The 115,343-nt window shown below is 43.7% G+C and carries 111 protein-coding genes and 1 riboswitch (1 of these 112 running past the window's edge); of the genes, 79 read left to right on the top strand and 32 right to left on the bottom strand.

The genetic code is table 11. The features are described 5' to 3' along the window. Positions 1-706: the 5' portion of an FtsX-like permease family protein gene (locus FFM84_RS12995; RefSeq protein ID WP_225425310.1), read on the bottom strand. It extends 1,079 nt beyond the left edge of the window; the window shows 706 of its 1,785 coding nt (coding positions 1-706); the start codon lies at positions 704-706; its stop codon lies beyond the left edge, outside the window. 15 nt (positions 707-721) lie between these two features. After that, positions 722-1,480 (bottom strand): ABC transporter ATP-binding protein, encoded by a 759-nt coding sequence (locus FFM84_RS12990; protein ID WP_130845409.1) that lies wholly within the window; start codon positions 1,478-1,480, stop codon positions 722-724. Between the two features lie 334 nt (positions 1,481-1,814). Between FFM84_RS12990 and FFM84_RS12985 the strand changes: the two genes are divergently transcribed. Continuing rightward, positions 1,815-2,789: an asparaginase gene (locus tag FFM84_RS12985; RefSeq protein ID WP_130845410.1), complete on the top strand. Its 975-nt coding sequence runs from the start codon at positions 1,815-1,817 to the stop codon at positions 2,787-2,789. Between the two features lie 564 nt (positions 2,790-3,353). Here the strand turns inward: FFM84_RS12985 and FFM84_RS12980 are convergent. After that, a complete protein-coding gene (locus FFM84_RS12980; protein ID WP_130845411.1) occupies positions 3,354-4,163 on the bottom strand; it encodes an alpha/beta hydrolase in 810 nt (269 codons plus the stop codon). A 26-nt stretch (positions 4,164-4,189) separates the two neighbouring features. Continuing rightward, on the bottom strand, positions 4,190-4,825 hold the full coding sequence (locus FFM84_RS12975) for a carbonic anhydrase family protein (RefSeq protein ID WP_130845412.1): 636 nt from the start codon (positions 4,823-4,825) through the stop codon (positions 4,190-4,192). A 147-nt stretch (positions 4,826-4,972) separates the two neighbouring features. Here FFM84_RS12975 and FFM84_RS12970 point away from each other — a divergent pair, with 147 nt between their 5' ends. The 16 genes from FFM84_RS12970 (at position 4,973) to FFM84_RS12895 (ending at position 21,956) form a co-directional block, all read left to right on the top strand. Further along, entirely contained in the window at positions 4,973-5,764 is a 792-nt protein-coding gene (locus FFM84_RS12970) for a tyrosine-protein phosphatase (protein ID WP_130845413.1), read from the top strand. Positions 5,765-5,779: 15 nt separating this feature from the next. Then, a complete protein-coding gene (gene lplA / locus FFM84_RS12965) occupies positions 5,780-6,805 on the top strand; it encodes a lipoate--protein ligase (RefSeq protein ID WP_130845414.1) in 1,026 nt (341 codons plus the stop codon). A gap of 97 nt (positions 6,806-6,902) precedes the next feature. Further along, complete coding sequence (locus FFM84_RS12960; protein ID WP_130845415.1) at positions 6,903-7,511, top strand: NADPH-dependent FMN reductase; 609 nt, start codon at positions 6,903-6,905, stop codon at positions 7,509-7,511. Positions 7,512-7,529: 18 nt separating this feature from the next. Further along, positions 7,530-8,825: an NADPH-dependent oxidoreductase gene (locus FFM84_RS12955; protein ID WP_130845416.1), complete on the top strand. Its 1,296-nt coding sequence runs from the start codon at positions 7,530-7,532 to the stop codon at positions 8,823-8,825. Positions 8,826-9,121: 296 nt separating this feature from the next. Next, positions 9,122-9,604 carry a 5-(carboxyamino)imidazole ribonucleotide mutase gene (purE, locus tag FFM84_RS12950; protein WP_130845417.1) on the top strand — a complete coding sequence of 161 codons (483 nt, stop codon included), beginning with the start codon at positions 9,122-9,124 and terminating at the stop codon, positions 9,602-9,604. Continuing rightward, positions 9,588-10,718, top strand: coding sequence for a 5-(carboxyamino)imidazole ribonucleotide synthase (gene purK / locus FFM84_RS12945; protein ID WP_130845418.1), 1,131 nt, complete (start codon positions 9,588-9,590; stop codon positions 10,716-10,718). The genes purE and purK overlap by 17 nt, the downstream gene beginning before the upstream one ends. Next, complete coding sequence (gene purC / locus FFM84_RS12940) at positions 10,715-11,452, top strand: phosphoribosylaminoimidazolesuccinocarboxamide synthase (RefSeq protein WP_130845419.1); 738 nt, start codon at positions 10,715-10,717, stop codon at positions 11,450-11,452. Before purK ends, purC begins: the two co-directional genes overlap by 4 nt. Further along, positions 11,452-11,706 (top strand): phosphoribosylformylglycinamidine synthase subunit PurS, encoded by a 255-nt coding sequence (gene purS, locus FFM84_RS12935; protein WP_130845420.1) that lies wholly within the window; start codon positions 11,452-11,454, stop codon positions 11,704-11,706. The genes purC and purS overlap by 1 nt, the downstream gene beginning before the upstream one ends. A gap of 3 nt (positions 11,707-11,709) precedes the next feature. Beyond that, positions 11,710-12,393, top strand: coding sequence for a phosphoribosylformylglycinamidine synthase subunit PurQ (gene purQ / locus FFM84_RS12930; RefSeq protein ID WP_130845421.1), 684 nt, complete (start codon positions 11,710-11,712; stop codon positions 12,391-12,393). Then, positions 12,386-14,605, top strand: coding sequence for a phosphoribosylformylglycinamidine synthase subunit PurL (gene purL / locus FFM84_RS12925; protein WP_130845422.1), 2,220 nt, complete (start codon positions 12,386-12,388; stop codon positions 14,603-14,605). The genes purQ and purL overlap by 8 nt, the downstream gene beginning before the upstream one ends. After that, a complete protein-coding gene (gene purF / locus FFM84_RS12920; RefSeq protein ID WP_130845423.1) occupies positions 14,590-16,029 on the top strand; it encodes an amidophosphoribosyltransferase in 1,440 nt (479 codons plus the stop codon). The genes purL and purF overlap by 16 nt, the downstream gene beginning before the upstream one ends. Positions 16,030-16,042: 13 nt before the next feature. Beyond that, on the top strand, positions 16,043-17,068 hold the full coding sequence (purM, locus tag FFM84_RS12915) for a phosphoribosylformylglycinamidine cyclo-ligase (protein ID WP_130845424.1): 1,026 nt from the start codon (positions 16,043-16,045) through the stop codon (positions 17,066-17,068). Further along, positions 17,061-17,639 carry a phosphoribosylglycinamide formyltransferase gene (gene purN / locus FFM84_RS12910; protein ID WP_130845425.1) on the top strand — a complete coding sequence of 193 codons (579 nt, stop codon included), beginning with the start codon at positions 17,061-17,063 and terminating at the stop codon, positions 17,637-17,639. Before purM ends, purN begins: the two co-directional genes overlap by 8 nt. Then, positions 17,640-19,172: a bifunctional phosphoribosylaminoimidazolecarboxamide formyltransferase/IMP cyclohydrolase gene (gene purH, locus FFM84_RS12905; protein WP_130845426.1), complete on the top strand. Its 1,533-nt coding sequence runs from the start codon at positions 17,640-17,642 to the stop codon at positions 19,170-19,172. Positions 19,173-19,198: 26 nt separating this feature from the next. Then, positions 19,199-20,431 carry a phosphoribosylamine--glycine ligase gene (gene purD / locus FFM84_RS12900; protein ID WP_130845427.1) on the top strand — a complete coding sequence of 411 codons (1,233 nt, stop codon included), beginning with the start codon at positions 19,199-19,201 and terminating at the stop codon, positions 20,429-20,431. A gap of 373 nt (positions 20,432-20,804) precedes the next feature. Further along, positions 20,805-21,956: a 5-methyltetrahydropteroyltriglutamate--homocysteine S-methyltransferase gene (locus tag FFM84_RS12895; RefSeq protein WP_130845428.1), complete on the top strand. Its 1,152-nt coding sequence runs from the start codon at positions 20,805-20,807 to the stop codon at positions 21,954-21,956. Between the two features lie 627 nt (positions 21,957-22,583). Here the strand turns inward: FFM84_RS12895 and FFM84_RS12890 are convergent. The 3 genes from FFM84_RS12890 to FFM84_RS12880 all read right to left on the bottom strand — a co-directional run bounded on the left by FFM84_RS12890 (position 22,584) and on the right by FFM84_RS12880 (position 27,225). After that, positions 22,584-23,888, bottom strand: a complete 1,305-nt coding sequence (locus tag FFM84_RS12890) for an NCS2 family permease (protein ID WP_438502529.1) — start codon at positions 23,886-23,888, stop codon at positions 22,584-22,586. 152 nt (positions 23,889-24,040) lie between these two features. Beyond that, positions 24,041-25,378 carry a nucleobase:cation symporter-2 family protein gene (locus tag FFM84_RS12885; RefSeq protein WP_130845430.1) on the bottom strand — a complete coding sequence of 446 codons (1,338 nt, stop codon included), beginning with the start codon at positions 25,376-25,378 and terminating at the stop codon, positions 24,041-24,043. 59 nt (positions 25,379-25,437) lie between these two features. After that, positions 25,438-25,536: riboswitch (purine riboswitch) on the bottom strand. 99 nt (positions 25,537-25,635) lie between these two features. Next, positions 25,636-27,225, bottom strand: a complete 1,590-nt coding sequence (locus tag FFM84_RS12880; RefSeq protein ID WP_130845431.1) for a PucR family transcriptional regulator — start codon at positions 27,223-27,225, stop codon at positions 25,636-25,638. Positions 27,226-27,543: 318 nt separating this feature from the next. On the opposite strand from FFM84_RS12880, the gene pyrR reads away from it, so the two are divergent. The 10 genes from pyrR (at position 27,544) to addA (ending at position 44,741) form a co-directional block, all read left to right on the top strand. Then, complete coding sequence (gene pyrR / locus FFM84_RS12875; RefSeq protein ID WP_130845432.1) at positions 27,544-28,083, top strand: bifunctional pyr operon transcriptional regulator/uracil phosphoribosyltransferase PyrR; 540 nt, start codon at positions 27,544-27,546, stop codon at positions 28,081-28,083. 152 nt (positions 28,084-28,235) lie between these two features. Next, on the top strand, positions 28,236-29,192 hold the full coding sequence (locus FFM84_RS12870) for an aspartate carbamoyltransferase catalytic subunit (protein ID WP_130845433.1): 957 nt from the start codon (positions 28,236-28,238) through the stop codon (positions 29,190-29,192). After that, on the top strand, positions 29,176-30,459 hold the full coding sequence (pyrC, locus tag FFM84_RS12865) for a dihydroorotase (protein WP_130845434.1): 1,284 nt from the start codon (positions 29,176-29,178) through the stop codon (positions 30,457-30,459). The genes FFM84_RS12870 and pyrC overlap by 17 nt, the downstream gene beginning before the upstream one ends. 5 nt (positions 30,460-30,464) lie before the next feature. Beyond that, positions 30,465-31,559: a glutamine-hydrolyzing carbamoyl-phosphate synthase small subunit gene (gene carA, locus FFM84_RS12860; RefSeq protein WP_130845435.1), complete on the top strand. Its 1,095-nt coding sequence runs from the start codon at positions 30,465-30,467 to the stop codon at positions 31,557-31,559. Further along, positions 31,552-34,728, top strand: a complete 3,177-nt coding sequence (gene carB / locus FFM84_RS12855) for a carbamoyl-phosphate synthase large subunit (protein WP_130845436.1) — start codon at positions 31,552-31,554, stop codon at positions 34,726-34,728. Before carA ends, carB begins: the two co-directional genes overlap by 8 nt. Positions 34,729-34,739: 11 nt before the next feature. After that, positions 34,740-35,657 carry a dihydroorotate dehydrogenase gene (locus tag FFM84_RS12850; protein ID WP_130845437.1) on the top strand — a complete coding sequence of 306 codons (918 nt, stop codon included), beginning with the start codon at positions 34,740-34,742 and terminating at the stop codon, positions 35,655-35,657. Continuing rightward, positions 35,654-36,379 carry an orotidine-5'-phosphate decarboxylase gene (gene pyrF, locus FFM84_RS12845; RefSeq protein ID WP_130845438.1) on the top strand — a complete coding sequence of 242 codons (726 nt, stop codon included), beginning with the start codon at positions 35,654-35,656 and terminating at the stop codon, positions 36,377-36,379. The genes FFM84_RS12850 and pyrF overlap by 4 nt, the downstream gene beginning before the upstream one ends. After that, positions 36,372-37,010 carry an orotate phosphoribosyltransferase gene (gene pyrE / locus FFM84_RS12840; RefSeq protein WP_130845439.1) on the top strand — a complete coding sequence of 213 codons (639 nt, stop codon included), beginning with the start codon at positions 36,372-36,374 and terminating at the stop codon, positions 37,008-37,010. The genes pyrF and pyrE overlap by 8 nt, the downstream gene beginning before the upstream one ends. A gap of 410 nt (positions 37,011-37,420) precedes the next feature. Next, positions 37,421-40,999, top strand: coding sequence for a PD-(D/E)XK nuclease family protein (locus FFM84_RS12835; protein ID WP_130845440.1), 3,579 nt, complete (start codon positions 37,421-37,423; stop codon positions 40,997-40,999). Beyond that, positions 40,992-44,741, top strand: a complete 3,750-nt coding sequence (gene addA / locus FFM84_RS12830) for a helicase-exonuclease AddAB subunit AddA (RefSeq protein WP_130845441.1) — start codon at positions 40,992-40,994, stop codon at positions 44,739-44,741. Before FFM84_RS12835 ends, addA begins: the two co-directional genes overlap by 8 nt. A 373-nt stretch (positions 44,742-45,114) precedes the next feature. Here the strand turns inward: addA and FFM84_RS12825 are convergent, their stop codons facing one another. Continuing rightward, on the bottom strand, positions 45,115-45,636 hold the full coding sequence (locus FFM84_RS12825) for a GNAT family N-acetyltransferase (protein WP_130845442.1): 522 nt from the start codon (positions 45,634-45,636) through the stop codon (positions 45,115-45,117). A 142-nt stretch (positions 45,637-45,778) separates the two neighbouring features. Here FFM84_RS12825 and FFM84_RS12820 point away from each other — a divergent pair, with 142 nt between their 5' ends. Then, positions 45,779-46,417 carry an SDR family oxidoreductase gene (locus FFM84_RS12820; protein WP_130845443.1) on the top strand — a complete coding sequence of 213 codons (639 nt, stop codon included), beginning with the start codon at positions 45,779-45,781 and terminating at the stop codon, positions 46,415-46,417. 48 nt (positions 46,418-46,465) lie between these two features. Here the strand turns inward: FFM84_RS12820 and dapA are convergent, their stop codons facing one another. Both dapA and FFM84_RS12810 read right to left on the bottom strand, forming a co-directional pair. Then, the gene (gene dapA / locus FFM84_RS12815; protein ID WP_130845444.1) at positions 46,466-47,335 is read right to left on the bottom strand and encodes a 4-hydroxy-tetrahydrodipicolinate synthase; all 870 of its coding nucleotides are present in this window, start codon (positions 47,333-47,335) and stop codon (positions 46,466-46,468) included. A 2-nt stretch (positions 47,336-47,337) separates the two neighbouring features. Then, positions 47,338-48,513 (bottom strand): aminotransferase class I/II-fold pyridoxal phosphate-dependent enzyme, encoded by a 1,176-nt coding sequence (locus FFM84_RS12810; RefSeq protein ID WP_130845445.1) that lies wholly within the window; start codon positions 48,511-48,513, stop codon positions 47,338-47,340. A 99-nt stretch (positions 48,514-48,612) separates the two neighbouring features. On the opposite strand from FFM84_RS12810, the gene pdxR reads away from it, so the two are divergent. Beyond that, positions 48,613-49,992, top strand: coding sequence for a MocR-like pyridoxine biosynthesis transcription factor PdxR (gene pdxR, locus FFM84_RS12805; RefSeq protein ID WP_130845446.1), 1,380 nt, complete (start codon positions 48,613-48,615; stop codon positions 49,990-49,992). Here pdxR and FFM84_RS12800 read toward each other — a convergent pair. Further along, entirely contained in the window at positions 49,982-50,551 is a 570-nt protein-coding gene (locus FFM84_RS12800) for a Crp/Fnr family transcriptional regulator (protein ID WP_225425311.1), read from the bottom strand. The genes pdxR and FFM84_RS12800 overlap by 11 nt on opposite strands. A 100-nt stretch (positions 50,552-50,651) precedes the next feature. Here FFM84_RS12800 and FFM84_RS12795 point away from each other — a divergent pair, with 100 nt between their 5' ends. Then, positions 50,652-51,242: an NAD(P)H-dependent oxidoreductase gene (locus tag FFM84_RS12795; protein ID WP_130845447.1), complete on the top strand. Its 591-nt coding sequence runs from the start codon at positions 50,652-50,654 to the stop codon at positions 51,240-51,242. 52 nt (positions 51,243-51,294) lie between these two features. Here the strand turns inward: FFM84_RS12795 and FFM84_RS12790 are convergent, their stop codons facing one another. Next, positions 51,295-51,642: a hypothetical protein gene (locus tag FFM84_RS12790; RefSeq protein WP_130845448.1), complete on the bottom strand. Its 348-nt coding sequence runs from the start codon at positions 51,640-51,642 to the stop codon at positions 51,295-51,297. Positions 51,643-52,031: 389 nt separating this feature from the next. Between FFM84_RS12790 and FFM84_RS12785 the strand changes: the two genes are divergently transcribed. Together FFM84_RS12785 and FFM84_RS12780 are read left to right on the top strand one after the other, a co-directional pair. Then, entirely contained in the window at positions 52,032-52,832 is an 801-nt protein-coding gene (locus tag FFM84_RS12785) for an Ig-like domain-containing protein (RefSeq protein ID WP_130845449.1), read from the top strand. 100 nt (positions 52,833-52,932) lie between these two features. After that, on the top strand, positions 52,933-54,102 hold the full coding sequence (locus FFM84_RS12780; RefSeq protein WP_130845450.1) for an MDR family MFS transporter: 1,170 nt from the start codon (positions 52,933-52,935) through the stop codon (positions 54,100-54,102). Between the two features lie 42 nt (positions 54,103-54,144). Here FFM84_RS12780 and nrdI read toward each other — a convergent pair whose 3' ends face one another. Both nrdI and FFM84_RS12770 read right to left on the bottom strand, forming a co-directional pair. Beyond that, positions 54,145-54,618, bottom strand: a complete 474-nt coding sequence (gene nrdI, locus FFM84_RS12775) for a class Ib ribonucleoside-diphosphate reductase assembly flavoprotein NrdI (RefSeq protein WP_130845451.1) — start codon at positions 54,616-54,618, stop codon at positions 54,145-54,147. Positions 54,619-55,465: 847 nt separating this feature from the next. Further along, a complete protein-coding gene (locus tag FFM84_RS12770) occupies positions 55,466-56,833 on the bottom strand; it encodes a hemolysin family protein (RefSeq protein WP_130845452.1) in 1,368 nt (455 codons plus the stop codon). Between the two features lie 162 nt (positions 56,834-56,995). On the opposite strand from FFM84_RS12770, the gene FFM84_RS12765 reads away from it, so the two are divergent. Both FFM84_RS12765 and FFM84_RS12760 read left to right on the top strand, forming a co-directional pair. Further along, positions 56,996-57,334, top strand: coding sequence for a hypothetical protein (locus FFM84_RS12765; RefSeq protein ID WP_130845453.1), 339 nt, complete (start codon positions 56,996-56,998; stop codon positions 57,332-57,334). 25 nt (positions 57,335-57,359) lie between these two features. Then, positions 57,360-57,779, top strand: a complete 420-nt coding sequence (locus tag FFM84_RS12760) for an Hsp20/alpha crystallin family protein (protein ID WP_130845454.1) — start codon at positions 57,360-57,362, stop codon at positions 57,777-57,779. A gap of 39 nt (positions 57,780-57,818) precedes the next feature. On the opposite strand, the gene FFM84_RS12755 is transcribed toward FFM84_RS12760, so the two are convergent. Continuing rightward, a complete protein-coding gene (locus tag FFM84_RS12755) occupies positions 57,819-58,184 on the bottom strand; it encodes a hypothetical protein (protein WP_130845455.1) in 366 nt (121 codons plus the stop codon). Between the two features lie 148 nt (positions 58,185-58,332). Between FFM84_RS12755 and FFM84_RS12750 the strand changes: the two genes are divergently transcribed. The 6 genes from FFM84_RS12750 (at position 58,333) to FFM84_RS12725 (ending at position 63,396) form a co-directional block, all read left to right on the top strand. Continuing rightward, positions 58,333-58,860, top strand: a complete 528-nt coding sequence (locus FFM84_RS12750) for a DUF1836 domain-containing protein (RefSeq protein ID WP_130845456.1) — start codon at positions 58,333-58,335, stop codon at positions 58,858-58,860. Positions 58,861-59,044: 184 nt separating this feature from the next. Then, positions 59,045-59,797, top strand: a complete 753-nt coding sequence (locus tag FFM84_RS12745; RefSeq protein ID WP_130845457.1) for a LytR/AlgR family response regulator transcription factor — start codon at positions 59,045-59,047, stop codon at positions 59,795-59,797. 10 nt (positions 59,798-59,807) lie between these two features. Continuing rightward, positions 59,808-60,464 carry an HD domain-containing protein gene (locus FFM84_RS12740; RefSeq protein ID WP_130845458.1) on the top strand — a complete coding sequence of 219 codons (657 nt, stop codon included), beginning with the start codon at positions 59,808-59,810 and terminating at the stop codon, positions 60,462-60,464. A gap of 663 nt (positions 60,465-61,127) precedes the next feature. After that, complete coding sequence (locus tag FFM84_RS12735) at positions 61,128-61,412, top strand: DNA methyltransferase (RefSeq protein ID WP_165444338.1); 285 nt, start codon at positions 61,128-61,130, stop codon at positions 61,410-61,412. Positions 61,413-61,882: 470 nt separating this feature from the next. Further along, complete coding sequence (locus tag FFM84_RS12730; protein WP_165450314.1) at positions 61,883-62,809, top strand: matrixin family metalloprotease; 927 nt, start codon at positions 61,883-61,885, stop codon at positions 62,807-62,809. A 149-nt stretch (positions 62,810-62,958) separates the two neighbouring features. Next, the gene (locus FFM84_RS12725) at positions 62,959-63,396 is read left to right on the top strand and encodes a hypothetical protein (protein ID WP_130845461.1); all 438 of its coding nucleotides are present in this window, start codon (positions 62,959-62,961) and stop codon (positions 63,394-63,396) included. A 495-nt stretch (positions 63,397-63,891) separates the two neighbouring features. Here FFM84_RS12725 and FFM84_RS12720 read toward each other — a convergent pair whose 3' ends face one another. Together FFM84_RS12720 and ybaK are read right to left on the bottom strand one after the other, a co-directional pair. Then, positions 63,892-64,668, bottom strand: coding sequence for a hypothetical protein (locus FFM84_RS12720; protein WP_130845462.1), 777 nt, complete (start codon positions 64,666-64,668; stop codon positions 63,892-63,894). Between the two features lie 4 nt (positions 64,669-64,672). Then, the gene (ybaK, locus tag FFM84_RS12715; RefSeq protein ID WP_130845463.1) at positions 64,673-65,179 is read right to left on the bottom strand and encodes a Cys-tRNA(Pro) deacylase; all 507 of its coding nucleotides are present in this window, start codon (positions 65,177-65,179) and stop codon (positions 64,673-64,675) included. A gap of 122 nt (positions 65,180-65,301) precedes the next feature. Between ybaK and FFM84_RS12710 the strand changes: the two genes are divergently transcribed. The 4 genes from FFM84_RS12710 (at position 65,302) to FFM84_RS12695 (ending at position 70,516) form a co-directional block, all read left to right on the top strand. Beyond that, entirely contained in the window at positions 65,302-66,021 is a 720-nt protein-coding gene (locus FFM84_RS12710) for a GntR family transcriptional regulator (protein ID WP_130845464.1), read from the top strand. A gap of 106 nt (positions 66,022-66,127) precedes the next feature. Further along, entirely contained in the window at positions 66,128-66,571 is a 444-nt protein-coding gene (locus FFM84_RS12705) for a hypothetical protein (RefSeq protein WP_130845465.1), read from the top strand. A 230-nt stretch (positions 66,572-66,801) separates the two neighbouring features. Further along, positions 66,802-69,168: a phosphoketolase family protein gene (locus FFM84_RS12700; RefSeq protein ID WP_130845466.1), complete on the top strand. Its 2,367-nt coding sequence runs from the start codon at positions 66,802-66,804 to the stop codon at positions 69,166-69,168. A gap of 202 nt (positions 69,169-69,370) precedes the next feature. Continuing rightward, positions 69,371-70,516: a glycosyltransferase gene (locus tag FFM84_RS12695; protein WP_130845467.1), complete on the top strand. Its 1,146-nt coding sequence runs from the start codon at positions 69,371-69,373 to the stop codon at positions 70,514-70,516. A gap of 78 nt (positions 70,517-70,594) precedes the next feature. Here FFM84_RS12695 and FFM84_RS12690 read toward each other — a convergent pair whose 3' ends face one another. Together FFM84_RS12690 and FFM84_RS12685 are read right to left on the bottom strand one after the other, a co-directional pair. Further along, complete coding sequence (locus FFM84_RS12690) at positions 70,595-71,497, bottom strand: RluA family pseudouridine synthase (protein ID WP_130845468.1); 903 nt, start codon at positions 71,495-71,497, stop codon at positions 70,595-70,597. A gap of 56 nt (positions 71,498-71,553) precedes the next feature. Continuing rightward, the gene (locus FFM84_RS12685) at positions 71,554-72,003 is read right to left on the bottom strand and encodes a universal stress protein (protein WP_130845469.1); all 450 of its coding nucleotides are present in this window, start codon (positions 72,001-72,003) and stop codon (positions 71,554-71,556) included. 613 nt (positions 72,004-72,616) lie between these two features. Between FFM84_RS12685 and lplA (FFM84_RS12680) the strand changes: the two genes are divergently transcribed. From lplA (FFM84_RS12680) to FFM84_RS12670, 3 genes are read left to right on the top strand one after another with little or no spacing between them, the layout of a single operon-like run. Continuing rightward, the gene (gene lplA / locus FFM84_RS12680; protein WP_130845470.1) at positions 72,617-73,630 is read left to right on the top strand and encodes a lipoate--protein ligase; all 1,014 of its coding nucleotides are present in this window, start codon (positions 72,617-72,619) and stop codon (positions 73,628-73,630) included. A 22-nt stretch (positions 73,631-73,652) separates the two neighbouring features. Further along, complete coding sequence (locus FFM84_RS12675; protein WP_130845471.1) at positions 73,653-74,033, top strand: hypothetical protein; 381 nt, start codon at positions 73,653-73,655, stop codon at positions 74,031-74,033. 12 nt (positions 74,034-74,045) lie between these two features. Continuing rightward, positions 74,046-74,519, top strand: a complete 474-nt coding sequence (locus FFM84_RS12670; protein ID WP_130845472.1) for a hypothetical protein — start codon at positions 74,046-74,048, stop codon at positions 74,517-74,519. A gap of 182 nt (positions 74,520-74,701) precedes the next feature. On the opposite strand, the gene FFM84_RS12665 is transcribed toward FFM84_RS12670, so the two are convergent. Continuing rightward, positions 74,702-75,343 carry a VTT domain-containing protein gene (locus FFM84_RS12665; protein WP_225425312.1) on the bottom strand — a complete coding sequence of 214 codons (642 nt, stop codon included), beginning with the start codon at positions 75,341-75,343 and terminating at the stop codon, positions 74,702-74,704. Positions 75,344-75,758: 415 nt separating this feature from the next. On the opposite strand from FFM84_RS12665, the gene FFM84_RS12660 reads away from it, so the two are divergent. From FFM84_RS12660 to FFM84_RS12600, 14 genes are all read left to right on the top strand, one after another. Continuing rightward, entirely contained in the window at positions 75,759-76,067 is a 309-nt protein-coding gene (locus FFM84_RS12660) for a hypothetical protein (protein WP_130845473.1), read from the top strand. Between the two features lie 116 nt (positions 76,068-76,183). After that, positions 76,184-76,531 carry a bacteriocin immunity protein gene (locus FFM84_RS12655; protein WP_130845474.1) on the top strand — a complete coding sequence of 116 codons (348 nt, stop codon included), beginning with the start codon at positions 76,184-76,186 and terminating at the stop codon, positions 76,529-76,531. A gap of 64 nt (positions 76,532-76,595) precedes the next feature. After that, the gene (locus FFM84_RS16480; RefSeq protein WP_165450315.1) at positions 76,596-76,745 is read left to right on the top strand and encodes a bacteriocin immunity protein; all 150 of its coding nucleotides are present in this window, start codon (positions 76,596-76,598) and stop codon (positions 76,743-76,745) included. Between the two features lie 1,041 nt (positions 76,746-77,786). Then, positions 77,787-78,320, top strand: a complete 534-nt coding sequence (locus FFM84_RS12645; RefSeq protein ID WP_225425313.1) for a PedC/BrcD family bacteriocin maturation disulfide isomerase — start codon at positions 77,787-77,789, stop codon at positions 78,318-78,320. Positions 78,321-78,409: 89 nt separating this feature from the next. After that, positions 78,410-78,577 (top strand): leucocin A/sakacin P family class II bacteriocin, encoded by a 168-nt coding sequence (locus FFM84_RS12640; protein WP_130845475.1) that lies wholly within the window; start codon positions 78,410-78,412, stop codon positions 78,575-78,577. 294 nt (positions 78,578-78,871) lie between these two features. After that, positions 78,872-79,021 (top strand): hypothetical protein, encoded by a 150-nt coding sequence (locus FFM84_RS16175; protein WP_165450316.1) that lies wholly within the window; start codon positions 78,872-78,874, stop codon positions 79,019-79,021. A gap of 70 nt (positions 79,022-79,091) precedes the next feature. Then, on the top strand, positions 79,092-80,384 hold the full coding sequence (locus FFM84_RS12635) for a sensor histidine kinase (RefSeq protein WP_225425316.1): 1,293 nt from the start codon (positions 79,092-79,094) through the stop codon (positions 80,382-80,384). After that, a complete protein-coding gene (locus tag FFM84_RS12630; protein ID WP_130845477.1) occupies positions 80,385-81,128 on the top strand; it encodes a LytR/AlgR family response regulator transcription factor in 744 nt (247 codons plus the stop codon). It begins immediately after the preceding gene. Positions 81,129-81,139: 11 nt separating this feature from the next. Continuing rightward, entirely contained in the window at positions 81,140-83,281 is a 2,142-nt protein-coding gene (locus tag FFM84_RS12625; RefSeq protein ID WP_165450317.1) for a peptidase domain-containing ABC transporter, read from the top strand. Between the two features lie 77 nt (positions 83,282-83,358). Then, a complete protein-coding gene (locus tag FFM84_RS12620; protein ID WP_130845479.1) occupies positions 83,359-83,628 on the top strand; it encodes a hypothetical protein in 270 nt (89 codons plus the stop codon). 135 nt (positions 83,629-83,763) lie between these two features. Then, the gene (locus FFM84_RS12615; protein WP_130845480.1) at positions 83,764-84,420 is read left to right on the top strand and encodes an NAD(P)H-binding protein; all 657 of its coding nucleotides are present in this window, start codon (positions 83,764-83,766) and stop codon (positions 84,418-84,420) included. A gap of 11 nt (positions 84,421-84,431) precedes the next feature. Continuing rightward, positions 84,432-84,848, top strand: a complete 417-nt coding sequence (locus FFM84_RS12610; protein ID WP_130845481.1) for a MerR family transcriptional regulator — start codon at positions 84,432-84,434, stop codon at positions 84,846-84,848. 93 nt (positions 84,849-84,941) lie between these two features. Continuing rightward, positions 84,942-85,577 (top strand): NAD(P)H-binding protein, encoded by a 636-nt coding sequence (locus tag FFM84_RS12605; RefSeq protein WP_130845482.1) that lies wholly within the window; start codon positions 84,942-84,944, stop codon positions 85,575-85,577. A 129-nt stretch (positions 85,578-85,706) separates the two neighbouring features. Further along, positions 85,707-87,044 carry an MFS transporter gene (locus tag FFM84_RS12600; RefSeq protein WP_130845483.1) on the top strand — a complete coding sequence of 446 codons (1,338 nt, stop codon included), beginning with the start codon at positions 85,707-85,709 and terminating at the stop codon, positions 87,042-87,044. Positions 87,045-87,089: 45 nt separating this feature from the next. Here the strand turns inward: FFM84_RS12600 and FFM84_RS12595 are convergent, their stop codons facing one another. Continuing rightward, positions 87,090-87,527 (bottom strand): MerR family transcriptional regulator, encoded by a 438-nt coding sequence (locus tag FFM84_RS12595; RefSeq protein WP_130845484.1) that lies wholly within the window; start codon positions 87,525-87,527, stop codon positions 87,090-87,092. Between the two features lie 264 nt (positions 87,528-87,791). Here FFM84_RS12595 and FFM84_RS12590 point away from each other — a divergent pair, with 264 nt between their 5' ends. From FFM84_RS12590 to FFM84_RS12570, 5 genes are all read left to right on the top strand, one after another. After that, positions 87,792-88,481, top strand: coding sequence for a hypothetical protein (locus FFM84_RS12590; RefSeq protein ID WP_130845485.1), 690 nt, complete (start codon positions 87,792-87,794; stop codon positions 88,479-88,481). 139 nt (positions 88,482-88,620) lie between these two features. Next, positions 88,621-88,866 carry a hypothetical protein gene (locus FFM84_RS12585; RefSeq protein ID WP_130845486.1) on the top strand — a complete coding sequence of 82 codons (246 nt, stop codon included), beginning with the start codon at positions 88,621-88,623 and terminating at the stop codon, positions 88,864-88,866. Positions 88,867-89,221: 355 nt separating this feature from the next. Next, entirely contained in the window at positions 89,222-90,346 is a 1,125-nt protein-coding gene (locus tag FFM84_RS12580) for a PLP-dependent transferase (RefSeq protein ID WP_130845487.1), read from the top strand. Between the two features lie 81 nt (positions 90,347-90,427). Further along, complete coding sequence (locus FFM84_RS12575) at positions 90,428-90,748, top strand: thioredoxin family protein (RefSeq protein WP_130845488.1); 321 nt, start codon at positions 90,428-90,430, stop codon at positions 90,746-90,748. A 109-nt stretch (positions 90,749-90,857) separates the two neighbouring features. After that, positions 90,858-91,646, top strand: coding sequence for an alpha/beta fold hydrolase (locus FFM84_RS12570; RefSeq protein ID WP_130845489.1), 789 nt, complete (start codon positions 90,858-90,860; stop codon positions 91,644-91,646). A gap of 390 nt (positions 91,647-92,036) precedes the next feature. Here the strand turns inward: FFM84_RS12570 and FFM84_RS12565 are convergent, their stop codons facing one another. After that, on the bottom strand, positions 92,037-92,468 hold the full coding sequence (locus FFM84_RS12565) for a hypothetical protein (protein WP_130845490.1): 432 nt from the start codon (positions 92,466-92,468) through the stop codon (positions 92,037-92,039). A 220-nt stretch (positions 92,469-92,688) separates the two neighbouring features. On the opposite strand from FFM84_RS12565, the gene FFM84_RS12560 reads away from it, so the two are divergent. Further along, positions 92,689-92,973, top strand: coding sequence for a LasU family protein (locus FFM84_RS12560; protein ID WP_130845491.1), 285 nt, complete (start codon positions 92,689-92,691; stop codon positions 92,971-92,973). Positions 92,974-92,988: 15 nt separating this feature from the next. Continuing rightward, positions 92,989-93,576, top strand: a complete 588-nt coding sequence (locus FFM84_RS12555) for an SdpI family protein (RefSeq protein ID WP_130845492.1) — start codon at positions 92,989-92,991, stop codon at positions 93,574-93,576. Between the two features lie 467 nt (positions 93,577-94,043). Here the strand turns inward: FFM84_RS12555 and FFM84_RS12550 are convergent, their stop codons facing one another. The 3 genes from FFM84_RS12550 to FFM84_RS12540 are packed head-to-tail and all read right to left on the bottom strand — an operon-like array spanning position 94,044 to position 97,148. Beyond that, on the bottom strand, positions 94,044-94,901 hold the full coding sequence (locus FFM84_RS12550; RefSeq protein ID WP_130845493.1) for an SAM-dependent methyltransferase: 858 nt from the start codon (positions 94,899-94,901) through the stop codon (positions 94,044-94,046). Between the two features lie 9 nt (positions 94,902-94,910). Further along, positions 94,911-95,327: a helix-turn-helix domain-containing protein gene (locus FFM84_RS12545; protein WP_130845494.1), complete on the bottom strand. Its 417-nt coding sequence runs from the start codon at positions 95,325-95,327 to the stop codon at positions 94,911-94,913. 18 nt (positions 95,328-95,345) lie between these two features. Then, a complete protein-coding gene (locus FFM84_RS12540; protein WP_130845495.1) occupies positions 95,346-97,148 on the bottom strand; it encodes a M3 family oligoendopeptidase in 1,803 nt (600 codons plus the stop codon). A 105-nt stretch (positions 97,149-97,253) separates the two neighbouring features. On the opposite strand from FFM84_RS12540, the gene FFM84_RS12535 reads away from it, so the two are divergent. The 4 genes from FFM84_RS12535 to FFM84_RS12520 all read left to right on the top strand — a co-directional run bounded on the left by FFM84_RS12535 (position 97,254) and on the right by FFM84_RS12520 (position 100,168). After that, positions 97,254-98,177 (top strand): alpha/beta hydrolase, encoded by a 924-nt coding sequence (locus tag FFM84_RS12535; protein ID WP_130845496.1) that lies wholly within the window; start codon positions 97,254-97,256, stop codon positions 98,175-98,177. Between the two features lie 138 nt (positions 98,178-98,315). Next, a complete protein-coding gene (locus tag FFM84_RS12530; protein ID WP_130845497.1) occupies positions 98,316-98,693 on the top strand; it encodes a GntR family transcriptional regulator in 378 nt (125 codons plus the stop codon). Further along, complete coding sequence (locus FFM84_RS12525; protein ID WP_130845498.1) at positions 98,686-99,396, top strand: ATP-binding cassette domain-containing protein; 711 nt, start codon at positions 98,686-98,688, stop codon at positions 99,394-99,396. Before FFM84_RS12530 ends, FFM84_RS12525 begins: the two co-directional genes overlap by 8 nt. Next, positions 99,389-100,168: a hypothetical protein gene (locus FFM84_RS12520; RefSeq protein WP_130845499.1), complete on the top strand. Its 780-nt coding sequence runs from the start codon at positions 99,389-99,391 to the stop codon at positions 100,166-100,168. The genes FFM84_RS12525 and FFM84_RS12520 overlap by 8 nt, the downstream gene beginning before the upstream one ends. A gap of 55 nt (positions 100,169-100,223) precedes the next feature. Here FFM84_RS12520 and FFM84_RS12515 read toward each other — a convergent pair whose 3' ends face one another. Then, positions 100,224-100,511: a bacteriocin immunity protein gene (locus tag FFM84_RS12515; RefSeq protein ID WP_165444341.1), complete on the bottom strand. Its 288-nt coding sequence runs from the start codon at positions 100,509-100,511 to the stop codon at positions 100,224-100,226. Between the two features lie 224 nt (positions 100,512-100,735). Here FFM84_RS12515 and FFM84_RS12510 point away from each other — a divergent pair, with 224 nt between their 5' ends. Continuing rightward, positions 100,736-101,380 carry a hypothetical protein gene (locus FFM84_RS12510; RefSeq protein WP_130845501.1) on the top strand — a complete coding sequence of 215 codons (645 nt, stop codon included), beginning with the start codon at positions 100,736-100,738 and terminating at the stop codon, positions 101,378-101,380. 52 nt (positions 101,381-101,432) lie between these two features. Here FFM84_RS12510 and FFM84_RS12505 read toward each other — a convergent pair whose 3' ends face one another. The 3 genes from FFM84_RS12505 to FFM84_RS12495 form a co-directional block, all read right to left on the bottom strand. Beyond that, the gene (locus FFM84_RS12505; protein WP_130845502.1) at positions 101,433-101,987 is read right to left on the bottom strand and encodes a cysteine hydrolase family protein; all 555 of its coding nucleotides are present in this window, start codon (positions 101,985-101,987) and stop codon (positions 101,433-101,435) included. 585 nt (positions 101,988-102,572) lie between these two features. Then, entirely contained in the window at positions 102,573-104,321 is a 1,749-nt protein-coding gene (locus FFM84_RS12500; protein ID WP_130845503.1) for a 1-deoxy-D-xylulose-5-phosphate synthase, read from the bottom strand. A 128-nt stretch (positions 104,322-104,449) separates the two neighbouring features. Beyond that, positions 104,450-106,453 (bottom strand): cation:proton antiporter, encoded by a 2,004-nt coding sequence (locus tag FFM84_RS12495; RefSeq protein ID WP_130845504.1) that lies wholly within the window; start codon positions 106,451-106,453, stop codon positions 104,450-104,452. A 219-nt stretch (positions 106,454-106,672) separates the two neighbouring features. Here FFM84_RS12495 and FFM84_RS12490 point away from each other — a divergent pair, with 219 nt between their 5' ends. Further along, the gene (locus tag FFM84_RS12490) at positions 106,673-107,698 is read left to right on the top strand and encodes a Gfo/Idh/MocA family oxidoreductase (protein WP_130845505.1); all 1,026 of its coding nucleotides are present in this window, start codon (positions 106,673-106,675) and stop codon (positions 107,696-107,698) included. Between the two features lie 583 nt (positions 107,699-108,281). On the opposite strand, the gene FFM84_RS12485 is transcribed toward FFM84_RS12490, so the two are convergent. Beyond that, entirely contained in the window at positions 108,282-109,145 is an 864-nt protein-coding gene (locus FFM84_RS12485) for a MurR/RpiR family transcriptional regulator (RefSeq protein ID WP_130845506.1), read from the bottom strand. Between the two features lie 299 nt (positions 109,146-109,444). Between FFM84_RS12485 and FFM84_RS12480 the strand changes: the two genes are divergently transcribed. After that, a complete protein-coding gene (locus FFM84_RS12480; protein ID WP_130845507.1) occupies positions 109,445-110,380 on the top strand; it encodes a LacI family DNA-binding transcriptional regulator in 936 nt (311 codons plus the stop codon). A 5-nt stretch (positions 110,381-110,385) separates the two neighbouring features. Continuing rightward, entirely contained in the window at positions 110,386-111,156 is a 771-nt protein-coding gene (locus FFM84_RS12475; RefSeq protein WP_130845508.1) for a Cof-type HAD-IIB family hydrolase, read from the top strand. A gap of 626 nt (positions 111,157-111,782) precedes the next feature. Here FFM84_RS12475 and FFM84_RS12470 read toward each other — a convergent pair. Further along, on the bottom strand, positions 111,783-112,742 hold the full coding sequence (locus FFM84_RS12470) for a nucleoside hydrolase (protein WP_130845509.1): 960 nt from the start codon (positions 112,740-112,742) through the stop codon (positions 111,783-111,785). Between the two features lie 191 nt (positions 112,743-112,933). Here FFM84_RS12470 and FFM84_RS12465 point away from each other — a divergent pair, with 191 nt between their 5' ends. The 3 genes from FFM84_RS12465 to FFM84_RS12455 all read left to right on the top strand — a co-directional run bounded on the left by FFM84_RS12465 (position 112,934) and on the right by FFM84_RS12455 (position 114,742). Continuing rightward, a complete protein-coding gene (locus FFM84_RS12465) occupies positions 112,934-113,488 on the top strand; it encodes a nitroreductase family protein (RefSeq protein WP_130845510.1) in 555 nt (184 codons plus the stop codon). 13 nt (positions 113,489-113,501) lie between these two features. Next, positions 113,502-114,386, top strand: a complete 885-nt coding sequence (locus FFM84_RS12460) for a polyphosphate kinase 2 family protein (RefSeq protein WP_130845511.1) — start codon at positions 113,502-113,504, stop codon at positions 114,384-114,386. A gap of 140 nt (positions 114,387-114,526) precedes the next feature. Beyond that, a complete protein-coding gene (locus tag FFM84_RS12455) occupies positions 114,527-114,742 on the top strand; it encodes a DUF2929 family protein (protein WP_130845512.1) in 216 nt (71 codons plus the stop codon). 88 nt (positions 114,743-114,830) lie between these two features. Here the strand turns inward: FFM84_RS12455 and FFM84_RS12450 are convergent. Next, on the bottom strand, positions 114,831-115,343 hold a 513-nt coding region (locus FFM84_RS12450), incomplete at its 5' end, for an LPXTG cell wall anchor domain-containing protein (RefSeq protein WP_137643813.1).

Below are 115,343 nucleotides of genomic sequence, written 5' to 3'. Positions count from 1 at the left end.
CGATTGTCACTAAGGCAATCCCAATTCCGGCTAATTGTAAGTCGATTAAATGACTCATCGCCCAATAGCCAATCCCGATTGAGATGACGCCAACTAAGACTTCAATAATTTGGCGGACGGGATGTAGTTGTGGTCGGTTAGGTTGATCGTTACTGTGTAACAACTTCAATGCCGGTGTTTTGGTTAAAGCAATCAAGTTGAACAATCCAGCAATTAGGAATAGGCCAACGTATAACACCAAAGTGACTAAGGCTGCGGTTGTATACCAGGCTGAAAAATGTTTTAAGGTCAAATCAAGCGTTTGGACCAATAGGTGACTAACGCCAGTGGTTAGGCCGGTTCCTAGAAGAATCCCAATAATTGTTGCTAAAATCCCAACGAGCAATGTTTCAAGCCAAATGAGTTGGCCGATTTTTCCTTTGCGGGCACCGACTAACATAAACAGCCCATAGTCACGTTTGCGCATACTGAGTAAGAATGAATTGGCATAGCCAATATAAACCAAGGTGATGATTGTCAGTAAGACGGAACCAAATTGAAAGACATAGCCGATCATACTAATCATACTGTTTTGCTTCAGAAAATCTTTATTCGTTGCGAGGGCTTCGAACATATAGAAGATCGCACTCGACATGACTAAGCCAGAGAATAAGACTAAATAGTCACGCCAGCGATGCTTAAAACTACTTAACGCTAATTTAAACATGGGTTGAACTCCTTTCTATTGTTCGAAGGTCCCTAAAGTATCGAGAATTTGTTGATAAAAATCACGGCGACTTAATTGATCACGGCGTAATTCCTGGCCAATCTTACCATCTTTAATAAATAAAATGCGTTGGCAATAACTGGCTGAAAATGGATCATGGGTGACCAGTAAGATGGAAACGGCTTGTTCTTGATTGATCTTGGTGAACATGTCGAGTAATTCACGGGCAGATTTAGAATCCAAGGCCCCAGTTGGTTCATCACCGAATAAAATGGCGGGTTCATTGATTAACGCACGAGCTGCAGCGACCCGTTGCTTTTGACCACCAGATAATTCGTTAGGATAGTTGGTCAAAAAGTCGTTGATCCCTAATTGGGTGGCAACTTGTTCAACGGCGGGGCGAATTTTTTTGCTAGCAACGTTTTGTAACATTAAAGGCAAAGCAATGTTTTCGTAAGCCGTCATCGTTTCTAATAAGTTGAAATCTTGGAAGATAAAGCCGATTTCTTTAGCGCGGAAGTCAGCGAGCTGATTGCCCTTTAAATGGGTGATTGGTTGTTGATGGATGGTCACTTCACCGCTAGTTGGTTGATCTAAGGTTGCGAGCATGTTGAGTAAGGTGGTTTTCCCTGAGCCAGAAGCCCCCATGATGCCGACAAATTCGCCGGGTTGCACATCGAAGTCGATCCCTTTTAAGGCTTCATATTGTTTACTGCCGGCTTTACCGTATGTCTTGTGTAAGTCGGCGACGGTCATAATTGGTGTTGTAGGCATGATTTTGTACCCCTTTATTTTTTTAAAAGTTATTTGGTTAGTTGCTTATGTAACTAACTATAAAAGCAACTAGCTGAATTGTCAACTTAATTTGATTTTGTGAGGCAACCAAAACCGATTAAAAGGGGATGGTACCAGCGTTTATCAAGATCATAAATTTTCTTTCTTAGGCTAGATTTGGGTTGTGTGAGGTTCGTTACTCATGGTGATAACTGATGATGACTAACTAACCTAGTAGGAGGGTTAAGCGTGTTTGTGATTGCAATCCCAGCATGGCTAGCCTAAAATGACAATTACTGAGTTTAGGTTGCGACCATTATAGGAGGAAAAGTTTTTGAAAAAGATTTTAGTTTTACACACTGGCGGTACGATTGCGATGTCGGCCGATGAAGCCGGAAATATGGCGCCAGGTGCCCAAAATCCGTTAGATAGCTATGAATATTCGATGGCCGGTGATATTGAATTAACGACTGAAGATGTCTTTAATTTACCATCGCCACATATTACGCCAGCTCGAATGTTGGAATTAAAGCAACGGATCGCTAAAGCGGCCCACGAAGGAATCGATGGCGTGGTGGTGACCCACGGAACCGATACGTTGGAAGAAACCGCGTATTTCTTAGATCTAACGTTGCCAAATGAGCTACCGGTGGTGGTGACTGGGGCAATGCGTTCTGCTAATGAGATTGGCTCTGATGGGTTGCACAATTTGGAAACGGCGATTCAAACAGCTAGTACGCCAGATGCTGCCGATAAAGGGGTCTTAGTCGTGATGAACGATGAAATTCATTCGGCACGGTATGTCACCAAAACGCATACAACTAATGTGGCAACTTTCCGGACACCAACCTTTGGTCCGATTGGGTTAGTGGCCAAACACGGCGTGGTTTTCTTTGAATCTTTATTACGATCAACCGTGTGTCCCATTCAAACGGTAGCTGATAACGTCTTTTTGATCAAAGCGTATGCCGGTATGGGGCCAGAATTACTTGAAGCAATTGCACAACCAACGACTAATGGGGTCGTTATTGAAGCCCTTGGCGCTGGTAACTTACCACCCGTAACGTTAGCGGCGGTTCAAAAGTTACTTGATTTAGATATTCCGGTTGTGTTGGTTTCGCGATGTTTCAACGGGATTGCCCAAGATGTCTATGATTATGAAGGTGGGGGCGTTCAGTTGAAACAAATGGGCGTGATTTTCTGCCAAGGTTTGAATGGACAAAAAGCGCGGATTAAATTATTAGTCGGTGTGAGTGCTGGTATGTCTTCGGACGAACTTGCTCGTTTTGTTGCGACCGCTAACTCTTAAAACTGAAATGGCTAAAGCGTAAAAGCTATTTTAAGTAGTGATCGCTGGTAATGCCAAGTATTGGTAGGATTATTTGCCACCTACCGTTCGCCCATCTTGAGCCGGAACGCTGTGGACGGACCGGTTCAGCCAAAAAGCTGTCTGAACCGTCGTTTTGAACCGCCAAGCCCGCGTTTCAAAAGCGCCGAGCTTTAAGCGATAAATCGCTAAGAGCCTCCACGGCTGGGCTCAATGTGGACTCACTCTCGGTTATGGTGACTACGCGATTGATTGGTAGTCGCAATGTAACCGGAGCCAGTCAGTGATGGCGCCGGCCGTGTAAACATCGTAAGTCCGGATGATTTTTCCGGGCTTACGATGTGGACGCCTTTTGAGACTAGCGGTTTGGGCTAGGCTTAAAAGCGAGGCGGAAGCCCGTTCTTTGGCTGGAGCCGGTCCCCACAGTCGGCGGAATTACTGGCTGGCGTAGGTGGCTAATTTAGCCAAGAACAATTATCAGCTTTCAACCTTTGAATGAACAGATTAAAAGCCCGTCACAATCAAAAGTGACGGGCTTTTAGATTATTACTGATTAAGCAGATTTTGGCGGACAAGACGGGCTAAATAGCGTTGTTGCAAGAAGTTGGTGTGGCTTAACCCAGCTTCATTAACGGTCATCTGGGTATAACGTTGGGCTTGTTGCATGAACAGCTGTTGACCAGCTTGAACGCTGCTAACGGGCACGATACCATCGCTACTTTGACCCGTGTCGCCAGCCACATTAACGACAGCATGCAACGACTTAAAGGCCTGCCGATGAGTTTTAAGTGGCTTGAACAACGTGGTATCAGGTTGGTTGGTATTGGTCCCAATGAAAGGCGTGCCCACCAGCATGATGCTGCGAATGCTAAGTGGTGTTTTGTCACTTAGACCGGCGAGGTAACGACTTAAAATGAGGCCACCGTTTGAGTAACCAAGGGCGTTGGCAGTTTTTAGCCCCAGACGTTTGTGCAAATAAGTGATTGCGGCAGCGAGACCATTAGTTTGTTCAACGATGGTTTCGTTATTGTCACGGCTATTTTCGAAATGCACCACAATAATCGTGTCATTTAAAGGGGTATCTTTGGTTCGGATTTCTTGGAACTTAAGCTGTTGATCTTTAGTGACGGTCAATTTCACAATTGGATGAGTTTGTTGGGCATTCAGTTGTTTGATTAAGACATCAAAATCGTTTGACATGCTATCGCTACCCGGAATTAGAATTAGCGGGCGTCGTTGACTAGAAATGACATGGCTAGCTTGGTCGCTGTGCAGCTGGTTACTCAAGCCTAAACCAATAATTAATAATAAAAAGGCACCACAAGCTAGCAGACTAACTAGTATTTTCTTCGACATAGCGATCCCCTCATTTCAACCGTCATTTAGAAACGTTCAGCAATAATTGGCCGGTCGTTCAATGGTTGAACGGCGCGGGTATTGCCAGCGAATAAAGCTTGATAAGCAGCTAATTGTTGTTCGCCGATCATGACGCTGTCTCCACAAACGTACCATTCCACTGTTTCGGTTAACGGTGGGGTAGTCAATGAACCTAAGTAGTGATAAACCGTGCCTGTATCTGGTAATAATTCAGTTAAGTTAATCGGTTCAGTCAAGTCGTGTTGACTATTTGGTGTTAATTGATCTAATAAATTTTGGAAGCTTTGATTAGGTTTGCCAATTCGGCCCATAATGGCAACAACGGCGATTTGACCAGTAGCACTACGATGGACGAGGTGCCATTCAATTGGGGCTGTTACGTCATCAATGATGTGTTCAGCGGGAATGTGAAAGTGAACTTGTTCAAAGTTAAAATCACGATCGTTTAAGTAGGCCATCCCAGTACCCGCAGCGGTCAAGGTGTTTTCGTCGCCTTGGATGGTTTTGGCTTGGTACAAACCGCGCCAACTAATCGCTGATAGTTGTGAGTCAATAGCGGTGGTCGTGTTGATTGCGATTGGGGATTGATGGTTACCACCAACTTGTTGCCAGTCTTCCTGGTGCTTGTAGTCAAATGTCATGAAAAAATCCTCCATTATTCGTTGATTACTTTCATTTTCTCACCGTGGCCAGCATTGTCAATTAATGTGGCAGATTTCTAATCGTGACCTTCATGACCATGGTAGAATAGTGGTAGAGATAATCTTATAGAATAGGTGGATGAACGCATGACAAAACAACGGGTCTTAACGATGCAACAAGGAATTAACTTCCGGGAATTGGGCGGCTATCCGACCCAAGATGGTCACACTGTTAAATGGCATAAAGTGATTCGGACGGGGAATTTAAGTCAATTAACGGAAACGGATTTACAATTCTTAGATCAATATGGCGTTCGCTATGACATTGATTTTCGATCACCAAAAGAAGTTTTGGATGATCCTGATCGTGTCCCTGGTAATGCTAAGTATCAATTTGCACCAGTCTTTAATGTGGATGAAACACGGAATTCTGATGGAACTGATAAAATGACCGCTAATTTGGAAAAAAATCCCGATGGCGGCTACCGACACATGTTGAAAGTCTACCGCATGATTGCAACGGAACAACATGCTAAAAATGAATATCGACGGTTCTTCGATAACTTGCTTGCCAATGACCAAGCTAATGAAACTTTATTATTCCATTGCACGGCTGGTAAAGATCGGACTGGGATGGGTGCCGTATACTTATTGAGCGCGTTAGGCGTTGATCCAAAGACGATTCGGCAGGATTACTTATTAAGTAATGAAACCTCCAAGCAACGGATCGATAACATGGTTAAAAAAGCCCAAGCTCAAGGCGTTGATGAGGCTACTTTATCGAGTGTGAAGGCATTGTGGTCAGTTAATGGCGATTATTTGGATACCGCTTTAGCCGAAATCAAACGGCAATCCGGCAATATGCAACATTATTTACGGACCGAATTAAAATTAACCAAGACGGAATTGGCCGATTTACGGCACTTGTATTTAGACTAAAAAGGAGCGGTAGCGATGCGATATTTAACTAGTCCGAGTCATGATATTCGTACGAACTTAGCGATTGAGACTTATTTAATGGAACATGCTGATTTAACAGAGCCAATTTTATATTTTTATATCAACTCGCCTTGTATTATTGTCGGTCGCTATCAAAATGTGCGCGCCGAGATTAATCAACAATACGTGACGGATCATGATATTATCTTAACCCGTCGGACGTCTGGTGGTGGCGCGGTCTTTGATGATTTAGGCAACGTGAGTTTTAGCTTTATTACCAAGGATGACGGCAACGGCTTCGGAAACTTCAAACGTTTCACGGAACCCGTATTAAATGCGTTACACAAAATGGGTGCGACTGGGGCTGAATTAAGTGGTCGTAATGATCTCTTGATTGACGGAAAGAAGTTTTCTGGCAATGCGATGCATGTTGAAAACGGCCGTATGTTTTCACATGGCACGCTAATGTATGATGTGGATCAAACGCAGATTGAAAAAGCGTTAAATGTGCCAGCCGATAAACTCGCGTCCAAGGGGATTAAGTCGGTTAAAAGCCGCGTGACCAATCTGCGGCCTTACTTAGATCCCAAGTATCGAAATCTAACTATTGAAGGATTCCGCGATATTTTGGCACGAGAGATTCTCGGTGTCCATGATTTAGCCCGGGCTTCAAGCTATCCATTAGATGCTGCCATTCAAAATGGGGTTGCGCAACTCAATCAAACTTATTTTAAGAACTGGGATTGGATTTACGGCGCCGCGCCGGCCTATACAGTCACTCATCGCCGGCATTTTTCCGCGGGGACGGTTGAATTTCAGTTAAATATTGAGCATGAGCGCATCGCTGATGTGACCATTTATGGTGACTTCTTCGGCGCCCAACCCGTGCAAGCGGTTATTGACCACTTAAAAGGGGTTAAATACACGACTGCTGCGGTTACTGAAGCGTTGGCACCATTAGATTTAACGACTTATTTTGGTGCGATTGCGCGACAGGACCTGATTCAATTACTTATGGCCCCCGATGAAGCGCCGGCTTAAATATACTTTTGATTTATATCGTGAAATCGTTTACAATATAGGCAGCAATTAGAAAAATATATGTTATTCAATCATTTAGTTAAAGGAGTTATTTGACATGCACAAGTTTGTTGCGATTGTCGGCACTAATTCAGATAAGTCGACCAATCGAAAATTATTGCAATTTATGCAAAAACATTTCGCTAAACAAGCGGAAATTGAACTCGTTGAAATTAAGGACTTACCGTTGTTTAACAAGCCAGCGGATAAGCAAATTCCAGCTACGGCGCAAGCGATTGCGGACCAAATTGATCAAGCTGACGGGGTCATCATCAGTACGCCAGAATATGATCATTCAGCACCCGCTGTTTTGATGAACGCCTTAGAATGGCTATCTTATTACATTCATCCCTTTGCAGATAAACCCGTCATGATTATTGGTGCATCGTATGGGGCTTTGGGGACTTCACGTGCGCAAGAACATTTGCGTCAGATTTTAGATTCACCTGAATTACGCGCACGAATCATGCCAAGTTCAGAATTCTTATTAGGCCACTCATTACAGGCCTTTGATGATGATGGTAATATGATTGACCAAACCAAGCTGGCTAAGTTAGCCGGGTTATTCCGTGATTTTGAAACTTTTGTGGACTTGACGAAGCAATTGAATCATGCGAATGAAGCTAATCGGCAAGAAATCCGCGATTTGGATTGGGCCAATCTATAACGAGAGGAGCTATAAGTTATGAAGTTAGTTGGAATTGCCGGTTCGGTGGCTGATAAGTCATACAATCGGATGTTATTAAAGTATATTGCGAGTCACTTTGGTGATGAAGCCGATATCGAACTTTTGGATATTAATGATGTCCCATTGTTCAATCAAAGTGATGATCAAACTGAAGGCGATGCTGTTCAATATTTGAAACGGAAGATCGAACATGCTGATGGGATCATTATTGCGACCCCTGAACATAACCATACGATTACGGCTAGTTTGAAGAGTGTCATCGAATGGTTATCTTTCAAGATTCATCCAATGGCGGGGAAGCCAGTGATGATCGTGGGTGCGTCTTATTATGATCAAGGCTCCTCTCGAGCACAGTTAAACTTGCGCCAAATCTTGGAATCACCGGGTGTTGACGCAGTGGTCATGCCTGGTAACGAATTCTTATTAGGCGACGTGAAGACGGCGTTTGATGATCAACAAAATCTCAAAGACGAACGCACTGTGTCCTTCTTAAAGACGACGCTTGAAAAATTCCTTAAGTTTGTGACCGTGATTAACGACATGAACAAGCCGGAAGATCCCGGTTGGGAAGCTGAAGACTTGGAATCACATGGCAAAGTTGAAACGACCGTTGAAGGCGTTGATATGCATGCGGCTGATTGGGTTGAAAAGGCCGCTGAAAAGACGCATGCGGCTGAAGGTGACGACTACGTTAAGTTAGATCGTGGGTTGCTTACCGTTAACCAATTGAATTATTTCTTGAATTCAATGCCAATGGAATTAACTTACGCCGATGCCAATAACCAATTTATCTATTACAACCATTTCTTGGAAGCTAAAGATATGTTGGCTGCCCGGACCCCAGCGCAAGCCGGGAACCCAATGGCTGATTGCCATCCTAAACCAGCCATTCCACATGTTAAACAAGTGATTCATATGTTGCGGACTGGTAAAACGGATATGTTCCGTTTGCCAGTTCCTGGTATGGGTGCTGACAAGTATGTCATGCATTACTATAAGGCGATGCATGATGCTGATGGCGACTATAAAGGGATTAACGAGTTAGTCTTAGATATTATGCCAATGGTTAATTACTACTTGGAACACACGGGTCAAATGTTAGTTAAAGATCCTGATGCTGAAACCGATGCTGTATCTGGTGCTTCATCGAGAAGCAAGGCAGCAGAAAAGCCTGCTAAACCAGAAGTTGATGAAGTTTCTGGTGCTTCAGCGGATGCAGAACCAACTGCAGAACCTGAAAAACCAGCTAAGCCTGATGTTGATGAAGTTTCTGGCGCCTCTAGCAACAGCTAAAATTGAAGTTCTGTGCAGTCATCTTAATTGATGGCTGCTTTTTTTATTGTTCGGTTAATTTTGGATAAATAAAATAATATTGAAAAGTCAACGTAACCCACTAAATACAGCTTTAAGCATTGAAATGAATGTATAATCGTCCAAAATGTTTGTTATATTTAGTGAGTTGAATAATCTGGTTATTTTGTTAAACACGAACATTAAAATGTTAATTTATGGATAAAGTTAAGAAATTCGTTGACAGCGAAACCATGTCTTGCTAAACTAATGGTGAAAAGATGGAAAGAGGGATTGAAATGGCGAAAGTTAGTTTAGTAATGGGGTCGATCTCAGATTGGCCGACCATGCAACTGGCTGCCGAACAATTGGCGGCCCTCGGAATCGATTATGAACGGCACATTATTTCGGCACATCGGATGCCGGATAAATTGCAAAGCTATGGGCAGCAAGCGGCGGAGTTGGGAATTCAAGTCATTATTGCTGGTGCCGGTGGTGCGGCCCATTTACCTGGGATGCTCGCGGCCAACACGGTGTTACCAGTGATTGGCGTGCCGATGCAAACGAAAGCGTTGAATGGGATGGATTCGTTGTTATCTATTGTGCAAATGCCGGGTGGGATACCGGTAGCAACAATGGCAATTGGGACAGCAGGCGCAAAGAATGCCGCGCTGATGGCGGCACAAATTTTGGGGTTACAGGATGCAACTAGTCAACAAGCGGTACTGGATTTTCGGCAGCAGCAACGGCAGGAGGCGGAACAAAGTGAACGTGACTTCTAAGCAACCGATTTTGCCACCAGCGACAATCGGGATTGTTGGTGGTGGTCAACTGGGTCAGATGTTGGCACTTAGTGCGAAGAGTATGGGTTATCATGTGGGAATTTTAGATCCAACGCCGCAAGCACCCGCGGCTCAAGTGGCCGATTTTCAAATTACGGCGCCCTATGATGACCAATCGGCGTTGATTGACCTTGCCAAGCGTAGCGATGTTTTAACTTATGAATTTGAAAATGTCGATGAGGCTGCGTTGATCGCGGCCCAACAATATGCGGCTTTACCGCAAGGCACAGCGTTATTGCATATTACGGGAAATCGATTAAATGAAAAGCAGTTTTTGCATGATAATGGGATTCCTGTTACCGAGTTTGCGGCAGTGACAGATGAGCAATCGTTGATTTATGCCATGCAGCGAGTGGGGACGCCGGCCATTTTAAAAACAGCAGCTGGTGGCTATGATGGTCACGGACAAACCGACTTAATGACAACTCTCCCAAGCGAAGCAGCCTTAGCGTTACTTGATCAACCATGTATTTTAGAAGCACGCCAAACCTTTCGATTAGAAGTTTCAATGATGGTGACGCGCAGTGCTACTGGCGTCGTCACGACCTTTCCCTTAGTTGAAAATCGGCATAAAAATCATATTTTGCACACGACCATTGCACCTGCAACTGTCGGACCAGCCGTTCATGCCGCTGCCCAACAAATTGCAGTATCAATCGCCAATGCGTTGTCGTTACGTGGTGTTTTAGGGATTGAGTTCTTTGTCCTGCCAGATGATCGGTTATTAGTAAACGAACTAGCACCAAGACCCCACAATTCTGGGCATTATACGATAGAAGCTTGTAATATTTCTCAGTTTGAAGCCCACATTCGTAGTATTTGTGGGTTACCTATTCCGCCGATTACCCAGCTTAAGCCAGCGGTGATGCGCAACTTATTGGGGGCCGATTTAACCGTGGCTCGTGACCAACTTGTGGCGCATCCCGAATGGCATTTCCATGATTATGGCAAGGCCGAGATTAAGCCACAACGTAAAATGGGGCATATCACGATTGTCACGGATGAGTTGAATCAGAGTTTACACATGATGGATTTGTTGAAGGGAGCACAATAAACATGACGATTGAAAAAGGTGACTTGCTGTATACCGGTAAAGCAAAAATGATGTATCAAACGACTGATCCTGATGTTTTGTGGGTCGATTATCTCGATCAGGCAACGGCACTGAACGGTAAACGTAAAGTGGCAATTGATCAAAAAGGCTTATTAAATAACCGGATTTCAAGCTTGATTTTCAAGGACTTGGCCCAACATGGTATTGCCAATCATTTTATCGATCAGCTATCTGAACACGTTCAATTAGTTCGACGTGTTAACATGATTCCACTCGAAACAGTCGTCCGAAATGCGGCTTCTGGAAGCTTTGAACGTAAATTTAATGTGCCCCATTTAACCAGTTTTGCAACACCGGTGATGGAATTCTTTTATAAGAGTGATGACTTAGATGATCCATTTATTAATGATTCTCAAATAACTGCGCTTAAGATTGCGACACCTGAGGTACTTGCCGAAATGCGTCGACAAGCGTTATTGGTTAATGATCGGTTGCAAACTATTTTTAACGAAATGGCCATTGAACTCGTTGATTTTAAGATTGAATTTGGCTTAACGTCAACGGGCCATGTGTTATTGGCCGATGAAATTTCCCCTGACAGTTGTCGATTAGTGGATAAAAAGACGAAAAAGTCACTAGATAAGGATGTCTTCCGTCATGATTTGGGTGATCTCACCACCGTTTACCAAGAAGTCTTAAACCGGTTAACTGCCGTTGAAGGGAGTCAAGCTTAATGTATCTCGTTAAAGTATATGTGACTTATAAAGATTCTATCCTCGATCCCAAAGGTGAAGCGGTGAACGATGCTTTACATCGATTGGGCTATGAAAATGTTCAGTCAGTGGAACTGGGTAAATATTTTGAACTTAAACTAGCCGCCGGTGAACGTCCTGTTGCCACGGAAGTTGATGAAATGTGTGATCAATTATTGGCCAACGTTAATATGGAAACCTATCGATACGAAATTACCGAGATGGAGGCGCTCTAAACGATGAAATTTGCAGTCCCGGTTTTTCCAGGTTCTAATTGCGACCACGATATGGTCAATGCGCTACGTGATGTTTTGCAGGTTGAAGCTGATTTAGTTCCGGCGGCAACAACGACGACTCTCGATCAATACGATGCCGTGATTTTACCGGGTGGGTTTTCATATGGTGATTACTTGCGCAGTGGCGCGATTGCTCGGTTTGCACCGGTTATGACGGCAATTAAAGCGATGGCAGCGGCCGGAAAGCCGGTTGTGGGTATTTGTAATGGGTTCCAAATCTTAACTGAAGCTGGCCTGTTACCCGGTGCGTTACAAGCTAACCGTCGTGGTCAATTTATTTGTCAGACGAGTGAGTTAATCGTTAAAAATACGTCAACACAATTTACCTCAGCTTATGAACCGGATGCACATATTCAGCTACCGATTGCGCACGGCGAAGGGAATTACTATTGCGACGATGATACCTTAGCTGAATTACGGGCCAATCATCAAATCTTATTTGAATATGCGGCAAATCCAAATGGTAGTGTGGCTAATATTGCGGGAATTATGAATCGTCAAGGCAATGTTTTAGGGATGATGCCTCATCCTGAGCGTGCAGTTGAAGCGCTATTAGGCTCAACGGATGGCCTTGGTTTGTTCCAATCGTTAATTGCTCGCCAAACTCAGGAGGTTGCCCATGCTTAAAAACCAAACCTTATCGGCCAATGAATTGCGTGATCAAAAAGTTTACCGTGACTGGGGCTTAACGGATGATGAGTATCAACTCATTAGTGAAAAAGTTCTTGGTCGGTTGCCGAATTACACGGAAGCCGGATTGTTTTCTGGGATGTGGAGTGAACACTGTTCTTATAAAAATTCGAAACCAGTCCTCAAAAAGTTTTGGACCCAAGGCGAACAAGTTTTAGAAGGCCCTGGTGAAGGGGCGGGAATCATTGATATTGGTGATGGACAAGCCGTTGTCTTTAAAGCGGAAAGTCATAATCATCCCTCCGCGGTTGAGCCATATGAAGGGGCCGCGACTGGTGTTGGCGGGATTATTCGGGACATCTTTTCGATGGGGGCGCGCCCGATTGCGCTACTGGACAGTTTGCGTTTTGGCGAACCCGATGATGCGCATACGAAATATTTGATTTCACAAGTGGTCGCCGGCATCGGTGGTTATGGTAACTGTATCGGGATTCCAACGGTTGGCGGTGATACTGTATTTGATGCCAGTTATCAAAAAAATCCGCTTGTTAATGCGATGTGTGTCGGAATTTTGGATCAGGCCGATATTCAAAAAGGGCAAGCCACCGGAATTGGCAATAGCGTGATTTATGTCGGTGCCAAGACGGGCCGTGATGGCATTAATGGGGCCTCGTTTGCCTCGGCCGAATTCAACGATGCTAAAGCCACGCAACGCTCTGCAGTACAAGTGGGTGATCCATTTATGGAAAAACTGTTAATGGAAGCTTGTTTGGAAGTTATCCATGAGCATCGCGATGTGTTGATCGGGATTCAAGACATGGGGGCGGCGGGCTTAGTTTCATCGTCCGCTGAAATGGCCTCGAAAGCTGGCAGTGGACTGGAATTGAACTTAGATTTAGTACCACAACGTGAAAGCGGGATGACGCCGTTTGAATTGATGTTATCGGAATCACAAGAACGAATGTTGTTGTGCGTCAAAGCCGGCGCCGAAGCCGAAATTTACGCCGTGTTTGAAAAGTATGGGTTAGATGCGGTTAAGATTGGCGAAGTCACTGAAGGGCATCAATACCAATTATTTCATCACGGTCAACTGGTAGCTGATGTGCCGGTAGATGCGTTGGCGACTAAAGCGCCCGTTTATCAACGGGATAAAAAGCGACCAAGTCGGTTAACCAAGCAGAGCCATCATCAATTTATGCCACGACTAGTTGATGCAACTGGGACGTTGAAAAAAATGTTGCAGCAGCCAACGATTGCTTCTAAAAAATCACTTTATGAAACTTATGATTCACAAGTCCAAACGAATACGGTGGTTAAACCGGGCTCGGATGCTGGTGTCATTCGGATTCGCCATACCGATAAGGCCCTAGCGATGACAACCGATGTAAATGGACGTTACTTATATTTAAACCCTCGAATTGGTGGCGAAATTGCCGTAGCTGAAGCGGCACGCAATATTATCGCTTCTGGTGGTGTACCACTTGGGATTACAGATTGTTTGAATTACGGTAACCCCGAAAAGCCGGAACAATTTTATGATTTGGATGAATCAGCCCAAGGGATTGCCCGTGCGTGTCAGTTATTCAACACGCCGGTGATTTCAGGCAATGTCTCACTCAATAACGAGTCAAACGGCGAAGCTATCTACCCCACGCCTATGATTGGAATGGTCGGCTTGATCAAACACCAACGCGATATTACGACGCAAGATTTCAAGCAAGCCGGCGATGGTGTCTATGTGCTGGGAACAACTGGGGCTGATTTTAACGGTAGTGAGATTCAAAAAATGCTGACAGGGCAAGTCTCTGGTGAACTATTCGACTTTGATCTGGTTACGGAACATCAAAACCAGCGTCTATTACTACGCGCCATTCAAAAAGGTCTCGTGGCTAGTGCGCATGATGTGTCTGAGGGCGGCTTGATTGTGGCGATTGCTGAAAGTTGTTTTGACCACGATTTAGGTGTGACGTTGACCAGTGACTTGTCGGCGACTGACTTTTTTGCCGAAACCCAATCACGTTTTGTCGTTTCGGTAAAGCCAGCGCAACAAGTTGCATTTGAAGAGCTGATGGGCACAGCCGCGACTTATCTTGGACAAACGACCACTGATGACCGGCTTTGGATTAAAACCGCTGATCAAGCGTTCGATTTGCCAGTTAGTTTTGCCAAACAACTATGGGAGGAGGCGCTGCCATGTCGACTGAAGTAAAGGGTCTCAATGAAGAATGTGGCGTCTTTGGTGTTTGGGGGTCTCCTGATGCTGCTCAACTCACCTATTTTGGTTTACATGCTCTTCAACATCGCGGTCAAGAGGGCGCGGGTATTACGGCTAATGATCAAGGTACGTTAAAATCTGAACGTGGCTTAGGCTTACTTGCGGATGTATTTCGTGATCCACGGCGCTTAGACCGACTAACGGGAACAGCGGCGGTCGGACATGTGCGGTATGCCACCGCGGGTAACCATGGTGTTGAAAATATTCAACCGCTAGAATTTAATTTCAGCGATGCCCAGTTTGCCTTGGCCCATAACGGCAATCTGACGAACGCCGTGAGTTTACGTCGTGAGCTTGAACAAGCTGGCGCGATTTTTCATGCGAGTTCCGATAGCGAAATCTTGATGCATCTGATTCGTCGGAGTAAGGCCCCGACCTTGGATGAACAAGTTAAAGACGCTTTAAATCAAGTCCAAGGTGGTTTTGCCTACTTGTTAATCACCAATGATCGATTATTTGCAGCCCTTGATCCCAATGGCTTTCGGCCCTTGGTCGTCGGTCAACTACCGACTGGTGGTTATGTGGTTTGTAGTGAAACTTGTGCGTTAGATGCGGTGGGTGCAACGTTTATTCAAGATGTACATCCTGGTGAGCTACTTACGATTGATGATCAGGGCTTAAAAATTGATCATTATACAACCGACACTCAGTTAGCGATCTGTTCCATGGAATTTATCTACTTTGCCCGACCGGATTCCGATATTTATGGCGTCAATGTGCACTCAGCTCGTAAACGAATGGGCGCTCGACTAGCTCAGGAACAACCGGTTGAGGCCGATATCGTGGTCGGTGTACCGAACTCATCACTATCCGCTGCGACTGGTTATGCCGAAGCCAGCGGCCTGCCATATGAAATGGGCCTGATTAAGAATCAATATTCTTCACGAACCTTTATCCAACCAACGCAAGCCTTGCGTGAACAAGGAGTTCGCATGAAGTTATCGGCGGTAAAAGGGGTGGTAGCTGGTAAACGGGTGGTCTTGATTGATGATTCAATCGTTCGTGGAACGACGAGTCGCCGCATTGTGAAGTTGTTGAAAGATGCTGGTGCCAAGTCTGTTCATTTGCGAATTGCGTCTCCACCATTACGCTATCCTTGTTTTTATGGCATTGATATTCAAACGACACGTGAGTTGATCGCGGCTAATCAAACGATTCCAGAAATGTGCCAATCTTTTGGTGCCGATTCATTAGGCTTTTTAAGTGAGGCTGGCGTCATTGAGTCAGTTGGATTGAAAGTTGAAGCGCCATATGGTGGCTTATGTATGGCTTACTTTAATGGTGATTATCCAACACCGCTTTATGATTATCAAGTCGAATATGATGAAGAAATTCGACAATTGCAGTTACACAAGTAGAGGAGTGAAGCAGGTGAGTGATGCCTATAAACAGGCTGGTGTCGATATCGATGCTGGCTATGCTGTGTTAAAAACGATCAAGCAAATGAGTGGTAATACGCAATTAGGGGCTTTTGGCGGCTTGTTTCCGCTAACGTCGAGTGACGTTGCTAATGAGCCCGTCTTAGTGGCAGGGACCGATGGGGTTGGAACGAAATTGTTAGTCGCTATTGCTGCACAACAACACACAACCATTGGCATTGATTTAGTGGCAATGTGTGTCAATGATATTTTGGCACAAGGTGCACGGCCGCAATTTTTCTTAGACTATTTGGGCCTTGGACATACCGATCAAACACGCGTAAAGGCAATTTTACAAGGCGTAGTCGCTGGCTGCAAACAGGCCGGGACCAGTTTAATTGGTGGCGAAACTGCCGAGATGCCCGACATGTATGGCAATGATCATTATGATTTAGCAGGTTTCGCAGTGGGAATTGCTAATCGAGCGGACTTACTGACACCAGACAATGTACGGGCTGGTGATGTGTTAATCGGCCTGCCGTCTAACGGATTGCATGCCAATGGTTTTAGCTTAGTACGCGATATTTTATTTAAACAACATCACTTTGAATTGACCCATCAATTTGCCGAACTTGATCACGATTTACAAACAGAACTTTTACGGCCAACACAAATCTATGTTGCTAGTGTCTTGCCACTGTTACAGCAAAAGTTAGTGGCCAGTATCGCTCATATTACTGGTGGTGGGTTGATTGAAAATGTGGCACGGGCATTACCAGCGGGCTTGAGCGCACAATTCGATTTAGGGTCTTGGTCAGTACCACCAATCATGTCGTTGCTAGCCAAATTAGGTGAGCTGACGCCGAGTGATATGCGCAGCACATTTAACCTGGGCTTAGGGATGGTCCTGATGGTGCATCCAGAAAATTTGGCGGCAACTAAAGCAGTATTAGCAGCGGGACAACAAGCGTATGTCGAGGTTGGCCGAGTGAATGCGGGCAATACGCCAGTGGCCTTTCAGGAGGCGGCGCATGCTTAAAAAGATTGCAGTTTTTGCTTCTGGCAATGGGACGAATTTTGTCGCGTTGCAGCAAGCGATTATTGACCGGTCAATACCGGCCGAGATCACGTTGCTGGTTTGCGATCAATCGTTGGCACCTGTTATTAAAAAAGCGCAGGATTTACAAGTGCCGGTGTTAGTCGTGAATTTTCATGATTATGCGACTAAGACGGCGGCTGAACAAATTATCTTAACCGCGCTGCAACGCGCGCAAGTTGAGGTAATCTTACTTGCCGGGTACATGCGCATTATCGGTGCCACGTTGTTAACGGCGTATCCCCATCGAATTTTAAACATTCACCCGGCGCTGTTACCAAAGTTTCCGGGTCGCCATGGGATTGAAGATGCTTTCCAGGCAGGGGTGAGCGAAACCGGCGTCACCATTCATTACATCGATGCGGGGGTCGATACTGGTCAAGTGATTGATCAGCGGGTCGTCCCCGTGTTATCAACTGATACGATCGAAAGTTTAGCCACGCGGATTCATACGGTGGAACATCAATTTTATCCAGACGTCTTACAGTCACTCATTAATGAAGGAGCTATTTAAATGACAAAACGGGCCTTATTAAGTGTATCTGATAAACAAGGATTAACAGCGTTTGCACAAGGATTAGTGGCATTAGATTATCAATTGGTTTCAACCGGTGGCACCAAAAAAGCGTTGGAAGCAGCTAATATTCCGGTGATGGGCATTGAAGACGTGACTGGATTTCCAGAAATGTTGGATGGTCGGGTTAAGACCTTACATCCAAATGTTCATGCTGGCTTATTAGCGCGACGCGATGTGCCTGCACATATGGCACAGTTGAAGGACGCTGGCATTACGCCAATTGATTTAGTTGTGGTTAATTTGTATCCGTTTAAGGCCACGATTCAACAACCTGATGTGACCCAAGCTGAAGCAATTGAACAAATTGATATCGGTGGCCCATCGATGTTACGTTCAGCGGCAAAAAACTTTGCGGCGGTATTACCAGTGGTTGATCCAGCGGACTATGCGGACCTGTTGACGGCGTTACAAACCGATACGGTTACGCCAGCTTTTCGGCAAAACTTAGCGGCCAAAGTATTTCAACATACGGCGGCTTACGATGCGTTAATTGCCCAATACTTAACGACTGAAACGTATCCTGAAAAGCTAACGTTAACTTATGATAAAAAACAAGCCTTGCGTTATGGCGAAAACAGTCATCAAACCGCGACCTTTTATGAAAATGCGTTGCCAACACCATTTTCAATTACTGGTGCCAAACAATTGCATGGTAAGGAATTGTCCTATAACAACATCAAAGATGCTGATGCTGCGCTACGAATGGTTAGTGAATATGCGCAACCAGCTGTAGTCGCGATGAAGCATATGAATCCATGTGGCGTGGGCTTAGGCGAAACGCTAGAAAGTGCTTGGGACAAAGCCTATGCTGCTGATTCGATTTCAATTTTTGGGGGCATTATTGCGGTAAACCGTCCTGTAGATGTGGCAACGGCCCAAAAGATGCATGAGCTATTCTTAGAAATTATTATTGCGCCCAGTTTTGATGATGAGGCCTATGCCGTTTTAGCGAAGAAAAAGAATTTACGGTTAATGACGGTTGATTTTAATCAAGCACATACGGCCGATGGTTTTGAAACGATTTCGGTTGGCGGTGGGTTATTACGCCAAGCAGTTGATCAAAAGATCGAAACGCCGGCTGATTTTACGGTTGTAACGAAACAACAACCTACGACTGAACAATTAAAGGCGTTAGCATTTGGCCAACAAGTGGTCAAACATGTGAAGAGTAATGCGATTGTGGTGACAACCACTGATCGGACCTTGGGCGTGGGTTCTGGTCAAATGAACCGGATTGATTCAACTAAGATTGCGATTGATAAAGCCATGCAACAACCAGGCTATGAACAAGCAATTTTAGCTTCGGATGCCTTTTTCCCAATGGACGATTGTGTTGAATATGCTGCCCAACATGGCATTCGCGCAATTGTACAACCAGGCGGAAGTATTCGAGATCAAGACTCAATTGCTATGGCTGACAAGTATGGCATTGCCATGGTGACAACTGGTGTGCGGCACTTCCGGCATTAATCAAGCAAAGGATGGTGGGTGACAAGATGGCAACGGTCTTAATTATTGGAAATGGTGGTCGCGAACATGCGATTGCCAAAGCGATGTTAGCTAGTCCACAAGTCGATACAGTGATATGCGCACCAGGTAATCCGGGAATGCAACGGGATGGCATTCAAACAGTTGCAATTGATGAACTAGACTTTGACGGGTTAGCGACCTTGGCCCGCCAACAAATGGTTAGTTTAACGTTTGTTGGTCCCGAAGTACCATTAGCAGCTGGAATTGTGGATTATTTTCAAGCAGCTGGTTTAGCTATTTTCGGTCCTCGACAAGCGACTGCCCAGCTTGAAAGTTCTAAGTTATTTGCTAAAGATTTTATGTCTCGTTACCAGATTCCAACCGCCGACTATCAGGTCTTTCATGATTTGGCCAGTGCACAAGCCTACAGTCAAACGGCTGCTTTACCACAGGTCATCAAGGTTGATGGGCTAGCGGCTGGTAAAGGCGTTACCGTTGCCACAACCTTAGTTCAAGCTGAACAAGCGTTAGTAGCGGCCTTTGCGACAACCGATACCGTCTTGATTGAAGGCTTTATGGCCGGATTTGAGTTTTCTCAAATGGTTTTGGTGGGTGGTGACAACTACGTGTTATTACCAACAGCACAAGACCATAAACGGTTGCAAGATGGTGATCTTGGCCCAAATACTGGCGGCATGGGGGCTTATTCACCAGTGCCACAAATTACACCGGCAATTGTCCAAACAACCATCCAAACCATTATTGAACCGACATTATGTGGGCTCAAGGCCGAAGGGTTAAGTTTTGAAGGCATTCTGTATGTTGGGGGTATTTTAACGGCGCAGGGTGTTCAAGTTATCGAATATAATTTGCGATTGGGCGATCCAGAAACCCAAATTTTGTTGCCACAACTGCAAGGGGACTTTTATCAACTCATTTTGGATCTCTTACAACATCGCCAACCGACTGTTAGTTGGCAAAAAAGTGAAACCTATCTAGGCGTTGTTTTAGCTGCACCTGGCTATCCGAATATGCCAGAAACCCATGTGCCCGTGCCGACGTTAGCTGGTGCTGATTATGCTAGCGTGGCCGGAACACCAGATCATTTAGTCAGTGTGGGTGGTCGGGTCATGATGGTGACTGCCAAGGCAGCAACGTTGGCGGCCGCACAAACGGCGGTTTATCGGCAATTGACACAACTTTCAACGGGTCGATTAATTTATCGGCATGATATTGGTGATAAAGGATTACAAAATTAATTTTAGTAGTCGCTTGACAATTATGAGAAAACGACTTATGATTTAGTCATCAATTTAATCGTAATTTAATTTTGCGTTGACGAGAAGAGTAAGTGACTAACTCAAGCAACAGTGAACCCGACTAGTGGAAACGGGTCTTGAGACGGCACTGAAGATGAGCTCTGAGCATGTCAGGTGGTTCACGCTACTTGGCCGGTTGCAACCGTTACTTTGCCAGGTATCAATTGGTACCATTGAGGCAGCGATCGTCAAGATCGTTACGAAGTAGGGTGGCAACGCGTTAAGCAAACGTCCCTTTTAATCACATTGGTGGTTAAAAGGGACGTTTTTTTTACGATTAAAATTAATTAAAAATTAGACAGGGGTTTTTCAAATGACAACAACAACTTTTACTAAACGCACCGTTTCACCATTCCGCTATGACGTCGTCGGTAGTTTATTACGTCCACAAGTTTTAAAGGATGCGCGGGCCCAATTCGCAGCCGGTCAATTAGATGCAGCTGGATTAAAAGCCGTTGAGGATACGAGTATTATTGAACTGATTAAGCAACAAGAAGCTGCTGGGCTAAAGGCCGTTACCGATGGGGAATTTCGGCGCAGTTGGTGGCATTTAGATTTTTTCTGGGGATTACAAGGTATCAGCAAGAAGCAATTAGACCAAGGCTACATTTTCCACGATGAAGAAACGCGGGCCGAAACCGCGACGGTGAGTGGCAAGTTAAGTGGGGCCAACCATCCGTTTGTGGATCATTTCAAATTTGTACAGGCACATGTTAGTGATGGTATTCAGGTTAAACAGACGATTCCGGCACCCGCACAATGTTTAGCAGAACTACAACGGCCAGAAAACCAAGCCGCCTTGCGTCAATACTATGCGACCGATGCCGAAGTTGTGGCTGATTTAGCGGCTGCGTATCATCAAGTGATCGAAGACTTGTATGCGGCTGGTGCGCGGACTATTCAATTGGACGACTGCACGTGGGGCATGTTAGCTGGAAACCATGCCAAGGGTGCCGAAACGGGCGAGGTTTCTGATCGTAATGATGCGGTATTAGATGAAAATAAACAGCTTTACTTAGATGTTAACAATGCAGCTATTAAAGATTTACCAGCCGATTTAACCATTACCACCCACATTTGTCGGGGAAATTATCATTCAACTTGGGCCTCTGCTGGTGGCTATGACAGTGTTGCTGATCCATTGTTCAATCAAGAAAACGTCAAAGCTTATTACTTAGAATACGATAGTGAACGTGCGGGTGGCTTTGAACCTTTGAAGTTGGTTAGCGATGACAAATTGGTCGTTTTAGGCTTGATTACATCTAAATCCGGTGAACTTGAAGATCGTCAAACGATCCTCAATCGGATTCAGGAAGCAGCCAAATATGTGCCATTAGATCGGTTATGCTTGAGTACGCAATGTGGATTTGCCTCGACTGAAGAAGGCAACGTCTTAACGTTTGATCAACAATGGGCCAAGATCGCCTTGGTTAAATCAATCGCCGAAGAAGTTTGGGGCGCTTAATTAAAAGTGGATCATCAAAAAAAGGTTGCGTCGGAATTTTAAAAAAATCCGATGCAACCTTTTTTTAGGTTTAACTAACTAAAGGTTGAAAGCTAGGTTTTAGCAATAATCGTTGATATGATAAGCATTCATCGATCAAAACTAGTCGTACTTGCCACCTACCGTTTGCCCACATTAAGCCGGAACGCTGTGGGCGGACCGGTTCAGCCAAAAAGCGGTCTGAACCGTCGTTTTGAACCACCAAGCCCGTGTTTCAAAAGCGCCAGGCTCTAAGCGATTTATCGCTTAGAGCCTCCCACGGCTGGGCTCAATGTGGGCTCACTCTCGGTTATAATAGTGATCACTAATTGATTAGCATCCACGTGATAACCGGAGTCAGCCAGTGATGGCGCCGGCCGTGAAAATATCGTTAGTCCGGATGATTTCCCCGGACTTTACGATATGGACGACTTTTGAGACTAGTGTTTTGGCTAGGCTCAAAAGCGAGGTGGAAGCCCGCACTTTGGCTGGAACCGGTCCCCACAGCCGGTAGAATCGCTGGTTGGCGTAGGTGAAAAATTTAATCCAACTTAAGCCAATGTTGCTAAGGTTTCGACCAATACATTTAACTTTCAAACTTTAGTTTAACTAAGCCACAAAAGCAAAGTAGAGTATAAAGACGACCATCATGGTCCACATGAGGGCATTGACTTCACGCCAACGACCTTTAACACTCATGGTAATAGGGTAGAAGATAAATCCAACGGCTAATCCTTCCGAAATACTGTAAGTCAACAGCATCATAATCATGGTGAAGAAGGCTGGCACGGCGATTTCAAATTTCGTCCAATCAATATATTGTACGTTTGATAACATTAAAATCCCAACGATGATTAACGCCGAAGCTGTGACGGCCGAAGTAATCACCGTTAAAATTGGTGAGAAGAAGGCGGCAATTGCAAATAAAATGGCTACGACAACGGAGGATAACCCGGTCCGGGCCCCAACAGCCACACCTGAAGTTGATTCCACGTAAGCGGTAGTTGGTGAGGTCCCAAAAATGGCACCTAAGGTTGTGGCAACCGCGCCACTGAATAAGGCTTTCCCAACGCCTTTAACTTCACCAGTTTTATGATTAACCATGCCGGCTTCGGTGGCAACCCCAACTAAGGTGCCCGATGTATCAAAGAGGCCGATGATAAAGAAAGTCAGAATCACAATAATCATTTGGAAGGAATTGATTTGGCCCAAATGCGTTACGGCAGCACCAAAGATTGGTTGCACACTAGGCACGCCACTGACAATTCCGGTTGGTAACGGGATGACTTGGAAGATCATGCCGACAACGGCAGTGATGAACATGCCCCAGAAGATGCCGCCAGTCACGTTAGCGGTCACTAACATCACGCCAACGATGATCCCGAAGATTGCGAGTAACACAGTTGGACTGTGTAAGTTACCTAACGCCACGGCGTTTGATTTGTTTGCCACGATGATTCCAGAGGTCTGTAACCCAGAAAAGGCGATAAATAGCCCAATCCCAGCTGAAACCGCATATTTCAACGCACTTGGAATCAAGTTGATTAATTTATCTCGTAGTTTTGATAGCGTCAATAAAATGAATAAGATCCCAGCAACAAAGACGCCCGCTAAAGCGGTTTGCCACGGAATATGCCATTCTTGGACGACGGTATAAGTGAAGAAGGCATTGAGGCCCATCCCCGGCGCTAAGGCAACTGGGAAGTTGGCGATAAGGCCCATTAGCAAACAGCCCACAATCGCAGCTAAAACGGTCGCCGTGAAGACGGCGGTTTTACTCATTCCAGCACTACCCAATAGTTCGGGGTTTACGGCCAGAATATAAGACATGGCTAAAAAGGTTGTGAGTCCACCGATAAGTTCACGCCGGACTGATGTGCGGTTTTCCCGCAAATGAAATAATTGCTCTAAAATGTTCTCCCGCTCCTAACATAATAAAAAGTTAACAATTCAACAATTATTCAGTATAACATACTGGTTTTTGCTTGAATAACTAAATTTATAACGCGGGAAGTTTGTAATCAATAAAAAAACCAGCGCGACCGGTGGCCGCGCTGGTTTTTAGATTAATGATCAGTTTCATTCAGGCCGACACTTTCTTCGTCGACGATCGGTTCAACTGTGTGGCGATTGAATAGCAGGTTCAATAAGACCGCAGCTAAACTCCCAACCACAACCCCATTATTTAACATGATTTGTAAGGCAGCTGGTAAGAATTGGAAAATATTGGTTTCAACAGTGACACCTAATCCTAGACCGATGGAAACGGCTGAGACCAATAAATTATTGTTATTTCGGAAGTCAACTTGGGCGAGCATTCGAATGCCTTGAACGCCGACAATTCCGAACATCACGACCATGGCGCCACCTAAAACCGGATCAGGGATAACCGTTGCGAGTGCGCCAATTTTTGGCAATAAGCCTAGTCCGATTAAGAAGAAGGCTGAAAAATAAATCGGTTTTCTAGTTTTGACACCTGATAATTGCAAAACACCAACGTTTTCTGAGAAGGTTGAGTAAGGGAAGGTGTTGAATAGCCCACCTAAGATGACTGCCAAACCTTCTGATCGATAACCACGTTTTAAGTCGTCACTGTCAATTTTGCGACCAGTGATATCACCAAGGGCAAAGAAGACCCCCGTTGATTCAACCATCGTTGTCAAAGAGACCAAGATCATTGTGACGATCGATGACCATTCAAAATGAGGTGTGCCGAAGTAAAAGAGGGTTGGTAAATGGAACCAGCTGGCTTCTGCGACAGGCTTTAAAGACACCATCCCAAAAGCGCCAGCCAATAATGTTCCCGCTAAGATCCCAATTAAAATGGCAACGGATTTAATAAATCCACGGCCAAAGACATTAATCAATAAAATAATGGCAATGGTTAAGAACCCCACGCCTAATGCCGGCAAGTTCCCAAAGTCTTTAGCTGTGGCATCGCCACCACCTAAGTTTTGGAAGGCAACCGGCATTAATGTGAATCCAATAATGGTAATTAACGATCCAGTGACTACCGGTGGAAAGAGATTCTTGATTCTTGAAAATAAGCCGGCAATTAAGAAGATGAAGATCCCCGCACCAATGATGGACCCGTACATGACACCGAGGCCATAAGTTTTACCAATTTCAATTAACGGATTGACCGCCTGCACGGCACAGCCAAGGACGACTGGTAAACCAATCCCCGTTAAAGGAGTCCGTTTTAATTGCAAGAGGGTTGCGATCCCACACATGAAAATATCGATGGAGACTAAATAAGTTAACTGTTGCTGAGTAAAATGTAGTGCCGCCCCAATCAATAGTGGGACTAACACGTCACCCGAATACATGGCTAATAAATGCTGAAAACCTAAGATCGCCGCTTTGACGTTGGAGGTTTTTGGCTTAGTGACAACTTCCTTCAAAAAAATCTTCCTCCTCAATTTTGCGAATTTGCCTGAAAAAAAGGCCACCCCGGGCAAACGGGATGGCCTCGTTTGCTTATAGTCCAGCGTTTACGGCGCTGGGTAGAAACTCGTCATCCATATCATGACATTATATAGGCAATAACTCGTATTTGAATGGGAATATCGTAACATAGATGAAAAACGAATACAAACGAAATCGAACTAAATAATGTTCGTGAAATCATTAGAAGCTGTTAAGACGGACATGAAAACGTTCACTTTTGAATTTGCCGATTATGCCACAGCAAGACGGCCATCTCCAAAGTTTGGGTTTGCTCAGGATCATCGAGATTAAGTGTCAGCATTTTTTCGACCTTTTTCAACCGATAAATGACAGTATTACGATGAATTGCCAAATGTCCGGCCACCTCGGCGATATTTTGATGATAGTAGAAATAGCCGTACAACGTGTTAAGCAAGTTCAATTGTTCATTCTCACTGACACCGCCGACTAAGCCGCCAAGGACCCGTTCGACAAAAGACTTGGCTTCGTTGCTAGGAATTAACGAGATTAATTCTTTTACATATTTTGGCCGATAGATCGTAATGGCATGGGGGCTATTTTTGCTGAGTGCTAAGGCTTCGGCGGCTTCATTATAAATCGTTGCCAGCTCGGTTAACGGTAATGTTGAGTAGCTATAACCGGCGATTAAGCGGGCCTGTTTATCCAGTCTTGGTTGAATAAAGTTCACTAGAGCTGCCAAGAAGTGCTGCGCATCTTGGTCATCATTGATCAGTAAGACCAGTTGCTGCTTGAGCGAGAACGCAATGACTTTAGCTTGATGTTCTTTAATGAACCACAGTGTCAGTTGTTGCACTTGCTCTAATAATCGATTACTGAGTAGAGTTTGCTGATGGGTGGTGACGAGAATGGTTGCACAATGAAATTTAGTGGTGGGCTCGATGCCGCGTGCTTTAAGCGTCTTATTGACGAGTTCGTTAGAAATACCACCATCCATCACGTTCAAGTAAAAACCACTTTGATTCCGAAAAGCCGATTCATTTAACATATCAACACGACTATTCACGAAACTGAGCGAGTTTAAAACGACTTGCGCCAACATTTGATCGGTCGAGTTGTCAGCATCTAAATTCAGCATACCGACAAACGCTTTATTTTCTTTGTACGCCGAAAATAGTGGCATGATCGTGAGTTGATCACGATTGTAGGCCACTGTTGTGGGGGTATGTAAGTTGAAATAATCAATTTGTGTTTGATTGCGTAAAAAGTCGGTGAGGGCACTGCGCGTCATCGGTAGGTCTTTGGACGCACTGACCACGCGGAAATGGCTATCCATCAAAAATAGGGGGTGACCAATCAATTCTGTACATTTATTTAAAACGGTGGTGTCAGCAGGATCTTTAATGAGTAGATCAGCTAACGTCTGGTTAACGGCCACGATATGACTCAGTTCGGCCGTTTGTGAGTTTAAAATCACCGTGAGCATCTTGCGCATGGTTTCTGAAATCAACTCATCAGCGGGGGTCACAATAATGGGAAAGTTGAGGTCGTCAGCTAGTGCTAAGACGTCGCTAGGTAAATGGTCAACATAGCGGCGGTCCTTAAATCCCAATCCCGCACAGTTGGCTTGATGCATGGCTTTAATTAAAGTTAATGGATTAGTCGTCGTGTTAATGAAAGGATAGCCATTGGTAATGAGAAATTGATGGGCAGTTAAATAACTCGCGATATCGGGTGATTCAATCATCCCGATATTATTAATTTCTCGATTGAGGCCGCGTTCACCTGCAATTACCCGCATTTTTTGCATTGATGGCAGTTGTAATAAAGTTTGTAGATGCATGATGAGGCCTCCTAAAAATTGGTTATCTTTCACAAGTAGTATACCGATAATTTGGCAGTTTGACTATAATTAAATGAAAAATAGATTAAAATAATATGAAATAAGTGGTCTAATTGCGTCAATAAAATCTGTCCTTGACACTGATTCGATATTTGGGTACACTGATTGCAATCAGACAAGCACCTTTAACTTAGTCCTGTGAGGCTAACAAGGGGAACGGTTAATTAGGAGTCTCCCACGCTTTTCGCAGGAAAAACGGGAGACTCTTTTTTTCAAAATTCTCCCGGTGGTCACTAAACAGAAATGGAGCTGACAAAGATGGCACGAGAAGTTGTCGACGCGATGACGATGCGCCGCGCCTTAACGCGGATCACTTACGAAATTATTGAACAAAACAAAGGGGTCGGAAATCTGGTCTTTATCGGGATTAAGACTCGAGGTATTTATTTGGCTGAACGGTTGGCCCAACGCCTAAAGCAACTCGAAGGTGTCGACGTACCTGTTGGTTCATTAGATATCACCTTATATCGTGATGATCATCATGCGATTGATGTGCAAGGTCAAGCGAAGTTGAACGGGGCTGAGATCCCGGTTGACATTAATGGCAAACACATCATTTTAGTCGACGACGTGTTATTTACGGGACGGACGGTTCGTGCAGCCTTGGATGCGTTAATGGATCAAGGACGGCCAGCTAAGATTTCATTAGCGGTCTTGGTTGATCGTGGGCATCGCGAATTACCAATTCGACCAGACTTTATTGGTAAGAACATCCCAACAGCCTTGGATGAACAAGTTAGCGTGGCCTTAGAAGAACATGATGGTCACGATGGCATTAGTATTGAAAAATTAGCCTAAAACTGAAAATTAACCATTTAATTGTTTCCAGAGAGGAACAAAACGGTTTGACCATGCGTGGTCGTTTAATCGGAGTCTAGCCTCTTTGCAAGCAATTTGCAGGAGCTAGACTTTTTTCTTTGGAAAAAAATCAAAAGGAGACGACGAACAACATGCAAGCAACGAATGATCTCGTGAGTGTTGACCAATTAACTAATGAAGATGTGACTTATTTTATTCGGCTAGCGCAAGCCTTTAAGCGCGGATTAACGGTGACATTGAACCGACCGGCCTTTGCAATGAACTTATTCTTTGAAAATAGTACGCGGACACATACCAGTTTTGAAATGGCTGAACGGCGGTTAGGCTTACAGGTGATTCCTTTTGACCCTAGAACCAGTTCGGTGACGAAAGGCGAAAGTTTGTTAGATACGCTCAAAACGATTCAAGCGATTGGTGTGGATTTGGCAGTGATTCGTCATCCTGAAGACAATTATTATCAAGACTTGCTGGCAGCCGAAATGCCAATCAGCTTGATTAATGCCGGCGACGGCAGCGGCCAACATCCATCACAATCATTGCTTGACATGTTGACCATTTATGAAGAATTCGGTCACTTTGACGGTTTGAAGATTGCGATTGTTGGGGATTTGGCACATTCACGCGTGGCACGGTCAAATATGGCGTTATTGACACAACTAGGTGCACAAGTCTTCTTTAGTGGACCTGAAGCTTGGATGCAACCAGAATTTACCGCTTACGGTGAATATCGGCCGCTCGATGAGTTAGTCGGCGAGATGGATGTCATGATGTTATTACGGGTACAACATGAACGGTTGCCACAAGCTAAAAATGCAGCTTTTGATGCGCAAGCCTATCATCAGCAGTATGGTTTGACGGTTGCGCGCGCCGCAAAAATGCCCAAGCAGGCAATTATCATGCATCCAGCGCCGGTCAATCGTGGGGTTGAGCTTGCTAGTGAACTAGTCGAAGCACCGCAATCACGGATCTTTCAACAAATGACCAACGGCATGTATGTGCGAATGGCGATGGTCGCCCATTTATTAGGGCAACGCGGTTTATTGGATGCACGTCAACTCGAGGAGGCTACCCATGTCAACTTTAATTAAAGATGCCAAGATATTAGTAGCTGGGCAATTAACGGTCAAAGACATTTTGGTCAAGGATGGCAAGATCTTAGCGATTGGTCATGACTTACACACGCAATATGGACCAGCTGATCATGTCATTTGTGCTGACCAACATTTTGTCACGCCTGGACTCGTTGATGTCCATGTCCATTTACGTGAACCTGGATTAACAGATAAAGAGACGATTGCGACTGGGACGATGGCCGCTGCTCATGGTGGGTTTACCACGATTGGCGCCATGCCCAATGTTGAACCGGTGCCAGATACGCCGGAAAAAGTGGCGTTGATGGTCGCCCAGAATGCGCAAAAGGCGCATGTCCATGTGGCCCAGTACGCTAGCATCACCAAAGATCGAACCAGTGAAACCCTCGTTGACTTTGATGGTGTTAAGCAAGCCGGCGCTTTTGCGGTTAGTAACGATGGTAGTGGGGTGCAAACGGCCAATACGATGTATCAAGCGATGGTGGCGGCCGCTAAAGTTGGCCTACCTTTAGCAGCGCATGTTGAAGATGCTGCATTGAAAGGTGACGGTGTGATGAATGCCGGTCCGGTAGCCGAGCGACTAGGGCTACCAGGGATTAGCAACGTGTCGGAATCCGCCCAATTAGCACGGGATGTGTTGTTAGCTCAGGCCAGTGGCGTGCATTACCATGTTTGTCACGTTTCAACTGCGGAAAGTGTACAAATTGTGCGCGCTGCTAAACAAGCGGGCATCAACGTCACTTGTGAAGTCGCCCCACACCATTTGCTCTTAACCGATGAAGATATCACGATGGATAATCCAATGTTAAAAATGAATCCACCGTTACGTTCACCTAAAGATCGAGCGGCTTTAATTGCCGGGTTGTTAGATGGGACGATCGATATGATTGCGACCGACCATGCGCCACATACAGATGCGCAAAAGTCCGGGTCAATGAAGACCGCGGCCTTTGGAATTACCGGGTTAGAAACCGCGTTTGCCACGATGTATACGACGTTTGTAAAAACGCGATTGTTAACACTTAGTCAATTGATTGACTTAATGAGTACCAAGCCAGCCCAACTGTTCGGTTTACACCATGCGGGGTGTTTAGAAGTTGGTGAACCAGCCGATTTAGCCATTATCGATCTTGATCACGCCTATGAAATTAAAGCGGATCAGATGTTATCTAAAGGACATAATTCACCATTTATTGGCTGGCAAGTCTATGGTCAAGTGTTGATGACGTTAGTTGACGGTCAAGTCGTTTACGGAAAGGAATAACCAACATGCAACGATATTTAGTTTTAGCAGATGGGGCGGTTTATCCGGGAACTGGTTTTGGCGCACCTAGCGCCACAATTGGTGAATTGGTTTTTAATACCGGGATGAGCGGCTATCAAGAATCGATTACCGATCAATCGTATAACGGTGAAATCCTCATGTTTACCTATCCGTTAATCGGTAATTATGGGATTAATCGTGATGATCATGAATCGATCACGCCAACGTGTAAAGGGGTGGTTGTCCATGAACTCGCTCGCCGTGCCAGCAATTGGCGTAGTGAACAATCCTTAGATGATTACTTGAAGCAAAATGGGATTCCGGGGATTGCCGATATTGATACCCGGGCGGTGACGAAACATATTCGTGAAGTTGGGGCGATGAAAGCGACGATTGTCGACGAGGTCAAACCGGATACAGTCTCACAATTACAAGCAACGGTTCTCAATCAAGCGGTCGTCGCTGAAAGTTCAACGAGCAATGCTTATCCCAATCCGGCAACTGGTCCAAACGTCGTAGTCGTTGACTTTGGCTTGAAACACTCCATCTTGCGTGAACTGGCTAAACGCCACTGTAATTTAACGGTGTTGCCATATAATGCCACGGCTGGTCAAATTATGGCCTTGAATCCTGATGGGGTGATGCTAACCAATGGCCCTGGTGATCCGAAGGCTGTACCGGCAGCCTTAACCATGATTCGTGAAGTTGAACAACAAGTGCCTTTATTTGGGATTTGCTTAGGTCACCAATTGTTTGCCTTAGCCAACGGTGCAGATACATTTAAGATGAAGTTCGGTCATCGCGGCTTTAATCATCCGGTTCGTGAAATTGCCACTGGCCGGATTGACTTTACATCGCAAAACCATGGTTACGCGGTTGATCGTGAATCATTAGCCGAGACCGACTTGTTGCTCACCCATGAAGAAATTAACGATGGCACGGTTGAAGGTGTCCGTCATCGCCGTTATCCAGCCTTTTCAGTGCAGTATCATCCTGATGCGGCCCCTGGTCCACATGATGCCGATCATATTTTTGACGAATTTATTGATTTAATGACAGCCCACCAAGCTGAACGGAAAGGAAGCTCATTCAATGCCTAAACGGACAGATATTCATAAGATCATGGTCATTGGTTCTGGCCCCATTATTATTGGGCAAGCCGCTGAATTTGACTACTCAGGCACCCAAGCTTGTTTAGCGTTAAAGGAACTTGGTTACGAAGTCGTCTTGGTGAACTCCAATCCAGCGACGATTATGACTGATCGTGAAATTGCCGATCACGTTTACTTGGAACCCATCACGTTAGAATTCGTCTCACAGATCTTACGTAAAGAACAACCGGATGCCATTTTACCAACATTGGGTGGGCAGCAAGGGTTGAATATGGCAATGGAACTTGCCGATTCTGGTATTTTAAAAGATTTGGCTATTGAACTCCTCGGCACTAAGTTGAGTGCGATTGATCAAGCCGAAGATCGTGAACAATTTAAGGCTTTGATGGAACAATTGGGTGAACCGGTGCCGGCTTCTGGGATTGCGCGAACCACGCAAGAAGCGTTGGATTTTGCCGAAAAAACCGGATATCCCGTGATTGTACGGCCAGCCTTTACCATGGGGGGCACCGGCGGAGGGATTGCGGAAAACGCGCAAGACCTCGCCACGATTGCAGAAAATGGGTTGTCATTATCACCAGTCACGCAAGTTCTGATTGAACAAAGTATTGCGGGCTACAAAGAAATTGAATTTGAAGTGATGCGCGATGCCGCTGATAACGCGATGGTGGTCTGCAACATGGAAAACTTTGATCCGGTCGGCATTCATACTGGGGATTCAATCGTGTATGCACCGGTGCAAACCTTGGCAGATCGTGAAGTTCAAATGTTACGGGATGCGGCTTTGAAGATTATTCGCGCGTTGAAGATTGAAGGGGGCTGTAACGTCCAGCTCGCGTTAGATCCAAACAGTTTTAACTATTACATTATTGAAGTGAATCCGCGGGTGAGTCGCTCATCAGCTTTAGCCTCTAAAGCGACCGGCTATCCGATTGCCAAGATGGCGGCTAAAATTGCGGTAGGCTTACATTTAGACGAAATCAAAAATCCGGTGACGGGGACGACTTTTGCCGAATTTGAACCAGCGTTGGACTATGTGGTTTGCAAGATTCCACGCTGGCCGTTTGATAAGTTTACCCATGCAGATCGGCGTTTAGGCACGCAGATGAAAGCGACAGGGGAAGTCATGGCGATTGGCCGTAATATTGAAGAGGCCACACTAAAAGCCGTACGCTCCCTCGAAATTGGGGTTACTTATTTGAATGAACCAGCATTGGCTCAGGTGGATGACGATACATTGAGCGACAAACTTATTCATGCGCAAGATGATCGGCTCTTCTATCTAGCCGAAGCGATTCGGCGCGGCTATCAAATTGAAGAACTTGCTGAGATTACGAAAATTAATGTGTTCTTCCTGGATAAGTTGTTACACGTTATTGAATTAGAACAAGATCTACAAGCTCATCCCGATGATTTAGCGGTCTTAACGACGGCTAAGCGTAACGGCTTTGCTGATGCGACGGTCGCGGATTTCTGGAATGAGACTGCGGATACGGTGCGTCAATTCCGAACAGCACACGATTTACAGCCTGTGTATAAAATGGTGGATACGTGTGCCGGTGAGTTCGCATCAACGACACCTTATTATTATGGGACTTATGAGTTTGAAAACGAAAGCCAAGTGAGCGACCGACCATCGGTGTTAGTGCTTGGTTCGGGTCCCATTCGAATTGGACAAGGGGTCGAATTCGATTACGCCACGGTGCATTCGGTTAAAGCCTTACAAAAGGCGGGTTACGAAGCGATTATCATGAACAGTAATCCAGAAACCGTCTCAACTGACTTCTCGATTTCGGACAAATTGTACTTTGAACCATTGACCTTAGAAGATGTTCTCAATGTGATTGATCTTGAACAACCACTCGGGGTGATCGTACAGTTCGGTGGACAAACGGCGATTAACTTAGCCGCCCCGCTAGCCGCACATGGTGTGAAAATCTTGGGTACAAGTGTTGACGATGTCGACCGGGCCGAAGATCGTGATGAATTTGATCAAGTCATTAAAAGTTTAAATATTCCCCAACCAGCCGGGGATACGGCTAGTGACGAAGCGACCGCGTTAACGATTGCCGACAAATTAGGCTATCCCGTTCTGGTTCGGCCTAGTTATGTGTTAGGTGGTCGGGCGATGGAAATTGTCAAGAAACGCGCGGATCTTGATTACTACATGCATAACGCGGTACAAGTGTCACATGACCATCCGGTACTTATTGACCGGTATTTGGTCGGTAAGGAATGTGAAGTGGATGCCATTTGTGATGGGAAAACGGTCTTAATTCCGGGCATTATGGAACACATCGAACGAGCTGGGGTTCACTCGGGAGATTCAATGGCGGTTTATCCACCACAATCGTTATCCACAGCCGTGCAACAACAAATTGTGCAATACACACAACAACTAGCATTGACCTTAAACTGTGTTGGGATGATGAATATTCAGTTTGTCATTCATGACGAACAAGTTTATGTCATTGAAGTGAATCCACGCGCTAGTCGGACGGTGCCATTCTTAAGCAAGGTCACTGGGATTGCGATGGCCCAAGTAGCAACGCGGGTCATCTTAGGCGAAAGTTTAGCGAGTCAAGGCTTCGAAACGGGCTTAGTTCAACCAGGACCATTAGTGCATGTTAAAGCGCCGGTCTTCTCTTTCTCAAAACTCAACCAAGTCGATAGTTTGCTTGGACCTGAAATGAAGTCGACTGGGGAAGTCATGGGGAGTGATCAAACGATGGCTAAGGCATTGTATAAAGCCTTTGAAGCGGCTAAATTACATGTGCCTGCCCATGGTCATGTGTTGATCACAGTTCGCGATGAGGATAAACCAGAAGCATTGAAACTCGCGCAACGATTCTACAACTTGGGTTATCAATTGTTGGCGACGAGTGGAACGGCGACTTATTTGGCCGATCATGACTTAGCCGTGCAAGTTGTCGATAAGGTGGCAACCGGTGAACATGACTTGTTACATCAAATGGAAGCTGGCCAGATTCAAGTGGTGATTAACACGGTATCTGATGAGGATCATGCGGCCGATGATGGGGCGCTGATTCGAAATACCTCGATTGCTCATGGGGTGCCATTGTTTACGGCCCTCGATACCGTCGCGGCGATCTTACAAGTCTTAGAATCACAATCATTTGTCACACAAGCATTATAGGAGGCGCAAACATGGGACGATTAACCGTTGATTTAGCAGGTGTTAAGTTAGATAATCCAGTGATGCCAGCAAGTGGCACCGCGGCGTATGGTCAGGAGATGGCCCGTCAATTAGATTTGGGGATGCTCGGTGGGCTGGTCATTAAATCCACAACTGCCGCACCTAAAGTCGGCAATGCCCGGCCAACCACGGCGGAAACGAGCGCAGGTTGGTTAAATGCGATTGGCTTGAAAAACCCTGGAATTGATGTTGTGATGGCTGAAAAATTACCATGGCTAGCAACGCGTTACCCCAATTTGCCAATCATCGGTAGTGTGGCCGGCAGTACATTTGATGAATATGTCACGGTGGCAATTAAAATGGCGGCGGCGCCAAATGTGAAATTATTGGAAATCAATATCTCATGTCCGAATGTTGAACAAGGTGGGTTAGCGTTTGGAACTGATCCAGCGATGGTGGAAAACTTAACCCGGGCAATCGTGATGGCGGTGGATAAGCCGGTCTTCATGAAACTTACCCCTAATGTGACGAATATCGTTCCCATTGCAGCAGCTGCCGAAGCGGGTGGTGCCAGTGGCTTAACGATGATTAACACGTTGACCGGGATGGGGATTGATTTAAAGACGCGCCAGCCCATCTTGGCCCACGGTACTGGCGGCTTGTCAGGTAAGGCGATTCATCCATTAGCGGTGCGCATGATTCATGAGGTCCGGCAACAAACGAAATTGCCAATCATTGGGGTTGGGGGCGTCTTCACACCAGAAGACGTCTTGGAATTCTATCTAGCGGGTGCGAATGCTGTTGAAGTTGGTGCGGCCACTTATGGCAATCCAACGGCTTGTACCGATATCATCGCTGGTTTGCCAGCCGCGATGGATCACTATGGAATCAGTAGCTTGCAAGCACTGATTGCGGAGGTGCAAGGATGAAACGACCATTGTTTATCGCCTTGGACTTTCCAACGGCGGCGACGGCACTAGCCTTTTTAGATCAGTTTCCAGCTAATCAAACGTTGGCTGTTAAAATCGGCATGGAATTGTTTTACGCTGCTGGACCAACCATTATTGAAGCGGTTCAAAAACGTGGACACACGGTGTTCTTAGACTTGAAGTTGCATGATATTCCACATACGGTTGAATCAGCGATGCGGGTACTTGGTCGTTTGGGTGTCCGTTATACGACCGTCCATGCTGCAGGTGGACACGTGATGTTGGCAGCTGCTAAAGCCGGGCTAGTTGCCGGCGCCAAAGAAGCCGGGTTACCAGCGCCCAAGTTATTGGCTATTACCCAATTAACTTCAACGGATCAAGCTACCTTAAATGTTGATCAACAAATTCCAGGAACGGTGCGTGATAGTGTCGTCCATCTTGCCCAAGTCGCTCAAGCCAGTGGCTGTGATGGGGTGATTTGTTCAGCGCAAGAAGTTGCGGCAATTCATCAGGCAGTTGGTCCGGACTTCTTGGGAATCACGCCAGGTATTCGACCTGCGCAAGCAACGGCTGATGATCAACAACGGGTTATGACCCCAACTGCCGCTGCACAAGCCGGCAGTAATGGCTTAGTGATTGGTCGGCCGATTACACAGGCCACTGATCCCGTTCACGCTTATCAACAACTACTAACAGAATGGAGTAATGTTAATCATGACTGAAATTGCTGAAACGATCGCGCAAGATTTATTAACGATTAAGGCGGTCACATTAAAACCACAAGATCCGTTTACATGGGCCAGTGGAATTCACAGTCCGATTTATACGGATAATCGCTTGACGATTTCTTATCCAAAAGTCCGGAATCATATTGCGCAAGGCATTGCTGACTTAATTCGTACAAATTATCCACAAGCTGAAGTGATTGCCGGTGTGGCAACGGCGGGAATCCCACATGCCGCTTGGGTAGCCCAATTATTAGATTTGCCATTGATTTATGTGCGTTCAAAGCCTAAGGATCATGGGGCCGGTCGTCAAATTGAAGGTGTCTTAACACCCGGACAAAAAGTTGTGATGCTTGATGACTTGATTTCAACAGGCGGGAGTGTCTTACAGGCCGCCAAAGCCGTACAAGCCGAAGGTGGCGATATTGTGGCAGTCGGATCGGTGTTTAGCTATGAACTAGATGCGGCCACAACGAACTTTGCGGCCGCTGACTTACCGTTGTTCAGTTTGTCGAATTATTCAACCCTGATTAAGGTGGCCCGTGAAGCCGATTATATCGATGATGCTGGGTTAGCATCGTTACACGCTTGGCGTCAAAACCCAACGACTTGGACCCCACAAGTTTAGTTTTCTAGTGAGTGTCATTACATTAAGTGGGGCGTAACTTGCCACCTACCGTTCGCCCACATTAAGCCGGAACGCGGTGGGTGGACCGGTTCAGCCAAAAAGCGGTCTGAACCGTCGTTTTGAACCACCCAACCCGTGTTTCAAAAGCGCCAAGCTCTAAGCGATAAATCGCTAAGAGCTCCCACGGCTGGGCTCAATGTGAGCTCACTCTCGGTTATGTCAGTGGTTACAAACTTGATTAACACCTGTAATCCAACCGGCAGAATCGCTGACTGGCGTAGGTGATAAATTTAGCATAACTCAATTAAAGCACGGGACTTTTAAGTCGACGCGCTTTTTTTGTGTACTCAGATATGCGATAATTAATCTTAAATATGAGAACGTTTGTTCATGAAATGGAGGGGTAAAATTTGTCTTTACAGTTCGTTCTAGGACCAGCTAAAGTCGATCATCGCCAAACAATGGTGACCCAATTGAACCAGCAATTGCAGGCTAATCCACAGGATCAATTCTTTTACTTGGTGCCGAACCACGTGAAGTTTGATACTGAAGTCGATGTCTTAAATCGATTGGCAATGATGGCTGGGCAATCGGCGTTATATGCGCAGACGCAAGTTCAGGTTTTTTCATTTACCCGTTTGGCATGGTATTTAATGAAAAATGAAGCGGCTTATCAATTGCCACGATTATCTAGTGCTGGGATCAATATGCTACTCTTTAAGATTTTACGGGCCCACGCTGAGGACTTACGTTTATTCGGCGGGGAAGTTAATCAAACTGGGTTTATTACGCAACTGGCTCAAGAAATTAATGAGTTACAATTGGCTAATTTAGCACCGGAAGATGTCGTTCAGTTAGCCCAAAATGCGCCAGCGGGAGACTTGCAGGCTAAATTACATGATTTAGCGATTGTATACACCGACTTTGATGCGATGACCGCTGGTAAGTATTTAAAAAATGCCGATGTGTTAGCGCAACTTAATCAGTATTTACAAACGCAAAATTTACATGGGACACAAGTTTATTTGGAGCTGTTCTCACAGTTATCAACGCAAGAACAGGCGATTGTGACAACGCTGTTAGAGCGTGGTGCCAAGGTGACAATGAGTTTGATTTTAACCGAAGCACCAAAAAAGAAGCCATTGAATGGCACGTTATTTTATCAAACGGGCCGGTTGTATTATCGCTTGAGTCAGTATGCTCAGGTCCGTCATATCGAGCAGTTGCCAGATGTTTTTGCGCAACAAGTTCGGGTTGCGCCAGCATTAGCGGCGCTTGATGATGTTTGGCGTGGTGCTGGTAAACCAAGCGCAATTGACGATAACCAAAAGGCCTTACACGTTTTTCGCACTGATACGCGGCAGACTGAAATCGCGCAAGTGGCTCGTCAAATTCGTCAGTTGGTGGCGAATGAAGGATACCACTATCGTGATTTTCTTGTGGTGACGCGTCACTTAACGAGTTATGACACAATGATTGCGCCAATTTTTCACGCGATGGAAATCCCGTATTTCTTGGATTTACGCCGATCTATGGCTGACCACCCGTTAGTAGAATTAATCAGCGCGCTCTTTGCGGTTCAAGAAAATCATTATCAATATCGTGATGTCATGCGATTATTGAAAACTGAATTGTTGTTGCCGCAAGTGAACGGGCGCCCAATGAATCGTCAAGCTTATCAGCAAGCGGTTGATTTAACCGAAAACTTTATTTTGAAGAGTGGCTACAGTGGCCGCCGATGGACGCAAAAAGAAGATTGGCAATACTTTCAAGTGATTGCCGGTGATGCTGGGGTTGAAACTGATCAAAATGCGGCGATTACTGAAAAAATTAACTTGATTCATCATTTTGTGGCCAAAATCTTGCCACCATTTTTTAAAGCCCTTTCGAAGGCCTCAGATGGACGCACAGCCGCGACATTATTAGTGACCTTTTTGACGAAAAATGGTGTGGATACACAACTAATGGCATGGCGGGATCAAGCCGTTGAACGCGGTGATTTAGCGACAGCTAGTGAACCGGAACAAACCTGGCAGACATTCTGTGAAATGCTCGATGATTTTGTGACCATGTTAGGGGATCAGCCATTTGAACTTGTTGATTTTTTGGCGTTACTCCAGGCTGGATTTGAAGGCGCTGGATATGCGCAAATTCCATCAACGTTAGATCAAGTGTCGATTTCTGAAAGTGGTCGCGAACAGAGTCAAAATCGCAAAGTGGTGATGCTGATGGGGGCCACTGACTTAGTGATGCCCGATCGTATCATGACCAACGATTTATTGAGTGATACTGATAAGAACCAGTTACAACCAGAATTAAATCAGTTAGATGGAGATCATTATTTAGCAGATTCAGCAGTCGTTCAACTTGGTGATGAACGCTATCTGAATTATTTGGCTTTCTTAAATGCAACGGAACGTTTGTATTTGAGCGCGCCGTTAAAGGATAGTCAAGAAGCTGAATTGAACTTGTCGAGTTATGTGATCCAAATTCAACGGGCCTTTCAATTGAAGACGCTAGTGTATTTGGCAACGCCAGATCCAACCAAGCCGAAAATTGCACCGTTTGTCGGTTCCAAACGTCGGACTTTGACGCATGTGATCCAAGTCTATCGTGATGTGTTAACGGCTAATCAAGATCATAATCATGTGGGTGAGCCCTTACGACCGGCCCCAGTTTGGGTGTGGTTGCGGCGTGAACTCAGTCAAGATCCGACTTTTGGTCCCTTAGCGCAACAACTGCTAGCGGGGTTAAGTTATCGCAACGTGCCGACACCATTAACGTCAGACAGTGTGCAAGCATTGTATGGCAAACAGATCTATACTTCAATTTCAAAATTAGAAGAGTTCTACCGTAATCAATATGCGTACTTTTTAAAGTACGGACTAAAGTTACGTGAACGAGATGTCTTCGAGCTGTCAGCAGCAAGTACGGGTGAATTCTTCCATGCGGTGCTTGATGGCTTAATTAAACTCGTTCAGGCACAAGGGTTAACGTTGGCTTCGCTGGACGATGACACTTTAGATCAATTTTTAGATCAGGTGTCGTTAACCGTTTTGGCACAACCCCAATTTACGATTCTATCGAGTTCTAATCGGATGGCCTATTTACGCCGGCAATTATTAAATACGGTTCGCCAAATTGCTTATGCTATTCGTAATCAGAGTTTGCATTCCGAAGCCACGCCACGTCAAACCGAAGTCTTGTTTGGGAATGTTGGTAAAGAACATGGACTAAAGGCCCTTGATTTCAAAGTTGATGCCGAACATAGTGTCCATGTGCGGGGAAAGATTGATCGCTTAGATCAAATTCAGGTTGCTGACCAAAACTATTTGGGAATTGTGGATTACAAGTCTTCACAACACAAGTTTGATTTTCAGCAGGCCTACTATGGCTTAGCCATGCAAATGTTGACTTATCTCAATGCCGTTTTGGTGAATGAATCCGAAATCGTTCAAAATCCGAATGAAAAAGTGAAATTGGCCGGAGCATTGTACATGCATATTCAAAATCCAACGCTCAAGCCGAGTGATGCCAAGGCTGGTTTTGAGGCGGCTTTATTGAAAGCTAATAAATACAAAGGGGTCGTTTTAGATGACCCACAACTGTTACAACATTTAGATACTGAATTACCTAAGAAAACGGGTTATCAACATTCAAAAATTTATCCATTTAGTCGCAAGACAGATGGCGCTTATAGTAGTACCAAAGCCGCACCACTGGTCACTGAAACGCAATTGGATGCCTTATTGGCTAATAATCGACAATTGATTGTGGCTGCTGCCGAAGCGATTTTCGCTGGGGCCTTGGCCTTGAATCCAATCCGCTTGAACGATAAACAAACGGCGTTACAATATTCGCCATATCTCGCAATTATGGAATTTGATGCGATGCTACCAGAAAATAATTACCGCGATTTACCACCGTTGAGTCCGCAAGAAGTTTTGGATCGGATTGCCACGGAGTTGGGGGATGAGAAAAATGAGTGAAAAAACAGCCTATACAGCTAGTCAACAAGCCGCGATTGACCAGCAAGGTAATAATTTATTAGTGTCCGCATCAGCTGGTTCTGGCAAAACCACGGTTTTGATTGAACGGATCATGCGCAAAATCAAAGCTGGGACTGATATCGATCAGTTATTGGTGGTGACGTTTACGAACCTCGCTGCTAAGCATATGAAACAAAAACTTGAAAAACGATTGAATGCTGAGTTGTCAACGTTTTTAGCGGCTCATCCTAAAGCCACAATGGCCAGTCCCGAATTACAACCATTGCGTCGGCAATTAAATCTGCTCGGTGTCGCTAATATCAGTACATTAGATGCCTTTTGTAATCGATTGATTCAACGTTACTATTACGTGATTAATCTTGATCCGGTTTTTCGATTACTGACGGATAATACCGAAGGCTTGTTGATTCGGGATCAAGTCTGGGATACGGTCCGTGAAAAGTTGTACGAAGATGATGGCGAAGTCTTTGCGCTGTTGACCGCGAACTTTTCTAATGATCGCAGCGATGACGGACTCAGTCGACTGATCATGCGGTTGTATGATTTTGCGCAATCAACGCCTGATCCAGTCGCTTGGTTGCAACAATTGCCAGCAACTTATCATCTTGATGGTGACCACGTGACCACGTCAAGCTTCTATCAACAACAGGTGTTGCCACAGCTCATGCCCTTGTTTCAAAATATGTTGACAACGATTCAACAAGGCTTAGTCCAAGCGGAGGCCAATGAGTTAAAGCCGGCCACAATTAAGAATTTGGAAAGTGCGCAAGCAGAATTAACTGAACTGGTAGCCAATGTGGCCACGATGGATTGGAACGCCTTACGTGCCGTTTGCCAAAACTTTAAAATTGGGACGATTGCGAAGAAATACAAAGATGACGTGACTCGGACGATGGTGGGGACAGCCATCAATACCCAAGTGGCCGAAGTCAAAAAGACGATGAGCAAACTGGCTGATGACTATTTTATGAGTGATGAGCAACAAGTCTTGGATATCATGACTGGGGCCGAAGCTTTGGTGACTGAACTGGTTAAGGCTACGTTAGCCTTCAAAGATGCTTTCGCGGCTGAAAAGCGGCGCCGGCATGTTCTTGATTTTAACGATTTGGAACATTTGAGTTTACAAATTTTAACCAGTCAAAACGAGAGTGGTCAAGCGGCATTAGCCCAATTACAAGCGCAATTTTCAGAAGTCATGGTCGATGAGTACCAAGATATCAACAGTTTACAGGAAACCATCTTGCAGTTATTGTCACAGTCAACACCTGGCAACATGTTTATGGTGGGAGATGTGAAGCAGTCGATTTATCAATTCCGGTTGGCTGATCCGTTGTTGTTCTTACACAAGTACCAAGATTTTGGGGCTAACCCTGAACATGGGGATCGCATTGTCTTAGCGGAAAATTTTCGGTCGGTTGAAAATGTTGATCAATTAACTAACCTAATCTTTAGCCAGATTATGGATGCACCGGTGGGTCAGATTGACTATGATCAGGCGGCTTATTTGAAGTATGGACCTAAAGATTACCCGAGTGACTTGCCACAAACGACGAGCTTGATGCTGTATCAAAGTGGCGAAGCGGCCACTGAGGATGACGCTTCAGATGAAGCTGATTTTGCCATCGATGACCCAGCATTGGGGAGTATTATGATGGTTGCTCAAAAGATTTTAACGTTAAAAGCGGAAGATCATCCGATTTATGACCGAGCAACGCAAACGTATCGACCATTGCGATACAGTGATGTGGCATTACTAGTACCAACGCGTAATCATAACTTATCGATTGTCGATGTCTTTAAACGATTGCATATTCCGATTGTTGTCAATGATGCCCAAAACTATTTTCAAACCACTGAAATTCGGATTATGATGGCGTTACTCACCATCATTGATAATCCGTATCAAGATATTCCTTTGGTGGCGGTCTTGCGTTCACCAATGGTCGGTCTAGACGAAAATCAACTCGTTTATTTACGGATTCAGAATAAGACGAGTGATTATTTCCAAGCCTTGCGTGATTTCTATGAACGTTATCCGGGACAAGCACATGATGCCTATGGTGATGCGGTTTACGATAAGATTGACCGGTTCATGACTCAATTAACTGAATTTCGAGATTTAGCCCGACGTAATCAGTTAGTAACATTGATTTGGCGCATCTATGATCGGACTGGATTCTTGGATTATGTTGGTGGGATGCCAGCTGGCCCACAACGACAAGCCAATTTGCACGCCTTGTATGAACGAGCACATGCGTATGAAGAGGGCAGTTTTAAGGGGTTATTTCAATTCGTCCGATTTATCAAACGCATGCAAGAAAAGGATGAAGATCTCGCCTCGGCGGTCGCGGAAACAAGCACCGAAGCGGTCAGTGTGATGACGATTCATGGGAGTAAAGGGTTGGAATTTCCAGTTGTCTTTATCATGGATTTGGATAAACGCTTCAATCAAACGGATCTAAATGCATCAGCATTGTTAGACCGACAAGCCGGGATTGGCATTACCTATTTAGATCCAGAAACACGCGTTAAATATCCAACCTTACCACGACTAGTGGCACGGCAAGTTGCTGGAAAAAAGTTACGCGCGGAAGAAATGCGAAAGCTGTATGTGGCCATTACCCGAGCGGAACAACAATTGTATCTAGTGGGGACGGTTAAGGATATTGAGACTGCCACTCAACAATGGCGTCGAACGTTTAGTACGCCGGAACGATTATTACCAGCGACATTGCGTGTTGCGGCCAATAATGCACTGGATTGGGTCGGCATGAGTTTAATTCGGCATGTAGATTTCAAAGACTACTGGGATGGCGACCAACCTCAAATGCAGTTTACGACGGCCGATGCGCGGGTAACGATCGAGCTGGGCGACGCCACTACGATTGAGACGGCGGCAGCCGAATCGACAGCTACTGCTAATCAGAGTGCAGTTGAGCAAGTTGAGGCTGACGTTACCGTGGATATTGATGATATGACGCGACAACAGATTAGTCGGATTTTAAACTTTAGTTATCCAGCCCAAGTGGCGACGACGACTACCGCTTATCAATCAGTATCAGAAGTCAAACGTGTCTTTGAAGACCCGGACACACCATTGATGAATGAAAATCCAACGGTCAGCACTAAGCAATCGCGAGTGCATAATCGGTATGTTGCCGATAGCTTAACTTTGCCAAAATTTTTGCAAACAACGCAAGCGCCAACTGGGGCTGAAATCGGGAGTGCGACACATCTGGTTTTAGAACAGTTAGATATTCATAAACCGGTGACGACTGAGGCCGTTCAGGCGACGATTGCTGATTTAGTCGCGAAGCAAGTGTTGACAAGCGCCATTGGTGATCAGATTCAAATTGAGCCAATTTTGAGTTTTTACGACAGTACGTTGGGACAACAACTCTTGGCACAGCCTGATCAAGTTCATCGTGAAGTGCCATTCTCATTATTGTTGCCAGCCCAAGCCTTATTTGATGGTTTTGAGGCTGATGGTAATAGCAAAATTCTCATTCATGGGATTATCGATGGCTATTTGCAAACGGATGAAGCGTTAATTCTGTTTGATTACAAGACAGATCACGTGGCCCATGCCGATGACTTACTCGGTAAGTATGCGGGGCAAGTGAAATTATACGGGGCCGCGTTGCAATCAATGTTACAACGACCTGTCACGCAACAGTATTTGTATTCACTCGGTCATCATGAACTAGTTGCGGTTAAATAACTAAAGCGTGATAGTCACTGACACGATAAGGGCTTGAGCTGTGCTAAATGAGTCACCTACGCCAGCCAGTGACTCTGCCGGCTGTGGGACCGGCTCCAGCCAAAGTGCGGGCTTTCGCCTCGCTTTTAAGCCTAGCTAAAACCACTAGTCTTAAAAGTCGACCACATCGTAAGCCCGGGAAAACACCCAGAATAACGATATTTTCACGGCCGGCGCCATCGCTGACTGGCTCCGGTCCGCTCACAGCGTTCCGACCCAAGGTGGGCGAACGGCGGGTGGCAAGTCGAACCACTTTTGATCAGCAGTGATGATTAAAAAAATGAGCGTCACAGCGAAAAAATCGTTGTGACGCTCATTGCTGTTTATTGGAATTTTAAAGCGTGAGCTGATAGGCGTTTCGTTGATCAGTCGCATCATGATCCATATAGACGATGCCACGATACGTAAAACCCGCTTTTTCAATAATGTGTTGCATCCGAACGTTTAAGGCATGGGTATCAATTCGGACTTGCCGCAAGCCTTGTTGATAACTTAAGGTCATAAGATTGCTGAAATAAAAATCAGCCAAATGTTGCCCGTGATAACCACCGGCAATCGCGATTCGATGAATGGATGAATAGCCATCACTGGTCGCCGGTGACCATGCGCCTTGATAAATATCAGCGTAGTTAGGATCGGGGGTTGTCAACAATGCAGCGGTGCCGGCAATTTTGCCATCAACGATTAATAACCAGGCCTGGTTCGCATCGATGTCGGCTTGTAAGTCAGCGATGGCTGGATAGCCGTCTTGCCATTGAGGAATCTGATCAGCAGCTAATAGTTGTCGACCTTGGTCAATAATAGCCAGCATTTGGGGAATATCAGCCGTGGTGGCGGCTCGAACGTATTTGGACATGCAATCACGTCACTTTCTGCATAGAATGCTTATCATTATAGTCTTCTTAGTCATGTGCGACAAATTCAAAAACAGATTGATGGCAGTTAGCTAGCGATTGGTTCATAATAATAACCAACAATAATTAGGAGCGTGAACAGCAATGAAAGTTTTTGTAATTGGGGCCCATGGTCAAATCGGTAAAAAAATTGTCTCTAAGTTGGTTGCCAAAGGCGATCAAGTTTATGCTGGCATCCGGCACGCGGACCAAGCGGAAGCTTTTGAAGATGCGGGCGCGCAACCAGTTCAGTTTGATTTAATGGCCCAACCGGCCGAGCAAGCCTTAGCCTTAAAGGGCATGGATGCGGTCGTTTTTGCGGCTGGTTCTGGCGGTCAAACGGGGTATGATATGACCTTGATGATCGACCTAGATGGTGCCGTTAAATCAATGCAAGCGACTGAAATCGCGGGAATCAAACGCTATGTGATTATTAGCGCTGAATTCACGCCAGAACGGGCTAAATGGCCTAAATCATTACAACCATATTATGTGGCAAAATACTACGCAGACGAATGGTTGAAAAACCGGACGGCGTTGGATTACACGATCTTACAACCCGGTAGTTTAGTCAATGATGCTGGTACCGGTAAAGTCAGCGTTGACCCAGCAGTTGGTGGTGCGATTACACGTGACGATGTCGCAACAGTTGCGGTTAAGACCCTAACCACGCCAGCAACAATCGGCAAGACGATTGCGTTAATTAATGGTGATACGCCAATTGACGAAGCGTTAAGTGAATAAATAGAAAAGACATTTGGGATTATCTCAAATGTCTTTTTTTGTGCCAGTTTACTGTAAGGCCGCTAACAATGTTTGTTGTTGTGCAGTAGTTAGTGGCAAGATTGGTAGCCGCGGATCGCCGACTAAGATCCGTTGTTGATTAAGTGCGGCTTTAACCGGTGCTGGAGATGGTGAACTGAATAGGGCCGCCATTTTCGGTAAAAGTTGCCGTTGCAGTTGTCCAGCAGTGCGGGCATCGCCTTGACTCAACTTGGTTTGGATCGTGCTCATCGCATCGCCGTACAAATGACTCGCTACTGAGATGACCCCATGAGCGCCATAAGCTTGTGCTGTTAAGGTTTGGGCATCTTCCCCCGTGTAGACGAGAAAGTCAGCAGGGGTCTGATCAATCACGGCCGCTAGCTCGTCTGTTGAGGTACATTGTTTAATCCCAATGATATCAGGATGCTGTGCCAGTTTAGCAATCGTTTCCACGGCCATTTTAACCACGACCCGACCTGGAATGTTATAAATGATAATCGGCAAACCACCCCGATCAGCAATTGCCGTAAAGTGCGCAATCATCCCGGCCTGATCGGGTTTGTTATAAGGGGGCACGACCACTAAGGCAGCATCGATTCCAGCAATCTGACTAACTTGACGGGTAAAGTCGATGGTTGCGGCAGTGTTATTAGAGCCGGTATTGGCAATGATCGGTACGCGGCCCGCTACGAGTCGAGCGGTCTCACGATATAGGGCCAACTTTTCAGTTGTGGACAAAGTGGGGCCTTCACCAGTAGTGCCACCAACTAAAATACCAGTTGTATGATGACTGAGTAGATGGTCAATTAAGTGTGCCAAACGATCAAAATCTAAGTGTTGTTGATCATCGAATGGGGTGACCATAGCGGTTATTAAATGGGCATTATCAAATTTCATCGTTAATCCTCCGTTTTTATGGGTACTTGACTGCGCCAAATTGCAAGGCGATTCATACTGGTGCGCAATGCGGTCATGCTAGCGGCATAGCTGATCCGAAACCAGCCTTCACCAGCTGGGCCAAAAGCCGATCCAGGAATGACGGCGACGTGGGCTTGTTGTGCCAATTGAGTGGCAAATGCCCAGCTATTGCCAGTAAAGTCGGCTGGTACTTGAGCAAAGACGTAAAAAGCGCCAGTTGGGTAACAATAATTCAAACCAATTTCACTCAGACGACTAATCAAATAATCGCGACGGGCTTGATAAATGTCACGCATCTTGGCACCATCATCTAAGCCGTTCGTTAGGGCCTCGATGCCAGCCATCTGACTAATCGAACTGGTCGAGGTGACGAGGTACTGATGCGTCTTTTTCATTTCATTGATTAGGGCTAGTGGTGCCATGATGAACCCAAGGCGCCACCCGGTCATAGCATGTGATTTGGACAAGCCATTGATCGTAATGGTTTTCTCAGGATACAAGGTTGCTAACGCTGTATGGGGTTGTTCATAAGTCAGTTCACTATAAATTTCATCGCTAATGACTAACAGATTAGCCGATCGAATCACGGTCACTAAAGCGGCAAGTTCAGCTTTGGTATACGTAATGCCAGTTGGATTGGTCGGATAATTTAAAATAATGGCCTTTAAATGGTCGTTTTTGTGAGCAGCGATGGTTGCGACTAGTTGGGCTGGGGTTAATTTATAACCGGCACTGGTTGTATCGACAGTGATTAAGTGTGCTTGGGCCATGGCAACGACTGGTTGATAACTGGCATAGTTAGGCGTTGGCAATAAAACCCCATCGCCAGGATTAAGGCAAGTTAATAAAGCAGTCGCAACGGCTTCGGTCGCGCCAACGGTGGCAATAATTTCACTAGGGGCATACGTTAGCCCGTATTTTTGATTGAAATATTGACTGGCGGCGACTTGTAAGCGTTGAAAGCCCATTAATGGCGAGTAATGACTACAATCATCACGAATCGCTTGAATGGCCGCTTTTTTGATATGGGCGGGTGTCGGTAAGTCGGGTTCGCCGAGTGTCAGTTTAATGATATCGGGAATGGGACTCACCGCTTCGTCAAAGCGCCGAATACCAGAAACTTGAATTTGATGAATAATTTGATTAATGACCGGCATGCTAACAGCTTCCTCTCAAAGTGATTACGGCTTATAATAAATAAAAATCGTTATCTTTAAAAGGAACAGTTTTTATAAAAATGAAAGGACAGTTGTGCGATGATCTTAGACCGAAATGCGACTCAACCCTTATATTTACAGCTTTATCAACAGTTGCGAGCGGCGTATGATCCTAACAATACCGCCCGACAAAAATTATGGTCAGTTCGAAAATTGGCACAAAATTTAGCTGTTTCTAAAACAACTGTTGAACAGGCGTATGACCAATTAATGGCAGAAGGTTATATTTATTCGGTACCGGGGAGTGGTTATTTTTATCATGACCTACAACATTGGCCAACACCAGCCACGATTGACACCCCACCGACACCGCCATTGGCAACGCCGACCAAGGTGACTTATGACTTTCATTATGGTCGATTGCCGATGTTGAAGCCAAGTTGGAATGCCTGGAAACGAGCAGTACGAGAAGCCTTACGCCAAGCAGAGGATGCGGCTAACACTCATGATCCCGAAGCACAAGGATTGTTCGCGTTACGTGAACAATTGGGACGATTTTTAGCGACCACGCGGGGCATTCAATGTACGCCAGACCAAATCGTGATTACGAATGGTGCCAAAGCCGGTTTGAGTTTTTTACTTAGTCTGTTGCCACGAGGATTAGTTGGCATTGAGAATCCGGGCTATCGGGGGCTAGATGAGCTTGCGGCTGGTTATGGGCATCGAACAGTCGCCTTGCCGGTAACCGCACAGGGCGTGGATTTAGCTGCTTTAAAAGCCGCGCAACCGCAAGTGGTCTACACGACACCAGCGCATCAATTTCCATTAGGGTATGTCTTGCCAATTGCGCAACGGCTAGATTTATTAAATTGGGCGGCAACCAATCAGCGTTTAATTATTGAAGATGATTATGACAGTGCCTATCGGTATAATGCCCGCCCATTACCAGCGTTACAGTCATTAGCGACCGCTAACCAAGTCGCTTATTTGGGGACCTTTGATCGGGGAATTGATCCAACTTTACGAATGGGCTATTTAGTCTTACCACCGCAATTAGTGACCACTTATCACCAACAATATCAATATCGTTCGGCCATGGTGGCGGGGCTTTTGCAGCAAGCCATGGTGAATTATTTCGAAAGTGGGGCGTACTATCGTCATTTGAGTCGTAGTCGTAACCTGAATCGTCAAAAGTATCAGTTGGTTTGTAAACTGCTGGCTAAGTCAACCTTGATTCAACCCATCGCGACTGGAGCTGGGCTTCACTTGGTGGTCCGAATTCCCGAAATTGATAGTGCTGACTTATTAAATGCGCTCATTCAGGCCGATATTCGCATTTATCCGTTAGACTCTAACTGGCAAGCGATGCCAAGTCACGACTATTATTTGCTTGGTTTTGCGGCCTTATCGTTAGCTGACTTAGAAATCGCGATACCACGTTTAATCCAAATTTGTGAACGGTTGGCGTCTAATCATTAGTTAACCGGGTCCGAATCCGACTGAGTGAAACTGGGGTGATCCCTAAGTAAGCCGCGATGAGATGTAGGGGTACCCGTTCGATGAGTTCAGGGTCATCCTGGACGAGTTGTTGATAACGTTCGGTTGGTGTGAGTTGAAGTTGATCAAAAAAAGTATTGCGATAAGTGACGAAGCGTTCGCAGATTAAGCGGGTGATGGTCGTCTCAAGTGCCGGATAAGTTTGACGCAGTTGGTCAAAGTTGACCTTACTCAATCGCAAGACTTGAGTCGGTTCCAAACTTTCAATGGTAAAATCGCTCGGCTGATCTAGGTAGAAGCTTTCAAATGAGGCGACTAGTTGATTTTCAAAGAAAAACTGGAGCGTAATATCGCGGCCTTGAGCATTGTGCCATAGACGTAAGGCACCACTGACGATGATATAAATGGCATCGGCAACCTCACCTTCAGCTAAAAGTGTGTGACCAGCAGGCATCGTTTGGACCGTGAATTGAGACTGAATCTGATCCCAGTGGGTTGCAAGAATCGGGAGTTTTTGGGCGAGATAAGGTGGCATTTTCATATGTAAATCCTCCAAAATGGTCGTCATTAACTTTTGTTAAGGCGACCGTTAATTAGTTTCATTATACTAGCCTCATTAACTTGAAAACGGGGTATTTATGATGAAAACTGTTTTAATTTTTGACCACCCATATACCGCTACTGCCAGTCAAAATGTGCCGCACAACCGGTCTTTTTTAGCCGTACTTTGCCAACAGGTGATGGCGCAATTAACGCAAGCCGGCGATACCGTTGATTTGATTGACTTGCATGCTGATGGGTTTAATCCAGTGATGTCGGCGGCGGATTTAACCAACTGGCGACGTGGTCGACCGGTTGATGATCAAGTCGCCGATTATCAGCAACGTTTGTTAGCTGCCGATCGAATAATTTTTATGTTTCCGATTTGGTGGGAAGTCATGCCGGCGATGACGAAAGGTTTTTTGGATCGCGTGTATGCGAAAGGACAATTGTATCAAGCCGATTCAATGCGGACCAAATTAACGAAACATCCGCGGATTGATGTGATCACCACGATGAGTACGCCAGGCTGGGTCTATCGGTGGGTGTTTGGTGCACCGGTTATTAAAAGCCTGTTTCGAGGCACCTTTTTAAAAACACGATTGTGGCAATTTAAGTGGCATAATATTGCCCAAGTTGAGAAGAAATCACTGGCGCAACGTGAACAATTATTACGTCGATTTAAAATTTAGTATGACGCAAAAAAGCTTGAGACTTTTACTCAAGCTTTTTTGTTGAGAGCGACTATTGTGGTTTTGTTTTAGGAAAGGCTCGTTTAAGTTCACGCTCAGTGGCGACGTTTTGAATAATTAAGCCGATCCCTAAACCGATGGCTTGTAAATTAAAACTTTGTAACCAATCGATGTTGAATAGCGCACCGCAGACTGCGGCAATTAATAAAATAGTAAAAATTTCGATACCAAGTAAGGCGTAAAATCGTTGGGCAAATCGCCAAGCCGTTTTATCTCGACAGGCCAGCCGGGAGGTATAACCTAATAGTGATCGGAACGGGGGCATTTTTACCCACTGATAAATCCAGACCAACCAAAAAATTAAGAAAGCCCAAGACAGGCCAAAATTCGTTGCATGCAAATTAACACCTCCGCTAATCCGGTTTCAGCTAACGCATGAATGCCGGCGTTGTTATCTATTATAACAATCTCTGTGCCAGAGTTGGGAATGCAGACCTAAAAAATTGGTGTTTTTTGAAATGATGACAATCGTCAGGGGAGTAGTACTTACGATTGAACCGGTTTTGATCCGCAACGTGCAATAACGGCTAGTCCCCATCATTGTTGATCGACGGTTAGATCTTACCGAATGGTCTTATACGACATGGATCGCTAATGTCAGTTATATCGAAAATCTAAAATTTGTTTGAAGAAATATTAAAAAGTTTATATCTTTTAATCCAGATAACTAGCCGGAATGAAGTGAAGAGGTTATAATATGGTCTGAAATAAGAAAGGGAGTTATTTTTGATGCAAACTTCGAAGAAATTAATGACAGGCTTATTAGCAACAGTTACAGCTGTTTCCTTATTTGCCCCAGCGGCTTTAGGGACTAACAATTCAGCTGATACTGTCGCTCAAGCTGCAACGAAGACGACTATTAAAGTTGACGGGTTAAACACCAGCAGCAAGACGGTTACTGGGACTGCCACTAAAGGCGCTAAAGTTACGGTTTATGCTAAAAAGGGTGCTAGTGGTTCAAACGCTGGTAAGAGCAAGATTGCTTCAGCAACTGCTTCATCAAAGACGGGTAAGTTTACTGTTAAATTACCAAAGACTTACAAGAAGGGTACTGATTTGTATGTCTACGCTACTAATGGCAAGTATTCATACATGTACCGGATCGTCACTGTAACGGCTAAAACTGCTGCTAAGACGACCACTACAACAACTAAGAAGGCCTCAACCTATGGCTTAGTTAGCAGCGTTACTGGGACTTGGAAGTCATCAAGCTACAAAGGCTATTACACGAAGTGGACGTTAACGAGTGGTAAGAAGATCACCGTTAAACGTTACAAGTCAGGTGCTAAGACCAAGACCTTGTTAAGTGGGACTTATACTGCAAGTACCAGTAACAAGCATCTTTGGAAAGTTAGCGCTAAGTCTGGCAGCAAGACTGAAACTTTCTACTTACGTTTCCGGAGCGCTTCAAGCTTTTACGTTGTAAATAGCAAGAACAGCCGGGTCAAAGAAAACTTTGGTCAAGGTGCTCATTACTACAGTTATTCAAAAGTTGCTACCAGCAGCAAATCAAGCGTTTTAAGTTTCTAGTTTAACGGCGCTTGTCTAAAGACGGTCACTCTTTTAGAGTGGGCGTCTTTTTTGTTGAGGCGTATACTAAAAAGAAAATGGAAAAAATTAGGTGAGTAACATGCAAAAAGAAGTTCGGTTGCGGTGGCTGTTTTTAGCTAATTTGCTAAATAATGCCGGTGCCGCATTCATGTGGCCGTTAACGACGGTTTACATGCACAATTATCTCCATCAAAGCCTAACGTTTTCGGGAACTGTGTTGTTCTGGATGTCGTTGGCAATGATTCTGGGGAACTATGTCGGGGGGCGGTTGTTTGATCGTTGGCGGCCCTATTGGACAGCAATTTTAGGGGTGACAGTCTCCACCCTAACGCTAGCAACACTTATTTTTTGGCATAGTTTGTGGCCATATGCGATCGGGTTGATTGTGGTTGGTTTTGGCGATGGGATTAGTATGACGGTGGTTAATGCTTATGCAGCTACCGTGACAACTAAGAGTAATCGTTATGTTTTCAATATGCTGTATCTGGCCTTAAATGTTGGTGTGGTCATTGGCACCTTGTTGGTTGGGTATCTACTTGATTTGGGTATTGATGTGGTCTTCATGGTGACAACGGCTTGTTACATTGGGTTAGTCGTGATTGTATTGAGTAAATTTAACATTAACGTCGCCGCGATTAAACCAGAAACAGAAAAGACCGGGCGGACGCCTGACACGACGACCGGTGCTAAACGACAATTGATCTGGATGATATGTTTATTAATCTTTACGGTCTATCTCAGTTACGCGCTGTGGGAGAGTCTGTTGTCGGTTCATATGACTAATTTAGGGATTCCGTTCCGGCGATACAGCGAAGTGTGGACGATTAACGGCCTATTAATTATTATTAGTCAGCCGTTAGTGACGTTATTCAACGAACGATTTAAAATTGGCACTCAAATTGGTCTAGGAATTACGTTATTTGCGCTATCATTTCTAGGGCTCGTTTTTGCGCGACAATATATTGATTTCATCGTGATTATGGTTATCTTGACCTTGGGCGAAGTGGTCGGTTTACCGATTGTCCCGGCCTGGATTGATGATATGGCTGCGGTTGATCAACGTGGTAAGTATCAAGGCCGCTTTAATATGGCGTTGTCGCTAGGACGGGCTGTAGGACCATTGTTTGGTGGGATGATGGTCGCACAGTTCTCTTATACGATCTTGTTTATTAGCGTGACACTGATGATGTTAGTCGCGTTAGCCGGCGTGCTTATTAAAGCTTGGCAGACGCATTTGTTAAATGGTTAAAAAAGAACCGTCAGCTCAATTGAGTTGGCGGTTCTTTTGGGTTTAGTCACCAAGGGCGTGTAGCCGTTCTTTCATGACGTTGTAAATTCGTTCAGTATCAACTGAGGTGCCACGTAATTCGTAATCACCGATTAAATCAGTGTCCAATTGTTCTGCGTAACGGCGGGCAGTTAAGCAGTATTGTTCGTTGAAGTTTCGGTTACCACTACCCACAACGCCTAAACAAAGACTAGGGTTCAAATCGTAGTTTAAATATTCGCCCAAAACGTTGGTCAACAATTCTTTGACGCCAGTATCAATGCCGTTACCACCGTCCAAATAAGTTGGGACAAAGGCAAAATAAGGTTTCGTTTCAATGGCAAAGTCAGTTTGTTCACTAATTTCTTTTAAGGTGATTAATGGATTGCTTTCATCCGCAGCGTGTTGGGTCTTAGCGTAGTCTTGCATGCCCGTCACAAATGAGCGGGTATTTCCTTCAATCGAGATGTAAATAATGTTAATGACGTTTTCACTCACGGCTGGTTCCCCATTTCTGTAATTTCATATACTAAGTTTACGCCCGGCCTGATGGTTTTGCAAACAACTTTATGTTAAATCTGCTTACAATTGTAAGCGATTAACAAAACTAGTTTAGCTATGAACAATTAAAGCCTAAATCAAAATGCCGGTCTGATTGGTGTTACGTCAGTTTAGTTAAACATAGTCGACTAAATAGACCATCTTATCCAAATAAATTAAAAAAATTTGTTGACTGTTGTGATGGGCTACTTTTTATCATTATAATGATTATCCGTTAATAATGATTAGTTTTAAAATAAAGATTGAAAGCTGATAATCGGGAGTAAAGCTTTTGCCCAAATACTCTTGGTTAGGCTAAATAGTCACCTACGTCAGCCAGTGATTCTGCCGGCTGTGGGGACCGGCTCCAGCCAAAGTGCGGGCTGCCACCTCGCTTTTGAGCCTAGCCCAAACCGCTAGTCTCAAAAGTCGTCCATATCGTAAAGCCCGGAAAAAACAGCCGGACTAACGATGTTGTCACGGCCGGCGCCATCACTGGCTGACTCCGGTTTTATTGCGAATATCAATCAATTTCGTAATCACCATTATAACCGAGAGTGAGCTCACATTGAGCCCAGCCGTGGGAGCTCTTGGCGATTTATCGCTTAGAGATCGGCGTTTTTGAAACGCGGATTTTGCGGTTCAAAACGACGGTTCAGACCGCTTTTTGGCTGAACCGGTCCACCCACAGCGTTCCGGCTCAAGGTGGGAGAACGGAAGGTGGCAAGTCGAGCTAATTCGATCCAAAAAGGCTTAAATAAAAATGCGATAACAACCTGTAGTAGGCGTTATCGCATTTTAAAGACTATTCAGCTTTGTCTTCGTCATCACCAGTTGCGGTTGCCACAGGTTCGCGACGACTGACTTCAAACCAATTGATATACGCATTCTCAAAATCCAAGGCCTTAAAATCGAAATCTGCGATTTGGACGGTATCGCCAGCTTGGATCTTTGGAAAATTGTCTAAGACATATCCGGTTAGTGTAACGACATCGGAATCCTCAAATTCTCTTAAATCAATTTTGAAGAAACGTTCGAAATCATACAACGTCATCTTCCCACTCATGCGGTAATTGCCATTGTCTTGTTTTTCGACATACTCAGTTGAAACATTGTCGATTTCGTCATTGACTGTCCCAAAGAGTTCTTCGTAAATATCCTTATCGGTGACGATCCCGCTGGTCCCACCATATTCATCCACAACGACCACAATAGGTGTTTGTTTTTGAATCATTTTTTGTAGGATCTCTTGGATCGGTGTCGTTTCGGGAATGGTGATGATGTTACGTAACACCTTATTGACCCGAATTTCATCGTCGACTTCACCTTGACGAATCAAATCATAGTTATAGACATAACCTAAGATTTTATCCTTGTCATTGTTAGCCACGACGGGAAGACGACTGAAGCGTTTCTGCAAGTAAACCCGAATGGCTTGCTTAACCGTATCATTAATGTCGATGACAACTAGTTGCGTCCGGTCGATCATGACATCTTTAGCGATCTTATCGTTAAATTCAAATGCCCGTTCCATGTAAAGATAATCATCACGATCAAGTTCACCACCAGAAACGGCGTTACGTGATAAGTTCAAAATTTCAGCTTGTGAGTAGACATCATTATCTTCATTAGCGACTGGAATCCCAAGCATCTTGACGACACCTGCCGAAGAGGTATTTAATAACCAAACGAATGGATAAAAAATGACATGGAACCAACGTAATGGGGTAGTGACTACGGCCATTACCTTGAGTGGCATATCGATGGCAATATTTTTCGGGACGATTTCAGTGAGGACAACTTCTAAGTAGGTTAGGACGAAAACCCCAACCACAATACTGATTGCCCGTAAAATCGACGTGCTAATCGACAGGTGGAACGCATCGAGCAATTGTAAAACAAAGTGCTCAGTCGTTTGTTCACCAATCCAACCTAAAATGATCCCAGCTACTGAAACCCCAACTTGAGTCGTTGAGAGGTATTCATTTAAGTTGTGAACCATGTGTAACGAGGTCGCAATCCGTTTGGAAGGCTTATCTCGCTTTTTTTGTTCTTCTTCGAGGGCGCTTGGTCGGGTCTGAACTAAAGCAAATTCACAGGCCACAAAGAAAGCGGCGACGCAGAACGTAATGACAATAATGACTAAATTTGTAATTATCTGGCCACTGTCCAAAGAAACATTCCTCATTTCATTTAATAGTTACCTAAATTATAACGCGAAGTAGCTACTATTATAAGGATTGTCACCTTAATTTGCAATCTAGGGAAGATAAGTTAACGTTTTCAAGGTTTGGTGCTACACTAAAGGTATTAAGTCAAAGGAGATCTGTTAGTCATGCCAGTAGAAACGAAAACGAAGATTCATGAGGATTCGAAGAAATTGGTCTATGAAGATAGTGATGTTAAAAAAGCGATGGATTTGATTCGGCAAAGAGGGTATGTGACCCGTGCTGATTTTAAGCAAATGGCCGATGAAGATTGGGCAGAAGGCTTTGATCAAAAGATTGAAGCTGGGTTCCTCAATGCTGAAAATGAAGATCCATACATTTATTTTGAACAATTTGACTTTAAAGGTGGCGACATTGATTCAATTATTTTTGATATGGATCAAGTTGGCAACCGTGAGCATGCGTCTGAATTATTAGGAGCTGCTATCGGTCAACAAGTGTACTAGCCACAACTTAGAGGAGGCAACCGATATGCGTCAGCAACTTTTACGGCACTTTGAAAAATTATTACCGGTTAAAATTTTACGTCAGGTCCATCATGATGTTGACACGGCGGTGACGTCGCGGTTAGTCATGAAGACCGACGTGGTCGAGCACGATGATGATTATACGGTAACCGCTGCATTACCCGGTTTTGATAAGAACGCGATTAACGTGCAATATGCCGATGACTGGCTGACGTTAACAGCGACCCATCAGCCTGATGAGTTTGATCGTGATGATGATGGTCGCGTGTTGCAACGCGAACGCCAAGTGGCAACGGCTAAACGACGATTTTATTTTAAAAATGTCCGGGCTGAGGCGATTCAAGCACACTTTGAAGCTGGATTGCTAACCGTGACTTTGCCTAAAAAGGTGACGGCAACCACTAGCCAAATTGAGATTCAGTAAAAAGAAAAGCCTAGCGATTTTGCTAGGCTTTTTGAGTGCTTATTTATCATCAGTTTCTGAAGCGTCATCGGTGTTAGCTGCTTGCTTATTAGCATCAGAAATGGTCATCGAAATGGTTTTAGGCCGATCTTTAAAGATAACGATCGTTCCTTTTCCTAAGAAGTCCTTGGGGCCATCATAGGCTAGTTCATATTCGTTGGCAAAGGCGCCTTCTTTTTGTAAGGTCATGAAGAAAATCTTTTGATCTTCGAAGTCGTCACTGAACATGACCGCCATGGTACTATCGATCAGTAATTTTTCTTGACGCATTGCTTTGAGGCGATCCCATAAACCATCAATGACGGGTTGTGGGATTAAGGCTTTAACATCGTCGCCAGTCCGGTGTTTCTTGGTCATTTCATACATTATCGTTTCAACCACTTTTCTGTTAAATTTCAAATATCGGTCTAAATCATACCATAAACGGTAATTTTAATGCCATTTACAAGTTAAGCTAGTTTACAAGACTAGCTTAACTGTTTATAATGATTATAAATGACAGGGAGTGATTTAGATGGATGCCAATGTGACAACTTATGCGGATTGGAAACAACGAATGGGTAAGGTGATCTTGCCTAAGTGGACTGAACTACCAAATTTTGATCTGTATATGGATCAAGTCTTATTGCTCATTAATGAAACGCTGCAACCACTCGGTGTTGATCCTGTGACAGCTGCGATGATTAACAACTACGTTAAGCATCAAGTGATTTTGGCGCCGGTCAAGAAGAAGTACCAGATCATGCAATTAGCAGATATTATTGTGATCAGTTTGCTAAAACCAAGTTATCCACTAGATATGATTCGTGAGGGGATCAACCAAGTGACGGCCACTGGCTACCCGAAACGGGCTTATGATAACTTTATTGATGAGATGGTGACACGTTTACATCAATTAGATGAACCTGTCCAAGTTTCAGATCAAGATTTGAGTGGTAGTTTAACAGCTGCAGCGGCACAATTAATTGTCGATAAGTTACGAACTGACGAATTAATGCGACTCAATCAGGCCCATGTAAAACCAAAACAGATTGAAAAATGAACAATCTAGGTAAAAGACGCTAGAATCCCTTAATTAATTGGGTTTTGGCGCCTTTTTTGGTTGCCGGTCTGTAGAGATTTTAGTATGATTAACAAGGTGTTGCAATCAATTGTAGACAAGTGATATTAGGAATTTAGGCCAGTAGTGTGAGCTGATCATGCTACTAGAGAAAGTGTGAATTGATATGCAAGTTTTCATCAGTGATGATCTTGAAAACCACCGCCTTTGGTTAATTGATGTGATTACAGCGCAATTAGATGCGTTAGGGTTTAACTATCAGTTGGCCTCAGTTTGGCGGCCTGAAGCAGTGTTAAAAGCCGTTCAGGCCACAACTGGGCCCAATTTGTATTTTTTGGATATTGTGTTAAAAGAAGAGGCCACCAATGGGATTGAGTTAGCAGCGAAGATTCGAGATTATGATCCTGATGGGTTTATTGTCTACGTGACAGCTCGTGACGACTTGATGCCCAATACGGTGAGTGCGATGACCACACCAACTGGGTTTATTTCAAAGCTTGAGATGTTTGATAAGGCCAAGTTCGTGCCTCAAGTTCGCGACGTTTTGACAGTGATTAAAAAACGATTGGCAACCTTAAATCAAGCACCAGAACCAACTTTAAATTTAAAGAGTGGCGCGTTATTATTAAAGTTAAGACTCAAAGATATCGTGTATTGTGAAAAGGTACATGGTCTGCGAACGGCGCGGATTGTGACCACGAATCAGGCTTATGTGGTGCATAAGAACTTGAGTACGATCAAGGCTCAATTGACCGGTGGGCGCTTTTTCAACGATTTCCAGAGTTATGCGTTGAACTTGGATCAAATCGTGACGATTGATTTCAATAAAGGCATTGTGACCATGAGTAATGGGGATCACTTGATCTTTAGCCGCGGGACGATTAAAAAGTTACGCGCATACTATCAAACGTCAGAATAGGATGATTTTAATGATAACGGATGTGCAATTAGCGGCGATTCAAACGTATGCGATGGATCGGTTGGCCCAGGATCATAGTGGGCACGGAACGGATCATTTAATGCGGGTCGTCAAGTTAGCCAAGCGTTTGGCAATTGCTGAACAGGCGGACTTGAACTTGACGTTGGCAGCGGCTTGGCTCCATGATGTGATTGATGATAAATTGATGGCTGATCCTTTGTTGGCGCATCAAACGTTGGCCGAACAATTAACGGCACTACACGTGATGCCAGTTGCTCAAAAAGCCATTTTCGATATTATTGATCATATGTCGTTTAGCAAGTCATTAAATGGCACCCAAACATTGTCATTAGCTGGACAAATTGTGCAAGATGCTGACCGATTAGATGCCATTGGTGCCATTGGTATTGCTCGGGCATTGTATTATTCAGGGCATGTTGGCGAAAAAATTTATGATCCAGCGATTGAACCGCGCCTGCATATGACTAAAGAACAATATCGTAACGAACCTGGTACCGCCATTAATCATTTCTACGAAAAGTTATTTAAGTTAGAAAACTTAATGAATACCGATGCTGCTAAAGCGTTGGCACATCAGCGAACGAATGTGATGCGGGCCTTTGTTGATCAATTTAAAGCCGAATGGCAAGCGGACGATCAGGGGTAATTTGTAGCGAGTGTTTCGATATTAGAAAAAGCGCTTTGTTAATGGTTGTTGATGAATGATCTTAATGAGAAACCAATTCACTTTCGAATTGGTTTCTTTTTTTCGATTTGGGCCCTTTACAGAGTCATTTGAGTAAGTACTTTCCATCATGTTTTTGATAAATGAAAGGTGTTTGTGATACGTTCTTATAGTTTCCTCAGGTTTTATACTCAAGTGAATCTAACAGCATCGTTTTACACCAATCACCAATCTATGGGTCTGACTTTAATGGTGTCGCTGCGGTGCGTTACGATTGTACACTTTGTAGGTACGAACTTAGAAGACACATACCATGAGACGGCCTCGGCGTGGATTAAAGAAGCCATCGTGTCCAAAAAGGATGGTCAAGTCGTATGATTAAACTGCAACAAGGGATTGCTTAGAACTGATGCTTGACTTCACGAATGACAGTATCGATGCGATAGTTACTGATTTACCATATGCAGTTACTCATAATAAATTGGGGTCAACTTATTGATTTGAGTAAGCTTTGGAAATAATACAATCATGTTATTAAGCCAAATAGTGCAATAGCCCTTGGACAAGGAGGATTTTTCGCGCAATTGAGGAATAGCAACTTCAAGGATCAGGGAAAAGTGTACGAAATTTATTAGCATGACTACGTTGGCAATTCTACAAAAAGAAAATATGAAATATCCTATCAGTATTTTACAATTTTCGAATGTGGTTCAAGGCAATGTTTATTCAACCCAAAAGCCAGTTGAGCTGTTAGAATATCCGGTCGAGACATACACGCACTCAGGAAAAATAGTTTTAGACAGCTGTATGGGTTCTAGTTCTACTGGGATTGCATCGATTTATTTGGGATGCCACTTTATCGGGATGGAGTTAAGACTCGATTATTTCAAAATTGCTGCGGAACGATTAAATGGAAGTGTCACTGCCTAATTCGGTTGCTTTTCAACGTAAAGCGACTGACAAGAACAGGTTAATTAGTAAAAATGAATAATAATGATAAAAGTTATAAATATAAAAATATTTATAACTTTTTCTTTATCCAGGAGTGTACATTGTGATATTTTTGACTTTTTAAAAAAAATCTACATTCAGCAGTTTATCAATTTGAAGAATATCCCAAAATATTAATGTATTTCACATAGGCCATCAAGTATAATATTTGACTAAATCTGCCTAAACTAGAACTTTCTAAGACTATTTACCACCCTTTAGAAGGTTGTTGTGGACATCATTTCTGCTTATGTATAAAACATAGTGTGAATTTAAAAAAAAACAAATTTAGTTAAACGCTAATATCATAGACATTAGTAACCTAACTTTATTTTTTAATGATTGAAATTAATATTTTGATAAAGTACAATTGCTCGTGCAATACCAAACAAAATGTAGGGGGAATTACATTGTTAAAATTCAACAAAAAGTTGACGTTAGGTTTAGTACTACTTACTGGTATTTCTTTGGGGACTGCAGTACCAGTTGTTAATGCCAACGCAGCAGCAGGTCCATTTTATTCATATCGGTGGAATCATCCATACGTTCACTACTACACAAACGCCACTAGCTCATACTATAAGGACGTTTGGGCAGGTGCAGCCAAGAAATGGAATAATACAGGTTACTTCAAGTATATTGCTACTTCAGACGCAGGATCAAAAGCATTATTTTTCAGTACTGCATCAATTCCAAGTAGCATGAACAATGCAGCACATCGTGGTACTTTAGCCTATACTAGTACCAACCAAAAGGGTGGCAGTCTAATTAGTAATAGTAAAGTAACTTTGATACGTGACCGAGTTAACAAATTTAATCAAGGCCAGCGAATGGGTATTGCTGCTCACGAATTAGGACATGCGATGGGACTTGCACACAACACTCAAAAGAGTGCACTAATGCACTGGGGATTCGATGGCTCCCAAGTCAATGTTACGGCGTCGGATTCTGGTGCAGCCAAATTACGTTATTCAACCGCTGCAGGGACACGCCGCACAACACAATTCGATTACGCGCATGATAGCTTATTTTTAACAGGTGCAAACGAAGAACAAACCGATACTGTCATTGATTATGATTCAACAGTAAACAACGTACAAGAAATGAAAGAACCTAGCGACACAATCGTTAGTGGAGTTATCAAGTCAACTCAGGCAACTAAAGACACCCACCTGTCTAGCGATAGCACTACAGTACCAAGTACTACCCAAGATCTTGAAGTGACAAACACCTTAAAGGGTAATAATTTAAATAAAAAACGATTCCTGTACAATTCATTGGTTCTGACACAAACGCTGTTAACGGGCTTAAACCATTACAAAAAGGCACTAAAGTAACCTTTATCCTAAGTAAGTCGGCTAACAAATACGATGTGGTAAACAGTCAATATGGCGCATTTGTACAATCTGGTAAAAACAGTTATATTAATCTAGGAACAAATAACGCTATTAGCGCAAATGAATTGCAAAAGTAGGGTGGAGATTAAATGAATAAAAAACCAGCAATGATAATTGCAATGGTCGGTATTGTGGCCTCATCTATGATGGCAACCACAAGCTTAGCCGCAACAAAGACTAAGACAGCAACACCAAAATTTGAGCAATATTATAATATTAAATATTTAAATGAGGCCAATGAGATATTCAAGGACAACAAAAAAATCCTTGCCTCAAAAGAAGATATACATGTTCTATATGCACAACCACCATATACAGCATTTATCAAAACTAAACGAAATACAACGGTTTTTGTCACTCAAGGAAAGAAAGTACTTTACCACAAAAAATTGGTTGGCGGAGTTGGATTCTTGAAGTTAACTGAATTCGATTACAGTAAGCCCGTTAAGGTTTATGCAACCAGCAAAAATCATCGCAAATCGACTGTTAAGTCATATAAGTTCAAGCTGTACAAAATGAATAAATAGATCAAAAGTCAGCTCATCTAGTACATCTGTAGATGAGCTGGCTTTTATTTTCACTATATAAATTGTTACTTTAACTAACTGGGTTGCTGTCTTCATTTCCTACGCATCCAAGGCGTGATCACACGTATTGTAACTTGGCAAGTATGATCATCGCCGCCACTTTCTCTCAACCACACGATACTGATTAGGATTGACGTTTTTGCACTGGGCCTGGCCATTTCGATAATGGCCCCCAAAATCAGTTAACTACGATCTGCGGCCGTGAATTATTTATGCGATTACCAAAAATGGTGTTGCTGGAAAATCCATCAACACCAAATATTGTAGAATCTAAAAGTATATTTTTACAACTATCACTGGTATGACAAGTATTCAGTGATCAAAAACAATCGAACTTGTCACTAGCCCGCTTTGAGTCGGAAGGCTCAAAGTGGATTTACCTCGACTATGTTCTTCACAGCCGGTAGAATCATTAGTTAGCGAATGGACTCACAATCAGCGTAAGGCGCGCGTTACCGCCATGACAATCAATGAAATGATCAAGGCGTAGCTTAAAATGATGGCCATGGTTAATCCAAAAGTGACGATCGCCCCGACAATTACGGTGGCATGGGCATCTAGTAAGGTGATAATTGTCGTGAAGACCACGAGTAAAATAACGGTACTAGATAGTCCTAAAGCACTATTTTGATAATCAGCGGGACTAAGATCAAAACCGCCGATCACGATGAAGATCGTTAAGCCTAGCAAGATTAACAAGGCCCCCCAGCCACCCAAACCAGTCGTTAGTGCCTGCCAACTACTTTGCCATGTTGGTTGCGTGGGGTGGGCAGCAATTTTTAAGATGGCATGCGCTAACCCGGGAAATAGCAAGTAATCTAATCCAAGTAGGCTAGCGGTACAGCCAAAGATAGGTGCCACCCCGATAAATAGATTGCCAATGGTTTGATAAAAGCTATGTTGATTCCAAGTGTGGTTAACGTAACCTAGTGCTAAGTCAGTGTCGTCAGTTGCCTCACGATTTAAATGAGGCAGCTTTAATAGCCTGACGGACTGAATGCCGTGACGAAAGATTAACGCCATGATCAAATGACTGGTCTCGTGAATGATAATGCCCAGCCAGCCAAGATAGACTTGGCTATTAATCCCAAAACGGGTTACTAAGTTTCCTTTAGTTTGACGATTAACGAGGGTTAGTAACCAAGCAAAGCCCGCTGGTAAAGCTAACAGGCTTCCTAGAACGAACAAGTTATTGATTAGTAGTGCTTTCAAAACCTCACTCCGCAACATCACCGAAAGTTCCATGCACAAGCTTGCGCAGGTCTTCGGCGTCAATTTCAATCGAGCGGCCAATCTTGCCAGATGATACTAAAATTTTACCTTGCTTTTTTGCACTATCGTTGATGAAAATTGGAAATTTCTTAGTTTCCCAAATACCGACGGGCGTATTGGCCCCGTGCTGATAGCCGGTCGTTCGTTCCAAATCTTTTAATGGAATCATCCCGACCTTTTTATTGCCGGATAGTTTGGCGAGCTTCTTATAGCTGAGGTGTTCATCTAAAGGTAAAACGCCAACTAACGGACCGGTCTTGTTGCCGATGAGTGCTAGCGTCTTATAGATATGATGTTCGTCAACGCCCAAGTGATCGACTTGAAGTTGTTCAACATCGCCTTCAGTTTCGGTTGGAAATTCATATTGTTGATAACTCACGTTAGCTTTATCAAGGATTTTTTCAACCAAGGTTTTACCTAATTGATCTTGTTTCTTCTTCTTTTTTGACATGACATATTCCTCACAATTCTAAAAGTGCGTTCCAATTATTTGAATGGACCGTTTTAATTTCGTCACTGGTTCGTAAACTCTGCTATACTACAGGTAGCATATTCAGCAGAGGAGGAACCAACATGGCCGATTTAGTTTATCAACAAGTGATGACCGACTTAAAAAAGCGGATCATGGCCAATGAGTTTGTCGATAAAAAGTTACCGGATGAACGGAGCCTAAGTGACCAGTATCAGGTCAGTCGGAGTTCCATCAAGCGCGCCTTAAATGTTTTGGCAAATCAAGGCTTGATTTTTAAGAAGCGGGGTTCCGGGACGTTCATCAATCCATTATATCTTAAAAACCAATCTTCATTTCAATATGAAGGCACGAATTTAGGCATTACCGATAGTTTGAATACTGAAGGTGCCAAGCCCAGTATTCAATTATTAGACTTTCAAGTCATTCCTGCAAGTCAAGAGTTGCAACAAGACTTATTTTTAGCACCCGATGAGTTTGTTTATGAGATTAAACGATTACGGTTGCTAGATGACCAACCGTTTATGATTGAAACGGGCTATATTCCGATTAAGCTAGTCCCAGAATTAAATCGTGAAGTTATCAGTGGTTCTATTTTTAATTATGTACAGGAGACTAAACATGCCGCGGTAACCAAATCATTCTTGTCGATCGCAGTCGACGCCTCGAATGAAACAGATCAGAACTTATTACATCTAAAAGCCACAGAACCGGTGGGCGTGATGAGCGGGATCTTCTTCTTAGATGATGGGACGCCATTTGAAGTGTCTAACATGCGAATTCATTATCAATACATGAAATATACGACCTTCGTGAGAGTTTAAGCGGTCAACTAGTGATTGGCTTTTATTAGTTGAACTGTTAAACTGAATTTAAGCCAGCTAATGGCTTGATTAGCAATGGGGATGCTTAAATCTGGAGGAGAAAAGTATGCGTAAATTAGTCTTGAGTAGCGCCGTAGCTGTGATGTTAGTCGGAAGAAGCGGTTTTGTCATGGCCCCAACGATTCAAGCGGCAAAGAAAAGTGCAACCGTTCCAACCAAGTTTCGTCATAAGTGGTTCGAACGTTTGGAAAACGATCGAAATCCTGAATTTACTAAAATGACCAAGCATAGTATTGTGATGGGACATGGTAGTTATCATTACACGATTTCTGGTTCGAACTTAAGTGTCAAGAAGGCCAAGGGGGGCTGGTATCGAATTGGTTATACTGGCAACGCTAACCCATATTACAAAGTGACTAAACGTAACATTGGGGGTAAAAAAGTCACCGTGTTATTAGAAAAGGCTAGTGCAACGAGTTCACAAGCCAATGTGATGGTGACGGGCAAACGTACCATGACTTACAACGAATCATTTGTCAATTTAAAATAGATTAGCTAGGTTGCCAAAACCTGCCAATTTAAGAAAATTTAATTAAGACATCCCTAACCGGCGTTATCCCAGCGATGACACCGGCTTTTTGGTAATCTATTTTTGCCAATGTAATTAATTGGACCGTTCCAATTATCAAAAAGGTTGACTTCTAAAAATAACCTGCTAAGATGGAACTTGTAAAAGATGTCAGATACGTAACGATGAGATGCAGATAAAGGAGAGTCAAAATGACAACTGATTATTCAGCACCAGCATATTTGCAAAAAGTTGACCAATATTGGCGCGCAGCCAACTATTTATCCGTTGGTCAATTGTACTTAAAAGCGAACCCGTTACTCGAACGGCCATTAAAGGCCAGTGATGTGAAGGTCCATCCAATCGGCCATTGGGGCACGATTGCCGGACAAAACTTCATCTATGCCCATTTGAACCGGGCAATTAATAAATATGACTTAAAGATGTTCTACGTGGAAGGCCCCGGTCATGGTGGTCAAGTAATGGTTTCCAATTCTTATCTTGATGGGACTTACACGGATATTTATCCAGAAATTACCCAAGATAAAGACGGGATGCAAAAGTTATTTAAGCAATTCTCATTCCCAGGTGGGGTGGCTTCTCACGCTGCACCTGAAACGCCAGGATCGATTCATGAAGGTGGCGAACTCGGTTATTCATTGTCACATGGGACTGGAGCAATCTTAGATAACCCTGATCAAATCGCCGCCGTTGTTGTTGGTGATGGGGAAGCTGAAACTGGCCCATTAGCAACATCTTGGCAATCAAACAAGTTCATCAACCCAATCAATGATGGGGCGGTCTTACCTATCTTGAACTTAAATGGGTTCAAGATTTCTAACCCAACGTTATTGAGTCGGACGTCTGATGAAAAGTTAACCCAATACTTTGAAAGCATGAACTGGGAACCACTCTTTGTTGAAGGCGATGACCCTGAAAAGATGCACCCAGCGATGGCTAAAGCTGTTGATGAAGCGGTTGAAAAGATTCAAGCGATTCAAAAACATGCGCGTGAAAACAACGATGCCACTTTGCCAGTATGGCCAATGATCGTCGTTCGCGCCCCTAAAGGTTGGACGGGTCCTAAGAGCTGGGATGGCGACAAGATTGAAGGCTCATTCCGGGCCCATCAAATTCCAATTCCAGTTGATCAAAATGATATGCAACATGCCGACGCCTTAGTCGATTGGCTCAAATCATATCGACCAGAAGAACTCTTTACCGCTGATGGTCAATTGAAACCTGAAATTGCCGAAATCATCCCACAAGGACAAGCCCGGATGGCGGCTAACCCAATCACTAATGGTGGGGTTGATCCAAAAGCCTTGAACTTACCAAACTTCCGTGATTATGCGGTTGATACGACTGAACGTGGTGAAAATGTTAAACAAGATATGTTAGTTTGGTCTGATTACTTGCGTGATGTTATCAAGAAGAACCCGGATAACTTCCGTTTGTTTGGCCCTGATGAAACCATGTCTAACCGCTTATATGGCTTGTTTGAAGCCACTAATCGGCAATGGTTGGAACCTGTTCATGAAGATAGTGATCAATACGAAGCCCCAGCTGGTCGAGTTTTGGATGCGCAATTATCTGAACATCAAGCTGAAGGTTGGCTTGAAGGCTATGTCTTAACAGGTCGTCATGGTTTGTTTGCCAGCTATGAAGCGTTCTTGCGCGTTGTGGATTCCATGTTAACGCAACACTTCAAGTGGTTACGCAAAGCCAACGAACTTGATTGGCGTCAAAAGTACCCATCATTGAACATCATTGCGTCTTCGACAGTTTTCCAACAAGATCATAATGGGTATACCCATCAAGATCCTGGCGCATTAACGCATTTAGCTGAAAAGAAACCAGAATATATTCGGGAATACTTGCCAGCTGATGCCAACACACTATTAGCGGTCGGCGATGTTATCTTACGGAGTCAAGAGAAGATTAACTACGTGGTTACGTCGAAACATCCACGTCAACAATGGTTCAGTATTGAAGAAGCTAAGCAATTGGTTGACAATGGTTTAGGCATTGTTGATTGGGCAAGTACCGATCAAGGTAGTGAACCTGATATTGTCTTTGCGGCAGCTGGGACAGAACCAACGCTTGAATCGTTGGCTGCCATCCAATTGTTACATGCTAGCTTCCCAGACATGAAGATTCGTTTCGTCAATGTCGTTGATTTGTTGAAGCTGCGGAGTCCTGAAAAAGACCCACGTGGTTTAACGGATCAAGAATTCGACCACTACTTCACTAAGGACAAACCAGTGGTCTTTGCTTTCCACGGCTACGAAGATCAAATTCGGGATATCTTCTTTGATCGTCACAACCATAACTTATATGTTCATGGTTACCGTGAAAATGGGGATATCACCACGCCATTTGATGTGCGGGTGATGAACCAAATGGATCGTTTCGATCTTGCGAAGTCAGCCATTAATGTGCAACCAGCGATGGAAAATACCGGTGCTGCCTTTGTTCAACAAATGGACAATGAATTAGCCAAGCACGCGGCTTATATCCGTGAAAACGGTGATGATTTACCAGAAGTCAATGATTGGCAATGGACTGGATTGAAATAAGTTAATTAACCTTTAAAGGCGCTCAGCATAGGCTGAACGCCTTTTTTTATAATCTCATGAGCATATTTCTAACTAGTTTTTAATTTTATCGACTATAATACCTACAACGTTAGCCTGGCTTGTTTCGATTTAGTTTATAAAGAGAGGAGTGGCGGCCTAGCAGTCTCAGCTTTACGGCTAACGGTGACCGCCAAATAAGCATATGAAATTACTCATTGTTGTTGAAAACTTGGTGATGGATGGGGTTAAACGTGCGAGTACGGTTTTAGGCAATGCGTTGGCCAGTCAAGCAGATGTCACCTATTACTCATTAGCGCATCCACGGTCATTTTATCGGCTACAAGCACCCTTAGTGGTGGCACCACATCCAGTCGATGATCAAATTCTAAATTATTTTGGCGATGCGCCATTACAAAAATATGCGATTCAGATCACAGACTTAATTACGTTTTTGCGAGTTGGTCAGTATGACAGTGTTATCTTACCTGGTGGTTTGTTGACGAGTTTTGCGCCAGCAATAAAGGCCAGTTTGCCACGGTTAAACGTGATTGCCTGGATGCATAATAACGTTGAAACTTACTTATATCAATACTACGTTCACATGCAAAAAGAATTCAAAACCGGCTTGATTGCGGCTGATGCGGTGGTGACGTTAACCGCGTCTGATTTAGAAGGGTATTCACGCTTCAATCCACATACGGTTAAAATTTATAATCCGCTCACGTTGAACGCTGCCGGTCACCGAGCCGACTTGCGCTACCACACGATTGCATTTACCGGTCGGATTGATATTCAACATAAAGGGATTGATTATTTGCTGGCTTTAGCGCGGCAATTGCCAGATGACTGGCAGATTTCAATGGCTGGAAAAGGCACACCGAGTGCGATGGCGACATTCGATCAGTTATTAACCGACTTAAACGTTCAGGATCGGATCATTTATCGCGGTGCCCTGAAAGATGAGGCCTTACGTCAACATTATCAACAGGCGTCAATCTTTGTCATGACGTCACGTTGGGAAGGCATGCCACTCGTGATGGGTGAAGCGATGGCCTTAGGGTTGCCAGTAGCGGCGATGACCAATACTGGGTCAGCGGAATACTTACAAGGTGGGCGCTACGGGGTGTTAACACCGGCCCATGATGTGATCGGGTTATGGCATGGCATGCAACCGCTGATGGCTGATCTGAGCCTACGCGAAGCTTATGCACAACGATCATTACAACGCGCAAAAGCGTTTAGCCTACCGAAAATTATCCGTGCTTGGCAAGGCCTGCTAAACCGCAGCTACTTGCCGCAAGTGACGGTTAGTGAGGGTGCTTCATGGGAGGCACAACGAGAAGGCTAAAGTGACAGCAAGACAGACGTGAATTTTTTAAACGCCAAAACGGCCTCATCAGCATACAAGCTGGTGGGGCCGTTTTGGTTAGTAGTTGTCGATTTTGTCAGTCATTTTAAAGCTATCCGGTAACGGTGCTTGAACAGTTGCGAGTTGATCACTGAATGGTAATTGTAATAACAGTTGCCAAGCATGTAGAAGCAATCGTGGACTGGTTTCAAACTGCTCATCGTATAACGGATCGCCAATGATCGGATGACCACTAGCCGCTAGATGTACGCGTAGTTGGTGGGTGCGGCCAGTGTGTAAGTCAAGTTTTACCAAACTTTGATGGGTCGTTGTTTGCATGACTTGATAGTCAGTTAGCGCCGTTTGGGCATCGGCAGTGTTGACCCACCGTTTGCGTTTATCGGTTGGATGATGGCCGATGGGGGCGTCAAATTGGCCAGTTGGTGTTTCAAAATAGCCGCGAACCCAGGCAAAGTAAGTCCGGTGAATGGTCTTACTGCTAATTAGACGGTCGAGAATGGGCACCACAATCGGATTGAGGGCCACTAGCATCGCCCCTGAGGTCATTTGATCGAGTCGGTGGACCATGTAAGGGGCTTGCTCAGTTGGGGCCAGTTGAGCGGCTAACGCGTTTAGTAAGGACCCCGTTTCGCCCGGTTGATTAGGGTGAGCCTTCATGCCAGCCGGTTTATTGACCACCAATAAATCTGAGGTTTGATATAAGATCTCGATTGGTTGTGTCGCATCGGCGAGATAGTTGGATGTGGCGGTGCGAAAGTCGGCGGGAACAAATTGTAAGGTCAATTGATCCCCAGTGTGCACGATTGTCGCAACGCTAGCTGGTAAATTATTGACCCAGATGCGCCGACCTTGCCGTAGTTGGCCTTGAATTCGTTTGGGCAGCAACCAGGTTTGTAAACAAGTCCGCACCGTTTGTTGATCGAGGGCAACAGGAATTTTTAATTTTTTGGTCCAGGTCATGATGATGCTCCTTATGGATAAAAAAATAACGCGTTACCGCGTTATTTAAAAGGTAATTATTTGTCTGGTTTGACGATTAAGACATCACAAATCGCGTTCCGGCTAACGTAGGTCGTTACGGAACCGACCATTAAGCGTTCGACGGCGGATAATCCGGTTGACCCAATCATAATGAGTTCGTTGTGATGGTCGGCAGGAAATTCACGCGCGATAACCGTTTTAGGATTCCCAAAACGCACATGCATGTCAACATCGGTTACGCCGGCGTCGATAGCTTCTTGTTTGAGTTCTTCCAAACGTTTTTGCACGTCTTCAGAGAGTTTGTAGATCACGTCACCACTGACGGCACCGCCGTAAGTGTCACTGAATTGATTGACTTCTAAGACGTTCAAGATATCTAAATGGGTGTTATTGCGTTTGGCAACTTCAATGCCGCGTTTTAGCACTTCTTCGGTGACCTTAGAGCCATCAACTGGGACTAAGATGTTTTGATATTGTTGTAACATAATGGTTACCCCCGTTTTTAGTAGCTAATTAATAAATTCATTTTAGCATTAATTTGGAAAAGTGTAAGCCTTTTAGTTTAGATCATGGCTGGAAATTTGTGCGTTAAGCGAGCGAAAAAGTTGGCAACGGTTACATCCCGCTCTATAATATAAGTATCAAATGGATAGCGATTACGACCGCTATTAATTTCAGTCACTCTGGTTGGCAACGGCTGACTGGGGTGTTTTTAGTTGTCATTAAATTAGTTTTGCAATCGCTTACATGGTCTGATATACTTAAGCCATCGGAAGAATCTAAGGTCAGTATCAACGTTACCCAATTGTTGTAACAAACCCGTCAAGTGATAGCTAGTGTAGTATGCAGCGTTTCCGCTAATTTCGGATAACCAACTGACCAACTTCCATCTATTGATGGCACGCAATATCCGAGGAGTGTGTTTGGCCGCCAATCAAAAACGCACGAGGATACGGATTGTGGATCGATGATGTTTGGGGGATGAAGAATCCACACTAAGTCTTAGTGATTCTTCCTAGAAATGGGCTCACTTTGTGGGTCCTTTTTTAATTTTTATTGTATATTTAACTTAATTCATGCTGAGGAGCTGATCTACCTATGTACTATGTCGCAATGAAAGATCATGATATTGGCCGTAATCTAGCCACTGAACAATACTTAATGAACAATGTTGAATTTGATGAACCATTGGTGCTTTTTTATTATGAAGAACCATGTCTAATCGTTGGTCGAAATCAAAATACTCTAGAAGAAATTAACGCGGATTATGTGCGTGATCATCATATTACGGTGACCCGACGTTTATCTGGTGGTGGGGCCGTTTATCAAGATTTAGGTAACCTCTGCTTTAGTTTTGTGGTCGATAGTGATAGCCAAGAATTTGGCGATTTTAAAACGTTCACCCAGCCGATTATCGACGTGCTGCATGAAATGGGGGCGACGACTGCGACCGTTAGTGGCCGAAATGACTTATTAGTCGATGGGCGCAAATTCTCTGGTAACGCCATGTATTCACGCAATGGCAAGACGTTCTCACACGGGACGTTGATGTTAAATGTCGATCTTGACGTTGTGCCACAAGCTTTAACCGTGCCAACGGATAAGATCGCTTCTAAGGGCATTAAATCTGTGCGTAGTCGGGTCACCAACTTGCGGCCTTACTTAGCGCCAGAATATCAAGAGATGACTGTTCCAGAATTCCGTGACGTGTTGATTACCAAGTTATTTGGGGTCGATTCATTGGCTGAAATTGCGGATAAAGAATATCAAGTGACGCCTGAACAACAAAAAGCCATTGATAAAATTTATGAAGACTATTATGCTAATTGGGACTGGGTTTATGGCAAGTCGCCAAAATTTAGTGTCAAACGGCGGCAACATTTCGACATGGGGACCATTGATGCCCGCTTGTTAGTTGAAGATGGCCATATCCAACAACTTAAATTTTATGGGGATTTCTTCGGTAGTGGTGATGTGCATGAGATTGAAGCGGCTTTAACGGGCTTGCGGTATGATCATGAAACGATCGCGGCTAAGCTTGATGAGTTTGATTTGAATCAATACTTCACTGGGATTCCACGTCAAGAAATTATCGATTTAATCGCCCAATAAAAGTAATCATTGGAGGGATTTTGTGAAGCTCACCCGGGTAGTGACGTTTGCGTTCGTCTCGTTTTTTTGTTACGGTATCGTCAATTGGCTGATGTCAGCGCAGTCGTTAAAGCTACAGACGACCACCATTTCGATGGCGCACATGTGGCAAGGGTTGTTAATTGCCTTGGTGCTGTATTTCTTAGGTATCTTAGCGGTTTATGTGAATCGTTTGCTCGGCTTTTACGTGTTAGGTTTAGTCTTGTTGATTTATTCACTGGGCTTGATTAGTGCGTTGATGTCGGGGTATCAAAGTACGGCTGCCATGGAAATTAAATTGTTGCTAGAAGTTGTGGCGGCAATTGGTTTAGGCATTAACTTCTATACTGTCGTGTTGTTAACACGATGGCGACAAAATCATTAAATGAGGGATATTATGCAACGAAATGTACAAGCTTTTATTGATGAAGTCACTGCAGAAAAAGTGGAACAGGTGACGCTACAAGCATCGTATGATCAATTGACGTCCAAATTACAGGTGTGGTTAGATTCGTTTTTAGCGGTCGTGGCTAACGATCAATTGGCTCAAGCTGAATTGACGACTGATCATGAACCAGCGATTAGTTTTCGGCTAGAAACGAGTGTTATTAACTTGCCACTGGCCAACTTAACTGAAATCGGTAAAGTGACGATGGCTGAAGATGAGATGCCGATTAATCTTTACATGATTGCAGAATCCGAAGCCTTTCGTTCTGGCTTACGGATCGATGAACTGGGCAGTGCCGAAGATGTTTTGGCTGATCAAGCTGGGGCATTAAAGGTATTGACAACTTGGTTTGACGCTCAACTTGACCGGTTGGATACCATTATGGCAGCTGGCGATGAAACCGATACTGAAAATAAGGACTAATCTTTACCGAAACTTGATGATCCCTTTACATTCATTCGGTATGATAGTTCTTGTGATAGAGCCAAAGCAATACAATTGAGTAAGACCCCATAACCGTTGGAGAAGCGCCCGACGGTTATGGGGTCTTTTTTGATTATTTAATGTTGAAAACGCAACATAGTGACAGGACTTTTGCACTAAATTTAGTCTGCCACTTGTCGCTTAAACTGATGATAACCGTAGCGTAAAATAATTGGCACGATAATTAAAGCGAGCATGATGATTGTAAAATTATTTTGAACGAATGGCCAGTCGCCAAAGTAGTAGCCACAAAAGCAACAACCACCGACCCAGATGAGCACACCGAAGAAATTCCAAATTTCAAAGTGATGCCAGTCCATCTCAGTAGTGCCCGCAATGACAGGGATGAAGAGGCCGACAAACGGAATAAAGCGTCCCCAGAGTAAGGAGGGTTTTTCATGGCGATCGAATAAGGCTTTGGTGGTGTCTAACTTGCTAGAATTGAGGCCACGTTCAAGCCGACTATCGCGTTGGTCGGCACGGCGGGTGAGTTGGTATTTCAACATGGCCCCACTAGTTGCGGCGACAATGAAAATCGCTAGTAGTAGCCAAATATTGAGTTTAGAGTTGGCATTTGCCGCAATCGAGCTACTGAGAAAAAGTAGCGATTGGCCTGGTAAAAAGGCAAAGGCGATGAATGCCGATTCTAAAAAGATAATCAAAAATAACACAACGTACGACCAAACACCAAGGTGATTGGTCAAGCTGACTAAAAGCGTCAGTGGGCGCATGATGGTGGTGATGATCGTTAGTAACCAAGTCAAAATATGGACCTCCTGTTAGTGCTGGCCTAAATATACCATGCTTTGTGACTTGCATAAAGCCGTAAACCATGGTAGAGTTATCTTTGCGATGAGTCGATAGAGTCAGATCATCAGTGATGATGGTTCCGCGCGAGCGGCTAGTGACTTAATTGATAGCAGGGCATGATTTTCCGACGGATTTGCGGAATGCTTGGGTCTCTGATGTTGTGGAACACATCACCCCACTAGGGCAACCTAGTACTGCGGAAGAGATGCGTTGACTGTTTTTAACAGTTGACGCATCTTTTTTTGTACGGTTAAGTCAGGTTTATGCCTGTTTATGAACATTTAGCCACCGCTGTTTGGAATAATGATAAACTGAGCTCATTATTATTTTAATAATAAGTTGATAGTTGGCAGAAACGGGGGGGACTTAGTGAAGACGATTGATATCTTTGAGCATGATGAGCTTGTTGTCAATGTGTTGACACAAATGGCTGAAAAAGTGGATTTTAATTGTGTTGAACTCGTGTTGTTAGATTGCCATTTTTCGGCCAAAGAAGGTCGCAAATTTATGAATTATTTGATTAAAAAACAGGTGACTAAGCAAAAGTTGTCTAAGAAAAAGGCCGCTAAAAAGTTGTTAAAAATCAAACCAGATATTGTTAACGCCAAAGCCTGTGTCGATCAATTCAAAGCGGCCTTTATTGCGGAGGGGCGTTTTCCAGATATTTTGAATCAATAAGGCATTTCAGGAAGTTAAAATAGCCAGATAGGACATTTTGTTCTGTTTGGTTGGAGGAATGCTTATGATGGAACTGGTTAATGAGTTAGTTTTAATAATTTGAGGAGGACTTTATTATGACGGGGAAAGCATTAGCACCAGTAAAACAAAACATTGAAACTTTATTGGCAAGTTTGAAGGTACGTGATCAAACCACTGAATTATTAGACATTATCGATGTGTTGACACAAGTCGATGCCAAGTTGGATAGTGCTAAGAATCCAGAGGCACTAATCAATCGGTTAGTTAATTATGTACGGAGTGTGGCATTGAAAGGCAAGTTACACTTCCCAACTGATGAAGAAAAGTTATTAATTGACTTGAGTGTTTTCGGTCAAAAGGCTGGGTTAAATGGCCAATATATGGCGGATTTTTCAGATAAGTCGCAATTTTATAGCCTGTTTGAAGAAGTCCCACGGCATTAATCGGGAATAATCGTGGATAAAACGAAAAAGATATTGTCAGCCATATGGTGGTAAAGAACCCGGTTTGGTTGCAGTTAAGTTAAGTAATGCGATTACACGGTATTCATTGCAGCATAAGTTGACGTTACCGAAAGCTATCAATGAGCTTTACGGTGTAGTTGAACACGAAGCTAACGCTTATCGGAGGAAAATGTCGATGACGATGTGGCTATAAATTAAGTGGTGTAGTGGAAATTTTTATTTCTACTACGCTTTTTTTTTAGCATTAATAAGCGAGATAAATAGATGTACGATTCGGTTATGAATGAGAACTTTTCTTATGGTGTGAATCAAGTCGCCGTGCAAGTTTTTTTCTGAGTACGTAACCTATGTTGATATTTGTAAATATGGGGAAAGAAATCAGTCCTGAAGGTTGATATGAACAAATGTGAGGTTGCTGAACTATGAGACTTAAGTGTATGGATGATGAAATTATCTGTGATTGAGACCACCTATAACGAGGAAAAGTATATCAAATGATGTTTGGGTTTAAAGCATGGATGTTGGTTTTGAATATCTGAATATCGATGATGGAAGTGTTGATCATGCTGGTGTCATTTGTAACGACTATGAACAAAAATTCCTAACAAGATTTAAAGTTATTCATCAGCAAAATCAGGGATAAGCTCTTGCTAGAGATTCGAGTATTACTAAGGTACATGGCGATTATATTTTTTTTTACTGTTCGGTTGTCTATTGGTTGCGATTTGATTTACACAATCAACAGGTTATTTATCGATGGTGATATTATCAGTCCGACACCTGAACAGCTATCATTACCATTGGATTATTTAAGAGTAATTGAAAGCTTTATTTGAGTGGATGACCAAGAACATCATCTAGCTATTGGGGATAATCCTAAGAGCAACTTCATTTTTGAACTGATTAAAAAGAATGGAAGCAGATAAGATTGATTTAAATAGTGAACTTCAAGTGATCATAAATAATTGATTGGTGTGGCCGCACTACCTGTTCAGAACTAGCTTTGTTAAAAGTAATCGGCAAGATTTAGCAAATTAATTGATGGGTTGACAAAAGTTAAACAGGCACGTTTCAGCTTGCGGTTAAGACGGATTTTCTCATTTACAAAATAAGTTTAACTTTTTGGTAAAAAACGATCTAATATAGATATTGTTCGAACGGAACAGCGAGAGCCCTCGTTAATATTAGTTGAGTTTAATCAGCTAGAACAATAAATGTTGAGTGGGGAATTATAATGAAATTTAAATCAATTTTTGTAACTGCGGCGACAGTGCTTTTAGCTACTAGCAGCTTAATGCTTAAAACGCCTAACCAGGCATATGCTGATACGACTAGTACGACAACTAAAACTGAAGTGACGACACAACCAAAAGTTAGTGAATCTAATTATGAAGCTAATATTAAAGGTGTTCAGCCATTTAATGTCGATCAATATTTGTCTAAAGTCGCGAGTGGGGATAAATTCATCGTATTTATTGGTTTTAAAGAATGTTCACATTGCCGTGCGTTTTCACCTGTGATGAAGCAATTCTTGAAAGAAGCTAAACAACCAGTCTATTATTTTGATTATGGTCCAGAAGGTTCACTTAAAACTGCTTCTCAGGAAACACGAAATCAATTTTTCGATACATTCAACAGCCCATTCGACTTCATGGGAACACCTACTGTCGCTGTCTTTTCTAAAGGAAAAGTTGTTTCTATGACTGTTGGTGATGACACCACGTTATCAGATCTGCAACAACTTGAAACTGATTACAGTCAAAACTAGTAAATATTGTTTCAAAGTAGCTGGTAATAAATTGTATTTAGATTTCAATTTGTTTCTCACTAAACCTAAAACAAAATGGAGGAATTATTATGTCAAAAGTTAAAGTAGTCTCAGAAAAAGAAATGAAGCAAATTATCGGTGGTAAATATTATGGTAACGGCCTTTCATGTTCAAAGAAACGTTGTACTGTGAACTGGGGACAAGCTTTTTCATGCGGTGTTAATCGTGTAGCTACAGCTGGTCATGGCAAATGTTAATTAAATAATAGTTATGTTTGAGACACGTCAAGAGAGTCCATTTTCTTGGCGTGTTTTTTAGTGAAGAAACTATGTGAACTATTACTAAATCACATGGTGTGGGAGATATTGGCAGTGGAGGTTTATCTTGTATGGAAGATCTAATTAATATTGAGTTAATGATTTTAGTCTATATAAGAGCACATTTAACATTATTACATTTCAAGAAGAATATTTTTTACTTTGAGATGTTTTTAGTCAATTATCGAACAATGCATGCATAATAAATGTATCAAAGCAAAGGGGATTTTAAGAATGAAAAAATCAACAGCAGAAGTAAGAATTATTAAATTGAAGGATTTGAAAAAAATTAATGGTGGTCGTAAAATTCGCGGTTCAGTGCATACTAAAGATCCTGCGAAAAGTGTGACAACGTGTGTCTATTCATTTTTCACTAAGTGCTAACTTTTTATAAAATATGCTATATTAAGGGTGCATCATGTGCATCATTAATTTGAGGTGATAAGTCGTGCAAATGGACACTCGGGCATATATTTTTCAGCTTTTAATAGAGATCATCTTTTTCTACTTGTTTTTTTTGAAAATAAGTATGGATCAACAGGGAACCTTGAATAAATGGCTTGGTATTTTATGTGTTCCGTTAATCTTTATATTGAATATTAATTTTGGCTTTATTGTTTACTTAATATATATAGTATTGTTATACATCATCAATTATAGATTTAAACTAGTGGTAAAAGGTTTAAATCTACTATTATTTTCATATCTATCATTGCTACTTGTTACTTTTGTTAGCGATGCTTTGCTTAGTCTTGTTAGTAATTCTAAATTAGTAGGTTGGGGATTTACTTTGTCGAGGCTGTTGGTGGAAGCTATTTTTTTGATGCTGATTAATTTGTGTTTAAGAGATAGTGTTAATCGTTTATTTGAGAATGAAAATTTTAAGTGGCTGCTTGTGACTTTACAATCTGGAGTAATATTAATCTTTTTCTTGTACATTGAATTAGCAGATCAAATCGGTGTGTACAATAAATTCTCAATTGGAACTTTAATTTTTGCAAGTATTGAATTGCTTTTTTTATTGGGGCTGTTTATAAGCGCTTATTTAAGTATTAAGCGGCACTACGAGAGCCAAATTAAACAACAGCAATTAGATAATTTACGTACTTATACGGAACAGTTAGAGCAAAGTCAAATGGAGTTAAGAAAGTTTAGACATGACTATAAAAATATGTTATTAAGCTTGGCTGAACTTGCTCAAATCGGAGATGTAGAAAAGGTTCGTCATTATTTAGATGATCTACAATTATATTCTAATCAAGAACTGAGTGAAATTACTGATAATTATCAAGATATTGGCAATGTCAATGAGATCCATATGAAGAGTATCTTGCTAAATAAATTTTTTATGTTCGAACATAATCATGTGGATTTTCGGTTTGAATGTCGCAGGCCCGTCCATTCACTGACGATTAAGTCATTTGATATGGTTCGTTTATTAAGTATTACATTGGATAATGCGATGGAAGCTGTTGGACACGAGACCGATGGCATGATCACGATTATGATCTTTCAAGATACCGATAGTTTAAATATAACTATTGAGAATACGGGACATGATCAGGTCGGCAACTTGAAGCAGCTGCGTAAGCCAGGTGTAACAACGAAGGAAAAGCATAGTGGTTTAGGTTTAAGTATTATTGATGATATTCGTCGTAAATATTCAAATGTCTTTGTTGTTTATAAAAGTTCGCCTAAAAAGTTTACAGTTCAAATAACCATCAATGATTCCAAGGAGGAGGGCTAAATGTATCCAATTGTTATGTGTGAGGATAATCCAACTCAATTGTCACAAATAACGACGATTGTTAAGAATTATGTCTTATTTCACGATGAAGACTTTAAGTTTGGGTTGAGTACGTCCGATCCCCAAGAATGTTTAGCATATGTGAATAAGGAGCAGCCTCAAAATGGTATCTATTTGTTAGATATAGATTTGAATGCCCAAATTGACGGCATAGAATTAGCAGCAAAGATTCGTGTCAAGGATGTTCAGGCTAAGTTAATCTTTATCATCACCCATGATGAACTGGCTCCAGCAACATTAAAGCATCAGTTGGAAGCTTTAGGTTTTATTAGTAAGGATCAGTCGGTTGAAAAATTACGGGATGAACTTATTGATAACTTAAACTTGGCACGTGCTAGATCAATAGCGGCGGCGCAAGAAAGACAACAGAATTTTTCATTTACAGTCGGCAGTCGAATTTATAATTTGAATTTACAAGATGTTTTACTTCTAACACCATCTGATATTCCCCATCGGATTAGTTTATACGCACGTAGTGGTGAATATGAGTTTTACGGTAAATTACAGACTGTAGAAAAGAAGACGCCGGAGTTATTTAGATGCTCAAAATCAGCGTTGATTAATGTTAGCAACATTGAATCTTATGATGTCAAAACAAGAATGATTTATTTTAGTAATGGTATGAATTGTAAGTGTTCTCTAACCAAGGTTAAGGAGCTGAAGCGGCGGCTTAAACTAGTTTAAGGAGGTTCATGATGGGTTTTTCATATATACCGCAATTAGATGAAAGCGACTGCGGCGTTGCCTGTTTGGCGATGATTTTAAAAAAATATCGATCCTTAGTATCCTTGCAAAAGTTGCGTGAGATATCTGAAACCGACTCATCAGGGACTACGGCCTATGGTTTAAAAAGAGGTTTTGAGCATTATGGCTTTGACTTTCAAGCGCTACAAGCTAATAGTGATTATTTATTACAGTCAAATGTGCAACTACCATTAATTGCACATTTAATGATTGACGAAGATTATACGCATTATGTGGTTATTTATCGTATTAAGGGCCATCAATTATATATTGCCGATCCAGGTAAGGGAAAAAGCAAAATATCCATTGATGAATTTTGTCAGTCTTGGACAGGTATTTTATTAACTGCTCAACCGACACCTGAATACCAACCAGTTAAGCAGCTAGGTACTAATCTTTTTAAGATGACTAAGATGCTTAAATCGTTTAAAGGCTTGGTGGCAATAATTATCTTAGTTACCTTGATTACGACTATTCTAGGATTACTGAGTTCGTTTTATTTTCAAGTTTTATTAGATTCGATTTTGCCACAGAAAAGTCTAAATCTGTTAACAATTACGTCGATAGGATTGCTTACTTTATATGTCGTACGTTCACTTACGGACTTTAGTAGTAATATTTTGCTGGCAAGACTAGGCCAGCAAATGGGGCTTGGATCAATGAGACATTATATTCGGCATGTTTTAAAATTGCCAATGAGCTTTTTTGAAACGCGCAAGACTGGTGAAATTTTCACACGTTTTGTTGATGCTAGTAAGATTATTGATGCAATCGCCAGTGCAGTATTGACTATTTTCATTGATGTCAGCATGTTATTGGTTATTAGCGTTATTTTGTCATTGAAAAACCGGGTTTTATTTTTAATTACACTGATTGTGGTGCCGTTATACTGTGGTACGATGTTAGCTTTTTATCAAATATTGAATCGAGTTAATCGAAATGAAATGGCATCGGGAGCGCGATTTAATGCTAACTTTATTGAGTCACTTAAAGGAATTGAAACCGTTAAGGCTTATGGTGAAGAGCCACGTATCTTTGTGAAATTAAATCACTATTTGACTGATTTATTGAAAAAATCTTATCGGGTTTCAGTGATTAGCCAATTGCACGAGGCTTGCAAACAAGTTATTCAGTTTGGTTGTAGTGGCATTCTTTTATGGATTGGCGCAAAATATGTCATCAATGGTCAATTAAGTATTGGCCAATTAATAACATACAATGCATTACTCGGTTTTTATATGGGACCTTTGGAGAACATCGTTACGTTGCAAACAAAAGTTCAGACCGCCAAAATAGCCGCTGACCGATTAAATGAAGTCCTTGAAATTAATCCAGAGTTGCCGATTCAAAGTAAAACAGTTAAGCCAACTGGTCAAACTATTAGAATGGAAAAAGTTAGTTTTAGTTATAAGTTTGATGAACCAACACTGATGAATATTAATTTAACGGTGCAACCTGGCGAAAAGGTAGCACTTGTCGGTGCTAGTGGTTCTGGAAAGTCAACCCTGGCAAAATTATTAGTCAAATTTTATGAGCCGGATAGCGGAACAATTTGTTATGGTAATCACAAGTTAGATGATTTACAGACTGATGAAATTAGAAGTCAGATTACCTATGTACCGCAAGAATCCTTTTTCTTTAGCGGTAGTATATTGGATAATTTGTTGTTTGGTGTCAGTCATACACCTAATGATGAGGAACTATTTTCGGTTTGTCATTTGGCAGGGCTAGATGAGTTTATTGACTCACAACCGTTGGGATTACAGAGTATCCTAGAAGAAAAGGGGAGTAATCTATCGGGTGGGCAAAAGCAAAGACTGGCGTTAGCGCGTGCGCTATTGCAAGACTCTAAAACCATTATTTTAGATGAAGCGACTAGTGGTCTAGATGTTCTAACTGAAAAGCAAGTTATTAGGAATCTTATGCAGATTACTGGTCGAACAATTATCTTTATCGCTCATCATTTAAAGATTGCGCAACAATGTGACAGTGTGTATGTTATGAATCATGGACAGTTAATAGAACATGGAAGCCACGATGTATTGATGGCACAGGCTGGGTTATATGAAAAACTATGGATTGCGACTTATTAGTCGTGATAATTGATGAATTAAGTCATTGCTTTATTGCTCAGCTTGGCAAATAATGGCAAGTATTGGGGTGAGTAGTAATGGCAAAACTGATAAATTACCTAGTTACTATTACTGGTTGGGTCGCACTGTTTTTGACGATTATAGGACCGTGGGGGCAACTCTGGCAAGCCGGATTAGGAATTGGGGCCGGGTTGATTGGCATTGTCTTCACTGAATTTTATTTTGAATTACGATGGCGCGATGGTCGTTGGGGGACTTTATCGGCATTAGGGATTGCAGCTGGGGTCGCCGTGTTAGAGATTGCTTATATCCTAGTGATCGCTGCTTTTTTACAGAGTAAACTTTAAGATTAATCGGTTGATCGTAGTTGGATCGACCGTTTTTTTATTGAATTGGAAATTTTCTCTTGCCTTGAAGTACACATGAAGGTTTAGGCTGTGATCATGAGTTAGATGATGACCTTAAAAGTAGAGGAGTTTTTAATGATGAAAAAGATACTTATTTTAGCAGCGAACGGTCAAATTGCACGCATTGTTGAACAGCGATTATTAACCGAACCTGACTTTCAAGATGTGAGCTTAACCTTATTCTTACGGCAAGCGAGTCGGTTGCAAGCTTTAGCCGATAATGATCGTGTGACCATAATTGACGGTGACATCACTGATGCAGCAGCGGTTAATACCGCTATGGTTGGACAAGATATCGTTTTTGTAGCGGCTGTCGATCATGATCCACAAAATCGACTCACGAAAAATGTGATTGCGGCAATGCAGGCTAACCACGTTCAACGCGTCCTCTTTACAAACGTATTAGGTCTTTACAATGAAGTACCGGGTGAATTTGGCCGCTGGAACCTTGAAATGATTGGCAACGGGATGGCGCCAGCGCAACGTTCAGATGCCTTATTAGCAGCGTCTGACTTGGCTTACACAACCTTACGATTACCATGGTTAAATGATCGTGATGAGATCAACTATCAATTGACCACCAAAGACCAACCTTATAATGGCGTTTCTGGTTCACGACAAAGCATTGCCGATATCGTCTTGCAACTCATTAAAGAGCCAAGTCGATATCAACAGGAAAGCCTTGGCATTGCGGACTCAGACACACAAGGCCAAGATCGACCCGTATACTAGGAGGTCACAGCATGAATATTAAAGAAGCCAGTCAAAAAACAGGCGTCTCATCGGCGGCAATTCGCTACTATGAAAAAGAATCTTTGATTCCAGCGATTGATCGGACTGAAGTCGGCAATCGCGATATTGACGAACGAATTTTACGCCGGATTCGATTTGTCACCCAAATGCGAAATGCCGGCATGAGTATCGAAAGTCTACGGCGCTATATCGAGTTATTCGATGCTCAAGAAGACAATACGAATGAACAAAAGGCGATTTTACAAGAACAATTAGCGGTTATGGAAGAGAAACGCGATGATTTACAGGCCGCCATTGACCATTTGAATTTCAAGTTAGCTCATTTCTATGATCATATGGCGAGCACTGAAGCGGAGTTACGCGCTTTGGAACGAGAGCATCAAGACAAACTTAACGATAAGATGTAATGATTGGGGGCGGCCAAGTGCCGTCTTTTTTTGTTGACTTCAAGTTAACTTTAAGTTTTACACTAGGTCTACTAAGTAATTGGAGGAAAAAACATGAATATTTTAATCTTAGGTGCCCATGGACAAATTGCCCGTTTAGTTCGGCAACGATTATTGGCAGAAACGGATAACCATTTAACGTCATATTTGCGGCACGCGGATCGGTTACAACCAATTGATCCTCAACGTGAAACGTTGATCGAAGGTGACGTGAATGACTACGCAATGTTACAAGCAGCCATGGTCGGACAGGACATCGTCTATGCTAACTTGGGTGGAACGTTTGAACCCATGGTGAAGAATATTGTTCAAGCGATGACTGAAAGTACCGTGAAACGTTTGATTTATGTTACGGGATTAGGGTTATATCACGAATTACCTGCTAAGTTTGATGCTTGGCTAGAACGGTCAATCGGCCATGAGGTCATGGAAGATACCCGGCGTGCGGCCCAACGTATTGAGACATCGCCCTTAACGTACACCATCATTCGGGCTGGCTATATGACGAATGATGATGAGGTGGACTATGACTTAACTGAAAAAGGCGAGACGTTTAAAGGCACGACAATTTCGCGTGCTAGCATTGCAGACTTGATTATGAAAATAATGCTGAAACCAGATTTGTATGAAAATAGTAGTCTCGGTATCGCTAAACCGGGTACCGATGGTGATACGCCGGTCTATCGGTAAACTAGTCCATGAAGTTGTCGACCAAGTGTCGGCAACTTTTTTTGTAAAAAAATGAAAATAATCCCTTGCCTTGAAGTACAGATGAAGGTCTAAACTTCATTTATTCACTTAAGAAAAAGGGGTCATAACATGACAAACAAGAAACGTTTTGATTGGATATTATTAATTATTTTATTTAGCTACTTTATGATTTTACTAGATAACTCGATTATCTTTACCGGGACTGTTAAAATCGCACAAGACTTGAACTTGAATCAACAAACCTTATCATGGGTCAGCAGTGCCTACTCGTTGACCTTTGGTGGTTTCTTATTATTAGGCGGTCGGGCCGGTGATTTATTTGGTCGCCGGCGTGTGTTTGAAATTGGGTTAGTGATCTTTGGCTTAGGTTCTTTGATCGTAGGCTTGGCGGTTAATGCACCAATGATTATTGCAGCGCGGGCCTTTCAAGGGATTGGTTCAGCTATTTTAGCGCCAACGACTTTAGCCATCTTGATGGATACGTATACGGGTCCAGCTCGAGTTCGCGCGATTGCTTATTATGGTGCGATGGCCGGGATTGGTGCCAGTGTTAGTTTGGTCATCGGTGGTGTCTTTGCTAGTTTATTAACGTGGCGAGTCGGGTTCTTTATTAATGTGCCAATCAGTATTTGGATGTTCACGTTAGCTATTCGGTATTTAAAAGCAGATCGAGGACAAACTGGACGTTTGGATTGGGTTGGCACAATCACGTCATTAATCGGGATGAGTGCGTTAGTTTATAGTATTGTTGGGACTTGGATGCAAGTGCCAGCTTTAATTTTAGCGATTGTGATGTTAGGGATCTTTGTCTTACAGGAGCATCGGACTGCTCAACCAATTATGCCATTACGGTTATTTGCCGATCGTGAACGGGTAGGGGCTTATATCGGCCGGTTCTTGTATTTAGGATCGATGCTAGGATTTTGGTTCATTACGCCGCAATTGATGCAAAATCAACTTGGTTTTAGCGCGTTAATGGCAGGCGTGGCGTTCTTCCCATTAACGATTGTGAACTTTATTATCGCGCTCCAAGTTGCGCGGTTGACGGCCAAATGGGGCAACGGTGGCTTGCTGGTTACTGGGATTGCCTTGACGTTAATTGGGATGTTTTGGATGAGTTTCTTCACCGTGACGATTGGCTATTGGTTAGGGATTGCTGCGCCGATGGTGGTGATCGGGATTGGACAAGGGTTGTCACTTAGTCCCTTTACCGCTGCTGGTGTGGCACATACAAAAGGCACTGATGCCGGGGCTGCTTCTGGGGTTGTTAATGTGATGCATCAGCTTGGTGGTTCGGTCGGTTTGTCTATTTTAGTTGCAGTTCAAGGATTATCTAACAAGCCACTCGTTGGTTTTCGACAAGCCATTTTAACGGGTTCAGGATTATTACTATTTGCTTTATTGGCGGCAATTTTCTTAATTATGCCGGGTGAAAAACAGCATTAAAAAAATCTCGTTAGCCGCAAAATTAGGCTAGCGAGATTTTTAGTATTACGGTTGATTTTCTTGATAAACATCTTGCTGTTGGGCTTCGGCCAAGTTAGATGGCACGAAGTTATCAGCTTTATGGTTGATTAAAATATCAGCGTAGTGGTCAACTTTGTAGTTGATTGTTTTCAAATGGTTTTGTAGATCGTTGATTTCATTTAATGTCCGTGTTTGTTGGGCTTTCATCATGTCGTAACGTTCAGGCACGGTTTGTTCGCCTTCTTGAACGAGGTCCAAGTAATGTTGGATACGTTCAACCGGCATCCCTGTTTGACGGAGGCAGACGATGATGTGTAACCATTCGAGATCAGTATCTTCGAAAATTCGATTATTGTTTTCGTCGCGTTTAACAAAAGGTAACATGCCATGATCATGATAGTAACGAATACTATACGTGGAAATGTTCATTTGCTTGGCAACTTCTTGAATTGTATAGGACAACTAGAACCCTCCTAAAAAAGTGATGATGTAAAAATAGCTAAAAAAGTTGAACGACCAAGGATCGCTATGATAACATAAATGCTCATAACTACCTTGGTGTTACAGTAAGTATAACCAATTGCCTTTAAAAAGTAAACTAAAGGGGATATCGTTGCCTAAAGAAGGCTTGGAGGCTCCTTTTAAATTAGTGAAGTTTCCAGTTGCCTTCGAGTGGGCCGAAGGTGTTACAGTAAGAACAATCAATTAAGTGAGGAGGTGTGTTCAATGCGGCGGTATGCCTTACAGTTGTCTGGTCATGATTTTGAACCTAGCAGTCACTGGTCAACGGATATTCGGCCGGTGGTTAATGAATTAGTGGTTCGTGACGATGTTGATCTACTCATGTGGGACCCAGCGACAGATGCCAGTGAGATTTATGAACAGTATTCATTGGCAACGTTAATGGGACAAATCGAAACCTCTGCGTATGCACGTTTGTTGACGACGATGGGGCAGGTGTTGGCTGAGCTAAAACAATCGGTGTCGCCCAGATTGCAACAGCAGTGGTACTTGGCAAGCTATTTAGCCTGTTTAGATCATCAGTCGTTATTGAACACCGCCGCTGCCTTGTTAAGTTTGACGGTTGCTGAGTTAAAATCACCAACGGTCGATGCTGATCAGCAGTTACGTGGCTTAGCTGATCAAGCACGATGTTGGTTGTTGGCGGCAAAAGTTTCAGACTTACAATTACTGGCGACACCGCAACCATTGTTCAAACTTAGTCAACAATTATTGACGCAAGTTGCAACGCTAGATTTTTGTTGTGTCACTGGTCAGTCACGAGGTTGGCAATTAGCTAACGATGCGTATTGGTTGAGTCAAGTGACGTCCCCAGCATTTTCATGTGATCGGCTACAACGACCTACTGCATATCGACTATTACGAGCAGCACATCTCGAACACTTAACTGATTAATAATCGATGATTGAACATACCAGAGATCCGGTGCCGATTTGGACCGGATTTTTGTGTTTTTTCACAAAAAAGCTTGCCTTATAGTAGGTATAAGCGACTATACTATAGATAATCAGTTTGAGGGGAAGTGGCCGGGGGAATGGCGAATAATCAACAGAACAAAAAATGTGGTCTGGTTAAACTAGTGGTCCCACGAAAACCATTGACGTGTACGGTCACACCCGTTAAGTTAACGAGTCATCAGCATTATTTACTGGTGCAACAACGGTTACTCACGCAGCGACTAGCCAAGTTACGTACCCGAACGGCGGCTAACCTTGAAATTCAACATGCCTTGCAAGCAGATTTGCAGGCAATTCAAGCCCAGTTGGTCTTAGTCAGTTAAATTTGTCCTTGACGTGTCTTCGATAATTAGCGTAAGATGAGAATATAATTAAAATTACATGTTGATGAGTAGAGTAATTACTAGAAGCAATCACAGGGAGCCGGATGAATTGAAAACCGGTATTGTCGCAGGTAATGAAAATGAGCTCGGAATGCCTAGTCACGGTGGTTAAACGCTGTGCTAGCGGCACTGGCCGATACCCCAGCGAGTTGTGATGGCAACTTGATGAGTTTAATTGGGTGACCAATTATCAAACTCGGGTGGTACCGCGCTGATGCGCCCCGAATCTTAGTGCAAGCTAGGATTCGGGGCGCTTTTTTGTGTCAACAACTAATCAGAGAAAGAGGACTTAATCATGACAAAATCGACTACTGACCAATTACATATTGAAACCTTACTCGCACAAGCGGGGAACCGAACCGATGATGATAAGACTGGTGCGATTTCAGCGCCAATCTATTTATCCACCGCGTATCGCCATGCTGGCTTAGGCCAATCGACGGGCTTTGATTACCCACGAGAAGCGCAACCGACACGATGTATTTTGGAACAAACATTAGCGCAGTTAGAACATGGTGTTGCGGCCTTTGCATTGACGTCTGGCATGGCGGCGATCCAACTAGTTTTCACGTTATTTCACAGTGGTGATCGGATTATTGTATCCGATGATCTTTACGGTGGGTCATATCGATTCTTTGATTTATTGCACGATCATTATCACTTGGAATTTGCGGTGTGGGATGGGCAAGATCAGGCCGCGTTAGCCCAATTGATTGATGATCAAACCGTGGCGTTATGGCTAGAAACGCCATCCAACCCGACGATGAAAGTCATCGACATTGCAGCGACGGCGAAAACCACCCAAGCCCAGGGCATTAAGTTAATTGTGGATAACACATTTTACACGCCACTTATTCAAAAACCGTTAGACTTAGGTGCGGATATTGTCGTGCATTCGGCGACTAAATACTTAGCTGGCCATAACGACGTGTTAGCCGGGGCCGTCGTAGCGAAACACCAAGCTGATGCGGATGCCTTGGAATTTAACTTAGTGACAACTGGGGCGGTGCTTGATCCGTTTGATGCTTGGTTATTACTGCGTAGTTTAAAAACGTTGCCATTACGGATTCATCAACATGAAGCTAATGCACAAACGTTGGTTAAAACGTTAGGTCAAGATCCACATGTGGATAAAGTGCTGTATCCAGGACGAGGCGGGATGATTAGTTTTTATTTAGCTGAAAACGTTGATGTCGATCAATTTTTGCGAGCCCTTAAAGTGATTTCATTTGCGGAGAGTTTAGGTGGGGCGGAAAGCTTGGTGACGGTGCCGGCGGTTCAGACCCATGCGGATTTAACCGAGGAAGCTCGGCAAGCTAAAGGCATCACGCCAAACTTGATTCGGTTATCAACTGGTCTAGAAAATGTTGCGGATTTACAAGCGGACTTAGCCCAGGCATTAGCGGCGGCGGTCAAGTAAAACAAAACACTTTACTTACTTTTGGTATGTGGTAAACTTGGTTTATTGAAAGAGACAAACACAATTTTTGGAGGTTTTGAAATGGCAACAGCAACTTTAAGCGATGCCGAAATTCGCGATCGCATCAAAACAGGGAAACACATGTTATTCTTCACAGCGGACTGGTGCCCAGATTGCGCCTTTATCAAGCCAGTGATGCCAGAAATTGAAAAGAAATACGACCAATATGATTGGATTACCGTTGATCGTGACGCCAACATCGAAATCGCCCAAGACATGGGTGTGATGGGAATTCCTAGTTTCGTTGGGATTACCGATGGTGAGGAAACTGGTCGTTATGTGGATAAGTTCCGCAAGACGCAAAAACAAGTTGAAGATTTCTTAGATACGTTAGAAAAGTAAAGATTAGCGTTAGCGGTCAAACGAGGCCACTAACGCTTTTTTATTGGTTTGAGATGGATTGTTTGCTACACTGGAAATTATTAATCCTGGCAAAGAAATGGTGATAAAGATGACAACAACAATTTTTGAAGATGTAATCGTGCGCGCAACGAAGCTCGACGATTTACCTGTATTACACGTGTTTGCGGCTAGTCAAGCGCAAACCAAACTCCCCACCATTATCGATTATCATGGCTGGACGACGCCCACGTCCAGCGAACTAGTGGCGAGCTATGACTTGGTTCGAGCTGGCTTCCGAGTGATTTTACCAACGGCGTACTTACATGGTAGTCGCAATGATGGCACGAATCTAGCCCATCATCCAGAACAATTCTGGAATATTGTCGGTCATTCCGTTGCTGAGTTTCCACGATTGGTGGAGGCGTTAGTCAATCAAGGGATTACTGACCCTGATCGCTTAGGCGTGATGGGAACCTCGATGGGTGGTATCACGGCATCGGCAATTATGGCAACACAACCGGACATTAAAGCCGGTGTTTCCTTAATCGGTTCACCAGCACCGGTGGCTTTTGCCAAAGATCAAGTGGCGCAATTACCTGCTGAATGGCAAGCCAAATTACCGGCTGACCTTTTAACGAAGACGTATGCGCAACTAGATCCCATTGACTTGTCGTTGCATCCAGAACGTTTGGCGGGTCGGCCAATGTTCTTCTTTAATGGGACCGCTGATACGATGGTGCCATATAAGTATGTGCAAGCCTTTAAAGAACAGTTTGCCGCAACGCCAGCGTTGTCCGCGACTATCTTTAAACGCGCTGAAGGTGGGGTTCATCATGTGCCACACAAGATGCACGCTGCCGCAGTTACCTTTTTACAAACACATGTAAAAAATAGCTAATTAAAAGTTAACAGATAAATATGGCAGTAGAAGTCGTATTTTGGTTGTGTTAAGTTGGTCACCTACGCCAGCCAGTGATTCTGCCGGCTGTGGGGACCGGCTTCAGCCCAAAGTGCGGGCTTCCACCTCGCTTTTGTGCCTAGCCAAAACCGCTAGTCTCAAAAGTCGTCCACAGCGTAAGTCCGGAACAAATCATCCGGACTAACGCTGTTTTCACGGCCGGCGCCATCACTGGCTGACTCCGATTATATTGTCGGTCAATTTAGTGGTTACCAGTTTAACCAAGAGTAGTTTTACTCTTGATTAATGATTATTGCCAAATACAAGTTTCGATTTTTAGTAGCCAAATAAGGAATGAGTCTTTTACTTGACGTTTTTCAGGTAAAGGGCTCATTTTTTATGCCAGTGTTTGACGCCTTTATAGCTAGCGACAATGATAATCACAGGTAGTGCAATCGTCGATAAAATGCCACGTTCAAATAAGAAAAGTAAAAAATTGGTCGTATCATCATGTTGTTGATTGAGTAACTGCAGATTAGATGGTGGCGCGATCGGGTTAGTCGCCTGATTACGACTAGGTGAGCCGAGCTCGGTTGAGCGCGTGGCTAAGGATTTCATCGTGAAATGACCTCGGCGTAAGTTGGGCAACCACATAAGTAAAATGGGGAAAGCAATCAGATAAGATAAGGTCAAATAACCATTGGCAAGATTCCAGGAGAGGGACAACTGACCAGTTGGTGTGGCCGTCATGAAATAAAAGATGATGATGAAGACTGGCAGGCCGCTTAGATAAATGCCGATAAGTTTAATTAAGTTGCGCATAACATCAAGCCTCCACGATTAAGGTTAAGGGTAGTATAGCCGGTTTGTCGGTAAGAAACTTATCAAGACGTTTTAATGTAAGGCTGCTTAACCAAGATAGCGGTGAGCTAGTTTACTGGTTGTTGCTGTATGCTTGCTTTAAAAGAGGTGAGCCGAAGTCATTATAATGTTGTAATGATTTTTAGACGGCTATAATCTGTGTAAAACGGGTGTGGTGTGTATGCGAAAAGGACTAGCGATTTTACCAACGATTGGATTATTTGACTGTTTATTATGGGGTATCTATTTGATTGATCAACAACCGGCAAGTGGACATTCTTGGATTGGTCTGAGTATGGCTGGTCTCTTTGGTTACGCATTTTTAGCGCTCTTTGTATCAGGTATGACGCGAGCGGTACAGGGGATTAAACGGGTGACTTGGGCTGATCGGTTATTTTATGGTTATCTAGTTGGAATGATGGTAGTTGTTCTAGTCGTGATGATGATTTTAGGACTACATCATTGAAAAGTGGTGAGAAAAATGTCAACAGTTGAAAAGCAACGTTGGTGGGCGTTAGGGGCAACTGGTTGCAATTTATTAGGATTAATCTGGCTGTGGTTGCCATTGTCACAATCGGTTAAGTTAATCGTGTCTCCAACGATCCTATTACCCATAACGGTGATTTATAGTTTATCGTTAGTGTTGCCGTTTGCTTTAGCGCCAGTATTACAGTGGTCAGCCTGGCAAGTGGCAAGTCACTGGGCGATTGCCTGGTTTAGTTACAGCTGGTTAGCGATTTTATTACCAGGGGTGTGGCATTTGCAAAATACGGTGGCCGTCATCGTCGGTTTGTTATTTGGCGTTGTCGGTGTTTTATGTGTTGATACGTTGCCAAATCATGTCTTAGGCATTCGTATCGTTTGGACACTGCAGTCGCCCATCATTTGGCATAAAACCAATGTACTTGGTGGTTGGTTATTAGTTGCGAGTGGCTGGTTGATGATTGGGTTTAGTTATTTAAACGCCAACCTAACGCCGATACCAATTTTGATATTTATAGCGATAGTCATTGCCGTCTCCACTGGCTACGCCTATCATCTAGCCCATCAGCATGATCCACTAGCTTAAAAAATAACGCGTCCTCACAATTAATGTGAAGACGCGTTATTTTAGTTAATAGCTCTGAATTGGCCACCTTCGCCAGCCAATGATTCTGCCGGCTGGGGGACCGGTTTCAGCCTAAAAATCAGGCTTCAACCTCGCTTAAGAGCCTAGCAAAAATCACTAGTCTCTTAAGTCGTCCACATCGTAAAGTCCGGCAAAGCCATCCGGACTTTACGATGTTTTCACAGCGGGCGCCATCACTGGCTGGCTTCGGTTATACGTACTCATTGCGTAAATAACCATTATAGCCGAGAGTGAGTCCACATTGAGCCCAGCCATGGGACTCTTAGCGGTTTTATCGCTTAGAGTCTGGCGCTTTTGAAACGCGGGTTTGGCGGTTCAAAACGACGGCTAAGACCGTTCTTTGGCTTAGCCGGTCTATCCATAGCGTTCCGGCTCAATGTGGGCGAACGGTAGGCGGCAAGTTAGGTTTATTTTATGACATAAACTTGATCATGAATGAGATCAAATGGTCGGTAGTGCGCGTTGAGTTTTTCAACGAGGGGACCATCTTGATACTCGGCGTGATCCCAAAAGGCTTTGGAGCCGGTCGCGCCGTATTTTTCGCCAATGCAGATTAATGGCACATCGACCTCACTAGCTCGCATTGCTTGAAGCAAGTCCCAATCAATCGTTAACTTATCTGGCGACCAGGCCATGATGACGTAATCCAGGTCAGCGGCGTACTTCTGAAAGGCATTGACGGCATCTAACGTTTCAATCGCCGTGACCGGTTGTTTCCCGGTTTGATTGCCGTTTTCTTTCGTCCAAGCTTTAGAATCAGTGGTGATCACCGTTTGCGTTGGATGCAGGCGTTTGAGGCCTTTAGAGATATAACCATTACCCGCCATCACTTCGAGGACTGGACCATTACCGAGGTTGTCGGCGAGGTCTTTTAGAAATGGGGCGCTAATGTAGGCCCACATGCCATATTGGTCTTCGATGTAATCACGGAAGTCGCGAAGTAATTGATCGACTTTTGGCAACGCCGCCGATAACGTATTCCAAGCAGCATCACCACGAGGATCACCCATGGCGTATTGTTCATTAATCCGTTTAAAAAGTTGATCTTGGAAGTCATCGGGGACTTGTAAGACCGGCAATGGCTGTGGTGCTAATCCTGCTGCTAGTAAACGGTCAGCTTCTAAAACGTTGTTAATTAAGATCAAAATTTGTGGATCGTCCTTGAAGACTTCTCGGTAATGTTGCATCTGAGTAATGTAACTGGTTTTAGCTGATGTTGATGATTTTAAGTGCTTTTTTAATTGTTTTAATTTCTTTGGGTGCATGAAGACCTCCTAGTTGTCAAAATGTAAGTCAAGTTCTTCTTGACCAACGGCGTCATCAGTTGTTCGATATTGGCGGCCATGTAAATAACCGTCCATCAGTTGGAAGAGTTCGTAGCGATCTTCACTGGAAAGCGACTCTTGATTAAAGGTCAATGGTTTACCGGATAAGAAGATTCGACCTAAGTCGTATTCAGCTTGGTCAGCGCGTCCCGATAAGTAGTCGGTTGTGACGTGGAAAAATTCAGCTAATTTACGAACTTCTAAATAAGAAGGCGTCCGTAAATTACGTTCCCAATTCCCAATTTGGGCGGCCGTATTTTTACGGTTAGTCAAATCAGCATCAGGGAGATTATTTAAAGCAGTCGCGAGTTCACCGAGCGTCATTTTTTGACCACGACGAAGGGCTCGTAAACGTTCTGGAAACATATGCTCACATCCATTTCATTATAATAATGGCGCGGAGAGGGCCATAAATTCATCAATATCGCGTTTAATCAAAGCAACGCCAGCTTGCCAAAAGGCTGGTTTGGTTAAGTCCACACCGAGATGTTTCTTCGCTAAGTTTTCGGTGGACATATTAGCCGTATCGCGTAATAAAGCGATGTAACGATCTTCGAAGTCTGGTTGTTGCTTGGCTTGGGCGTAGATGCCGAGGCTGAATAAGTAACCAAACGTGTATGGGAAGTTGTAAAACGGCGTATCAGCGATGTAGAAATGGAGCTTGCTAGCCCAAAACATCGGGTGATAAGTCGTTAACGCATTGCCATAAGCGGTCTTTTGCGCGTTTAACATCAAGTCAGACAATTCAGTTGGCGTCACAATATGATCTTGTCTTGCTTCATAGAAGCTAGTTTCAAACAAGAACCGGGCGCGAATGTCTAAAAACATTGCCAGTGGATTTTGCATTTTTGCATCTAACAAATCTAGCTTTGTCTTCGTGTCTTTAGCCGTTTTGACGTTGGCATCGGCGACAATTAATTCGGCAAAAGTTGAGGCGGTTTCTGCCACGTTCATGGCATAGTCTTGTCGCCAGAGTGGCAGGTCTTTAATGACGTCACTATGAAAGGCATGACCGAGTTCATGAGCTAAAGTAGCCGTGTCGTTTGGCGAACCGGTAAAGGTCATAAAGATCCGCGATTCTTTCGTTTCGGGCAAACTTTCCATGTAACCGCCGGGACGTTTGTTGGGACGATTTTCCGCTTCGATCCAGCGATGGTCAAACGCATATTTGGCGAGTTTGGCCATTTTAGGACTAAAGGCTGCGAAGTTACTGATGACAAAGTCGGCAGCTTGATCGTAAGTCTGGGTTTGTGGGGCATCACTCAAGGTGAGGGGGGCTTCAACATCTTGCCAGTCAAGTTGTGTTTTGCCCATTAAAGTGACTTTGCGTTTTAAGTAGTCCAACAATAACGATTGACTGTCAGCCACGACTTGATACATGGTGGTTAAGGTATCTTTGCTTAAACGATTCAAGTCTAATGGTCGCCGCAAGAAGTCACTGGTTCCATGAGCCTTGTAATCTTGTAGTCGGAAGCCAGCTAAATGGTTCAATGTATCAGCCATCGGCGCAGCTTGTTGTTGCCAAGCTTGTTCCCAGTTGTGCATTAAGTCAGTGCGTTGCTGATTGGGCATCGCTGCGGCCAACATGTTTTGAGCTTGTCCCGCAGAAAGGGTTTGTTTGGTGCCTTGTTCATCAGTGTAGCTCACTTTAATCTGGTTAACTAAGGTGTCGTAGTGATCGCTCCAGCCTTGGAAACCGTCGATTGCCAAGTTATTAATCAAGGCTTCGGTTTGGTCGTCTAATAACGCTAAGCCTTGCTTCCGCATTTCTGTTAAGTTAAACGCAATCGGTTTGAGTTCCGGCTGTTCGACAATTTTAGCGAAAGTTGCTTGGGGTAACGCCACGAGTTTTTTCTTGAATTGGGTCATCAAGTTTTCACGCTGATTATCCAATTGATAGAGTTGGTTCAGTAAGGCACCAGCTTGAGTGTTGCTGGCATCAGCGGACTGGACCGCGACCACGAACACTTGGCTTTGTAGTAATCCGGCCTCTAAGCGTTGTAAATCCTGAGTTAATTGTTGAAACCAATCAAAAGCGGGCGTATCGGCTTCGGCCCGCCAATTCGTCAAGGTGGTTTGCGTATCATGTAGTTGTTGTTTTAAAGTGGTTAACTTACTTTTTAAAGCCGGGGAAGCTAAGCCCCCGGGGAAAATACTGTCTAAGTCCCACGTTTCAGAATAATGCATCGGCGAACCCTCCAAATATTTGCTAGTTATCTTTAATTATAAACGTTATCATAGTGATAGTGGCAATATTTCTACCAATAAATGGCATAAGGTTGGCGGCAAACGATGAAAAAATGGTTAATCACGCTCGGCGTGTTGATTTTAATAATTGGTGGTGGCTTGATTGGGGCCGGCGCCTATTTCTACCACGTGGCGATTGCACGTGGGGATAAAGCGTTCATTACCCAAAGCACCAAACTGTCGAAAAAGAGTCCGGTATATCGTGAAAAATATTGGTATGCACATGTTAAGAAACAGACGTGGCAGATAGAATCTCACGATCATTTAAAATTAGTTGCTTGGTATATCCCGAAAAAAGGGGCCACTAAAACAGTGGTATTAGCGCATGGTTTTGCGGGTAACAAATCGTTAATGGGGGCTTGGGCCGGCATGTATCATGAATTAGGCTACAACGTACTGGTTCCTGATGCGCGGGCAGCCGGAGCTAGTCAAGGTTCCGCGATCGGGTATGGCTGGTTAGAACGCCGTGATGATTTGCAATGGGCCAAAACCGTGGTCAAAAAGACGAAGACGACCCAAATTGTGATGAGTGGGATTAGTATGGGCGCGGCTGGGATGACGATGGCTAGTGGGGAAAAACAGCTGCCACAAATTAAAGCGTATGTTGTGGATAGTCCCTTCACGAGTGCCAAAGACATCATCAGTTATCAAGCCAAACAGCTCTATCATTTACCAGCGTTTCCGTTGGTCGACATAACGAGTGCGATAACGAAACTGCGTGCTGGGTATACGTTTGGTGAAGCTGATGCGGTGGCGCAAATTGAAAAAAATCACCAGCCCATTATGATTATTAGTGGCACTAAGGATGAGTTTGTCCCGACGAGAATGGCGAAAAAACTGTATCGCAATGCGCATCAGCCTAAGCAACTTTGGTTGGTGAAAGGTGCGGCCCATACGACGGCGATCACGCATGATTACGCGGCGTATAAGCAGCATGTCAAAACTTTTTTGGCAAAATATGTTAAATAAAAGATCAGCGTTTGGGATGAAACCCAAACGTTTTTTCGTCTCTGGATGGTTATTGCTGAAACGTGGACCATCCTTGTCAACTAATCGTAATGATGTTATAGTGTACTAGTGAGATACAACACTAGGGAGGCGTTACAAGTGAAGTTTGACGATAAGATCCCGATTTACTATCAAATTAAACAGCATTTATATCATGAAATCTTAGCGGGCACGTTGAAACCGGGCGATAAACTCCCGGCGGTCAGGCAACTAGCTATTGACTTAACCGTTAATGTGAATACGATTCAACGGGCATTGAGTGAAATGATCACTGAAAAAACGATCGTCTCACAGCGGGGCAAAGGTAACTTTGTGACCGATGATACGGCGCGATTAGCCGAATTAAAGGAGCAATTAGTGATGGAACAGTTGGCATTGGTTTACGAGCAATTGCACGCATTAAACTTAAGCGATGCGGAAATCTTAGCAAGTCTAAAACGGTACATTGAACGGAAAGGGGCGGCCCAACATGACTGACATTTTAAAGATTGAGAATTTAACCTATAAACGGAATCAACGGTTGCTGTTACAAGATGTGAACTTGACGTTAACCGCAGGCAAAATTGTGGGGCTGCTTGGTGAAAACGGTGCCGGGAAAACGACGTTAATGCGGTTGATTACTGGGAGTGCCCAAGGTCATGGCACGATTATGGTTAGTGGTACTCAAACACCAACTGAACGGAAAAGTCATTTAAGTTTCTCGGAACAATTACGTGGCTTTAACCGGAATACAAAGGTCGCCCAAGTCGTGGCATTTTATCACACGGTTTATCCTGACTTTGATCCTCAACGGTTTCATGAGTTGGCGGGATTCTTGCAAATTGACGTCAACTTACGGTTAGGTGCGTTGTCTAAAGGGATGCGTGAAAAGTTAATCATTGCATTGACCTTAGCTCGTCAAGTGGACTTGTACTTGCTGGATGAACCCTTTAGTGGGATTGATAGCATGAGTCGCAAGAAGATCATCAGTAGTATTATTCAGTGGATGCCAGAAGAAGCCACGTTATTAATTAGTGATCATTATGTGACGGAAATTGCGCCAATCTTAGATGAAATTGTCGTGGTCAAGGACCAGACGATTGCGGTACATCGTGCGGCCGATGAGATTCGGAGCGAATCTGGTATGGATATTGAAGATTACTATGAAAGCTTGTATGAAGGAGGGGTTAACCGTGACTAGTTTTGGGGCTGTATTTAAGGCAGTAAATCGGCTAAAGTTTCGGCAAATGAACTTGTTGATCGTTTTAGAATTGCTGGCGATTGTCGTCACGACTATTTGGACTGCAATTAGAGGCGAATATTCAAATATGACCGTTTTTACTACGGCGATGGGCTGGTCGACAGTACCGGCCTTTGTTGGGGTTATCTTGATTGCCATCCGTCATGAAAAAGTGTATACCGCGGATAGTTATCGGTTGATTCCAGTTGAAGAAACTAAATTCTATACAATTAATTTATTGTCGTCATTAGCCAATATTGTTTATTTAGCGGTGGTGCAATTAGGGATCTATATCATTAGCATGTTATTTGGTTGGCAAGAACTGGCTTCAATGGCAAAGGACATGACGACACCAACGCACATTGAATCTGGTTGGCTCTTAATGGGACTATCGATAATTGTATTAGTGCTCGTGTTGAACATGGTATTTTGGAGTACCATTTCATTCGTCCACTTGGTTACAAGTTCGGCTAGCACGTTCTTACCTAAATTCAGACAAGGCGTTTTGAATATTATCGTCTATGCTATTGTGGTGTTCTTGACCTTGCGCGTTTCTGGGTTAATCGGTAACGGTGTTAGCTGGATCTCACAAACTATGTTTAATAATGGCGGTAGTTTTGATTGGGTCGGTCAACTATGGATCACGATTTTTGTGATGATTGTTGTGATTCTCATTGAAGGGGCAATCAACGTACTCTGCTTGAAGCGTTGGGTTGAAACTGACGCCAACTAAATCTTATTAAAAAAGGCGTCGCTGGCAATTGCCAACGGCGTCTTTGATGTTTAAATTAAGCTTTTTTCGGTGTTGAATAAGGTTTTTGATAAGCTAAGCCACGGCTGGCTTCGATCGTTGCTTCATAAACAGCATCGAGTGCCTTAGGTCCGTGCAAGTGGGCCATACCCCAGTACTTCAAAGCTTGGCTAAGTTCGGCCGCCACTTTGTGATAATCTTTTTTATCCCCTAATTGTTTGGCAGCGGTCATCAACCGTTCCTTAAGTTCTGGTTCGGCTTGAATCTCGGCATCGTTGTAGGCGGTGTCAATTGCTTGGAGTAAATCTGCAGCAGTAGTAGTCATAAATATCTTCTCCCTATGAATAATATTTAGGTTGGCAACCAATTTAATGGGTACCATGTTCCCCCCACGAGTAAGTATAAAAGTAAAAAAAGGTGAAGACAACTGCGAGTATTAGTTAGATTTGTCACTAAAGCAACTTTCAAGGATAGTAGCGGTGAATGATAAGATCAGTTATAATAACGTTCTAAAGTGTTAGGAAAACAAAAAAATTGGGGGAATTAGTCATGAAATTAAATTGGCAATTAATGGGACTCTTGGGACTAAGTCTGGGGAGCTTAGTGACCGCGGGAACGATAACGGCACAAGCGAAAACGACGATTAAAGCAAAATTAACGACGTCAGCGGTAACGTATCAAGCCGCTAACAAAACAGCTACGTTTACAGGTAAGACCAGCAACGGGAAAGTTAAGCATATCGTCGTGACTTACGGCAAAACCAAACATACAACGACAACGGTTAAAAAGCAGCAGTTTAAAGTTAGCAAGGCGTTCACCGGTTACCGGAATTTCAAGCTTTATGGAACCACTGCGAAAGGTAAGCGGATTACGAAGGTTCAAACAATTACGTCGGCTCGTTATGCCACGCAAAAACCATTAGTTACGCGAACGGATCGTAGTGGCGTTACTGGAAGCTTAATGGTGACGGCGCAGGTCCCCGCAGCCAGTGTGGCAACTGTTTATAAAAATGGTCGCTTCTTGACTAAGCAATATAATGAAACAACGACTGCATTCTTCGGCTTGACTGATATTACGGCGACCAAATACAAATTGACGGTTACCGCTAAAAAAGCCGATCGCAAGGCTAGCCCAGCGGTGACCGTGCCAGTTGTTAAACCAGGTTTAATTATGGAAACCAATTATTACTATTAAAATAACGCCTCAAGTCCATGGTTGGATTTGAGGCGTTAGCTGTTTATTAAGGTTAGACGACTTGGGCACCTAAGGTATTGGCGAAATGTTCCAACGCCCAAGCATGACCGGTTGGATTAAAACTGGCCACGGCAGAACGATGGATGATGAGTTGATAGCCTAGGTTATAGGCATCAACCGCGGTATGCAAGACGCAAATATCAGTACAGACGCCAGTCAGTTGTAACGTATCAACGTGGCGTTCACGTAACCGTAAGTCGAGATCAGTCCCTGCAAAGGCACTGTAACGGGTTTTATCGAATTGCCAGACGTGATCGTTAGTTTTGGCTTGTTCGAACCAAGGTTTAACCGGGCCGTAGAGTTCTCGACCCCAAGTGTCACGCACATTATGTGGCGGAAACAGTTTACTTTCAGGATGATACGGATCATGTGGCGTGTGAACATCAGTTGGCAGTAACACCCAACCATCATTTTCTAGGGTTGTTTCGGCCAATGTCACAATTTTTTCAGCGAGTGCTTGGCCGGGTTCACCACAAGTCAGGGCACCGTCCGTGGCGACAAAATCGTTCGTATAATCAATAATTAGTAACGCGTCGTTAGTTGCCATATGATCAACTCCAGCTTATTAGGATAGGTTAAGTATGTCTGGTTGATCAAAAAAAAGCAATCAAAAACGCCCTCGGCCAAATTGGTCGGGGGCGTTAAATCGTGAACTGATGGTTGAAAGATGATGATAGAAACCTGAAATCTTATCAGTATTGGTTGGTGTTAGGTTAAGTTAGTCACCTACGCCAGCCAGTGATTCTGTCGGCTGTGGGGACCGGTTACAGCCAAAAATCGGGCTTCCACCTCGCTTTTAAGCCTAGCCCAAATCGCTAGTCTCAAAAGTCGTCCACATCGTAAGCCCGGGACCCCCCCGAACTAACGATGTTTTCACGGCCAACGCCATCACTGGCTGGCTCCGGTTATTTGAGGTTAATCAATTTGGTAACTAATATAGCCGAGAGTGAGTCCACAGTGAGCCCATCCGTGGGAGCTCTTAGCGATTTATCGCTTAGAGCTTGGCGTTTTTGAAACACGGTTTTTGTGGTTCAAAATGACGGTCCAGACCGCTTTTTGGCTGGGCCGGTCCGCCCACAGTGTTCCGGCTCAATGTGGGCGAACGGCAGGCGTCAAGTCGATCTACCTTTGATTAGTGAATATTAGTCGTAATCTGGTTGACCAGTTGTTTAGGGGTTAAGTTGAATTCATGCCAGAGTTCGGCGGTCGTTTCGTGGTCATTGAACCGTTTAGCGGCACCAAAGTTTAAGACATGCATGCCGCTGTTACCATAATAGCTGGCAACTTTTTCGCCAAAACCACCACTGAGACTTGCTTCTTCTAAGGTCACAACGAGTTGATGATCAGCTTTTAAGTTAGCTAAGGTGGTTGTGTCTAACGTTGAAATATCACGCGGATCAATCACGGTGGCATCAATATCATGGTCAACCAATTGTTGTTGAACCGTTTCTGCTAATGGTAATAAACTACCAACACCTAAGATAGCGACCTTTTTTCCAGCATGCAAGGTATGCATCTGATGTGCATTAAACTCAACTAATGGGGCGGATTGTACCTCATTGCTTGGCACGCGAATGGCAACTGGACCATCAGTTTGATGTAAGGACCATTGCATCATCGCCGCGAGTTCTTCTTTCGTGGTTGGGGCCAAATAAGTGAGCCCAGGAATGTTGGCTAACATTGCCACATCAAAGATACCTTGATGAGTGGGGTCACCTTCACTAATGTGACCACCGCCAACCATGATGGTCACTGGCAGTTTGTTGATGCCTAAATCATGGGAGAGTTGGTCGTAAGCCCGTTGTAAGAATGTGCCTGAATGGAAGACAATGGGACGCATGCCTTGCTTAGCTTGACCAGCGGCGATACTAATGGAAACTTGTTCGGCAATCCCTACATCGAAGTAACGTTCAGGATGACGGTTGCCAAAGCGTTTCAAGTCAAACATGCCCGGAATAGCGGCTGTAATGGCGGTAATGGGTGTTTGATGGTCAGCTAATTCGGTTTCCATCACTTGATGCATAACATCGGTATACGTTTCACCAGTGCTAGGGTGTAAGGTCTTGCCAGTGGCTAAATCAAATGGCACATGCCAATGGAATGCTTCTTTATGGGTGATGGCTGGTTGATAACCATGACCCTTTTCGGTGTGAACGTGTAAAACGATTGGGTGGTCAATGTCTTTAATGTCCTTGAAAACAGCTAGCATCGTGGCCAAATCATTACCATCTTCAACGTAACGATAGTCAAGACCCATGGCGGTAAATAAATTGGTCTTAGCTTGACCGTGGGTTTCACGGAGTTCCTTCAAGTTCGTATATAAGCCACCATGATTTTCGGCGATCGCCATGTTGTTATCGTTGACCAGAATAATTAAATTCGAGTTTAAGGTCGCTGCCATGTTCAATCCTTCTAAGGCTAAACCACCAGATAAGGAACCATCGCCAATCACAGCCATGACGTTACCCGTTTTATGTTGTAAGTCACGCGCCGAAGCCATTCCGGTTGCGAGGGCAATCGAGGTTGAGGTATGACCGATATTGAAGTAGTCGTGAGGACTTTCTTCTGGTTCGGTGTAGCCACTGACATCGGCATAATGTTCAGCATCTAACCACGCTTGTTTGCGGCCGGTTAAAATCTTATGCGTGTAAGATTGGTGTGAAACGTCCCAAACAACTTTATCAGTTGGTGAGTTGAAAATTGTGTGAAAGGCAATCGTTAACTCAACGACGCCCAAGTTTGGGCCCACGTGACCGCCAGTTTGACTGACTTTATTTAGCAGTACTTGCCGTAATTCTGCGGCTAAGGCGGTTAATTGGGTTAAATCTAGCTGTTTTAAATCAGCTGGTGAATCAATTGTATTTAAAATTGGTGTTTCCATATTTAAGTTGCTCACTTTCATTTGAACTATCGAACATGAACTTAGCTTAGCACCTTAGAGTAGGTCTAAGACAAGCTTTTTTATCAAAAAAAAATCAACGTTTTAATCAAAACGTTGATTTAGACCGATTATTCGACGTTAACTGATTGCAAATAAACCAATTGATCGGTTGAAATTTGCTCATATAACGCATTACTCAAAGCTCGATCATACTTTTGTTGCGCGGTTTGTGCTTGCACGAAGTTGTATTCTAATTGGAACGCTTGAATCAAGAGTTCATTTTGGGCGTCTTGAAGATCCCGTGTTCCAGACAGCCGTTGATGTCGTTGGTCGTAAGCGCGACGAACGATACCGATGGCTTGATGGTTATCAACCGTATAACTATCGTTTAACCAGGTCACAATAGCCTGATAAGGTTTTTGTTCAATAGCGCGCATTTGACTCCAGAATTCACGATTCCGTGCTTTTAATTGTTTGCGATCGAGGCCTTTTTGGCGGGCTTTTTGATGGGCCCGTCGACGTGCGCGTGATTGTTTACTCCAGAAAAATTTGCCAATAATCACAAATTTGATAAATAAACGGAATCGTTGCCAGAACGACTGTTGATTTTGCAACCGGGTTTGGCTAGCCACACGTAAATACTTTTGGGCAACTGGTAAGGTTACTTCGCCGTTTGCTAGCATTTGTTCAACAGTTGTTTCTTCGATATTGTAGGCTTGATCAAAAAGTTGATTCAGTTGGGCGCGATCGGGGCGACCGTCTAGATTGCGTTGGCCTTCCAGAATCATGATAACTTTGCTGGCGCTAGGACTTTCACCGTAGCGGGCTTGGATCATATGAATGGCACTCGTGACCATTTCAACTTTGGCCTTGGCTAAATCTGTTTCGGTTACTTGATCGACTTTGGCTGGTAAAATCAGTGGTAGGACGAGTGTTGGCACTAGCAAGCTGGTCAAAATAACCACCGCAGCGACGAAGATTAAGTCATTGCGATACATAAACGCTTGGTGATTCAACGTTAAAGGTAGTGAGAAGGCCATCGCTAAAGTAATCGTCCCATGCACGCCACTTAGCGCAATCAGCCAACTATTTTTGGCTTTCTCATGATGATCCCAGGCCCGCAATTTGGCAAAGTCAAATTGTAACCATAAGAATCGGATAACGGTCATCAGGGCATACAGTAAGACGCCCAGGCCAATTAAGATCGCGACTGAACCCGTATCACGTTGTTGCAAGTGACTAATCACACTCGGTAGCGAAACACCTAACAAAACAAAGACAATCCCATTTAAAATGCTGGCGACAATTGACCAAGTGGTGCTCATGACAATTTGTAGCCGTGAGGTGGTGAGTCGCAACCGTTCTTGTTGGACGCCGTGAATCAGGCCAGTGGCAACCACGGCTAAGATGCCCGAAACGCCCAAACTTTCCGCAATTAAGTAGACGACAAAAGGCGTTAGTAAGGTGTAGGGCACAATGACGGAGGGGGTGTCGACTTGGGCGTTAATCAAGTTGATCCGCATGGCCACGATGATGTAGCCGAGGAGTAAGCCGACTAGAATCCCACCGACAAAAACGTATAGAAAGTTCGTAATCCCGTGCCAAACGGAAAATTGCCCGGTTGTGATGGCCGCAATCGCTAAGTTAAAGGCCACAATCCCGGAAGCATCATTAAATAAGGATTCATTCTCCAACGTGCTCATCACAGCTTTGGGTACGGAAACTTTGGTCGTGATGGACGAAACGGCCACGGCATCGGTTGGCGTAATGATGGCTCCCAAAGCTAAAGATAAAGCGAGTGAAAAGGCTGGGATTAAGAAGTGCGTCACGGTACCGACAATCAGGATGGTGACGATTGCCAAAACGACCGCTAACGACATCGTAGTTCCCAGTTGATGCGATAGCTTACGGATGTTTGTATTCTGACCATCATTGAACATGAGCACTGAAATAATGACGAGTAGGAAAATTTCTGGCTCAAGCTCAAAATTTCGATAGAGTGGGGTCAGCGATAAGACGAGACCAGCGGCAATTTGTAGAAAGGCCACGGGCACGAGTTTAAAGCGGGCATACACGGCATTGGCGCCGATGACCGCTGCGATTAAAAGTAAGACTAAAAAAACAGTATCCATTTAAAAATTTCTCCTTGTTACGAGATGAATTTGTTTAAGTTTAACGCAGTTTAAGCAGTAAGGGTACTAAATTAACAGGCAATCTTGAACGTGATGTTTAGCGTTAGGGCTGAATTAGTGGATCGCACTGAATTTAAGTCCCAGAATGTGGGGAATCCCTGTTTTCCAGTAGCCGAATCAGTATAATAAAAGTATCAAACAATCAGATGGAGGACTAATATGCTAACAATTGCTTATATTGGGAATGGGAAGAGTACTAATCGGTATCATTTACCATTTGCGTTAAAATTAACCGATCAAATCCGGGTTAAGACGATTTATTCACGTTCAGGTCGGCAAAATTGGACGCCGATTGCAGGTGTGAACTATACGACGAATTTAGCAGATATTTATGATGATCCTGAAATTCAACTGGTGGTAGTCACGACGCCTAGTCATACGCACTATTCAATTGCCAAAGATGTGTTAAATCATGGTAAGAATGCGTTAGTTGAAAAGCCATTTACGGAAACCTCAGCTGAAGCCAAAGACTTGTTTGCGTTGGCTAAAGAAAAGCAGTTGCTGGTTCAATGCTATCAAAACCGTCGCTATGATTCTGACTTTTTGACGGTTCAAAAAGTTATTGAAAGTGGCAAATTGGGGGATCTGTTAGAAGTTGAAATGTCGTATGACTATTTCCGTCCCGAAGTGCCAACTAATGTCGATCATTTTTCATTAGATACGAGTTATTTATATGGGCATGCTTGTCATACGTTGGATCAAGTGATCTCTTACTTTGGCCGTCCTGATGACATGCATTACGATGTACGTCAATTGTTAGGGGCAGATCGGATGAATGATTATTTTGATCTCGACTTATATTATGGGACGTTAAAAGTATCCGTGAAGTCCAGCTATTTCCGGATTAAAGCCCGTCCGAGCTTTGTGGTTTACGGTAAAAAAGGCCAATTCGTCAAAGCCCATAAAGACCGGCAAGAATATGATTTAAAGCACTTTTACTTGCCAGTTGGTCATCCTGACTTTGGAATTGATCAACCTGAAGATTACGGCACGTTGACTTATATGGATGACAATCAACAGTATCATGAAGAAAAAGTTGTCTCAGAAGTCGGCGATTATAGTCGAGTTTATCAAGGCTTGTATGCGGCGATTATTGACGGTAAACCAAAGACCGTTAAAGATGAAGAAACCATTTTGCAAATTGAAATGTTGGAAACTGGGATTAAACAAGTGAAGACGAAGTAACTAAAGGTTTTAGCAATAATCGTTGATATGATAAGCATTCATCGATCAAAACTAGTCCTACTTGCCACCTACCGTTCGCCCACATTGAGTCGGAACGCTGTGGGCGGACCGGTTCAGTCCAAAAGTAGTCTGAACCGTCGTTTTGAACCGCAAAATCCGCGTTTCAAAAGCGCCGAGCTCTAAGCGATAAATCGCCAAGAGCTCCCACGGCTGGGCTCAATGTGAGCTCACTCTCGGTTATAATAGTGATCGCTAAATTAATTAGCATCCGAATAATAACCGAAGTCAGCCAGTGATGGCGCCGGCCGTGAAAATATCGTTAGTCCGGGTGATTTCCCCGGACTTTACGATATGGACGACTTTTGAGACTAGTGGTTTTGACTAGGCTCAAAAGCGAGGTGGCAGCCCGTACTTTGGCTGGGACCGGTCTCCACAGCCGGCAGAATCGCTGGTTGGCGTAGATGACAAATTTAATCCAACTTAAGTCAATGTTGCTAAGGTTTTGACCAATACATTTAACTTTCAACCTTTAGTAAGTAAGATAAAGCGGGACCGTCGGTGATTGCCGGCGGTCCCGTTGTGGTTATTTATTATGCAATGGGCCATTCTGAATTAATTGTTGCTTATGTTGTAAGTCCGTTAAATGATGCTTGAAATTCTGGGCATACATGACCGCAAACAGGCTGTCGAGTAAGTATTCAAATGCGGCCTGTGAGGCAAATGTCCCAATTTTAGCAAAGCTAGTTTCCGACTGCATCGAAATCAAGTGATACTGGGTTAACGGCAGTAGCGGCGATTGGGGATTGCCAGTTAATAAAACACTTGGCAATTGCTGATCATGGAAGTATTGGGCAAACTGTTGATGAACCTGAGTGGTACCACCATAAGAAATAAAGAAGGCACAGTCATTTGGGCCAATATTAGCCGCGTTCCAAGCGGCATCAGCGTACTCATCCGCGATGATCGCAAAACGATTGATTTTAACGAGTTTATTTTGAAAGCTCCGGGCGCGTAATTGCGAATCACCCTGAGCAAAGATGAATAACCGGTTTGCTTGCATGAGTTCAGTCGCAATGGCCGTCAAAGTAGGGATATCTAGCTGAGCAAAAGATTTTTGCACGGTCGTCACTGTCAGATCGGCCATCTTTTTGGCGATCAGTTGATCGTCATCAGTCGGATCAAACGGAAAGTTAGGATCGACCTGCTGTACCGTTTGGGCCTGGGTGATGGCCGCGGTACTCAACGCCCGTTGAAACTCACGATAGCCGCGGTAGCCTAGTTTTTGCGCTAAACGAATAATTGCTGAATGTGATGTGTAAGTAGCCGTAGCCAAGTCTTTAATATACAGGTCGGTGACGGTCGATAAATGCGCCAAAATGTAAGTGGCGATGCGTTGTTCGGTGGCCGTAAAATCAGCCGCCTGTTGAAGTTGATCAAGAATTAACATCAGCATACCTCGTTCGAATTGGAATACGTTCAGTATAGTCGGTTTTCCGGGATTTGAATAGGTGTCAAGCTTTCGCTGAGTGTCGATTATGAATTGGGGTGAGTCTAATCTGGCGTTACTAGGGATAACGGTCAACGATAACTAAAAAAATAATGGTCGATTTGCAAGTTTGTGCTTGACCTGGGACCGGTTTCATACACTAATGTATAGACATTCTCAATAAAGCCTTGGTCACGGTCGGGATTTTGGTGCAAGTCGACCTATCTAACGGTACAATATGGAAGATAGGAGTGGCAACTATGACAAATATTCATGATATCGCGCGACTTTCCGGTTATTCCGTGTCAACCGTATCGCGTGTAATTAATCACCAAAAATACGTGGCCGATGAAAAGCGGGCGAAGGTTGAAGCCATTATGCGACAACTGGACTATGTACCCAATCGGGTGGCTCGTAATTTAAGTAATGGTCAAACGAAGACAGTTGGCGTGGTGATGCCGTATGCCAATCATCCCTACTTTGCCAGAATCATTGACGGCTTAGTTAGTGCGGCATTTGAAGCTGGCTATAAAATTACGTTATTACCAACTAATTATGATTTAACCATTGAACGGCGATACCTCGATCAGTTGCGGAGTAAGGCTTATGATGCGTTAATTTTTACCTCACGAAGTAGTTCACTTGAAACACTGGAACGGTACCGCAAGTACGGTCAAATCGTTTGTTGTGAAGATCCAGGTGAGCGCCCACTAGCGGCGGCTTATACCGATCGTGAAGCCTCGTATATTAGTGCCTTAAAGTGGGCACAAGCGCAGGGTTATCAGAAGATGGGCGTCGTGCTTAGTCGAAATAATGTGATTAGTGCCAGCACGCGGGTGACGCGCAGCGCGTATCAACAAGTGTATGGTAAGTTAACATCGCAACATTTGTTTGTGGGTGCAGTGACTTATGAAGATGGGTATCGAGCTGGCGAATACTTCGCTAACTTAACCCCTGGTGTGGATGCCGTGTTTACAAATGGCGATGACATTGGGGCTGGGGTTCAAACCTACTTTACGGATCACCAATTAACACCACCGCCAATTATTGGGCAAGAGAATTTATTATCTAGTCGATTATGTCAATTTTCAACCATCGATCATCACTTAGAAGCTCTAGGACGGGCGGCGTTTAAGCTGGCGACGGGCCAGACGACCACGCATAAGTTGATTAAATCAGAATTTATTAGGCGGTAATTAATATGGTAGCGAGATTAGCGGTTTTTGATATTGATAATACGTTGTTGGCACGTAACAAAAAGTTGTTACACAGCACGATCACCAGTATTCAAAAGTTAAAACAACAAAAGATTAACGTGGCAATTGCGACTGGTCGGAACTTACGATTGGCGCGGCCAATTATTAAAGCGTTGGATTTACAAGATTTTATCTTGTGTAATGGCTCAGCGGCGTTTGCCAATAAGCAACAAGTGCATCAACAGACCTTGTCGATGCACAATGTTGCGGCGTTGGTTGAAGCAGCCGATGAACAACATGTCGATATCATTTTTGAATCTTTAGATGGCTTACATGCCCATACGCAACCTAGCGTTGCCACCAAGCAAGTCTTACATGACTTCCGCGCGCCGCTACCAGATTACGTACCGAACTACTATCGAGAACATCCAATTTATCAAGCGATGATGTTTTATCGGCCTGAAATGGACGCAAACTTACCGCACGCTGACGAGTTTTCATTCGTGCGGTTTGCGGAAAATGGCGTCGATGTGATCCCGAAGATTGGTTCAAAGGCTGAAGGGGTCGCCAAATTGGCAGCTAAACTGAACGTGGATGAAAAAGATATCGTGGCCTTTGGTGACAATGATAACGATCGAGAAATGCTGCGCAGTGCTGGGATTGGGATTGCGATGGGTAATGCCGAACCTGCCATTCAAGCGTGTGCCAATTTGACAACGACGGATTGTGATCATGATGGCATTCAAAATGGCCTCAAAGCGATTGGTTGGATTTAATGAAATAACGATAGCTCAGTACTCATGATTGATGTGAGCACTGGGCTTTTTTATTGCGTTTATCATTGAAAGAATTAAGTTGATGGTGAGACATGAGATTTAGATAAACAGCTAAAGGTTGAAAGATAATTATGTTAAATTAGTCACCTACGTCAGCCAATGATTCTGCCGGCTGTAGGGATCGGTTCCAGCCGAAAAGCTGGCTTCCACCTCGCTTTTAAGCCTAGCCAAAACCGCTAGTCTCAAAAGTCGTCCACATCGTAAGTTCAGAAAAAACATTCGGACTAACGATGTCGTCACGGCCGGCGCCATCATTGCCTGACTTCGGTTAGTTGTCTGCGTTAACCTAGTAATCACTATTATAACCAAGAGTGAGTTCACATTGAGCTCAGCCGTGGGAAGCTCTTAGCGATTTATCGCTTAGAGCCCGGCGCTTTTGAAACGCGGGTTTGGCGGTTCAAAACGATGGTCGAGACCGTTCTATGGCTCGACCAGTCCGCTCACAGCGTTCCGGCTCAATGTGGGCGAACGGTAGGTGGCAAGTGCTGCATCAATGTTTAGTAAACACTAAAAAAGTTGGACCTGTATCTTCAATTCGAAAATGCAGGTCCAACTTTTGGATTAGCTTAATTTTGTTTGAATAAATCAGTTAAGTAAGTCATGAATGTGTCGAGGTAACGATCGGTATCCACTGTTAACGCAACGGTCACATTAGGATTAGCTTCGGTTAACCGAGCAGGATCACCAATGGTGCGGCCGTAATCTTCGCCACTAGCTTGAACAAACATGTTGAGATCTAACGTTCTAACAAAGCTAGGATCTAACGCAACCCCAACTGCTAATGGATCATGCAACGCACAACCGTGTAAATGAGGACTGGTGACTTTGTAAGCATCGATGTAGTAATCAACGATATCGGCGAATCTTTCACCGGCAGTCGTCTTCAAGTCACGCCATTGACCGGTTTCCTTAGTTGTTAATAAGGTCCGTAAGGTGACATCTAAACCAACCATCGTTAACTTGATATCACTAGTGAAGACCGTATTAGCGGCTTCGGCATCTTGGTTAATGTTGGCTTCGGCAAAGTGACTGACGTTTCCAGGAACGGTTAACGCGCCACCCATGATCGTGACATTACCAATGGTGCTGGCGATGTCGGGTGCTTTTTCAATAGCGGCTGCTAAGTTGGTTAAGGGACCAGTTGGCACTAAGGTGAGGTCTGAACCATATTGATGAACGGCATCGATTAAGAAGTCCACCCCAGATTGTTTTTCTGGTTGCCGCGTTGGTTCTGGCAAGTCAACTTCCCCAATCCCGTTTTTACCGTGGATTTGAGCAGAAATTGGCATCACATCAAAGTGTTCAGTTGTACTGGAGTGGGGTTCGCCCACATAGACGGGAACGTCGGTTGCACCAAGTAAGGCTAAGATTTGTAAGCTATTCTTAGCGGCTTGATCAACCAAGACATTTCCGTAAGAACTAATAATCCCAATTAAATCAACATCGGGTGCGCCAACCGCGTAAGCGATCGCCATTGCATCGTCAATCCCAGTATCTAAATCTAAAATCATTTTACGTTTTGCCATGAGCCAAATTCCTCCTTGAGTCGGTCCTAAATGGGTCTAACTAAAACTTATGTTTTAATTGTAAACGTTCCCGGTAAGCGTGACAATGTTTACGGACAGATTAACTAACATTTATCGCTAAAAAGTTGGAAATATTCACTTTTTGTCAATCCAACGATGCTGATTTATACTGAACTAAAGGAAGTGGCACAATGACAACTAACAATCCAATCATTGATATCATGCAAACCCGGCATTCTGTACGACAATACGATGGTCAACCCATTGATCGTACCGAACTGAACCGGTTGTTAACAACAGCTTTTCTAGCCCCAACGGCGTTGAATCAACAGCCAATCCGGGCTTTGGTGATTGACTCGCCAGAGGTACGACAACAATTAACTGCGGCTACCGGTAACACCAGTCAGTTAACGACTTCAGCAGCTGTGGTGTTATTTGTAAATGATCTGGAAAATCGTGATGAGGCAAAGCCATTTCAACCAGCACAACGTCCAGCGCCAACGAGTCATCAAGCGATTGGGGCGCTCGATGTTGGGTTGGTGGCGATGCAGTTTATGTTGCTCGCCAAAGATGCTGGTTATGATACCAATCCGATGACTGGGTTTGATGCGGCGATGTTTAATCAGATCCTGAATCTTGATCCACGGCGGTATCAACCGTTATTGTTGGTTTCAGTTGGTCAAGCAGCTAAGGCTGGTAAGCTAGCTGAACACAAGCCGTTATCGCAATTAGTTGACTATCGTTAAAGAGGTGGCACATGTGAATTTTGAAAAACAGTACCGATATACTGGTAAACAAACGTTAAACTTAACCGAACAGGCGACTGCCCCAGCGGCAGAATATACCGATGAAAAAGTAATTAAGAATCAGATTGCCAAAAATATCAAACAATTAACGGAGCTCCAAGGCAAGTTGTACGCCCAAGATCGACATGGCGTGTTGATTATCTTTCAAGCGATGGATGCGGCTGGTAAGGATAGTATGATTGCGCATATTATGAGCGGGATTAATCCGCAAGGCTGTGTAGTGACTTCGTTTAAGCAACCGACTAGCAATGAAGTGGCACATGATTATCTATGGCGGATTCATAATCAAGTACCGAAGCGCGGCATGATCGGTATCTTTAATCGGTCTTATTATGAAGATGTGCTAGTGAGTCGCGTTCATCCCAATATCATTGTGAATGAACATATTGGCGATATTGAGTCACCGGAGCAAGTGAACGATGACTTCTTTAATCGTCGGTTTAAGGATTTACGTTATTTTGAAGATTATTTACAACATAATGGATATACGGTGCTGAAGTTCTTCTTGCATATGTCGAAGGCTGAACAGAAGCAACGGTTCATTCGGCGGATTGAAATTCCGAGTCATAATTGGAAGTTTTCTGCGGCGGATATTCGTGAACGTCAATATTGGGACGACTATCAACGTGTCTATGATGAAGCCATCACCAATACGGCAACTAAGTCAGTGCCATGGTACGTGATTCCATCTGATAGTAAATGGTATTCAAGATTGTGCGTGTCAGAAATTATTAATCAACGGTTAGGTCAGTTACCATTGGCATATCCATCGTTAGATGCGGATAACCAGGCCCAATTGAAGACGGCATTGGAACAATTAGATCGTGAAAACGATTAACTTTTTAGAAAAACTAGCAATTTTAGTCAATTCGGATTAAGATAAACTAACAACGAGTTCTTTTATTTTGGCGCAGTGATGTCAGCAATAAAAGAACGATCCATATGATGATTAATATTAGCGTTACTGGGAGGTTTATCATGAGTAAGAGTCATTGGTTCTCAGGCACCATCATTACTGCTTTTTGGGGTGCTATTTTTGGTTTGGTTATTGGATACATTGGTGATCAAATCGTTAGTGCCACGCATCAAACCTTTACGTTACAATTAGGCACTTCAGCCGTTGTTGGCGTAATTTTGGCCTTATTGGTTGTATTTGGTTTATATCCAATGTTAGGTCATCGTGAAGTTAAATAAAAAAGTGAAAAATCCCCGGATTTAAACGTGAACTACGATGAGTAGCCAGCATGTTTAAATCTGGGGATCTTTTTATTGAGAAGACAAGTTAAATTTTCCGGCGGTACCAGTAGATTAAGCCGAAACTTAATAATAAGCTGCTACAACCAAGGATAACCGCTAACCAATTTGTCGACTCGTTTGTTTGTGGCAAGCGAGTCATGGCTTTACTTGCTGTTGTGTTGGTTGTGACTGGCGTTGATGATACGGCTGACAAGGTCGATTGAACGCTTGATACTGGTCGAGTAGCGCTAGGAACCGTAGTTAGTGACGGCTTGACGGTACCCGTTGGCGTTGTTGATTGTGCCAAGGTCGGATTTTGGGGCTTAGCTGTGCTAGTAGGGGATACCGGTTTAGCTGATACGTGATTCTCTGGCTTAGTAGTTTCAGGATTGCTAGGCTTAGTGGTCACAGGAGTCTCGGGTTTAGCAGTCTCAGGATTGCTAGGTTCGTTAGTGCTAGGGATATCATGTTCGGTAGTCCCAGGTTTCTCAGGTTCCGTGGTACCAGGTTTTCCGGGTTCGGTAGTCCCAGGATTTTCAGGCTCAGTGGTGCCAGGTTT

The organism is Lactiplantibacillus mudanjiangensis, assembly GCF_005405385.1.
Lineage (GTDB): Bacteria > Bacillota > Bacilli > Lactobacillales > Lactobacillaceae > Lactiplantibacillus > Lactiplantibacillus mudanjiangensis.
The sequence above is the reverse complement of the archived record's forward strand: the minus strand, read 5'-3'. Positions and strand labels throughout refer to the sequence as shown.

Bases quoted from the DNA above. Each gene is read 5' to 3' on its own strand.
- FFM84_RS12990 (WP_130845409.1), bottom strand. From the start codon at position 1,480: ATGCCTACAACACCAATTATGACCGTCGCCGACTTACACAAGACATAC.
- FFM84_RS12980 (WP_130845411.1), bottom strand. From the start codon at position 4,163: ATGTCGAAGAAAATACTAGTTAGTCTGCTAGCTTGTGGTGCCTTTTTA.
- FFM84_RS12975 (WP_130845412.1), bottom strand. From the start codon at position 4,825: ATGACATTTGACTACAAGCACCAGGAAGACTGGCAACAAGTTGGTGGT.
- FFM84_RS12970 (WP_130845413.1), top strand. From the start codon at position 4,973: ATGACAAAACAACGGGTCTTAACGATGCAACAAGGAATTAACTTCCGG.
- lplA (WP_130845414.1), top strand. From the start codon at position 5,780: ATGCGATATTTAACTAGTCCGAGTCATGATATTCGTACGAACTTAGCG.
- FFM84_RS12960 (WP_130845415.1), top strand. From the start codon at position 6,903: ATGCACAAGTTTGTTGCGATTGTCGGCACTAATTCAGATAAGTCGACC.
- FFM84_RS12955 (WP_130845416.1), top strand. From the start codon at position 7,530: ATGAAGTTAGTTGGAATTGCCGGTTCGGTGGCTGATAAGTCATACAAT.
- purE (WP_130845417.1), top strand. From the start codon at position 9,122: ATGGCGAAAGTTAGTTTAGTAATGGGGTCGATCTCAGATTGGCCGACC.
- purS (WP_130845420.1), top strand. From the start codon at position 11,452: ATGTATCTCGTTAAAGTATATGTGACTTATAAAGATTCTATCCTCGAT.
- purQ (WP_130845421.1), top strand. From the start codon at position 11,710: ATGAAATTTGCAGTCCCGGTTTTTCCAGGTTCTAATTGCGACCACGAT.
- purL (WP_130845422.1), top strand. From the start codon at position 12,386: ATGCTTAAAAACCAAACCTTATCGGCCAATGAATTGCGTGATCAAAAA.
- purF (WP_130845423.1), top strand. From the start codon at position 14,590: ATGTCGACTGAAGTAAAGGGTCTCAATGAAGAATGTGGCGTCTTTGGT.
- purN (WP_130845425.1), top strand. From the start codon at position 17,061: ATGCTTAAAAAGATTGCAGTTTTTGCTTCTGGCAATGGGACGAATTTT.
- purH (WP_130845426.1), top strand. From the start codon at position 17,640: ATGACAAAACGGGCCTTATTAAGTGTATCTGATAAACAAGGATTAACA.
- purD (WP_130845427.1), top strand. From the start codon at position 19,199: ATGGCAACGGTCTTAATTATTGGAAATGGTGGTCGCGAACATGCGATT.
- FFM84_RS12895 (WP_130845428.1), top strand. From the start codon at position 20,805: ATGACAACAACAACTTTTACTAAACGCACCGTTTCACCATTCCGCTAT.
- FFM84_RS12880 (WP_130845431.1), bottom strand. From the start codon at position 27,225: ATGCATCTACAAACTTTATTACAACTGCCATCAATGCAAAAAATGCGG.
- pyrR (WP_130845432.1), top strand. From the start codon at position 27,544: ATGGCACGAGAAGTTGTCGACGCGATGACGATGCGCCGCGCCTTAACG.
- FFM84_RS12870 (WP_130845433.1), top strand. From the start codon at position 28,236: ATGCAAGCAACGAATGATCTCGTGAGTGTTGACCAATTAACTAATGAA.
- pyrC (WP_130845434.1), top strand. From the start codon at position 29,176: ATGTCAACTTTAATTAAAGATGCCAAGATATTAGTAGCTGGGCAATTA.
- carA (WP_130845435.1), top strand. From the start codon at position 30,465: ATGCAACGATATTTAGTTTTAGCAGATGGGGCGGTTTATCCGGGAACT.
- carB (WP_130845436.1), top strand. From the start codon at position 31,552: ATGCCTAAACGGACAGATATTCATAAGATCATGGTCATTGGTTCTGGC.
- FFM84_RS12850 (WP_130845437.1), top strand. From the start codon at position 34,740: ATGGGACGATTAACCGTTGATTTAGCAGGTGTTAAGTTAGATAATCCA.
- pyrF (WP_130845438.1), top strand. From the start codon at position 35,654: ATGAAACGACCATTGTTTATCGCCTTGGACTTTCCAACGGCGGCGACG.
- pyrE (WP_130845439.1), top strand. From the start codon at position 36,372: ATGACTGAAATTGCTGAAACGATCGCGCAAGATTTATTAACGATTAAG.
- addA (WP_130845441.1), top strand. From the start codon at position 40,992: ATGAGTGAAAAAACAGCCTATACAGCTAGTCAACAAGCCGCGATTGAC.
- FFM84_RS12825 (WP_130845442.1), bottom strand. From the start codon at position 45,636: ATGTCCAAATACGTTCGAGCCGCCACCACGGCTGATATTCCCCAAATG.
- FFM84_RS12820 (WP_130845443.1), top strand. From the start codon at position 45,779: ATGAAAGTTTTTGTAATTGGGGCCCATGGTCAAATCGGTAAAAAAATT.
- dapA (WP_130845444.1), bottom strand. From the start codon at position 47,335: ATGAAATTTGATAATGCCCATTTAATAACCGCTATGGTCACCCCATTC.
- FFM84_RS12810 (WP_130845445.1), bottom strand. From the start codon at position 48,513: ATGCCGGTCATTAATCAAATTATTCATCAAATTCAAGTTTCTGGTATT.
- pdxR (WP_130845446.1), top strand. From the start codon at position 48,613: ATGATCTTAGACCGAAATGCGACTCAACCCTTATATTTACAGCTTTAT.
- FFM84_RS12800 (WP_225425311.1), bottom strand. From the start codon at position 50,551: ATGAAAATGCCACCTTATCTCGCCCAAAAACTCCCGATTCTTGCAACC.
- FFM84_RS12795 (WP_130845447.1), top strand. From the start codon at position 50,652: ATGAAAACTGTTTTAATTTTTGACCACCCATATACCGCTACTGCCAGT.
- FFM84_RS12785 (WP_130845449.1), top strand. From the start codon at position 52,032: ATGCAAACTTCGAAGAAATTAATGACAGGCTTATTAGCAACAGTTACA.
- FFM84_RS12780 (WP_130845450.1), top strand. From the start codon at position 52,933: ATGCAAAAAGAAGTTCGGTTGCGGTGGCTGTTTTTAGCTAATTTGCTA.
- FFM84_RS12765 (WP_130845453.1), top strand. From the start codon at position 56,996: ATGCCAGTAGAAACGAAAACGAAGATTCATGAGGATTCGAAGAAATTG.
- FFM84_RS12760 (WP_130845454.1), top strand. From the start codon at position 57,360: ATGCGTCAGCAACTTTTACGGCACTTTGAAAAATTATTACCGGTTAAA.
- FFM84_RS12755 (WP_130845455.1), bottom strand. From the start codon at position 58,184: ATGTATGAAATGACCAAGAAACACCGGACTGGCGACGATGTTAAAGCC.
- FFM84_RS12750 (WP_130845456.1), top strand. From the start codon at position 58,333: ATGGATGCCAATGTGACAACTTATGCGGATTGGAAACAACGAATGGGT.
- FFM84_RS12745 (WP_130845457.1), top strand. From the start codon at position 59,045: ATGCAAGTTTTCATCAGTGATGATCTTGAAAACCACCGCCTTTGGTTA.
- FFM84_RS12740 (WP_130845458.1), top strand. From the start codon at position 59,808: ATGATAACGGATGTGCAATTAGCGGCGATTCAAACGTATGCGATGGAT.
- FFM84_RS12725 (WP_130845461.1), top strand. From the start codon at position 62,959: ATGAATAAAAAACCAGCAATGATAATTGCAATGGTCGGTATTGTGGCC.
- ybaK (WP_130845463.1), bottom strand. From the start codon at position 65,179: ATGTCAAAAAAGAAGAAGAAACAAGATCAATTAGGTAAAACCTTGGTT.
- FFM84_RS12710 (WP_130845464.1), top strand. From the start codon at position 65,302: ATGGCCGATTTAGTTTATCAACAAGTGATGACCGACTTAAAAAAGCGG.
- FFM84_RS12705 (WP_130845465.1), top strand. From the start codon at position 66,128: ATGCGTAAATTAGTCTTGAGTAGCGCCGTAGCTGTGATGTTAGTCGGA.
- FFM84_RS12700 (WP_130845466.1), top strand. From the start codon at position 66,802: ATGACAACTGATTATTCAGCACCAGCATATTTGCAAAAAGTTGACCAA.
- FFM84_RS12695 (WP_130845467.1), top strand. From the start codon at position 69,371: ATGAAATTACTCATTGTTGTTGAAAACTTGGTGATGGATGGGGTTAAA.
- FFM84_RS12690 (WP_130845468.1), bottom strand. From the start codon at position 71,497: ATGACCTGGACCAAAAAATTAAAAATTCCTGTTGCCCTCGATCAACAA.
- FFM84_RS12685 (WP_130845469.1), bottom strand. From the start codon at position 72,003: ATGTTACAACAATATCAAAACATCTTAGTCCCAGTTGATGGCTCTAAG.
- lplA (WP_130845470.1), top strand. From the start codon at position 72,617: ATGTACTATGTCGCAATGAAAGATCATGATATTGGCCGTAATCTAGCC.
- FFM84_RS12670 (WP_130845472.1), top strand. From the start codon at position 74,046: ATGCAACGAAATGTACAAGCTTTTATTGATGAAGTCACTGCAGAAAAA.
- FFM84_RS12655 (WP_130845474.1), top strand. From the start codon at position 76,184: ATGACGGGGAAAGCATTAGCACCAGTAAAACAAAACATTGAAACTTTA.
- FFM84_RS12645 (WP_225425313.1), top strand. From the start codon at position 77,787: ATGAAATTTAAATCAATTTTTGTAACTGCGGCGACAGTGCTTTTAGCT.
- FFM84_RS12640 (WP_130845475.1), top strand. From the start codon at position 78,410: ATGTCAAAAGTTAAAGTAGTCTCAGAAAAAGAAATGAAGCAAATTATC.
- FFM84_RS16175 (WP_165450316.1), top strand. From the start codon at position 78,872: ATGAAAAAATCAACAGCAGAAGTAAGAATTATTAAATTGAAGGATTTG.
- FFM84_RS12635 (WP_225425316.1), top strand. From the start codon at position 79,092: ATGGACACTCGGGCATATATTTTTCAGCTTTTAATAGAGATCATCTTT.
- FFM84_RS12630 (WP_130845477.1), top strand. From the start codon at position 80,385: ATGTATCCAATTGTTATGTGTGAGGATAATCCAACTCAATTGTCACAA.
- FFM84_RS12625 (WP_165450317.1), top strand. From the start codon at position 81,140: ATGGGTTTTTCATATATACCGCAATTAGATGAAAGCGACTGCGGCGTT.
- FFM84_RS12620 (WP_130845479.1), top strand. From the start codon at position 83,359: ATGGCAAAACTGATAAATTACCTAGTTACTATTACTGGTTGGGTCGCA.
- FFM84_RS12615 (WP_130845480.1), top strand. From the start codon at position 83,764: ATGATGAAAAAGATACTTATTTTAGCAGCGAACGGTCAAATTGCACGC.
- FFM84_RS12610 (WP_130845481.1), top strand. From the start codon at position 84,432: ATGAATATTAAAGAAGCCAGTCAAAAAACAGGCGTCTCATCGGCGGCA.
- FFM84_RS12605 (WP_130845482.1), top strand. From the start codon at position 84,942: ATGAATATTTTAATCTTAGGTGCCCATGGACAAATTGCCCGTTTAGTT.
- FFM84_RS12600 (WP_130845483.1), top strand. From the start codon at position 85,707: ATGACAAACAAGAAACGTTTTGATTGGATATTATTAATTATTTTATTT.
- FFM84_RS12590 (WP_130845485.1), top strand. From the start codon at position 87,792: ATGCGGCGGTATGCCTTACAGTTGTCTGGTCATGATTTTGAACCTAGC.
- FFM84_RS12585 (WP_130845486.1), top strand. From the start codon at position 88,621: ATGGCGAATAATCAACAGAACAAAAAATGTGGTCTGGTTAAACTAGTG.
- FFM84_RS12580 (WP_130845487.1), top strand. From the start codon at position 89,222: ATGACAAAATCGACTACTGACCAATTACATATTGAAACCTTACTCGCA.
- FFM84_RS12575 (WP_130845488.1), top strand. From the start codon at position 90,428: ATGGCAACAGCAACTTTAAGCGATGCCGAAATTCGCGATCGCATCAAA.
- FFM84_RS12570 (WP_130845489.1), top strand. From the start codon at position 90,858: ATGACAACAACAATTTTTGAAGATGTAATCGTGCGCGCAACGAAGCTC.
- FFM84_RS12565 (WP_130845490.1), bottom strand. From the start codon at position 92,468: ATGCGCAACTTAATTAAACTTATCGGCATTTATCTAAGCGGCCTGCCA.
- FFM84_RS12560 (WP_130845491.1), top strand. From the start codon at position 92,689: ATGCGAAAAGGACTAGCGATTTTACCAACGATTGGATTATTTGACTGT.
- FFM84_RS12555 (WP_130845492.1), top strand. From the start codon at position 92,989: ATGTCAACAGTTGAAAAGCAACGTTGGTGGGCGTTAGGGGCAACTGGT.
- FFM84_RS12550 (WP_130845493.1), bottom strand. From the start codon at position 94,901: ATGCACCCAAAGAAATTAAAACAATTAAAAAAGCACTTAAAATCATCA.
- FFM84_RS12545 (WP_130845494.1), bottom strand. From the start codon at position 95,327: ATGTTTCCAGAACGTTTACGAGCCCTTCGTCGTGGTCAAAAAATGACG.
- FFM84_RS12540 (WP_130845495.1), bottom strand. From the start codon at position 97,148: ATGCATTATTCTGAAACGTGGGACTTAGACAGTATTTTCCCCGGGGGC.
- FFM84_RS12535 (WP_130845496.1), top strand. From the start codon at position 97,254: ATGAAAAAATGGTTAATCACGCTCGGCGTGTTGATTTTAATAATTGGT.
- FFM84_RS12525 (WP_130845498.1), top strand. From the start codon at position 98,686: ATGACTGACATTTTAAAGATTGAGAATTTAACCTATAAACGGAATCAA.
- FFM84_RS12515 (WP_165444341.1), bottom strand. From the start codon at position 100,511: ATGACTACTACTGCTGCAGATTTACTCCAAGCAATTGACACCGCCTAC.
- FFM84_RS12510 (WP_130845501.1), top strand. From the start codon at position 100,736: ATGAAATTAAATTGGCAATTAATGGGACTCTTGGGACTAAGTCTGGGG.
- FFM84_RS12505 (WP_130845502.1), bottom strand. From the start codon at position 101,987: ATGGCAACTAACGACGCGTTACTAATTATTGATTATACGAACGATTTT.
- FFM84_RS12500 (WP_130845503.1), bottom strand. From the start codon at position 104,321: ATGGAAACACCAATTTTAAATACAATTGATTCACCAGCTGATTTAAAA.
- FFM84_RS12495 (WP_130845504.1), bottom strand. From the start codon at position 106,453: ATGGATACTGTTTTTTTAGTCTTACTTTTAATCGCAGCGGTCATCGGC.
- FFM84_RS12490 (WP_130845505.1), top strand. From the start codon at position 106,673: ATGCTAACAATTGCTTATATTGGGAATGGGAAGAGTACTAATCGGTAT.
- FFM84_RS12485 (WP_130845506.1), bottom strand. From the start codon at position 109,145: ATGTTAATTCTTGATCAACTTCAACAGGCGGCTGATTTTACGGCCACC.
- FFM84_RS12480 (WP_130845507.1), top strand. From the start codon at position 109,445: ATGACAAATATTCATGATATCGCGCGACTTTCCGGTTATTCCGTGTCA.
- FFM84_RS12475 (WP_130845508.1), top strand. From the start codon at position 110,386: ATGGTAGCGAGATTAGCGGTTTTTGATATTGATAATACGTTGTTGGCA.
- FFM84_RS12470 (WP_130845509.1), bottom strand. From the start codon at position 112,742: ATGGCAAAACGTAAAATGATTTTAGATTTAGATACTGGGATTGACGAT.
- FFM84_RS12465 (WP_130845510.1), top strand. From the start codon at position 112,934: ATGACAACTAACAATCCAATCATTGATATCATGCAAACCCGGCATTCT.
- FFM84_RS12455 (WP_130845512.1), top strand. From the start codon at position 114,527: ATGAGTAAGAGTCATTGGTTCTCAGGCACCATCATTACTGCTTTTTGG.